This window comes from Lysinibacillus sp. NPDC092081, assembly GCF_044755845.1.
Classification (GTDB): Bacteria; Bacillota; Bacilli; order Bacillales_A; family Planococcaceae; genus Lysinibacillus.
In genome coordinates, this window is sequence record NZ_JBIVRU010000016.1 from 1 (window position 1) to 95,088 (window position 95,088).

83 protein-coding genes and 1 riboswitch are annotated in these 95,088 nt (G+C 37.0%); of the genes, 17 read left to right on the forward strand and 66 right to left on the reverse strand.

What is annotated here, in order from left to right:
- Positions 1 to 144 precede the first annotated feature (144 nt).
- From ACIQLB_RS18885 to ACIQLB_RS18900, 4 genes are all read right to left on the reverse strand, one after another.
- Complete coding sequence (locus ACIQLB_RS18885) at positions 145 to 624, reverse strand: hypothetical protein (RefSeq protein WP_400729214.1); 480 nt, start codon at positions 622 to 624, stop codon at positions 145 to 147.
- A 5-nt stretch (positions 625 to 629) separates the two neighbouring features.
- Positions 630 to 1,292 (reverse strand): potassium channel family protein, encoded by a 663-nt coding sequence (locus ACIQLB_RS18890; protein WP_400729428.1) that lies wholly within the window; start codon positions 1,290 to 1,292, stop codon positions 630 to 632.
- Between the two features lie 433 nt (positions 1,293 to 1,725).
- Complete coding sequence (locus tag ACIQLB_RS18895) at positions 1,726 to 2,178, reverse strand: TlpA family protein disulfide reductase (protein WP_370045930.1); 453 nt, start codon at positions 2,176 to 2,178, stop codon at positions 1,726 to 1,728.
- A gap of 256 nt (positions 2,179 to 2,434) precedes the next feature.
- Positions 2,435 to 2,977, reverse strand: a complete 543-nt coding sequence (locus ACIQLB_RS18900) for a peroxiredoxin (protein WP_248718040.1) — start codon at positions 2,975 to 2,977, stop codon at positions 2,435 to 2,437.
- A gap of 407 nt (positions 2,978 to 3,384) precedes the next feature.
- Between ACIQLB_RS18900 and ACIQLB_RS18905 the strand changes: the two genes are divergently transcribed.
- The 7 genes from ACIQLB_RS18905 to thiW all read left to right on the forward strand — a co-directional run bounded on the left by ACIQLB_RS18905 (position 3,385) and on the right by thiW (position 10,025).
- Positions 3,385 to 3,927 (forward strand): helix-turn-helix domain-containing protein, encoded by a 543-nt coding sequence (locus ACIQLB_RS18905; protein ID WP_400729217.1) that lies wholly within the window; start codon positions 3,385 to 3,387, stop codon positions 3,925 to 3,927.
- A gap of 17 nt (positions 3,928 to 3,944) precedes the next feature.
- On the forward strand, positions 3,945 to 5,051 hold the full coding sequence (locus tag ACIQLB_RS18910) for an ABC transporter ATP-binding protein (protein WP_400729219.1): 1,107 nt from the start codon (positions 3,945 to 3,947) through the stop codon (positions 5,049 to 5,051).
- Positions 5,041 to 5,853, forward strand: a complete 813-nt coding sequence (locus tag ACIQLB_RS18915; protein ID WP_400729222.1) for an ABC transporter permease — start codon at positions 5,041 to 5,043, stop codon at positions 5,851 to 5,853. The genes ACIQLB_RS18910 and ACIQLB_RS18915 overlap by 11 nt, the downstream gene beginning before the upstream one ends.
- On the forward strand, positions 5,850 to 6,647 hold the full coding sequence (locus tag ACIQLB_RS18920) for an ABC transporter permease (protein ID WP_400729225.1): 798 nt from the start codon (positions 5,850 to 5,852) through the stop codon (positions 6,645 to 6,647). Before ACIQLB_RS18915 ends, ACIQLB_RS18920 begins: the two co-directional genes overlap by 4 nt.
- Entirely contained in the window at positions 6,644 to 7,717 is a 1,074-nt protein-coding gene (locus ACIQLB_RS18925; protein WP_400729228.1) for an ABC transporter substrate-binding protein, read from the forward strand. The genes ACIQLB_RS18920 and ACIQLB_RS18925 overlap by 4 nt, the downstream gene beginning before the upstream one ends.
- A gap of 224 nt (positions 7,718 to 7,941) precedes the next feature.
- Positions 7,942 to 9,138 (forward strand): MFS transporter, encoded by a 1,197-nt coding sequence (locus ACIQLB_RS18930; RefSeq protein ID WP_400729230.1) that lies wholly within the window; start codon positions 7,942 to 7,944, stop codon positions 9,136 to 9,138.
- A 67-nt stretch (positions 9,139 to 9,205) separates the two neighbouring features.
- Positions 9,206 to 9,313, forward strand: a riboswitch (TPP riboswitch).
- A 211-nt stretch (positions 9,314 to 9,524) separates the two neighbouring features.
- Complete coding sequence (gene thiW / locus ACIQLB_RS18935; protein WP_400729233.1) at positions 9,525 to 10,025, forward strand: energy coupling factor transporter S component ThiW; 501 nt, start codon at positions 9,525 to 9,527, stop codon at positions 10,023 to 10,025.
- A 69-nt stretch (positions 10,026 to 10,094) separates the two neighbouring features.
- Here thiW and ACIQLB_RS18940 read toward each other — a convergent pair whose 3' ends face one another.
- The 22 genes from ACIQLB_RS18940 to ACIQLB_RS19045 all read right to left on the reverse strand — a co-directional run bounded on the left by ACIQLB_RS18940 (position 10,095) and on the right by ACIQLB_RS19045 (position 34,276).
- Positions 10,095 to 10,541 carry an EVE domain-containing protein gene (locus tag ACIQLB_RS18940; protein WP_400729236.1) on the reverse strand — a complete coding sequence of 149 codons (447 nt, stop codon included), beginning with the start codon at positions 10,539 to 10,541 and terminating at the stop codon, positions 10,095 to 10,097.
- Between the two features lie 16 nt (positions 10,542 to 10,557).
- Complete coding sequence (locus tag ACIQLB_RS18945; protein WP_400729239.1) at positions 10,558 to 10,881, reverse strand: hypothetical protein; 324 nt, start codon at positions 10,879 to 10,881, stop codon at positions 10,558 to 10,560.
- Between the two features lie 217 nt (positions 10,882 to 11,098).
- A complete protein-coding gene (locus tag ACIQLB_RS18950; protein ID WP_400729242.1) occupies positions 11,099 to 11,521 on the reverse strand; it encodes a MarR family winged helix-turn-helix transcriptional regulator in 423 nt (140 codons plus the stop codon).
- 281 nt (positions 11,522 to 11,802) lie between these two features.
- Positions 11,803 to 14,400, reverse strand: a complete 2,598-nt coding sequence (locus ACIQLB_RS18955) for a VWA domain-containing protein (protein WP_400729245.1) — start codon at positions 14,398 to 14,400, stop codon at positions 11,803 to 11,805.
- On the reverse strand, positions 14,384 to 16,129 hold the full coding sequence (locus tag ACIQLB_RS18960) for a vWA domain-containing protein (RefSeq protein ID WP_400729248.1): 1,746 nt from the start codon (positions 16,127 to 16,129) through the stop codon (positions 14,384 to 14,386). The genes ACIQLB_RS18955 and ACIQLB_RS18960 overlap by 17 nt, the downstream gene beginning before the upstream one ends.
- An 11-nt stretch (positions 16,130 to 16,140) precedes the next feature.
- Positions 16,141 to 17,016: a DUF58 domain-containing protein gene (locus ACIQLB_RS18965; protein ID WP_400729251.1), complete on the reverse strand. Its 876-nt coding sequence runs from the start codon at positions 17,014 to 17,016 to the stop codon at positions 16,141 to 16,143.
- The gene (locus tag ACIQLB_RS18970; RefSeq protein WP_400729254.1) at positions 17,013 to 18,008 is read right to left on the reverse strand and encodes an AAA family ATPase; all 996 of its coding nucleotides are present in this window, start codon (positions 18,006 to 18,008) and stop codon (positions 17,013 to 17,015) included. The genes ACIQLB_RS18965 and ACIQLB_RS18970 overlap by 4 nt, the downstream gene beginning before the upstream one ends.
- Positions 18,009 to 18,019: 11 nt before the next feature.
- On the reverse strand, positions 18,020 to 19,435 hold the full coding sequence (locus ACIQLB_RS18975) for a hypothetical protein (RefSeq protein WP_400729257.1): 1,416 nt from the start codon (positions 19,433 to 19,435) through the stop codon (positions 18,020 to 18,022).
- Positions 19,436 to 19,447: 12 nt separating this feature from the next.
- Entirely contained in the window at positions 19,448 to 20,293 is an 846-nt protein-coding gene (locus tag ACIQLB_RS18980; RefSeq protein WP_400729261.1) for an ABC transporter permease, read from the reverse strand.
- Entirely contained in the window at positions 20,290 to 21,225 is a 936-nt protein-coding gene (locus ACIQLB_RS18985) for an ABC transporter ATP-binding protein (protein ID WP_400729264.1), read from the reverse strand. The genes ACIQLB_RS18980 and ACIQLB_RS18985 overlap by 4 nt, the downstream gene beginning before the upstream one ends.
- A complete protein-coding gene (locus ACIQLB_RS18990) occupies positions 21,225 to 23,609 on the reverse strand; it encodes a DUF7408 domain-containing protein (protein WP_400729267.1) in 2,385 nt (794 codons plus the stop codon). Before ACIQLB_RS18990 ends, ACIQLB_RS18985 begins: the two co-directional genes overlap by 1 nt.
- 511 nt (positions 23,610 to 24,120) lie before the next feature.
- Entirely contained in the window at positions 24,121 to 25,008 is an 888-nt protein-coding gene (locus ACIQLB_RS18995; protein WP_053483483.1) for a transcriptional regulator CcpC, read from the reverse strand.
- Between the two features lie 68 nt (positions 25,009 to 25,076).
- Positions 25,077 to 25,517 carry a cyclic-di-AMP-binding protein CbpB gene (cbpB, locus tag ACIQLB_RS19000; RefSeq protein WP_400729269.1) on the reverse strand — a complete coding sequence of 147 codons (441 nt, stop codon included), beginning with the start codon at positions 25,515 to 25,517 and terminating at the stop codon, positions 25,077 to 25,079.
- A gap of 250 nt (positions 25,518 to 25,767) precedes the next feature.
- Positions 25,768 to 26,007: a short-chain dehydrogenase gene (locus ACIQLB_RS19005; protein ID WP_400729271.1), complete on the reverse strand. Its 240-nt coding sequence runs from the start codon at positions 26,005 to 26,007 to the stop codon at positions 25,768 to 25,770.
- A gap of 68 nt (positions 26,008 to 26,075) precedes the next feature.
- On the reverse strand, positions 26,076 to 26,843 hold the full coding sequence (fadH, locus tag ACIQLB_RS19010; RefSeq protein WP_400729274.1) for a 2,4-dienoyl-CoA reductase: 768 nt from the start codon (positions 26,841 to 26,843) through the stop codon (positions 26,076 to 26,078).
- Positions 26,844 to 27,080: 237 nt separating this feature from the next.
- Positions 27,081 to 27,905: a PP2C family serine/threonine-protein phosphatase gene (locus tag ACIQLB_RS19015; protein ID WP_400729277.1), complete on the reverse strand. Its 825-nt coding sequence runs from the start codon at positions 27,903 to 27,905 to the stop codon at positions 27,081 to 27,083.
- The gene (locus ACIQLB_RS19020) at positions 27,898 to 28,350 is read right to left on the reverse strand and encodes an HIT family protein (protein ID WP_400729280.1); all 453 of its coding nucleotides are present in this window, start codon (positions 28,348 to 28,350) and stop codon (positions 27,898 to 27,900) included. Before ACIQLB_RS19020 ends, ACIQLB_RS19015 begins: the two co-directional genes overlap by 8 nt.
- 142 nt (positions 28,351 to 28,492) lie before the next feature.
- The gene (locus tag ACIQLB_RS19025) at positions 28,493 to 29,677 is read right to left on the reverse strand and encodes an iron-containing alcohol dehydrogenase (protein WP_400729282.1); all 1,185 of its coding nucleotides are present in this window, start codon (positions 29,675 to 29,677) and stop codon (positions 28,493 to 28,495) included.
- Positions 29,678 to 29,693: 16 nt separating this feature from the next.
- Positions 29,694 to 30,455 carry a 3-hydroxybutyrate dehydrogenase gene (locus ACIQLB_RS19030; RefSeq protein ID WP_400729285.1) on the reverse strand — a complete coding sequence of 254 codons (762 nt, stop codon included), beginning with the start codon at positions 30,453 to 30,455 and terminating at the stop codon, positions 29,694 to 29,696.
- Positions 30,456 to 30,466: 11 nt separating this feature from the next.
- Positions 30,467 to 31,783, reverse strand: a complete 1,317-nt coding sequence (locus tag ACIQLB_RS19035; protein WP_400729288.1) for a GntP family permease — start codon at positions 31,781 to 31,783, stop codon at positions 30,467 to 30,469.
- A gap of 63 nt (positions 31,784 to 31,846) precedes the next feature.
- Positions 31,847 to 33,367, reverse strand: coding sequence for a CoA-acylating methylmalonate-semialdehyde dehydrogenase (locus tag ACIQLB_RS19040; protein WP_400729290.1), 1,521 nt, complete (start codon positions 33,365 to 33,367; stop codon positions 31,847 to 31,849).
- A 15-nt stretch (positions 33,368 to 33,382) separates the two neighbouring features.
- A complete protein-coding gene (locus tag ACIQLB_RS19045) occupies positions 33,383 to 34,276 on the reverse strand; it encodes an NAD(P)-dependent oxidoreductase (RefSeq protein ID WP_400729293.1) in 894 nt (297 codons plus the stop codon).
- 225 nt (positions 34,277 to 34,501) lie between these two features.
- On the opposite strand from ACIQLB_RS19045, the gene ACIQLB_RS19050 reads away from it, so the two are divergent.
- Positions 34,502 to 35,116, forward strand: a complete 615-nt coding sequence (locus ACIQLB_RS19050) for a TetR/AcrR family transcriptional regulator (protein ID WP_400729295.1) — start codon at positions 34,502 to 34,504, stop codon at positions 35,114 to 35,116.
- A gap of 205 nt (positions 35,117 to 35,321) precedes the next feature.
- Here ACIQLB_RS19050 and ACIQLB_RS19055 read toward each other — a convergent pair whose 3' ends face one another.
- The 6 genes from ACIQLB_RS19055 to ACIQLB_RS19080 all read right to left on the reverse strand — a co-directional run bounded on the left by ACIQLB_RS19055 (position 35,322) and on the right by ACIQLB_RS19080 (position 44,389).
- Complete coding sequence (locus ACIQLB_RS19055) at positions 35,322 to 37,325, reverse strand: putative bifunctional diguanylate cyclase/phosphodiesterase (RefSeq protein WP_400729298.1); 2,004 nt, start codon at positions 37,323 to 37,325, stop codon at positions 35,322 to 35,324.
- A gap of 29 nt (positions 37,326 to 37,354) precedes the next feature.
- Complete coding sequence (locus ACIQLB_RS19060) at positions 37,355 to 39,511, reverse strand: RNA degradosome polyphosphate kinase (RefSeq protein ID WP_400729301.1); 2,157 nt, start codon at positions 39,509 to 39,511, stop codon at positions 37,355 to 37,357.
- Positions 39,501 to 41,054: a Ppx/GppA phosphatase family protein gene (locus ACIQLB_RS19065; RefSeq protein WP_400729303.1), complete on the reverse strand. Its 1,554-nt coding sequence runs from the start codon at positions 41,052 to 41,054 to the stop codon at positions 39,501 to 39,503. The genes ACIQLB_RS19060 and ACIQLB_RS19065 overlap by 11 nt, the downstream gene beginning before the upstream one ends.
- Before the next feature lie 405 nt (positions 41,055 to 41,459).
- Complete coding sequence (locus ACIQLB_RS19070; protein ID WP_400729306.1) at positions 41,460 to 42,362, reverse strand: chemotaxis protein; 903 nt, start codon at positions 42,360 to 42,362, stop codon at positions 41,460 to 41,462.
- Positions 42,363 to 42,540: 178 nt separating this feature from the next.
- The gene (locus ACIQLB_RS19075) at positions 42,541 to 43,866 is read right to left on the reverse strand and encodes an MFS transporter (RefSeq protein ID WP_400729309.1); all 1,326 of its coding nucleotides are present in this window, start codon (positions 43,864 to 43,866) and stop codon (positions 42,541 to 42,543) included.
- Between the two features lie 205 nt (positions 43,867 to 44,071).
- Positions 44,072 to 44,389: a winged helix-turn-helix transcriptional regulator gene (locus ACIQLB_RS19080; RefSeq protein ID WP_370045869.1), complete on the reverse strand. Its 318-nt coding sequence runs from the start codon at positions 44,387 to 44,389 to the stop codon at positions 44,072 to 44,074.
- Positions 44,390 to 44,547: 158 nt separating this feature from the next.
- On the opposite strand from ACIQLB_RS19080, the gene ACIQLB_RS19085 reads away from it, so the two are divergent.
- The gene (locus tag ACIQLB_RS19085; protein WP_400729313.1) at positions 44,548 to 44,940 is read left to right on the forward strand and encodes a DoxX family protein; all 393 of its coding nucleotides are present in this window, start codon (positions 44,548 to 44,550) and stop codon (positions 44,938 to 44,940) included.
- Between the two features lie 136 nt (positions 44,941 to 45,076).
- Here the strand turns inward: ACIQLB_RS19085 and ACIQLB_RS19090 are convergent, their stop codons facing one another.
- The 3 genes from ACIQLB_RS19090 to ACIQLB_RS19100 all read right to left on the reverse strand — a co-directional run bounded on the left by ACIQLB_RS19090 (position 45,077) and on the right by ACIQLB_RS19100 (position 46,724).
- Positions 45,077 to 45,943: an NAD(P)-dependent oxidoreductase gene (locus tag ACIQLB_RS19090; RefSeq protein WP_400729316.1), complete on the reverse strand. Its 867-nt coding sequence runs from the start codon at positions 45,941 to 45,943 to the stop codon at positions 45,077 to 45,079.
- A gap of 324 nt (positions 45,944 to 46,267) precedes the next feature.
- Complete coding sequence (locus tag ACIQLB_RS19095; protein WP_132357797.1) at positions 46,268 to 46,444, reverse strand: aspartyl-phosphate phosphatase Spo0E family protein; 177 nt, start codon at positions 46,442 to 46,444, stop codon at positions 46,268 to 46,270.
- A 91-nt stretch (positions 46,445 to 46,535) separates the two neighbouring features.
- Complete coding sequence (locus ACIQLB_RS19100; protein ID WP_400729319.1) at positions 46,536 to 46,724, reverse strand: hypothetical protein; 189 nt, start codon at positions 46,722 to 46,724, stop codon at positions 46,536 to 46,538.
- 124 nt (positions 46,725 to 46,848) lie between these two features.
- On the opposite strand from ACIQLB_RS19100, the gene ACIQLB_RS19105 reads away from it, so the two are divergent.
- The 3 genes from ACIQLB_RS19105 to ACIQLB_RS19115 all read left to right on the forward strand — a co-directional run bounded on the left by ACIQLB_RS19105 (position 46,849) and on the right by ACIQLB_RS19115 (position 48,490).
- Positions 46,849 to 47,037 (forward strand): YkvS family protein, encoded by a 189-nt coding sequence (locus ACIQLB_RS19105; protein ID WP_053483503.1) that lies wholly within the window; start codon positions 46,849 to 46,851, stop codon positions 47,035 to 47,037.
- A gap of 81 nt (positions 47,038 to 47,118) precedes the next feature.
- Entirely contained in the window at positions 47,119 to 47,733 is a 615-nt protein-coding gene (locus tag ACIQLB_RS19110; RefSeq protein ID WP_400729323.1) for a CPBP family intramembrane glutamic endopeptidase, read from the forward strand.
- A 64-nt stretch (positions 47,734 to 47,797) separates the two neighbouring features.
- On the forward strand, positions 47,798 to 48,490 hold the full coding sequence (locus ACIQLB_RS19115; protein ID WP_400729326.1) for a hypothetical protein: 693 nt from the start codon (positions 47,798 to 47,800) through the stop codon (positions 48,488 to 48,490).
- A gap of 385 nt (positions 48,491 to 48,875) precedes the next feature.
- Here ACIQLB_RS19115 and ACIQLB_RS19120 read toward each other — a convergent pair whose 3' ends face one another.
- Together ACIQLB_RS19120 and ACIQLB_RS19125 are read right to left on the reverse strand one after the other, a co-directional pair.
- The gene (locus ACIQLB_RS19120) at positions 48,876 to 49,322 is read right to left on the reverse strand and encodes a MarR family winged helix-turn-helix transcriptional regulator (protein ID WP_400729328.1); all 447 of its coding nucleotides are present in this window, start codon (positions 49,320 to 49,322) and stop codon (positions 48,876 to 48,878) included.
- 120 nt (positions 49,323 to 49,442) lie between these two features.
- Positions 49,443 to 50,804: an ATP-binding protein gene (locus ACIQLB_RS19125; protein WP_400729430.1), complete on the reverse strand. Its 1,362-nt coding sequence runs from the start codon at positions 50,802 to 50,804 to the stop codon at positions 49,443 to 49,445.
- A 315-nt stretch (positions 50,805 to 51,119) separates the two neighbouring features.
- Between ACIQLB_RS19125 and ACIQLB_RS19130 the strand changes: the two genes are divergently transcribed.
- Positions 51,120 to 52,859 (forward strand): B12-binding domain-containing radical SAM protein, encoded by a 1,740-nt coding sequence (locus ACIQLB_RS19130; RefSeq protein ID WP_400729331.1) that lies wholly within the window; start codon positions 51,120 to 51,122, stop codon positions 52,857 to 52,859.
- Positions 52,860 to 53,336: 477 nt separating this feature from the next.
- Here the strand turns inward: ACIQLB_RS19130 and ACIQLB_RS19135 are convergent, their stop codons facing one another.
- From ACIQLB_RS19135 to ACIQLB_RS19165, 7 genes are all read right to left on the reverse strand, one after another.
- The gene (locus ACIQLB_RS19135; RefSeq protein ID WP_400729334.1) at positions 53,337 to 54,692 is read right to left on the reverse strand and encodes a TrkH family potassium uptake protein; all 1,356 of its coding nucleotides are present in this window, start codon (positions 54,690 to 54,692) and stop codon (positions 53,337 to 53,339) included.
- 104 nt (positions 54,693 to 54,796) lie between these two features.
- Entirely contained in the window at positions 54,797 to 55,561 is a 765-nt protein-coding gene (locus tag ACIQLB_RS19140; RefSeq protein ID WP_400729337.1) for a TerC family protein, read from the reverse strand.
- A 433-nt stretch (positions 55,562 to 55,994) separates the two neighbouring features.
- Entirely contained in the window at positions 55,995 to 57,080 is a 1,086-nt protein-coding gene (locus tag ACIQLB_RS19145) for an SDR family oxidoreductase (protein WP_400729340.1), read from the reverse strand.
- A gap of 18 nt (positions 57,081 to 57,098) precedes the next feature.
- Positions 57,099 to 60,152 carry an efflux RND transporter permease subunit gene (locus ACIQLB_RS19150; protein ID WP_400729343.1) on the reverse strand — a complete coding sequence of 1,018 codons (3,054 nt, stop codon included), beginning with the start codon at positions 60,150 to 60,152 and terminating at the stop codon, positions 57,099 to 57,101.
- Positions 60,153 to 61,112: 960 nt separating this feature from the next.
- Entirely contained in the window at positions 61,113 to 62,690 is a 1,578-nt protein-coding gene (locus ACIQLB_RS19155) for a peptide chain release factor 3 (RefSeq protein ID WP_400729345.1), read from the reverse strand.
- 249 nt (positions 62,691 to 62,939) lie between these two features.
- Entirely contained in the window at positions 62,940 to 64,406 is a 1,467-nt protein-coding gene (locus ACIQLB_RS19160) for a UDP-N-acetylmuramoyl-L-alanyl-D-glutamate--2,6-diaminopimelate ligase (protein WP_400729348.1), read from the reverse strand.
- A 465-nt stretch (positions 64,407 to 64,871) separates the two neighbouring features.
- On the reverse strand, positions 64,872 to 66,260 hold the full coding sequence (locus ACIQLB_RS19165) for an aldehyde dehydrogenase (protein WP_400729351.1): 1,389 nt from the start codon (positions 66,258 to 66,260) through the stop codon (positions 64,872 to 64,874).
- Between the two features lie 207 nt (positions 66,261 to 66,467).
- Here ACIQLB_RS19165 and ACIQLB_RS19170 point away from each other — a divergent pair, with 207 nt between their 5' ends.
- Positions 66,468 to 66,623: a hypothetical protein gene (locus ACIQLB_RS19170; RefSeq protein WP_400729354.1), complete on the forward strand. Its 156-nt coding sequence runs from the start codon at positions 66,468 to 66,470 to the stop codon at positions 66,621 to 66,623.
- A 116-nt stretch (positions 66,624 to 66,739) separates the two neighbouring features.
- Here the strand turns inward: ACIQLB_RS19170 and lpdA are convergent, their stop codons facing one another.
- The 19 genes from lpdA to ACIQLB_RS19265 all read right to left on the reverse strand — a co-directional run bounded on the left by lpdA (position 66,740) and on the right by ACIQLB_RS19265 (position 88,534).
- Positions 66,740 to 68,077, reverse strand: coding sequence for a dihydrolipoyl dehydrogenase (gene lpdA / locus ACIQLB_RS19175; RefSeq protein ID WP_400729356.1), 1,338 nt, complete (start codon positions 68,075 to 68,077; stop codon positions 66,740 to 66,742).
- Positions 68,078 to 68,472: 395 nt separating this feature from the next.
- Positions 68,473 to 70,566: a catalase gene (locus ACIQLB_RS19180; RefSeq protein ID WP_400729359.1), complete on the reverse strand. Its 2,094-nt coding sequence runs from the start codon at positions 70,564 to 70,566 to the stop codon at positions 68,473 to 68,475.
- A gap of 286 nt (positions 70,567 to 70,852) precedes the next feature.
- Positions 70,853 to 72,349: a glycerol kinase GlpK gene (glpK, locus tag ACIQLB_RS19185; protein WP_400729362.1), complete on the reverse strand. Its 1,497-nt coding sequence runs from the start codon at positions 72,347 to 72,349 to the stop codon at positions 70,853 to 70,855.
- Positions 72,350 to 72,376: 27 nt separating this feature from the next.
- A complete protein-coding gene (locus ACIQLB_RS19190) occupies positions 72,377 to 73,180 on the reverse strand; it encodes an MIP/aquaporin family protein (protein ID WP_400729364.1) in 804 nt (267 codons plus the stop codon).
- Between the two features lie 156 nt (positions 73,181 to 73,336).
- On the reverse strand, positions 73,337 to 73,900 hold the full coding sequence (locus ACIQLB_RS19195) for a glycerol-3-phosphate responsive antiterminator (RefSeq protein WP_400729367.1): 564 nt from the start codon (positions 73,898 to 73,900) through the stop codon (positions 73,337 to 73,339).
- Between the two features lie 55 nt (positions 73,901 to 73,955).
- Positions 73,956 to 75,599: a glycerol-3-phosphate dehydrogenase/oxidase gene (locus tag ACIQLB_RS19200; RefSeq protein ID WP_400729370.1), complete on the reverse strand. Its 1,644-nt coding sequence runs from the start codon at positions 75,597 to 75,599 to the stop codon at positions 73,956 to 73,958.
- A gap of 466 nt (positions 75,600 to 76,065) precedes the next feature.
- Positions 76,066 to 76,641 (reverse strand): RloB family protein, encoded by a 576-nt coding sequence (locus tag ACIQLB_RS19205; RefSeq protein WP_400729372.1) that lies wholly within the window; start codon positions 76,639 to 76,641, stop codon positions 76,066 to 76,068.
- Positions 76,638 to 77,915, reverse strand: coding sequence for an AAA family ATPase (locus ACIQLB_RS19210; RefSeq protein WP_400729374.1), 1,278 nt, complete (start codon positions 77,913 to 77,915; stop codon positions 76,638 to 76,640). The genes ACIQLB_RS19205 and ACIQLB_RS19210 overlap by 4 nt, the downstream gene beginning before the upstream one ends.
- A 386-nt stretch (positions 77,916 to 78,301) precedes the next feature.
- Entirely contained in the window at positions 78,302 to 79,228 is a 927-nt protein-coding gene (locus tag ACIQLB_RS19215) for an NAD-dependent epimerase/dehydratase family protein (RefSeq protein ID WP_400729377.1), read from the reverse strand.
- A 147-nt stretch (positions 79,229 to 79,375) separates the two neighbouring features.
- A complete protein-coding gene (locus tag ACIQLB_RS19220) occupies positions 79,376 to 79,903 on the reverse strand; it encodes a YceI family protein (RefSeq protein WP_400729380.1) in 528 nt (175 codons plus the stop codon).
- A gap of 340 nt (positions 79,904 to 80,243) precedes the next feature.
- On the reverse strand, positions 80,244 to 81,002 hold the full coding sequence (gene srtB / locus ACIQLB_RS19225) for a class B sortase (protein ID WP_400729383.1): 759 nt from the start codon (positions 81,000 to 81,002) through the stop codon (positions 80,244 to 80,246).
- 11 nt (positions 81,003 to 81,013) lie between these two features.
- Positions 81,014 to 81,784, reverse strand: coding sequence for an ABC transporter ATP-binding protein (locus ACIQLB_RS19230; RefSeq protein WP_400729386.1), 771 nt, complete (start codon positions 81,782 to 81,784; stop codon positions 81,014 to 81,016).
- A gap of 6 nt (positions 81,785 to 81,790) precedes the next feature.
- On the reverse strand, positions 81,791 to 82,756 hold the full coding sequence (locus tag ACIQLB_RS19235) for a FecCD family ABC transporter permease (protein WP_400729389.1): 966 nt from the start codon (positions 82,754 to 82,756) through the stop codon (positions 81,791 to 81,793).
- A 131-nt stretch (positions 82,757 to 82,887) separates the two neighbouring features.
- Complete coding sequence (gene isdE, locus ACIQLB_RS19240; RefSeq protein ID WP_400729392.1) at positions 82,888 to 83,805, reverse strand: heme ABC transporter substrate-binding protein IsdE; 918 nt, start codon at positions 83,803 to 83,805, stop codon at positions 82,888 to 82,890.
- A gap of 15 nt (positions 83,806 to 83,820) precedes the next feature.
- Positions 83,821 to 85,095 carry an NEAT domain-containing protein gene (locus ACIQLB_RS19245; protein WP_400729395.1) on the reverse strand — a complete coding sequence of 425 codons (1,275 nt, stop codon included), beginning with the start codon at positions 85,093 to 85,095 and terminating at the stop codon, positions 83,821 to 83,823.
- An 81-nt stretch (positions 85,096 to 85,176) separates the two neighbouring features.
- Positions 85,177 to 86,649, reverse strand: coding sequence for an NEAT domain-containing protein (locus tag ACIQLB_RS19250; RefSeq protein WP_400729398.1), 1,473 nt, complete (start codon positions 86,647 to 86,649; stop codon positions 85,177 to 85,179).
- Positions 86,649 to 87,254 (reverse strand): heme uptake protein IsdC, encoded by a 606-nt coding sequence (gene isdC / locus ACIQLB_RS19255; RefSeq protein ID WP_400729401.1) that lies wholly within the window; start codon positions 87,252 to 87,254, stop codon positions 86,649 to 86,651. The genes ACIQLB_RS19250 and isdC overlap by 1 nt, the downstream gene beginning before the upstream one ends.
- A 253-nt stretch (positions 87,255 to 87,507) precedes the next feature.
- Positions 87,508 to 88,077 (reverse strand): manganese efflux pump, encoded by a 570-nt coding sequence (locus ACIQLB_RS19260; protein ID WP_400729404.1) that lies wholly within the window; start codon positions 88,075 to 88,077, stop codon positions 87,508 to 87,510.
- Between the two features lie 193 nt (positions 88,078 to 88,270).
- Entirely contained in the window at positions 88,271 to 88,534 is a 264-nt protein-coding gene (locus ACIQLB_RS19265) for a leucine-rich repeat domain-containing protein (RefSeq protein WP_400729407.1), read from the reverse strand.
- A 450-nt stretch (positions 88,535 to 88,984) separates the two neighbouring features.
- Between ACIQLB_RS19265 and ACIQLB_RS19270 the strand changes: the two genes are divergently transcribed.
- Positions 88,985 to 89,857 carry a glycine betaine ABC transporter substrate-binding protein gene (locus ACIQLB_RS19270; RefSeq protein ID WP_400729410.1) on the forward strand — a complete coding sequence of 291 codons (873 nt, stop codon included), beginning with the start codon at positions 88,985 to 88,987 and terminating at the stop codon, positions 89,855 to 89,857.
- A gap of 180 nt (positions 89,858 to 90,037) precedes the next feature.
- Here the strand turns inward: ACIQLB_RS19270 and ACIQLB_RS19275 are convergent, their stop codons facing one another.
- The 3 genes from ACIQLB_RS19275 to ACIQLB_RS19285 all read right to left on the reverse strand — a co-directional run bounded on the left by ACIQLB_RS19275 (position 90,038) and on the right by ACIQLB_RS19285 (position 92,833).
- Positions 90,038 to 91,294 carry an MFS transporter gene (locus ACIQLB_RS19275; RefSeq protein ID WP_400729413.1) on the reverse strand — a complete coding sequence of 419 codons (1,257 nt, stop codon included), beginning with the start codon at positions 91,292 to 91,294 and terminating at the stop codon, positions 90,038 to 90,040.
- Positions 91,295 to 91,309: 15 nt separating this feature from the next.
- Positions 91,310 to 92,290: an aldo/keto reductase gene (locus tag ACIQLB_RS19280; protein ID WP_400729415.1), complete on the reverse strand. Its 981-nt coding sequence runs from the start codon at positions 92,288 to 92,290 to the stop codon at positions 91,310 to 91,312.
- A 168-nt stretch (positions 92,291 to 92,458) separates the two neighbouring features.
- Positions 92,459 to 92,833 (reverse strand): MerR family transcriptional regulator, encoded by a 375-nt coding sequence (locus tag ACIQLB_RS19285; protein WP_400729419.1) that lies wholly within the window; start codon positions 92,831 to 92,833, stop codon positions 92,459 to 92,461.
- 93 nt (positions 92,834 to 92,926) lie between these two features.
- Here ACIQLB_RS19285 and ACIQLB_RS19290 point away from each other — a divergent pair, with 93 nt between their 5' ends.
- Together ACIQLB_RS19290 and ACIQLB_RS19295 are read left to right on the forward strand one after the other, a co-directional pair.
- Positions 92,927 to 94,096, forward strand: coding sequence for an MFS transporter (locus tag ACIQLB_RS19290; protein WP_400729422.1), 1,170 nt, complete (start codon positions 92,927 to 92,929; stop codon positions 94,094 to 94,096).
- 274 nt (positions 94,097 to 94,370) lie between these two features.
- On the forward strand, positions 94,371 to 95,088 hold a 718-nt coding region (locus ACIQLB_RS19295; RefSeq protein WP_400729425.1), incomplete at its 3' end, for a 4-hydroxyphenylacetate 3-hydroxylase N-terminal domain-containing protein.

The window sequence follows — 95,088 nt, forward strand, 5'->3', positions numbered from 1 at the left end:
TTGTTTCTCGACAATTCAAGTATATATAAATCAGTGAATCTGTGCTTTTTTTATGCGCGAAATTGTATGAATACCCCAAGAAATATTATAGAACCATCAAGAAAGGGTAGTGATGACAGCTTGTTGCTGTTTCACTACCCCTTTTTATTTAACATATTGTTCAAGCAAGCGTTGCGTATTTGTTGATTGCTCAAGTGCTTTTTTCTCTTTTGCCCAATAGATCAAATATTGTTGATCCCCAATATTAAAAACCATCTGCTGTAATTCCTCACTTAGCTCAGAGCTAATAGCGACCTTTAAAATATCCACCTCATATAAAGGCTCACCTTTAATTTCGTAGACAATATGATAAAGTGGTTTTTCTTCAAATATAGTTCGTTCTTTTTTGCTTAGTTTCTTAACATGGCTTAGAGGATAGTTTTCAATATAGGCTGTTATATCTTGACCTGTTGCTCTAAATAAAGAGTGCTCTCCTTTAAATAGCTCGATTGCATCAATTTCTGCTGCGTGATCTAAAACGTGAGAAATAGCCTCTTCCTCATTTTTTTCGCGAAACTGCCATGTAAAAGCGCCAATAAGAATAATTGCAGCAATTATAACTAGTTTCCATCTTCGTTTATTCATTTTCATTACCCATTCAATGCCTTTTTGACAAAGCGATTAATATCTACATCAGCCCCAATGACAAGCATAATATCTCCTAGCAAAATCTTATCACTCGCTTGTGGAGACACGATGATATCTGCACCACGCTTAAGACCTACAATATTAATTCCGTACTTTGCACGAATATCTAAATCCATAACGGAGTAACCTGCAATCGCATCATTGGCCTTAAGCTCCATAATTGAATGTTCATCCGAAAGCTCCAAATAATCAAGTACTGTATTAGACAGCATATTATTGGCAATACGTATCCCCATATCACGCTCAGGATGCACGACAAAATCTGCACCAATTTTACGCAGAACTTTTTCATGGTAATCATTCTGAGCCTTTACAGTAATCTGCTGAACGCCTATTTCTTTTAAAATAATAGTCGTCAAAATACTAGCCTGAATATCTTCACCAATCGCTACGATAACATGCTCAAAATTACGAATACCTAATGAAATTAATACCGATTCATCCGTCGAATCTGCGATAACGGCCTGTGTGGCAATGGAAGCAAACTCGTCCACCCGCTCTGAGGAATGATCTATCGCCATAACTTGTGCGCCTTGACTCATTAGTTCGCGAACAATGCTTCCTCCAAAACGTCCAAGTCCAATGACAGCAAACTCTTTTTTCATCATTAAAAATCCCTCCGAAAACTACTATACCATTATTGTAACGTATTCTCTGCTATATGTATCGTCAAAACAAGAGACAATTCGTCAATAAAAGACAATCCTTGAACAGGACGTTCTGCTTAGTGGCTTTTTTGTTCGGTTGTCGTCAGGATTTGATCGGGCGGGAGACGAAAGTGCTCGGGGAGTATGATAAAGTGATCAGGTTTGCCCCAAAATTGCTCAAGTTGCCCGATGAAGTAATCAGGCAAACCTCTTTTTCGCTCTGGTCACTTCTCTATCCGCTTGCTCTCTGTTTCAATCAGCTCGACTCCTTCTTTGTTCAGGGTAAGTCACATATGCTGAGCTCCAAAATTATCCCGTAGTGGAAACTAACATTGTGTTTTACATAAAAAAAGACGAGGAATAAAATATCCTCGCCTCTTAATCTGCTATTTTATGCGTTGCGCATTTCATCTAAAACACGATTTACACGTTTTTCCAGCATTTTCATACCGCTGCCACCAGCTTGCATGTGACGAAGCTGACCATCTTTATCGAACACAAAATAAGCAGGTACGTATTGATTTTCAAAAGCATCCGTTAGCTTTAATTCGCTATCTACAAAGATTGGTTGCACAATGTCATGCTCTGCTGCTACCGATTTGATTGTTTCTAAATTTGTATCTTCCTCAGAACGTGGCATATGCACTGCAATAACGTTTAACTCATCTTTATATTGGTCACGGAAATTGTTCACATCCGGCATTGCCTCTTTACATAGATGGCAGCTAACTGACCAAAAGTGGATTAATGTTGGTTTTTCGCCTACTAATTCCGCTTTTGTTACTTCACCATTTAACCAAGTCGTTGCGCCTACAAGTTCAGGCATTTGTTCACGTAGTTTCATAAAACATTCTCCTTCTTCCTTTTTTTATATCAAGTTTAAAAAAATCCCCACAAACTTGCTGTGGGGACTCTTTATTTGTTAAATGATCAATTTCATCAGACCTTGAATTCAGTTCAAAGCCCGACATAGAAACCCTACATCAATTATGCCTCGGCATAATTGCGTCCGAAATCGGCTTTGTGCTTGCACAAAGAACTCCTTACCGATTCCGTGACATCCGCCGGAGGCTTTAACTTCTTTCAGTTGCTGAAAGAAGTTATAGAGTTGCTTGACCTGGGCGCCAGTTTGCTGGGCAAAGACCACCAGTTTGTAAAGCTTGAAGTACACGTAAAGTTTCGTCTACATCACGGCCGATGTTGTTATCGAATACTGTTTGGTATTTTAATTCACCTTCTGGGTTGATGATGAATAAGCCGCGTAGTGCGATACCTTCTTCTTCAATTAATACACCATATTCTTGTGAAATTTGGTGATTTGTATCTGCTGCTAATGGGTATTTTAATTCACCAAGACCATTTTTAGTGCGGTCAGTGTTAATCCAAGCTAAGTGAGTGTGGATTGTATCAGTAGAAACACCGATTACTTCTGCATCTAAGTCTTCGAACTCATCGTAACGATCGCTCATTGCAGTGATTTCTGTTGGACATACGAAAGTGAAGTCCATTGGATAGAAGAAAAGAACTGTCCATTTGTCTTGTGCTTTAATGTCTTCTAATGATACTTTACCAAATGATTTGTCTGGAAGTACTGCTTCCATTGTAAAGTCAGGTGCTTGTTTACCTACCATGCGTTCTGCCATTATAAATCCCTCCGATTAAATATGTAGTGTATATATTCCATTCGCACCAGCGAACTCGTCTTCTACGATAACAGAGTAATCGTAGATTTTCAAACAAGTAAACTTCACAAAAGTGCACACATTAAATTGTCTGACAAATTTCCGTCAAATCCCCAAATGGAATAGTTGCTACAGCCTATTTATTAGCTATTTTTAACAATTTTATTCTTATTTAAACGAAATTTTTCTATGCGATATTTATGTATAATTTCTAAAAATTTCATCTACTTTTTTTTGATTAAAAAACGATTGCAAATTCTTTATTATTATGTATAATTGTAATGGTTTTAGTAAACTAAAAGTTTCGTTAAAGTAAACTTCGTATTTCAAAAGTTTATGATTGCTAAACTTCTTCTAGGAGGGAAAAGATGCAAATAGGAGCAAAAATTAAAGCGCTTCGTTTAAAAAAAGGTCTTACCCAAGAGGAGCTTGGAGAACGTACAGATTTAAGTAAAGGGTATATCTCTCAATTAGAACGTGACCTAAATTCACCTTCCATTGAAACTCTATTTTCAATATTAGAAGTATTAGGGTCAACACCTAAGGAATTTTTCGATGATGAATCACCTGAACAAAAGGTTGTATATACAGAGGAAGATCAATCCACTTATACAGATGAAGAAAAGAAATATGAAATTCAGTGGCTCATTCCTACATCAAACGAAAAAGAGATGGAGCCTATTTTCTTAACACTTGCTGCTGAGGGAGAATTCAAACAGTTTGAGCCCTCACTCTCGGAAACATTTATTTATGTTGTTGAAGGGCGTATTCGTCTCGTTTTAGGAGATGAGCAGTACATAGCGAGTGAAGGCAATGCTCTCTATTTTGACTCGACAAATCATCATCAAATTTTTAATGCACATGCTGATGAAACAAAAATTTTACTTGTCGCAACGGATTCATATTTATAGCTTAAGGAGGCACATCTATGACAACGAATTCGATTATCCGCTTTGAAAACGTTTCAAAGTCCTATAATGACGGCACGGTCGTCTTAAAAAACATTAATTTGGAGCTAGAAAAGGGAAAATTCTATACACTGCTAGGTCCTTCTGGTTGTGGTAAAACAACTATTTTACGTATGATTGCTGGATTCACAGAACCGACTACAGGAAATATCTATTTTCATGATAAAAAAATCAACTCAGTACCAGCAAATGAACGCCAAGTAAATACTGTTTTTCAGGATTATGCGTTATTTCCTCATTTAAATGTCTTTGAAAACGTCGCATTTGGACTTCGCATAAAAAAACTCCCTGAAAGTGAAATTAAAAACCGTGTTGTTGAAGCATTAAAATTCGTTAACTTATCAGGCTATAGCAATCGTGAAATTTCTGAAATGTCTGGTGGTCAACGCCAACGCGTAGCTATTGCTCGTGCAATTGTGAACGATCCTGAAGTAATTTTACTGGATGAGCCTCTTTCTGCTTTAGATTTAAAGCTACGTACAGAGATGCAATATGAACTACGAGAGTTACAACAACGTCTTGGAAAAACATTTGTATTTGTCACACACGATCAAGAAGAAGCACTTGCGATGAGTGATGAAATATTTGTTTTAAGTGAAGGTGAAATTCAACAATCTGGTACACCAGTAGATATTTATGATGAGCCAATTAACCGGTTCGTTGCTGATTTTATTGGTGAATCAAATATTGTTCCTGGCGTAATGATTGAAGATTTCAAAGTAGAATTTGCTGGTAAAGTTTTCGAATGTGTTGACCAAGGTATGAAGCCAAACGAAAAAATTGATATTGTCATTCGACCAGAGGATTTAGAAATGACAACAATCGATAAAGGCAAACTTGTCGTGAAAGTTGATACTCAATTGTTCCGCGGGGTGCATTATGAATTATCCACGTACGACAAAGATGGGAATGAATGGCTTGTGCATTCATTGAAAAAAGCTGAGGTAGGGACAGAAATTGGCTTAGACTTCGATCCAGAAGCAATTCATGTAATGCGCTTAGATGAAACAGAAGAAGAATTCGATAAACGTTTAGAGGCGTATGGAGACGACGAAGATGCAAACTAAGACTTCGAAATCAGCCTTATTTCCTTATGTTTTATGGATTGCATTTTTCGTTATCACGCCGATTGCCCTTGTTGTTTACTATTCCCTACTAGACATACATGGCAATTTTACACTCGATAACTATAAAGCATTCTTTACTTCTGTCTATTTAAAAATGACATTAAGTTCATTCTGGTATGCGTTTTTAATTACGTTCTTTACGTTACTTGTTTCGTATCCAACAGCCTATTTTTTAACAAAAACGAAATATAAGCAGCTTTGGCTTTTACTAATTATTATTCCTTCTTGGATTAATCTTTTGTTAAAAACATATGCCTTTATCGGGATTTTCGGCTTGTACGGCCCATTAAATGCATTTATCGAAGTATTAGGTTTTGATCCGAAGCAAATGCTATTCACTGACATTAGCTTTGTGTTCGTATCCGTTTATATTTTTATTCCATTTATGATTTTACCGATTTTCAACTCATTGGATCGTTTAAATCCGGCTCTTATTTATGCAGCACGTGATTTAGGGGCATCTGCCTTTACTACATTCCGTCGCGTTATATTGCCTTTAACAATGGATGGTGTTAAATCAGGTATTCAAGTTGTATTTATTCCTGCTTTATCACTTTTCATGATTACCCGTTTAATTGCAGGAAACCGTGTTATTACACTTGGTACAGCTATTGAACAACAATTCCTTGTAACCCAAAACTGGGGAATGGGTTCAACAATTGCTGTTTTCTTAATTTTATTTATGGTCATCGTGATGTTAATTACAGGACAGAAAAAGGATAAAGGAGGTCGCGTACGATGAAAAAACTATCTGCTACAGCAAGAGTGTATTTAGCGATTGTTTTTATCGTTTTGTATGCACCTATCTTCTATTTAGTCTTCTATTCGTTCAATAGTGGCGGATCGATGAATAATTTTGAGTCCTTTACGTTAGATCATTATAAAGCTGTGTTTGAGGATTCACGTCTACTCGTAATTCTCATTAATACAGTCATCGTAGCATTACTTTCTGCATTGATTTCTACAATCATCGGGACACTAGGAGCTATTGGTATTGTCACTGTTAAAGATTCAAAAATGCGCAATACACTACTTTCTTTAAACAATGTGTTAATTGTGAGCCCGGATGTCATTATTGGTGCAAGCTTTTTAATTTTATTCACAATGATTGGTATTAAATTAGGCTTTACTTCTGTGTTAATAGCACATGTAGCGTTCAGTGTACCAATTGTTGTACTAATGGTTTTACCGAAACTATTAGAAATGAATAAATCATTAATCGATGCTGCATTAGATTTAGGGGCAACGAAAAAAGATGTTATGATGCGTGTTATTTTACCGTATATTCAACCTGGTATTTTTGCAGGATTCTTCCTTGCCTTAACGTATTCTCTAGATGATTTTGCGGTAACGTTTTTCGTGACAGGTAACGGCTTCAGTACATTATCTGTTGAAATTTACTCGATGGCACGGGCTGGGATTTCCTTAACGGTTAACGCTATTTCTGGTTTAGTATTCTTTGTAACGGTTATCGTCGTAGTTGGCTATTACTTCATTACAAGCCGCGCTAGTAAAAGAACGGGGGGAACTCAATGAAGCAATTAATTCAAGCAACAATCGCAATCCTTGTCGTTTCCGCCCTATTATTCTATGCTGCTGACGTACTAAGTGCCGGTGGCGGTAAAAGTGGTAAAGATACGTTAACCATCTTTAACTGGGGAGAATATATTGACCCTGATTTGCTGAAGCAATTTGAAAAAGAAACAGGTATTCACGTCATCTATGAGACGTTTGATTCAAATGAAGCGATGATGACGAAAATACAACAAGGTGGTACGGCTTACGATATTGCAGTACCTTCTGAATATATGATTGAAAAAATGAAGGAAGAAAACTTACTTATTCCTTTAGATAAAACGAAAATCCCTAATTTTAAAAATATCGATCCTTATTTTTTAGATTTGCCATTTGATGACGACAATAAATATTCTGTTCCATATTTCTGGGGAACAGTCGGCATTGTCTATAATCCAAAGCTCGTTGGAAATCTAGACTTCTCATCTTGGAAGGACTTATGGGATCCTTCATTAAAACGTAAAGTCTTTTTAGTAGACGGTGCACGTGAGGTAATTGGTATGGGCTTAAACAGTCTTGGCTACTCACTCAACTCTTTAAATAATCAGGAGCTACGTAAAGCTACTGATAAACTAATCACATTGGCGCCAAATGTTAAAGCCATTATCGGGGATGAAATTACACCACTGATGGTTAATAATGAAGCTGCTGTGGCACTCACTTGGTCTGGTCAAGCAGCTGACATGTTGTCAGAGAATGAAGAATTAGACTTTGCTGTACCAAAGGAAGGCTCAAACTTATGGTTTGACAATATGGTTATCCCAAAAACATCAAAAAATATAGATGGTGCCCATGCCTTCATTAATTTTATGCTGAAAGCTAAATCAGGTGCTAAAAATGCTGAATATGTAGGCTATTCTACCCCTAATATTGCAGCGATGAAGGTAATGGATAAGGAAGTTGTCTCTGATAAGCGCTTCTATCCTTCTGAGGAACAACGTAAAACATTAGAAGTTTATAAAAACCTAGGTCCTGATTACTTAGGCAAATACAATGAGCTGTTTTTAGAATTTAAAATGAGTATTCGATAAATCCATTTTAACCCATTTAAAGCTATTCTCACGTTACAAACGTTGAGAATAGCTTTTTTCGTTAAGCTGGAGGTAAACTTCTGTGGAAAAACTAGCTGCCTGTATTTGCGTTTTATAAAAGAATCCTCATAAGTTTACTAGTAAATCTCAGACTTATAGTCAATAGTAAACGTACAAGCCTTATGGTAGACTGTAGTATATTTGATTAAAGAAAGGGGTATTCGATGACCCAGCAGAAGTCTAACAAGGCGGCTTTGTATATTTTAATGTTTAATATGTTTATCGCAATGGGGAGTATCGGAATTATTATTCCTGTCATGCCTGATTATTTAAAACTATTTGGTGCTGCAGGACAAGTACTTGGTATGTTGATTGCAACGTTCGCCTTTGCACAATTCATATTTTCTCCAATCGCTGGGAATCTATCGGATCAATACGGTCGAAAAAATCTCATTATTTTCGGTCTTATCGTAACAGGACTTGCACAAATTGGTTTCGGGCTTTCTACGGATGTATGGATGCTCTTCTTGGCACGCTTTTTAGGTGGACTTGGTTCTGCATTTGTTGCACCTCCTATAATGGCATTTGTGGCTGACGTCACAACGTACGAGGAACGAGGAAAAGGTATGGGTATGCTAGGGGCAGCAATGTCCTTTGGTTTTATGATAGGACCAGGTATCGGTGGATTCCTCTCAAAAGTTAGTTTGCATTTTCCATTCTATACTGCAGGATGTGCAGCTATCTTAGCAGCTATTTTATCGTTCTTTTTATTACCTGCTACAAAACCGAACACTGCGAAAAAAGCGCAGAAGCAGGATAATCTTGCAAAGCAGATGGCCCGTTCAGTCCAAATGCCTTATTTTGTCATGCTGATTATCATGCTTGTATTCTCTTTCGGAATTGCTAACTTCCAAACAACATTATCATTATTTGTGACAGAGAAGTTTAATTACACACCTACTGATATTGCCATTATCTTAGTTATGGGCGGCGCTTTTGGTGTTGTTGTACAAATGTTTGTTATTACACCGCTGTTTAATCGCTTCGGCGAAATGAAAGTAGTGTTAGTCAATTTATTTATTGCAGCCGTTTCGATTTTCTTAATATTATTCGCATCTGGTTTTGCACTTATTTTAATTGTAGCGACAATCTTCTCTACAGCTACGACGTTGATTCGCCCAGCTGTCAACACACTGATTTCAAAACTTGCTGAAAATGAACAAGGCTTTGCAGCTGGTCTTAACAATGCGTATATGAGTCTTGGTAATATGATTGGGCCAGCTCTAGCAGGTATATTATTCGATTGGAATATGAACAGTCCTTATATTTTCGGGTCTATTATTTTAATGGCTTGCTTCTTCCTTGCCCTTATTTGGACAATGAAAAAAGCACCACACCTTATGCATCCTGATACAAAATAGTCTGAAAAGTTATTGACTATTTTTAGTAGTATGCTACATTAATATGTGAAAAACTAAAAATTCTATTAATTACCACTAGGGGAGTCTTTAAAAGGCTGAGACGTATATGGACATATACGGACCCTTTGAACCTGATCTAGTTCACACTAGCGGAGGGAAGTGGCGACACTTGCTTTTTGTTATGTAAATGCAGGGCCGCTTCCTATTATTTTTAGGAAGCGGCTTTTTCACGCTCTAGCGGTGGAATTCCCTTGTTTAGCGGCGCTTCTCACGCTTTTAGCGGCGGAACTCCCTTGTTTAGCGGCGCTTCTCTCAGTTTTAGCGGCGGAACTTCCTAGTTTACCGGCGATAACTATCAAAATTCATATTTCAAAGGAGTGGAAATTATGTCAATTCGAAAATTAACAATCATGGCCTTATTAGTAGCAATTGCCGTAGCAGGATCTACCTTCGTTTCAATACCAACGGGAATTGCGCGTGCCTACCCTGTCCAGCATGCCATTAATGTTATCGGTGCTATCATTCTTGGACCAGTGCCTACTGTTATGGTCGCCTTTGTCACAGCCATTATTCGTATTTTAACAGGCACAGGCTCGTTACTAGCTATACCTGGCAGTGTTATTGGCGCTCTGTGTGCAGCTCTTACCTATAAATATAGTGGCAAAATGTGGCTAGCTGGTGTCGGTGAAATGTTTGGGACAGGTATCATTGCCTCACTCATTGCAGTACCTTACGCTCATTTATTAATGGGGACATCCGTAGCTGCATTATTTTTCATGCCAGCCTTTTTAATATCAAGTACCATTGGCGCTATCTTAGGCGTTGTCGTTGCTAGCAGTTTGCGAAAGACAGTATTTGTAACTAACCTTAATACAATGTTTAAATAGCTTGGTTTATAGAATTAAAAACGTTACTTTCTTACCATTAAGAGAATAACGTTTTTTGTCCAACCGAATTCACCCATACTTCAACGGTAATCCCATTTCATGAGCAATTAATAAAAAGTCTTTTTTGCTTATTTCAAAATGACCAAATCTGAATTTATAACCATATTTCGATTTATCTTCTACAAATTCTAAATAATCTAAGATCCTTTTTATTGGTACAGCCTTTGCATCTTTATAAAAATCTATATCTCTTCTAAAAGGAATAAAATTTTCTGCCATTTGGAACTCGTATATTCGCTCGTCTTTTACTCTTCCAATTGCGGTAAATGCTCTTACAGGTTCATGACCATCTAGAGTTTTTTTAGGAGAATAATAAATAATCCAGTCTCCTTTTGTCATTCGTTTCAAAGGTCTTTCTTTGCCATGGCATAGTTGGCTGAATCCTCCCTCAACTCCTTTTTGTACATGATCGAGAGATGCCACACCAATCCAATATTTTGTGTCTCTTTCAGTCATAGGAAGAGCTCTCCTTTTATTTTGGAATCATCGTAAACGATTTTATTTTTTCATTTTCAAGAATCAACCTATCTTCCAAAATCACTGGGTTTGGCAAACCCTCCCAAGTAGTTGAAACGATAGCACTACATTCTATATCATTGCCTTCAATGTTTTGAATCGTTAATTTAAACCCTTTCGGCATAGGTGACGTGTAAAAGTTTTGTATTTCTTTTCTTCCTTTAAAAATTTCACCTTTAAAATTTTTTAATTCTCCATGATCCGCATACATGTCAGATAAATCCTGACCCTCTTCTTGCGCTCTTTTCAAATACTCCTTCATAACCTCTACTGCTTTCATATGTCATCACTCTTTCTTTTTTTATTGATAAGGTTATCAATTATGCCTCGGCATAATTGCGTCCGGATTCGGCTTTGTGCTTGCACAAAGCCGAATCCGTGACATCCGCCGGAGGCTTTAGGCCAATACGAAGTTGGTCACTCAGTCGTTGCCACAGGACGTGGCGTTCTTAGACTGAGTTCCTCTATTTCAGCAAGTTGCTGAAAGAAGTTAATCCCTACTCACGATTTTCATAAACTTTTGTTAATATGCTTTTCAATTGCTCTTTTTCTTCCAATGAAAGTACGTTTAACACTTCATTCTCAGAAATCGAAAGGGTCTTCAATAATTCTTCTGCCACACTTTTCCCCTGTTCCGTAAGGCATATTAAATTCTCTCTTCTATTTTCTGGATTTTTCTCCCTATAAACATAATTTCTTTCTTCTAGACCATCGATAAAAAAGCGGACACTATTTTTATCCAACTTTAATATCTGCCCTATTTGAATTTGGCTAAGTTTTTTTTCTTTTACAGCAATCATGATTCCGACTTCTCTGGATTTCATTTGAAATTTTTCGTTAATATATTTCTCGAGATTTTCCTCTAAAGCCTCACCTAACTTAAAACTTAGAAAACCAAAAGAATTCATTATATTGGTCATGTCAGATCCTCCAAATATATAGTACTTAAAAATGATAGTAACATTTTATTGCTATCACCCATTATTACATTTGTGTATATTATTTACAAGGCAAATTTTTCTTATCACAGAAAATTCTCTGATTTCACGAAAGTAGCAATCAAAATTAGCTCATCAATTAATTATTCATGGTATAAGCTTTAACAAATGTCACCTCGAACTTTTGGTGATAGCCCTAAAATAGAATGACAAAAAAAGATGGCTCATTGCTAAAAAAGCGAATGAACCATCGTTTTTAATTACTAAGATCGTTTTTTCATGCCCTTTAATAGCTGGGCAACATTTGTATCCTCTGCCTGTATTGGTTTTTCCTCGACAAGCTGCTCTTTTTTCTTCGGTCTAGTTAAGAAGCTCCAACCAAAGCGTCGAATAGTAATATCTATGAAGAATAGTAGCATACCCGCTAATAAAAGCCATGTTGCAATATTTTGGCGTTCCGCGCCTTTTTTCGTAAATTCACGGAATACTTCGCTTGGCTCCTTCAAAACGGAGCCGCCGGTTTGCTTCGTTAGCTCTTTGACTAGCTTATCATTCACTGGGCGTAATTCATACTCAGCACTATAAGGTACACTTAAGCCTGCCTGGTAAATAGCCTGTTGTTCATCGGCAATGCGGAAGAAGATGAGTCCTGGTTCTGCTTGTACGACGGCTCGAACTTGTGATGCTGAAATTGTTTCAAGCTGGGTTTCAAGTTCTTCACCCGCTTCATTAACAGCGACAATATCTAAGAACGCCGCTTCATTTGTTGGGTCAGTGATGACAAATGAGCCGTCTGATTCTAGACGTACATCATAGGCAACATCGTTATAGCTTGGTAGCATTTTTGAAATAAGCGTTTGCCAAAACGTGCCCCAATTTTGCCATCTTGCCCAGTCTCCCGTCCATTTTCCTGTCGAATCAGAAGTAAAGGCGAATGTTTTCCCAAGGCCATATTGCCACTCTGCTAGTACTGGATCTTCCTTCCCACTTTCTGCAATAACAGTAGCTCCCTGCTTTGCTGTCGTACCTATATAAGCGTTCATTTTAGGTACACCATTTGTAAATAAAGTATTCCAGCCAGATGCATTATATATAGTTGGATAGAATGGGTTATCCTCAATATATGTGCGTGAAATCATGGCAGTTTCACGAGATAAAATAGAGGGGATTGTCTGCTCATCAACAACATCGTAGAAACGCCCACTTCCCATCTCACTGAGCGCTTCAAGTAAATTGGCATCTGCATCCTGACCAATTGCAACTGTTGAAAGAGTAATGCCGTTCTCTTTTCCTTGTGCAATTAAGTCTTCATAGTTACCTGGCTGTGACTGACCATCAGTTAATAGAATAATATGCTTACGCTGTAGCTTTAAATCAGCTAGATTTTCATAGGCTTTAGCAAGTGATCCATATATTTCGGTACCACCACCCGGTGTTACAGATAAAATCGTATCTACCGCTTCTTCCTTATTGCTAATTGGTCCTGTCTCAATAATTTCCCAAGGTCGATCATCAAAGGCAATAAACCCGAGTGTATCCTCATCTCGTAGCATTTCTACTGAACGAGCAGCCGCCTCTTTAGCGAGCTCTAGCTTTGCCCCAGACATACTTCCAGAGCGGTCAAGTACGATTTCCAGCCCTAACGATGGTAATTGCTCCTTACCTTTAATCTCCATTTCAACAGGTAGTAAAGTTTCGATTGGTGTTTTAAAGTAGCCTCCTAAGCCAAAGCTATTTTCGCCACCAACCATCGTAAAACCGACACCAAAATTTTTCACTGCTTGCTCAATGACATTCATTTTTGCCTCACCTACTAAATGACCTGGCACATTATCAAAAATGATGGCATTGTATTGTAAATAACTAGAAAGTTCATTTGGTAGACTGTTAGCATTTACAACATCATCGGAAATTGATTGTTTACCAAGCGCTGCTGCAATTGGTGATGCCGTATCATAACCATTAACAATTAGTAAATGCGGTTCACTTTGCACCATCGTGACGCTTGTTAATTTATTATTTTCAAAAATTGCATCCTGTTCAACCTGCACAAGTGCCTCATATTTTACAAGCCCTTCAGCAGTTGCTGAATGTTTATATGTAAAAATATTTGACCCTTCTGCAAGCTCCACTGCTTCACGATGAATAAGCTTATCATTTTCATATAATAATAGCTCACCTCGTTCTGCTACGGTCGCATTTATTTCAGCGACTAGCTGCTGCTGCTCACCTACATAAGCAACTTGTGGTGTGACAAAGCTTTTCAAGGATACATCCTTAGCTACAGGTTGGTTAAACGGCACTACATCAACACTAATATTTGACCCTTTAAACTTTGATGAAAATTCTAAGGCATCTCCTTTTGTTTCATTGCCATCCGTTAAAAGCACAAGTCGTGTTGCTTTTTTCGGATCTACAATACCTGAAGCGAGCTGTAGGCTCTGTTCAATATTTGTTTGATCTGTTGCTTTTATGGTTGTAAACTTCGGCACTTCCTTTAAAGATTTCGATAAAATGGCTTCCGTTTGTAATGTCGATGAAAAAGAATAAATCCCTGCAAGCTGTTCATCCTTTTTCGACTGTAAACTTTCCGCTATAAAATTGGCCATCTCATCATCTGTACCATTCATTGAGGCAGAACGGTCAACTAAGAATAATACTTGTTCTTCCTTTACGGGCAATAAAATATAGGGCCCAGCAAGTGCAAAAACCAAACAGCCTATTGCCACAATACGAATACCTAGTACGACGATATGACTTTTTTTTAGTCGCTGCCGTTCACGCCAATAGGTCCATCCAAAATACATAAGCAATGGAAGTAAAAGCAACAATGCTAATGGCATATCAATTCGTAAATCCACGACGTCGTTGCACCTCCCACTCTAAAACAAATAATACTAAGATCATCAGGATAAGCCAAGGTACGAACGAGGTTTTCGATATTTCTTCCTTACCATTGTCCGGAAGTTCTCCAAGCGTATAGCTAGTCCCTTTTTCAATCACTCGCTCTTGCGCTTGAAGCTGTACGATGAAGCGCTTTTCTTCATCCTTTGAGCGTGCAATATAAATTCCTGGCTTCATTGGCGCTGTTAATAGACCATTCGTAATAGACGATAAAAACTCATCTTCCTGCGAATATATACTCCAATCACCCTGCGCTAAAGCAACTGCACGTTGCTCATTTGGTGTAAAAATACCAAGTGAACCAATTGATGCTGAAAGCTCCTGTTCAGCACTCCATAAAAATAATGGGAATGAAGGATGTAACGGCCAATCTGTATCTGCAACATCAGCTAATACGACAATATCTCCTTTAGGTGAACGCTGAATAAATGGCTTGTCTCCAACTGAAGCAATCGTTTTATAGTCGTCGAATCCAGGATATACAGCACTGACGTAAATATCTTTTAACTCACTAAATGCAAACAATGCATCACTTGTTGTACCGACTTCCCCAGTAGCTTCAACCTTTTTAATGTCATCCCGTCCAAATAAAACAATTGGCTTGTCCATCTTTTTGAGTAGCGCCGTCTGATTTGTCACAACAGTGGCACCTAGATTGTCAGCCACTTGGGAAGATGGAACAATTTTCACACTACTGTTAATCGTTTGCAAACCTTTTTGGATGAGTTGATGCATACTTTGATCGACAATTACTTTTGAAGTAGTTGTTTGTAGCAATACCGTTTGTGAATTATCAACAGCGTAATCGTCCTTAGCATCTATCTTGGCAGTCATAGTATCTTCTAACGGTAGGTCTTTAAATGTTTTTGTTACGGCTTCATTTGGAGGTAATGCAACACTCTCCGTAACGATCTCCTTACCTTTAACATTTTCAATCGAAAGTGTTACATTTTGCTCTTGGTCCGTATCATTTTTTAACTGTACAAGCGCCATGGCAGATTGCCCATCTGTAGTGGCAGCAAAACGTGTAATTGCGATATTTGTTAAATCCTTTGCAGACCCTTTTACAATCCACTTCACCGTATCTTTTTCCATCGGTAATTGCTTTTTATCGAGCGTATCTGTAAAGACATAAATAGATGTTGGTGTATTGCCGACAAAGGCCTGTGCCACATCTAGCGCTTTATTCATTTGAGCAGTTTCATATGTTACGTGTAACTGTTGAATGGCTTTTTCAATATCTTTAATATTTGTTTCCTGCTGTAATATAGCTTTTGGCGTATTGCCTGTTGTAATGAGTGTCACGGGTCTTCCATCAAGCTCATCGACCAATGACAGCATTTCTTTTTTATGTGTGTCAAATGTTGACTGTTCTTTCCCTGCTAACATTGTTGCAGACGTGTCTACAATGAAAATCGTTTGCGCACCAACGATCGTTGACTTTTTAACATAAGGATTCATTAATGCCAGTACAAGTAAAAGTAGAGCTAGCAATTGCAAATAAAGTAATGCATTTTTTTGTAAATGTTTTAAGTATGGTGATACACGTGTTTCTTGCATAATTTCCGACCAGAAAAGTGTGGAGGATACGTTTTGATCGGTATATTTTTTTCGAAAGAAATAATATAGAAGGACAATGACCGGGATGATGGCCGTCCAGCTAAAAAGTATTTGACTAAAGCCCAATACGGCTCACCTCACCTAATCCAATGTGCTTTTAATAATTGTTGGAAGATGGCATGCTGCAATCCATCCTCTACTTTAAGTTGTAATTGTCGAACACCGAAACGCCGACAAATTGCCTCAAATTCCTCTTCATGTAATACACGTCTTGCCATATATGTGTCCAGAACTTTAGAAGACATCGTAACATTTACATCTCTGCCCGTTTCACGATCAAGTAAGCGTACATCGCCCGTATATTCGGGTGCTATTTCTTCTTGCGTAACTATTTGCAAAATACGGACATCCCCTGCAAAGCGGGGTAGCCTTTTTAAAAGTTGCTCCCATTCCTCGATTGGCTCAAGTCCGTCCGTCACAATAAATAGTACGGTACTATCCTTAGGCAATGCTTTGAAAGCTCCCTGTGCGAAGCTATTTGTATAAGTTGCTTGCTCAATCTCTGTGACTACCTGTAAAAAGGCGCGACGATACATGGCACCTTTACGACGAAACGGTGGCTTCACCTCATCCTGTAGAAAAGAAAATGATAAGCGATCATCGCGACCAAGCACCATTAGGCCAAGTGAGGCAACAATTTGCCGAGCAAAAGTCCATTTTGCTTGATCGCCCATAGATTTCGTTGTATCTAACAAAATGTGTACGCGCATTTCTTGTTCATCTAAAAAACGTTTAATGAAGTATTTATCAGTTCTCGCAAAGACGTTCCAATCCACCTGACGTACATCATCACCTAAATGATATTCACGAAAATCTGAAAAATCGAGCGATGCCCCGAAGCGTTGCGAACGGTGCGAGCCCTTGTGCTGCCCACGTAATTTGGAGGCCGTTGCCACTTGGAAGCGACTGATTTTCGCTAACCAATCCTCGGGCAATAATAATTTTTGTGTCACCTGCTAACACCTTGCTGTACTTTTTCTAAAATGACATCAATCACATCGTCTGCTGTTTTACCTGAAGCCTCCCCTTCATAATTCAACAGCATACGATGGCGTAACACTGGCTTAGCCACAGATTTAATATCTGCTACAGAAACGTGGAAACGTCCATTCATAAGCGCCCTTGCCTTCGCTAATTTGATTAAACTTTGTAAACCTCGAGGGCCGCTACCATACATGGCATATTGCTTGACCTCATCAATTGCATCCACTCTCTCAGGATGGGTAGCCACAACAAGGTCCGTCGCAAATTCGAGCATTTCATCAGCAACCAGTACTTTCTTCACCATTTGCTGCGCTTCAATAAGTGCTTCTGTATCCATGATTTTTTGTAAACCAATTTCCATAGCGCCTGTTGTACGCTTCATAATTTCCATTAGTTCACTTTTCTCAGGATACGGCACAAGAATTTTGCATAGGAAACGGTCCATTTGTGCTTCTGGTAAAGGGTATGTTCCCTCCATCTCAATCGGGTTTTGTGTTGCTAACACGAAGAATGGTCTTGCCATCTTCTTTGTATCTCCCAAAATTGTTACCGTTTTTTCACCCATCGCTTCCAGCAATGCACTTTGTGTTTTTGGTGTTGCTCGGTTTATCTCATCCGCTAATACCATTTGGCTAAAAATCGGACCTGGCTGGAACGTAAACTGCTGCTTACCGTCAGATGTGCGCTCAATCATACTTGTCCCTGTAATATCCGCTGGCATTAAGTCTGGTGTAAATTGAATTCGCGAAAATGATAAATCTAGTACTTCAGAAATTGTACGGATTAACATCGTTTTCCCTAAACCCGGTAGGCCCTCTAATAAAGCATGCCCATCAGCAAGGACTGCGTATAATGTATAATCAATGGCTTCCTCTTGTCCGACGATAAAGCGATGAATTTCTTCCTTTACTTGCTGTAATTTCGTACTCATTTCAACATATTGTTGCTCTGTAAATGCCATTCCTTTTCCTCCTACTGAGAGTCAATTGACGTGAAATAAGATTGCACGACATTTTGTAAATCCTTCGGTAATTGTAAACGCTCTGAGCTTTCTAAATAGCTGTCTTTATAGGAGCCTATAACTTCCTCATATGGGCGGATAGAACCTTTAGTAATCGGGCCATTTCCTTGTTGCTCTGATACATGTGATCCATCTCCTAATGCTCCACCATCAACTGACGTCTGACTAGAGCCACCAACTCTATTTGGTGTCGTTAATAAATCGCGGCCTCCTGGTCCTTTGCCTGCACCTTGACCTGAACCATTGCCTTGTCCTTGTCCTTGTCCTTGTCCTTGTCCTTGTCCTTGACCATTACCTTGTCCCTGACCTTGTTGATTGCTTTGATTCGATCCTTGTGCCTGACCTTTACCACTAGCCTGTTGAGAACCGTTTTGGGAATTAGTTTGGCCTTGTTGCCCTGTTTGACTTTGTTGATTACTTTGCTGTGAATTCGCTGACGGATTGGTATTAGGACTGTTTTGCTGATTGTTATTGGCACTATTGGCACTCGCAATAGCATTTTGTAGCGTATTACTTGCAGGTTTCCCAAGCTTGCTCATAGCTGTCTGAGTAGTATTTGCATTTTGCGTTAGCTCCTGCTGCATTTTGGCGAGCTCCTTTAATTGCTCCACTTCTTCCTGCGATAAGCCTTTGTCGTCAGAAGCGCCATCCTTATTAGCAGTTTGCTTATCCTTTAATTGTTGTTCCCTTAAAGCAAGCTCCTTTTGTTTTTTCACGACTTCGCGTAATGCCTCTTCAGCTGTTTCTGTCTTTTTCAACGTATTTTTCAATTCTTTTAATTGCTCTTTCACTTCTTTTGTTTCTGCTTTTTTCTCTAATTTAGCAACGTCCTTCTTTACGTCCTCAATGACAGCTTTTTCTTTTTCCACCTCTATTGCTTCAATTTGTGTAGCTGCTGGGAACATATAAAGAATGGCCAGTACGACAGCTGTTCCAAATAATCCAATCAATGCTTTTGGACGGAACCAATTTTTCTTTCGAGCCTTAAAATCAGCAAACGCCTTTTCCACGTTTCCTAGAGCTTTCGTTAGTAGAGATTGAACGAGTGGGTCCTTATCGTCCTCGAACGATAAGGCTGTCACAAGCTCATTGTGCGAAAAATAATCATCCAGTGTATGCAATGCTTCCTTTTCTTGTACACGCTTCCACCACATAAACAGCACTGTTGCTAGTATGACAGCAATAAAGGTAGCAAGAGCTGTTTGGCGATAATACGGCCAAACAAAGAGCCTTGAAACGAGGAAGAGGGCAGCACTCGAAAGCAATGCCAAAAACAAACCGTACTGTGCAATTGGAATGCTTCTTTCTACTGTTAAACTCGTCTTTGCACGTTGAATATATTTTCGTAATTGCTTACGACGCTCCATAAGATGTCCTCCTTATCGATTACTTTTCATATTGGCACGTAATTTTTTAATCGCAATTGTTAAACAAACAACAATGATCAATGAATAAGCTATTAAATAACTAATCCATACAGGTAATTTCACGCCCGAAACTTGTACTAAAGCATCGCCCATAGATGACGAAGTAAGCGTAAGCATTAATGCACCTGGGTTAATAGAAGCCCAGAAGTAAGCCATATAAGAAGTACCAGTACCTGCGGCATTCCCCATTTGATGGAAGGCCATTGATAAGAAAAAGAAAAACGCTGTAATGCCACCTAAAAAGATGATCGAACCGTACGTAGAAATCATCGCAACAATTGTTCGCTTTGTAATGGTTGAAAACATAACACCAATACTACCAATGGCTACAACTGTTAATAAATAAAATAAAAATATCGAGATTAATTGAGACGGCGATACGCCACCAAATAAAAATACTAAACTATATAATGGTAGCCCTGCGATAAGCATTAATACTAAAAATGCTACCGAGGATAATAATTTTCCAATAATGATTTGAGTAGAGCTTTGTGTCGTTGTTAGTAAAATATTTAATGTTTGCTTTTCCCTTTCACTACTAATTGCACCGGCAGTTAAGCTTGGTGTAATGAAAAGAACAAGGGCCATTTGCAATATAGTTAATACCGTAAACATCATAAAGCTTGTATCTGGTCTAAAAAAACCTTTGCCTGTGAATCCAGTTGTTAATAAAAGGAATCCCGCTATAAAAATGCAAAGTACTGCTAAATAAAACATCAAACCTGAAAAGCTTTTAAAAGAACGGAAGCGTAACTTCAATTCTTTTACGAATACCGGATTATAAAATCGTTCCATCATTGATTGTCCGCTCCCTTCGTAATAGCCATAAAGACATCCTCTAAATCTTTTTCCTCTTCGCTTAATGCATAAATAGGTAAATTCGCAAGTATCGCCTTTTTCAATAGTGCTACCTGATCGTCATCTGTTCCTCGGTAATTAAAGGCTATCTCTAAGCGATTATCCATTACATCTATAGAAGAGATCAGTGGATCCTCCTCCAAAAATGCACGTACCTCGTTTAAACAATCCGTAACTTTTACTACAATACGCTTCTCTCCCTGTAGCTGTGCTTGAATGGAAGCCACATTGCCATGAGCGATAAGCTTACCATTATCAATCACACCGATTTCATCACACATTTCTGCAAGCTCAGGCAAAATATGTGATGAAATTAAAATCGTTTTTCCCATAGATTTTAAATTCCGTAAAATATCACGCATTTCTACCCGTGCACGTGGATCCAAACCTGATGCAGGTTCATCTAAAATTAATACTTTAGGATCGTGGATAAGAGCACGTGCTAAACATAGACGCTGCTTCATCCCACGTGACAGTAAATCAACATATTCATGACGTTTATTCGTTAAATTTACGAGCTCTAGCAGCTGTGGAATAAGTACTTTTCGTTCATCTGCCCCAATGCCGTAGCTGGCACCGTAAAAGTCTAAGTATTCGTCTACTTTTAGTTGATCATAGACGCCAAAGAAATCTGGCATATAACCAATTTGTTTTCGAACTTCCTTTGGTTCCTTAATAACGCTTTTACCATTAATAATGGCATCACCTGAAGTTGGGGATAGCAAGGTTGCTAAAATCGAGAATGTAGTCGATTTACCTGCCCCATTGGCACCTACGAAGCCAAAGACAACCCCTTCCTCCAAAGATAGATTCAAGTGATCCAGTGCTGTAAAGGAGCCATATCTTTTCGTTAAATCACGAATTTCAATCATTATTTCGCCACTCCTTTCAGCTCTACATCTGGTAATTTTGTTTCCTCACCCGTTTGATCTGGCCCGAATTTAACCTCAATCAGCAATTCATCTTTATCATTGAAGTATTTTTTTATGTTATCTGTAAACACCTGTTTCGTATCTACCATTGGCTCATAATTTTTCGTCTCGTTATTCCAAATCGATAGCTGCATACGATCAATATCCTTATTTGAAACTGTCAATTCGTTTAATGTTTGAACTGAATTCATAAACTTATCTGGCATCGCAATGGTTACTTCATATAACCCTTCAGTCAAGCGCCAATTATTTAACTGTTCATCTACTTTTTCGGCATACGAATTAGGAGAAAGCGGGTTTACTGAATACGTAAAATTGTTACGTTTCATTGTAAATGGACCTGATAGCTCTACTTTGCCATCAAATGGCTGAACAAAATAGGAAATCGGTGACATATTGGCACTTGTTTCTAGCTCAACTCCAGCAATTGCTTGATCTGCCCATGCTGTAATGATTGGTTTTTTATCATTTTCTACAAGCGGTATTGCCATAGATTTCATACGCTCGATACGTGAAGGTTTCAAGTCTTCCTTCTTCGCTGGATAATTATTAAAATTGTAACTAGTAAAATCAGATGGTTTTTGAAGAACCGTTGCTTTTAGCTCTGTGTCGACTTTAAGTATACCGTTCGCTTCAATGTCGCCAAGTTTAACTTCTTTAATGCCAGAGATTAAAGTAACATCTTTTAGAGCAAACGGAAAATTGTTCTTAATTGTCCCAGTTAGCTTTTCATTTTTTAACGTAATATCAATATCCATCTTGCCAATATTTTGTGCCGCTGTCTTTCCTGCAAACGACTGAACAGACCAGTATCTTAAATCACGTAGTGTTAACGTTGAACCATTGGCATTTTCCTTAACATAGGATATTTCATGTAAATCCTCCCTTGTCCCCGCGAAATTATTGGAATTTCGCAACGCTAATGCACTTGTATCCTTATCTGCATTAACAACAAAATCACCGCTACGATTTGTTAAAATAGACTCTACATAATAACCATTTAAACTACTATCTTCATTTACTTTATAAAATGCAGATTGTTGAATTTGCGGTTGCCCAATTCGATCTTTTGCACCAAAAATAAATAGAGCAATAGATAACACAATTGATATCGCAGGAATGATCCACCATGCATGCTCTCGCTTGTCTATTTTCTTTAGAATAAAATATAAAATAGGTCCGATAATTAAAATATATAGAATAATAACTATTAGCATATAACTAACAGATACTTCAAACGAAGGGAATAATTCATTTACATTACGCAGTTCATATGAAATTTGATCCAGCGGTGACTGTCCATTAACCATCACCCCTTGTTGTGACATCTTTTGAATATTAAGCAAATTTGCCACTAATGCTGGATAACCATCCATAGACGCAAGTGGTTGATCCCCTAAAGAAAAGGCTGTTTGAATAATTTCTCCACTGCCAATTTTTTTCTTAGCCGCTAAAACCTTATTGTTTTCTGTTAATACAGGAATACTTCCTTGATTTTCGGTCGCTCCATAAACAGAAATAGGTTGTGTAAAAGTTCCGCCGCCTGATAATTTTGATAGGCTCTCTGCAGAAACGGATGTCATTTGCTCGGATAATACAAGTGGTAAATAATCCTTAAAAATACCTGCTGTTGTATTTACTTGATTTGCAGCTCCTACTAATAAAGTTCCGCCATTCTGTACCCATTTCAGTAAAGATTCTTGTTGCTTTTGCGATAAATCAGCAATAGCAATTTCATCGATGACGATAACATTCGCCATTGCAAATCCTTGTGGATCCTCTGGCAGTGTATAATCCTTCATTTGATTTAAATTGAACACTTCAACATTATTTTGAGGAGCTAATTGGGATAGACGCAAAAATGCTGATAAACGATCACTTTTATCTGTTAACGTGTAAATAAAAACTGATGACGGATCTAAAAAGTTAGCTTGTAGCTGTTTTGTTCCTTCATAAGCAACCTTTTTTCCTTTTTCTATGCTTCCTTCAAAGAACGCAAACGCATCGGCATTCGAATAATTACCATCTATATAAATATCAAATGTTTTTTCTTCTCCTGCCGCTATATCTATTTGAAGCACTTGTGCTGATGTAGCTTCATAAGAACTAGATGCATTAATGACCAAATCCCCAGAAAAATCTGCACCGTTATTTTTTACTGTTACTTTCAGTGGCACAACTGTTTGATATTTAGCTTTACCCGCAATCCCTACCTTAGCCTGTACATCTAATGTAGCAGCCGCTTTTGCCTGCTCCATAGGTAGAATAAGGCTAATAACAAGCATGAATAGTAGTATGAGTGCCGATATATTCTTTTTCTTCAAAAACTCAACCCCTTTTATGTAAATTGTTGGCTACATAATTATACGTTTAAAATTGCATTTTGTTCCATTTCTTATGACATCTTCATGAATATTCATAAACTCTTAAGAATTAGCTAATTACCAAAGTGTGGGGTGACATTTTGTTAAACGTATGCATATAAGTTGATTGGAGTGGAGGCTAAGAAAAAGAATTCACACACAGTTTTGTGTATGAATCCTTTTTTGTTCTTTGGACGGAGGATGTCGATAAAATTCAGAAGTTGGGTGATAAAACGTGAAAGTTAGTCGATAAAATTTAAAAGTTGGGCGATAAAACGTGAAAGTTAAGCGATATAATTCAAAAGTTGGGTGACATTTTATTAAAGCGCAAGCTCTGCTCTGCGCGAAAGCGAAGCGTCAGCGACAAAGCGCCCAGTCGGAACGGAAATCAACCCCACGCTATGATGAGATTAAGAATGGATAAAAAAAGACAGCCTCGAGTGAATCACTTGAGACTGCCTTGATATTATTCTTATTTCGTATAATCAAACAAACATCGTGCATGGTCTTGCACTACCTCTACAAAAGCCTCTACTTGTCGTAACTCAAATGAGGATTCATAGCCAATTAACCAAGTATCACGCGTTAAACCAAATTCTTTTTCATTATTCGTTAATGCTATTTTATTAATACCATCATGGTCACTTAAAGTAATGGAAGGTAAAATAGCGTAACCAATGCCGTTCAATGCCATTTGCTTACAAATTTCAATTTGATCAACTAAAATTTGTTTTCTTGGATTTGAAGCGAAATGCTGCTGCCACCATTGCTGAATTTCCTGATAGTAATTGGAATCACTTTTAAATTGAATAAAAGGTCGGTCTGTCGTCAGGACATCTTCTATAGTTTTTAGCTCTTTATCAACTAAATAAAGGGTGTCACGAAAAAGGTGAATTTTTTCCCCTTTCCAATCAACCTGCCCACGCACAATCCCTATATGAGCCTCACCCTCATAAAGTGCTTTTACAATTTCAGAGCTCCAGCCAGTCATAAGAGAGATTTTTGCCTCAGGGTATTTCGTTACAAAATCCTTTAATATTATCGGAAGCCAGTTTTGGCCGACAATTGATGCACAGGCGATTTTCAATGTCCCGTTTACTTTCGTCGTTAATGATTGGATTGTTTCAAAAATCTCTTCTTTTTTGCTGAGCATTTCAGTTGCATAGGCAATAATAAGCTCTCCAGCAGGAGTCGCCGTAAGTCCTTTTTGTGAACGAATAAATAATTGTGCTCCCCAGTCCTTTTCAATAGTTTGCAACCGTTGAGAAAGTGCTGGTTGAGATAAAAATAAACGTTCTGCTGCTTTACGCATATTACGTTCCTCTGCTAGTACTTTTAAAATTTCAGCCTCCGTTGCCATCAATCAGTAAACCTCCGATACAAGCAAAGAGGGCCTCAAGATTTTCATCTGAGTCCCCTCTTAAACTACTACTCTTTTTGATAAATATATTTTTTCAATTGCTTTAATATTACACGTCTCGTTAAAATTCCTGCAAATGTTCCTTCTTCGTCCACAACACATAAAAAGGCGTGATTAATAACTAAGTCGAGAGCTCGCTGAAAAGTATCCGTTATTTTTAATACAGCGATTTCTTTTTCCATTATTGTATTCACTTTAATATCGGGTAACTTTTCATATTCAATATGTTCTAGTCCAAGAATGGATTCTGTAATCATTTTCATACTTAGTAAACCTTGAAGTCGATATTTCAAATCTAAAACAGGTATCGATGAATACCCTGTACGTGTAAGTACTAGGAGTGCATGTTCTGCACTATTTCCACTTTGTACATGCGCAACTTTTTCAGATGAAATAATAAAATCACTAATTGGCATTGCTAAAAAGTCCTTGCTGTTAGTTGAAATCATGAACTTCTTCTCCTTTTCTGTCCTCGTTTTGCAGAACAGGATGCTTCCCTTTTATCATATCATAACTATTCCTTTTATGACCATGACAAGGCCGAGAAGAGTTTTTTTATAAGCAACGAATTATTTTAGCGTTTTGAACAAAACTAAGTATCGAAAGTATATATAACGAGGGTTTTACCTGAGGGCAATGGAGAAATATCTTCATTCAGCCATATTTATAAAATATGAACTGAATGAAGAAAAATTTCATTTAATAGCCTGTCTTACTCCAATAATAAAAAATCATGATCCCTAAAAAAAGTAAAAAAATGATATATACCCAAACAACTGGGTTGAGCATAGTCGCGTACTCTTCAACGGTTTCTGAAATCGGCGTATCATTTTCTGATTTCCGTTGGGACGTCATTTTGGCAATTTTCAACGTTGACACAAGCGAAATGACAGAAATAATCGTAATGGCAATAAGAGCCGGTATTAACCACATACCCATAGGCAAAACTCCTTTCTTTACCCTTAGTATGCGTCAACCCAGCTCTCTATTATGCAAAGATTTTTATTTTAGAATGGATACTGATTGAGCCATTGACCGCCATCAAGTGTCACACATTCACCGTTCATATAACTTGCTTTATTAGACATTATAAATGTAGCTAAATCAGCAATTTCTTCAGGAGTACCTGTACGACCTAACGGAACAGAGTCTAGCGTACGAGCAGCTGCAGCCTCTGACTCCCAAAGCTTTTCTGCACCACCTGTACGCTCAATTGGACCTGGAGCAATTGCATTTACTCGAATTCCATATTGTTTTCCCCATTCAACAGCTAACGTTCGGGTCATTGACAATACACCTGCTTTAGCCGCTGCAGAATGAATAACACCAGCACCTGCATTCCATGCGTAAGTTGCGACCATATTGAGAATAGATCCTTTAATATTATTTTGAATCCAGTACTTACCGACTGCAGAAGAACAAAAGAATGTCCCATTTAAAACAATATCAACAACAGCCTTCCAACCATTTGGTGATAAATCCTCTGCTCGCACTATAAAATTGCCAGCCGCATTATTCACAAGCCCATCAACCTGTCCAAACTTTTCAACAGCAAATTCCAGCATTGCCTCAGCATGCTCAGGCACACGAACATCCATTCGGAACGTTTCAATCGTTTTTCCAACCTCTAAAATAAAGGCTTTCGCCTCTGCTAATCGCTCCTCGTTACGACCTGTAATGACAACATTTGCCCCTTCAGCAACGAATTGCTTTGCCATATAAAGCCCCATTCCACTTGATCCACCAGTAATAATAATTGTTTTCCCCTGCAACATACGACTTCCCCCTCCGCGAAAATGAATGATGATTCACATAAAATATTACTATATTTTCTCGCATATGTCATATTAATTCTGCAAAATGATGGATTGGGTGCAAGATTGAAGGGTCCTGCTAGCAGAGATTCTTAAGTTGTGAGGTATTCGCTTCTCTTTCGCGGGTATTTTCCTGGCGTGCGTGGGTATTCGCTTCTCTTCCGCGGGTATTCCCCTGTCGCGCGCGGGTAGAACCCTTTATGAACTCGCTTCTTGATTACTTGCTCTAGTGGCTTCCTTTGCAATATTAACTTTCCAAAAAACGATGGTGGTGCTATCTCTGACACCATTTTTTTTGATATTCTTTAACATTGACCAAATACTCTCTTGATCCTCAGAGTTGAAGAAGGAATTATAAATGTTACTAGGGTTAGAGTATGGTTCATAGGGACATTCAAGTAAGCCATCTGTGGTAAGAAAAAGGCGATTTTCTCCTTTTCTTAATTCTTTAATTCCAACACTGTAGCACGGGACTTCCTGTTCAAAAGTATTGACTTGTCCTACCCATTCGTAAAATTGCCTTTGATTTAATTGAAACTGACCTAATGCAGCCAATTCTTGATGAAATAAAAAAAGAACACAGTCTCCAACTGAAAACCACCATACATATTTATCTTTTCTTACGACAATTAAACACGCAGTTTCTCCAGTAATATTCCTGCAAACAGATAAGAACTCTTCCGATTGAAATATCGTTAAAATCTTCTCTTCAAGCCTTTTAAAGGTTTGATGATTTGTTGGTAAACATAATAATTGTTTAATTTCATTTTTATAATAAAAAAATTGTTCGATAATTATTTGAGCACTCTCAGATGTATTATGAGCATCTAGTAAAATAGAAAACTCCCAATCTTGCTTTTCATCTAGCCATACTAAACAACCATCTTCGTTTTTATATTGTCCTGCATCGGAGTTACCACCATATCGCCCTACAATAACATGTTTAATTTGATAAAGATTTGGATGATCTATAAAGTTGTCTTGGCTACCTATCCAACTAAAATCTTCTATAGATTCACTCATATGCATTATTCTCAAGATATGTTTTTATTCGAGTACAAAGTTTAACAACTTCTATATTGTCACCCATAGGGGCATCTTCCCAATCATACACATCATTTGGTCCCCAATACTGTTTAGGGGTATTCGGATATCGAGGAACTAAATGCATATGCAAATGTGGCACTGAATTTCCAGAAACCAGCGAATAGATATGCTCTGCCTTTTCACACTCCATTATTGCCTTACTGACTCTAGCCATAATAACACCAAATGCTTTTGCCTCTTCTATAGTCATGTCTCCGAGAGTAGGAACATGCCTTTTTAAATCAATCATTATATGACCTAAATAATTGGGTGCTCCATTCCTGTCTATATGTCCAACATAAACATATTCGTCTTCATAAATCCTTAACTCTGAAGCTTGAATGTTGCCAGCGTGTTTATTGCAAATAAAACATTCCTCCATTAATCCCCACTCCTTTATTCGAATTTTCAAAATTATAACATGCCTATTAATAATTTGGAGTATTTTTCCGAACCAATAAAAAATAGAGGTACAAATTACATATGATTTGTACCTCTATTTTAGACAGATTCTTTTCGTAATCCTAAAACTCATAATGGTAAGCAATTTTATAAAGCTCCATTAGCTCTTCCTGCGGTGGAACCTTAGGATTATTTCCAGGGCTACCGCTAGCAATTGCATCAGCCGCCATTTTTGGAATAGCTGCGTAAAAGGCTTGTTCATCGATTCCCCATTGTTTTAAATTCCCTATATCCATCTTCTTGCACATTTCCTTAATTGAAACAATTGCTAAATCGGCAAGCTCTTCTTGAGATAACAGTTCATTTTCTTTATTGAAGAACTTACCTAGATCCGCTAGCCGATCGACACAAGCATCCTTTGAAAATTCTAATACTGCAGGCAGGAGCATGGCATTTGAAATACCATGTGGTACATGGAAGAGCGCTCCTATTGGACGAGACATGCCATGTACTAAAGCGACAGAAGCATTTGAGAATGAAAGACCTGCTTGCATTGAGCCTAGCGACATCGCTTCCCGAGCTTCAATATCATTACCTTGCTCATAAACTTTTAAAATATTATTAACGATTAACTCCATAGCGGATAATGCAAGTGCATTCGAGTAAGGATGTGCTAAACGAGATAAATAACTTTCAATGGCATGACTTAATGCATCGATACCCGTCGCCGCAGTGATAGAGGGTGGAGATGTAACCGTTAAAATCGGATCTACAATAGCGATATTTGGCATAAATGCAGGTTGCTTAATCATCATTTTCACGTCATTTTTCGTATTCGTAATGACGGTTGCATCGGTTGCTTCTGAGCCGGTTCCTGCTGTTGTCGGTATTGCGATATGTGGAATTGGTGCTTGCTCTGCAATTTTTGCCATTTTCATATAATCGCCAATATAGCCACCATTCGTTGCAACTACTGCGATTGCTTTTCCTGTATCGATACAGCTTCCACCACCGACGGAAATAATAATATCGCAACCCTCAGATTGTAAAATATGAAGTCCCTCTGCTACATACGTATCCACGGGTTCCGTTGTTACACCCAAATACGAAACCGCTTCCAATCCACTAGCTCTTAATAAAGCGCTACATTGATTAACAAAGCCTAAGCTATCCATTATCGGATCACTAATGATAAGAGCCTTAGTCCCCAATTTTTTCGCATAGTCGCCTACTTCTTCAAAAGAATCTCGTCCATAAACGATCGTTCCTGGCGAATGAACCGTATAGATTGTTTTTGTTTGAATCATATCTAATCCTCCTAAGCTATTGTGCTGTATAACCGCCATCCAAAAGTATTGCTTGACCTGTTATACCCTTTGCCATATCACTAGCTAAATAAAGCGCAAGTCCTGTAACTTCCGATACATCTAGTAAGCGTTTTTGAGGAACGAGGGGATATAGCACCTGCTCGAGCACTTCCTCTACTTGAATTCCCCTTGTCTTTGCCAAATCCGTAAACTGATTACGCACTAATTCTGTATCGACATACCCTGGACAAATGGCATTCACGGTTATCCCCTCAGTTGCAACCTCTAGTGCCGCCACTTTCGTTAAACCGACAAGTCCATGTTTGGCAGCATTGTATCCTGCCTTACCAGCAAACCCAATAACACCATTAATAGATGCCATATTAATAATGCGTCCAAACTTATTTTTTTTCATATGTGGTAAGACATATTTCATTGCTATAAAAGGTGCAACAAGCATCACTTTTTGCATGGATTCGAAGATTTCTGTCGCGAAATCCTCTATAAGAGAAACATGCTGAAACCCTGCGTTGTTGATTAAAATATCTATTGTCTTAAACTTTTTAACAGTAAAGTCGATTGCATCACATATTGCCTGTTCGTTCATAACATCACAGGTGTATGCAGTTAATTGCGGATTGTCTTTAATTGCCTCCGCCAAAAGCTGTTCATTAATATCTGTTATCACGACATTCGCTCCCTGCTCAGCAAACGCTAGTGCCATGGATAACCCGATACCACGGGCTGCTCCAGTAATAAAAACTATTTTTCCTTTCACGCAATACCCTCCTACATTCCTAGTGAGAATAATATGATAGCGATTAACGTACCTATGATAGGTATAATGACGGTTAAAGCACCAAATGGCATATAAGCATCTTTATGCTTTTCATTGCATACCGAATTGATAGTTGTTACTACATAACCACCATGTGGCAATGAATCGAGAGAACCTGATGCAATAGCAATTGTACGGTGCAATGCCTCCGTATCAACTCCAATGTCAATATAGTGTGGAGCAAGTAAAGGCAACGCAATTGTTTGACCACCCGAAGCCGAACCTGTTAAACCTGCTATTACAGCAATGGCTAACGCACCGCCAATTAATGGACTTCCAGGAATATTAGTCATAACGTCAACAGTTGCCAAAAATGATGGTGTAGCTTTCACCACACCTCCGAAACCAACTACAGCTGCCGTATTAGCGATAGCTACAACGGCACCCATAGCACCAGCTGCTAGTGTCGCACCGACAGACTTTGAATATTTATAGCTCACTAGATAAGCCATAATACATCCGCTCGTTAATGCTACAATTAAGGCTGAAGTTCCTAGTGATTCGTGAAACACAAAGGAAATGCCTAAAACTACTACTAGTGGTACAATACTTAAAATTGGACTTGGAAGCTTACGAGATTCATCAACAACTGGATCAGTAGAGCGTTCAATAAATATCTCTCCGTTTTTTACTGCACGTTTGATCATCCAATTTAGCCATAGTGATCCACCAGTAGCCATAAAAATTGCAACAATCATACTTACTGCCCATCCAGCATATGGCGTTGTACCAAGGTATGGAATAGGAATCCAGTTTTGAATTTCCGGTGAGCCTGCTGAGGTCATCGTAAAGGTTACAGAACCTAAACCAAGTGCAGCAGGAATAAAGCGACGAGGAAAATTAGCTTGCTTGAATAAACTGATAGCCATTGGATATACAGAAAAGGCTACGATAAATACTGAGACACCACCATACGTTAGTACTGCTGCTGCAGCTACTACTGCAAAGGCTGCATATTTCACTCCAATTTTTTCTACAATCCATTTAGAAACACTATCAGCTGCTCCCGTATCTTCCATTACCTTTCCGAAAATGGCTCCTGCCATGAACATTAAATACCATGAACCTACGAATCCAGTGAACCCATCCATATAACTTGTTAAGAAGTTAGCTTGATTCTTATCAGCTGTTTGTGGAAAAAATGCTAGACCATTCGTTACGGCCGCTATCAATGCAGTCAATGGTGCTGAAATTAGTAAATTTACGCCCCTCATTGTTAAATACACAAGTAAAGCTAAACTACCAAAAAGCCCAATGTATTCTAACATTCCCATCCCCCTCTTATGCTTTTAGGAAAAAAGAGCTGCAAAAGAATACAGCTCTTCATTTTATTAGTCGTTATTACTTGGGAATGCAAACGTAGATGCTGCCGATGCTTGACCTGTCATCCAACGCTCTGATATTGTTTTTGTTTTTGTAAAGAAGCGTGCCTGATCTGGACCAAACATATGCCCTTCTCCAAAACGAGAACCTTTAAATCCAGCAAAGTTATGGTAGCCTACTGGGATTGGAATTGGGACATTTACGCCAACCATCCCAACATCGATTTCTGTTGTAAATTTACGAGCTGCTAAACCGTCATTCGTAAAGATTGTTACCCCATTTCCAAGCTCATGTTTATTAATAAGTTGGATTGCTTCGTCCAATGAATCCACACGTACAACATTTCGTGCTGGACCAAATATTTCTTGTTCGTAAATTTCCATGCCTGGTTTTACGTTATCTAGCAATGTTGGCCCTACAAAGAATCCTTTTGACTCTTTGACAATATCAAGTTCACGCCCATCACAAATAACGGTTGCGCCTTCAGACTCTCCTCGATTGATCGCAGCAATAATCGCTTCCTTCGATTGCTGTGAAATGACCGGGCCAAAATCTGTCTCTGGATTTGTATATGAACCTACCTTCAAATTAGCGATTTTCTCCGTTAAGATTCCAACAAGACGATCTGCTATATCCTTTCCAACAGGCATAATCGTAGAAATGGCCATACAACGTTGAGAGGCTGCTCCAAAAGCTGCACCTATAAATGCATTTGCTACCTGATCAAGATCTGCATCAGGCATCACAACCATATTGTTTTTCCCTCCACCAAGTGCTGTGACACGTTTACCATATTTCGCGCCCGTTTCATAAATATATTTGGCAACTGGTGTCGATCCTACAAATGAAATTGCTTGCACACTCGGATTTTCTAATAGTTCATTAACTACATCTTTATCCCCATTTACTACCGTCCAAATGCCATCTGGTAACCCAGCCTTTTTCCAAAGCTCACTCACAAATAAGGCAGTCATAGGAACACGTTCGGAAGCTTTTAAAATAACGGCATTGCCGACAGCCACTGCCATACTTGTTTGCGCTAAAGGTACCATGATTGGGAAGTTAAATGGCGAAATAGCCGCTACAACACCTAATGGATATTTTGCAGAGTAGGCATTAATCTGACCACCGACATTGACAGAATACTCCCCCTTCATTAAATGAGGTGCACCGATAGCTAAGTCAACGGACTCCAAGCCACGTGTAATTTCACCTCTTGCATCTTCAATTGTTTTACCGCTCTCTGTACAAATAATTTGTAAGAGCTCCTCCATATTTTCAGTAATAAGATTACGGAACTTTAATACAATCTCAGCACGTTTAGCTACTGACGTATCTCTCCATTGTGGAAAAGCTGCCTGTGCCTTATCGATTGCCTCTCGAGTTTCTTTTGCAGTTGCAAGTGGAACCTTGGCAATAACCTCACCCGTCGTTGGGTTAAATACCGAACCGAAACGACCGCTTTTTCCTTCTATTAGTTCCCCACCAATAAAGTGCGTTAAAGTTTTAACCTCTTGTACTGTTGTCATATTTCTAGTCCTCCTTTAAAATTGTTCAATTTTACATGTTTCTTTTAAACTTAAATAAGCAGCAGACATATCATTTTCTCCATAGCCTTGCTGAGAAATATCACTATAAAGATCCACTAATTTATCCCCGATTCGGAGTGGTACCCCTGCTTCTTCTGCCATATTTTTCGCTAGCTTTAAATCTTTTAATAATAGATTTGTAGAAAAACCTGGCTGATAGTTGTCGTTTTTCATGTATTCTAAAAAATTCCGTTCATAAATACGGCTTTGACCATAACTATTACTTAATACTTCATACAACGTATCTGCATGTATACCCATCTTTTCACCAAGCACGATTGTTTCAGCGACTGCCTCTGTATAAAATCCAATCATTAAATTATTGAGTAATTTTATACGTGTACCTACACTTGAAGACGTACCAAGATGATAAATATTTTTTCCTACTATTCGGAATATTTTAGACCCACTTTGATAATCATCCTCTTCACCACCAACCATTATCGTAAGTGTTGCATTAATAGCACCTACAACACCTCCACTAACAGGTGCCCCAAGATAACGTAATCCCAATGATTGTGCTTCCTTATGTAAGGAATCATTCAATTCGGGATTTACCGTACTAAAGTCTATTAATAAACTTCCTCTCTTAGCATGATGCATTATACCCTGTTCAGATCTATATACTTGTTCCACTACTTGTGGTGTCGGCAAGCTCGTCATGATAATATCACTTTGCTCAGCAACTTCCTTTGCTGTTGCAAATCCAACTCCACCTTCTTTTTTAAATTGCTCCATTGCTTGTGAATTAGTATCAAAGCCATAAACCTTATAGCCTGCCTTTAATAAATTTACTGACATCGGTAACCCCATATTGCCTAAACCGATAAAACCTAATTTCTCCGTCATTATTGACCTCCCCCGTTCCTTGAAAATCCAATGAACACTAGCCAAACTCTACTCTTTTATCGTAACATTAATAACGAGATTCATTAATTGACCACAGTCATTGACCTCGGTCAATTAAATGATAATCAAATTAAATCCATTACGTCAATCAAAATATTTTATATTTTCAGAATATTTTCCATAAAAAATATGTTGAAATACTTTAACTCGAAGGGATTGTCCATTATGAATTCATTGACTAGCCGTCAAAAAAAGGCATTAGAAACACGGGGAAAATTACTCAAAGCATCATTAGATTTATTTAATAAACATGGATTCGAGCATGTATCTGTTGAGCAAATTACTAAAGCATGTAATGTATCGAAGGGAACGTTTTACACCCATTTCACTTCTAAGTACGATGTTATTTTAGAAAAATTTAAAGAGCTAGATAGTTTTTATAGCACGGTGGAAAAAAATATTGACTCTTCTTTACCTGCAAGCGAAAAAATTCTAACGCTTTATAAAGAGCAAATGACGTATTTAACAAACGTTGTCGGAAAGGATTTAATGCGTACAGTCTATACTGCGGCGATGACAAGTCAAGTGGAACAAGATCATTATTTAATAAATCCACAAAGAAAAATATTTCAAATCATTAATTCTTATTTAGAGGAAGGCATTCGACTTGGAGAATTTCGTCAGGATTTGCAGGTTGCTCAAATGCAGGCTATTATTCAACGTTGTATGCGTGCAAATGTTTATGATTGGTTAATCCATAATGAAGATTTCAATTTAGCTGCAGAAATGGCGCAATTTACAGCTATTGTGTTAGATGGATTGAAAACAAAAAATAAATAGCTCATTGTAAAAGGGTTTACATAGGTGGAAATTGCATGCGCTTAGGTAAAGCCACTAGTTGATCAGGTTGCCCGGAGTAGTGATCCGGTTATGCCTTTTTGATCAGGTTGTACCTTCATTTCGCTTAGATATCCCCCCTTCCCCGAGCTCTAAAAAAGTAGCACTTCATCCAATTCATGATGAAGTGCTACTTGATTTGTTTTCATTAGCTAACAAAATATTTATTAACAATGGTTTCTACCGGTAATGGCTTGTTATACAAATAGCCTTGGCCTTTTTGGCATCGATGGTGTTTTAGAAACTCAACTTGTGATGTTTCCTCGATTCCTTCAGCAATGACCTCTAATCCTAAATTGTGGGACATTGAAATAATGGCCTTAATAATTGCCTCATTTTTATCATCTTTTGTAATATCAGCTATAAATGATTGATCAATTTTTATGATATCTATTGGATAGCGCTTTAAATAGCTTAAAGATGAATAGCCTGTTCCAAAATCATCAACTGAAACAAAAACTCCTAGCTGCTTCAATTCGGTTAAAATTGAAAATGTTTCATGGACATTAGTCATGGAGCTTTCGGTAATTTCCACCTCTAATAATTCTGGTGGTACATTATACTTTTTCAAAGCGGTTTTTATTTTCCGAGCAAAGTTTTCTTTTCTAAATTGTTTTGGTGATATATTGATGGCAATTCGTACTGGTCGATAGCCCTTCATCTGCCACTCTTTTTGATAGCGACACACCTCGTCAATAATCCAATCACCGATTTCAATTATTAAGCCTGATGCCTCTGCAATAGGTATAAACTGTGCAGGAGACACAAAGCCAAATTTTCGATTATTCCACCGTAATAACGCCTCAAAGCTATTGATGCTATTATTCGCTAAATCCATTTGTGGCTGTAAATGAATACTTAGCTCATTAAATTCGATAGCACGACGTAAATGGGCCTCCATTAGCGCTTCATTTGGAAAAATAGTTGTCATATCTTCACGATAGTAACGGTAGTGTGAACGTCCATGCTCTTTTACAGAAAACAATGCTTTATCTGCTTTACGTACAAGGGTTTCTAAATCCTTGCCATCTGCTGGACTGAGTGAGATACCAATCGACACGCTAATAAAATATTCCTGCCCATCAATCATAAACGGCTGTTTTAATGCGTCTAAAATAGCGTTAGCCGTATGTTCAATTTTGTTGACGTTTGCATCTTTTAGAACAAAAATAAATTCATCGCTATTATAACGGTAAAGCGAGCATTTAGAGTAACAGAGCTCACGAAGTCTATGGCTAAACATTCGTATAAGTTCATCACCCTTACTTTCACCAAGGGATTCATTGAACTTTTTAAAGCGATCAATATCCACTAAAATAATAGCTACTTGCTTATTATGATTTTTATCATTTAAATGCTGAAGCCCATGCTCCTTAAAAGCCTTGCGATTCCAAATACCCGTTAATTCATCCATTAATGCTAAGTAATAAAAAGCCTCATGATCATTCATAAATGAAGTGGCCTCTTTCACAAATAAATGGACACCTACAATTTCACCATTAAAGTACGTTGGATGCGTTCTTAAATAAAATGGTTCTTTACTTAGCAATTGGCGTTTAAACAAGCATTTGGGCATTCCAAATGCTGAGCCCTCAATAGTTTTAGCAAATAGTAATTTAAATTCATTGATATACTTACTCTCTAATAATGAAAAAATATTTTGCCCTATCAAGCTTTGATGTTCTTTTGACAATAGAGAAGTGGCAACAATGTTTTGATGAATAATGCGACCTTGTAAATCAGTTGTTAATACCGGACTTACGTGCTGTTCCACAAATTGCAAATACGGTTCTACTTCATTCTGTTTCTCACGTAGAATAACTGCTACAACTGATTTTTCTAAGAGCTGTACACGAACTGCAAATGTATTTACTTTATGCTCCGTACGTACCTCTAGACTTTGGTCTATATTCAATTTTTGTTGTAATATATTCGATAATTGCAGCCAACATTGCTCTGTAAAAAATTGTTCTGCGTTGGTGGCTTTCACATCTTGTAGCTTCATAAATGACGGCAGTTTATCGTTAAAATTAACGACTTCAAACGCTTTTGTATCAACTTTTCTCAAACATACAACTGCATCAAATGGATTAAGTTGTACGAGTTGATGATAGTCTGCAAATTGCGCTACACTCTCTTTATATTTTTTCATTATATCCCTCACTAAGTAGCGTGTTTGCTTTATTCTTCGTCTAGCGTAGGTTTTAGTGCATCCTTTAGAAAAATTTCCTGACTATTAATTGGATCTTCACTACGATCAAATTCTTTGTAATGATATTTTCCATTGAAGTCTTGAATACGAGCTTTTGCTGTATCCTCAAGTTGTGTATTCATGATGTTAATAATACGAGCTTTTGCTTCACTTGCATATACAGGGAATAAAATTTCTACACGTTTAATCATATTACGAGTCATCATATCTGCAGAAGATAAATATACTTTATTTTCCCCATTATGATGGAACCAATAAATACGAGAATGCTCAAGGAAGCGACCAACAATACTCGTTACTGTTATGTTTTCACTAATTCCAGGGATGCCTGGTCTAATGCAACAAATACCACGAATGATAAGCTCTACTTTGACACCTGCAATAGACGCCTCATATAGCTTCATCATTAAGTCTTTGTCCGTTAGTGAATTCATTTTAGCTCGAATAAAACCATTACCATACTTCTTATGACAAGCAATTTCCTCATCCATTAACCTAATAAATTCATCTCGAATATCAAATGGCGCCACGACCAAATGATTAAAAGTTGGCTTTTCTGTATAACCGCTTAAATAGTTAAAGAAGTTAGTAGCATCAATGCCAAATTCCTTATCTGTCGTTATTATACCCATATCTGTATAAATTTTTGCAGTTGCATCATTATAATTCCCTGTTCCAAGATGTACAAAACGCTCAATTTTTCCATTTCGACGACTTACTACAAGCGTTATTTTTGAGTGTGTTTTTAAGTTATTCATACCGTAAATGACAAGGCAACCAGCTTGCTCAAGTTGCTTTGCCCAAAGCACATTATTCTCTTCATCAAAACGTGCTTTCAATTCAACTAAAACGGTTACCTGCTTACCATTTTCTGCTGCAAACTTTAATGCTTGTATAATAGGTGAATTACCACTTACACGATATAACGTTTGTTTAATTGCTAAAACATTCGGATTGACCGCCGCTTCTGAGATAAAATCTACGATTGGCGCAAACGACTCATATGGGTGATGGAAAAAAATATCTTGTTGCAAAGCTTTTTCAAAAATATTTTCATCCGATTGCAAATCTAATGGTGGTTGTGGAATAAAGCTTTCATATTCTAAATGTTCTCGACCAACAGATATGCCTTTTACAAACGAGAACATAAATGTTAAATCTAGTGGTCCATCTATATGAAAAACATCTGTTTCTTCAATTTCAAATTCATCAAGTAAGTATGTAAGAACTTCCTCGCTCATCTCGCCCTCACGAACTTCTAGACGACTCCCTACACCCCATTTACGTTTTTTCAGCTCTTTTTCGATTTCTACAAGTAAATCTCGTGCACCTTCCTCATGAATCGTTAAATCAGCATTACGTGTCAAACGGAAAGCCTGTGCTGATTTGACACTGTAACCATAAAAGAGCTTTTCGATATGTGCTACAATCACGTCTTCTAATAAGACAATAACCGTCTCTCCGTCTGCTGATGGTACTTTAATATAACGACCTAAGACAGATGGAACTTGTACGATCGCTACCTTTTCACGATTCTCTAAGTCTGCTTCATCTTGCTCTAATAAAACAAGTAAATTTAATGTTTTACCAAGCAAAGTTGGAAAAGGACGATACGCATCTACAGCTACGGGTGTTAAAACAGGAAAGATAGTTTCTGCAAACATTTCATTGACGAATGCTTTCTGTGTACTATTTAAGTCTTTCATGTCTGCAATATGTACATTATGTTGTGGTAATAAATCATATATTAAATGTCTATAAACTTCAGTTTGTCGGCGCACTAATGCTTGAGTTCGCTCTGCAATTTTTGCTAATTGCTCTTTTGGTGTTAAGCCTGACTTATTTTCAGGCTTATGGAAACCTGCACGTACTTGATCCTGTAGACCCGCAACACGCACCATAAAAAATTCATCTAAATTCGAACTAAATATCGCTAAAAATTTCAATCGTTCTAGCAGAGGATTATTGACATCCTCTGCTTCCTCTAATACTCGTTCATTGAAGGCTAGCCAGCTTAATTCACGATTGTTATAGTATTGCGGCTTAGCGATTTCCTCTAGTAAACGGCCTTGTGCTTCTGTTAAATCCTCTTCACTTAACTGATTGTTCGTAACTTCAGTTGTCATAATTGTTCAACCCTTCTTCAACAAAGTTTATTTTTATAGGTATTTTTAGTGCGCGTTCTAGATGTTTTTTATGTCGGTTTGCCTGATATTTTTCAGCGGCCGCATTGTGTTTCACATAGATGTTAAGCTGAACATAATCCTCTTTTGTTTGCATCTTAATGGTACGTACAATCTTTCTTTTAGATACATTTAACGCATAGACAAATTTTAAAAGTGAGCCAAAGTCTCGTATTTTACGATACTCCTCACGACTCATCCATTCTGTAAAAGGAGCTGCGAATCGCTGATAATAATCTTTATTTTTATACGAGGCTAAGAGTGCTAATTTCACACGCTCCTTATGATTTAATCCATCGATAGATTGGTTCGCAATTAAATAAAAGGTATGCTGGCTCGCCGAACTTAACTCAATATACTCCCCTATATTAAAAACCTTTGCCGCTTTCGCCAATAATTGCAAATCTTTTGGATTATGTTGTAAATAACCGAGGTTGCAACATTCTCGGTACAATTGATTCGTTAAATGCGTCAAATAGTCCACTTCCTTTTCCGTTCGACCATACTGACGAGCCAATCTTTTAGCGTTTCCTTCAAACACATTGTACTTATCAAACGCACTTTTATCTGTTTGCAAAATACGCTGTATAATGATTCCTTCTCGCAAACCCTTATTTGTTATCTGGAACAATTTACTGCCGACAACCTCCATTAACACATTGAAAACTTCTAATGCAGGGGCGATGATGTCCGCACGATCTGCCGAAAGCCCATCTAACTGTTTCAATTCATTAAAACTTAAATTACCTAAAAACATACTGAGCTCATCTAAATTTTCCTTAGTCATTTCGTAGCCATGTACACTTGCAATTGGATATGCATGTTTTTGCTGATGAATTTGGGCAATATTTCGAGCACTACCACCAATGGCGATAATCGGTAAACTGATATCCTGCATCCAAGGAAGTGATTTGAACTGTTCTTTAACAAATGCAATGAGTTCCTTTTTTTCACTACTGTTCATAATCTCACCCTTTACAAAACGTTGCTTTAAAGAAACTGTACCAAAAGGAAAACTATAAGATTTCTGTAGTTCTTTATTTTCAAAAAGCGTTATTTCTGTACTACCACCACCAATATCGATAGTAACCGCGGACTTCGTGCCTATTGAATGCGCTACAGCAACAAAGCCATAATATGCCTCTTCCTCTTCAGATAAAAGCTCTATATGAATGCCTGTCTGTTCTTTCATTAAGGTAATAATTTTTGCTCTATTTGTTGCCTGACGGATTGCAGCTGTTGCAGCAGCTTTAACATCAGTCACTTCAAAATCATCGAGCATTGCTTTAAAACTCAATAATGTTTCTGTTAATACTTGTATACCTTCTTCAGACATTTCACCAGAGGGCTGTAAATATGTACGTAAACGTGCAACCGTTTTAATATTTCCAATCTCACGAAGTCCCTCTTCTTTATCGTATTGATACAATACTAATCGAATGGTGTTTGAACCAATATCGATGATAGCCGTTTTTAATTCATTCAAATTATCACTTCCTTAACGCGTACATGCATATTATTTTTGGTTCTACATCAAATGTGAGGTGAGGTGAGGTGAGCCACAATGTATAGATACTCAAACATTCCGGTGATTCCCCTCACTTTTCGTCACTGACTGCTTAACCTCATCGATTTAGATACAAACCTACGAGCTCTTAGCTTGCCAGGTTTTCGAGTAGAAGTGTTAGGATACTCACCTTCATGTCGTATAGATAACCCAACAAATAGAACCTTATTATTTTGTTCCTAGCATCATTTATCTATACAAAAAAGCCGGAGCCTAAAAGAGGCATCCGACTTTCTTTAACTTATTAATATACTTTCAGGATACCCATTATTAATATTGTGAAGTACCTTTTTCAACTTTATCTCTATTGTTCAAAACTTTATTTTATAAGATAAGTTGGTCTATTCGTAAAATAAGCTCCGCAATTTCTGGCTTACTAATTTGATCTTCTGCACCTACTTGGTCACCTTTATGACGTAGATCATCTGTAATTAAGCTTGAGAAAATAATAACAGGAAGCTTTTGGAGATCTGGATGCTCCTTTATTTTACGCGTTAAATGATGCCCATCCATTTGTGGCATTTCAATGTCCGTCACAACTAATTGAATATGCTCGGATACCTTGCTACCACCTTTGACGACGGATTCGAGGTATTCATAAGCATCACGGCCATTTTCAAAGAATTCTACATTCTCATAACCTGCTTCATTCATAGTATCGAATAAGAGCTTACGTAGTAATGGTGAATCTTCTGCAATTAAAATTCGTTTTTCAGAGCGGTCACGTTTACCAAGCTTTTTAACAGATTCTACACTAATACCAGATTCTGGATTGATATCTACCATAATTCTTTCGAAATCAAGCAATAAAATCATCTGCTCATTTTGCTTAATAACACCAATTACTTGTGATGTTCCTCCCTGATACATATCAGAAGGTTTCTCGATTTGATTCCATGAAATACGGTGAATCTGTGTTACATTATCTACATGGAATACTACGCGCTGTTTATTAAACTCAGCTACAATATATTTTTGCTGAGGACTACGCTCTGCATTTTGAATACCTAATACTCGGAGCATATCAACTACAGGTAAAACCTCACCTCGTAATTGAATAATCCCTTCTACATGCGGGTGCGCGTGTGGAATAAATGTTACTGGAAACGGTTGAATAATTTCCTTTACTTTAATAACGTTAATACCAAATTTATTGTTAGCTACTTCAAATTCAACAATTTCTAGCTCATTTGTGCCACTTTCTAATAATATACCTTTATGTTCCAAAGCAACCCCGCTCCTTTCTCTCCAACTTCTATTTAATTCTATTTATAATTCAATTGTATCATAGGCAATACATTTCTCCTACTTGCTTTTTCCATTTTATAATGAACATGGCTCGCCATCATAACATTGGGTTGATTTCCATTCAGGCAGGGCACTTTCCTGGGCGTAATACGTTTTATCAAATGTCATCTCCAACTTTTGAGCCATTGATTTTTAGATGCATCAATAAGCCAATTATCGTCATCACAATTAATGTCGATAATGCAACACGACTTGCTAGCGTTCCATAATCTTTCATCCATAATGTGACCGTTCCATAGACTGCTGGCCCAATAATGGAGGATACTTTACCCGAAAATGCAAATAAGCCAAAAAACTGACCCCGTTTTTCTTCTGGAGACAATTCAATAATATATGTTCTAGATGTTACCCACATCGATCCTAGCGATACGCCAAACATACTACCTGCAAGCCAGAACATCCATTGCTCTGTCGCAAAGACAGCAAATGCTAAAGCAACAATCATTAATATCGCCACCACGGTTATCGCACGTTTGGCTCCAATTGCTTTTGTAATATAACCAAATGCAAAAGAGCCAATAATAGTTGAAACAGTAGACACTAAATAAAGCACGATAAATTGACCCGAAGTGAAGCCTACAATCGTTGTTGCATATACAGCCATCATCGCAATGGTTGTTGCAATGGCATCATTTAAAAAGAAATAAGCAATCATAAAGGTGAAAATAGCTTTATAATGCTTCATGTCTTTAAAGGTTTGAACAATTTCCTTATAGCCATCTAGAAATTTAATTGACTTGCGCTGAGACATTGGAATCGGTGTATCTTTATTTATAAAAAATAAGGGCAAAGAAAATAATAAATATAAAATGGCAGTTGGTATAAATGCTCGATGGAAATCGCTGTTTCCTACATACAAATAAACAAGCAGCCCCAAAATTGTACCAAGATAACCAATCGCTACCCCATAGCCAGAAATAAGGGGCATTTCCTCTTTTGTCCCTAAATCACCCATCATTGAATCATAGAATACTAGACTCGAATTAAAGAAAAATTTTGCGATGATAAAACTAGCCACAACTAAAAATAAACTAAGTGGCACACCTGCATAATTTGTTGACGTTTGTAGATTCGCAAGAACACCCATCATAAAGGTGAAGAAGATGGAGATAGATGCAAACCACACTATAAATCTCTTTTTATAGCCAGTATTATCAATCCATACACCAAAAAGTGGTGAAAAAACAACGAGGAAAAAGCTAGCAATGGCATTCGCATAAGAAATAAACGTGCTTGCCACCTGCTGCATTACCTCATTCGTTCCTAAAACCTCATCCATATAAAACGGGAAAAATATAGTATTAATATTTGAAGAAAATATTGTGTTTGCAAAATCATAAAATGCCCACGATAAAATTGGCAGTGATAAATAAAGAGCTAACTGACTCCGATGCTGTGCGTCTACTACTGAATTCCGCTTCATAAAACCCTCCTCCCCATTCTTTATATTATTAAATAAATTCACTCAAGCAATAAAAAATACCCTTTATTTAGAGAAAATTAACGCTATTTACAATATACATTCTTTTTCGTTTAACTAACATTATAAAATGAACAAATCTTCTCCTTATTTGCGAGCTACTCATAAAAAAAAGATATCCAAGCCCCCTCGCTTGGATACCTTTGTACTATTCTTCTATATTCACCCACGTAGAAGACCATTGTTCCATTGCTTTAAGGACCGGTGCAAGTGCATGTCCTTTTTCTGTCAGCTCATATTCAATCACTACTGGTGTTGATGGAATAACTGTGCGTTTCACAATGTTCTCAATCTCTAACTCTTTTAATCTCTCCGTTAACACACGACTACTAATACCCACCTGATTTTTAATTGTTGAGTATCGTTGCGGACCTTCTAATAACTGATAAATAAGCAGGGTGTTCCAGCTATGATTTAATATTTTTAACGCCTTTTCAAATCGTGGACAAATTTTTTTTTGATCCAATTTACCTTCCTCCTAAGGATTTTGTTCTTATATAAGAGTATATCATTTTTGTCAAAAATCAGTTTCAAAAATAAAATTTAGTTACTTGACAAAAGTTATTTTTAAAAATAAACTAAGTTACGAAATGTAAGTTAAAAACAAAAGGAGTTTATTCAACTATGCAAAATATCGGTTCAACTATTTTACGCGTGGTGCTTGGCATTATTTTTGCAGCTCACGGATTTCAAAAGTTTCAGGGTGGTATCGGTTTCACAGCTGATTATTTTGATGCCATTGGTATTCCAGGCTTTATGGCTTATATTGTTGCCATTATAGAACTAGTCGGTGGTGTAGCAATGATTTTAGGCTTAGGCACAAGACTTTTCGGCGCTTTATTGACAGTGACAATGATTGTTGCCATTTTCACAGCGAAGCTTAGCGTTGGCTTTATCGGTGAAAACGGCTTAGCTGGGTATGAATTTGATTTAGCTTTAGCTGCAATCGCTTTATACTTTGCACTTGCAGGAGCATCTAGTTTTTCATTAGACGCAAAACTTTTTGATAAAGAGTGATGCTTCCGTAGATTACTATTTTCTCAGGTGTGTTAATTAAACTGAATGAAGATAAAAATAAACCCGAAGTATCATTTTATAAGATGATACTTCGGGCTTCCTAAAATTTTTTCTATAGTCAGTGTTATTTTAACCTTTATTGATAAGCCTTTAAAAGTGCCTGCGTACCGTTTTCACCATAACCCTCTTCGATTAGCTTGTCATACATATCATAAGCAAGTGCTAGACCTGGTAAAGTAATCCCCATTTTTTTAGATTCGTCTAATGCAATTTTCATATCCTTTACAAAATGCTTGATATAAAATCCTGGTGCGTAATCTTCTTTTATCATACGGGGTGCTAAATTACTTAACGACCAAGAGCCCGCTGCACCAGACGAGATAGATTGCAATACTGTTGGTAAATCCAGTCCAGCCTTTAAACCGTAAGCCAGTGACTCACACACACCAATCATCCCAGAAGCAATAACGATCTGATTACACATTTTAGCATGCTGTCCTGCACCAGCTTCACCTTGATAAACAATATTTTCACCAAAATGTTTCATGACTGATAAAATTTTATTGAATGTAGCTTGGCTACCTCCAACCATTATTGATAATGTCCCGTTTTGAGCACCGATATCTCCTCCAGAAACTGGTGCATCTAGCGCTTCTACTCCAAGTTTTTGTGCTTGCTCAAAAATTTTCTTAGCCAATGTTGGCTCGGAAGTGGTCATATCAATAACGATATTGCCGGATTCAGCTGTATGAAATAATCCATTATCTCCAAAATAAACTTCCTCTACATCTGCAGGGTACCCAACCATTGTAAAGGCAATTTCCTTATTTTTAAATGCTTCTGCTGGTGTACTTGCCCAAGTTGCACCTAACGCCAAAAGCGGCTCCGCTTTCTCCTTTGTGCGTGTATAAACTGTTACCTCATGACCATTTTTTAATAAATGAATGATAATACTAGCACCCATAACGCCTGTGCCGATAAATGCAATACGCTCTTTTCCCATATGTACATACTCCTTTGTATCAAGGCTATTGATCAATTATTCACAATATTAACCAACCACTAGCACTTGTTGTCCTCTTTCAGTGTAGTTGAATAAGTGTGATAATTCAAACTTTTCTTGTTAACGTACTAAAAGCATTATGTGCTGCATATATACGAGTAAATCAATTTCGCCTGGACAAAAAAAAGAGAGCAGTTGATGGGGTATCACTGCTCTAAAGGGGGAAATGAGAATGTTGCTGTGTTCATAATAAAGTATTCCCCACCAAATGCTTTTTAAACATATTATTTAAAAAGTTTATATTTTGAATACTGGAACATTCTTTCAATCTTCTTGATCTTCTTCTTCTTCAAATGCTGTCTGTCTATAATAAGTATTCATTAACTGATCTAATCTGCGACTCAGTTGAATGGTTTTCGCATTTTGCAACCCGTTCTCTACACCTGAACGAATCATCATCTCACGAGTTTGTTCCATTTGTTTCAAGAGTAGATTGACCATTCATACAACCTCCACACACAAATAATCATACCATTATTATACATTTATATTTCATTTCTTACAGCATTAACTTACGACAATGTTCGACAAATTAGCTTCTAGGAACTTCTTGATAAGTATAGATTATGCGTCCATTTTGTTTGGCCTCACCTCTAAAATGTTTAAATAAAGGATGTTTTACAAGTACTTCTCGAAACTCATAAAATTGTTCCTTTTCTATTTCTATACACTTTAATTCCCCATTTTGTAATTGTTTAAGCATAGTTTCGTATTTTTCCATTTATTTTATTCCTCTCTTTTTAACATTTTGTTTAATAAATTATGAATTATTGAAAAAAGGCTTTACGTTTCCCATTTTTTCATGCAAACTGTATATTATTAGTCGATGAAGGAGCTGACTGTCTGTGAAAATAGCCGAAGTTGGAAATATTATCGAGTTTAAAGATGGCCTACAAGGTATAGTTGAAAAAGTAAATGAAAATTCGGTGATCGTTGATTTAACATACATGGAAAATTTCGATTCCCTTGAAATTGAAGAAAAAACGGTCGTCAACCATAAACGTTACAAAATTTTATATACAAATGAAGCTTAATATTCTGAATAGTCCCTATTTGTCTTTATAGATGATAAGGGACTTTTTTTTTGATAATATTAAAAGCATGGAGGTCGAATGATGCTTACAAATTCGAAACAAACAATAATATTGATCCTTTCTTTATTATTCGTTTATGGCATGCTTGCTTTTACCTTTGCTAACCAAGCTGTATTTTGGTACCTATATGCATTTACTTTACTTGTATGTATTGCCATTGCTATTTTGGCTGGTAAAATTGAAGATCAGTTACCTACTTGGAAATTTTTACTTTTCGGTATTGGATACGGTACAATAACATACGGTATTATACGCTTTGGCTATTGGCTTGCACCATACATTAATGATTCATTAGTACAATCAGTACAAAAATTTTTAGCAAATTATGGACCACAAAATATTTGGCACTATATTTTACTCGTATTCATTGTTGCAATCGGTGAAGAGATCTTTTGGCGTGGCTATGTTCAACAACAGCTGAAACGCTTTATGCGCCCTACTTTTGCAGTTATTGTAACTGCGATTTTATGCGCAATCTCCATTGCACTAAGCGGCTTTATGCTTGGTATGATCGCCGCACTTGTAACCGGCCTTATTTGGGGCTTGTTATATGAATGGCGTAAAAGTATGCCACTTATTATTGTAGCTCATGTAGTTTTTGTACTACTATTATTTTTAGTGTTACCTTTAACATGATAACATTAAAATTTGGAAACATTTTATCTTTACCAACGTTTAATTAAGAAAAGGAGGGCTTTTCATGCAAAAAAAATTACTTTCAGTACCTGCTTTATTATTAACAGCGGTTTTAGTCGTAGGATGTAATACTTCTGATAAAACAGAGGATTCTGACGCTCAAAAAAATGAGCCATCAAATACATCGGCTGAACAACAACAACCATCATCTAAGGATAAAACTGTAGATGAATCGCAAGAAACGCCTACATCAAATGCAACAAATAAAGACAATACAGACAATTCAACTAAAAAAGAACAAGAAGTTAACTATGTACAAAAAGGTGTAGACAAGACTGAGAAAGCAAAGGAATCAAAAAGTGCTACTCAAGACTACAAAATTCAACAACTACCTGGATTTACACTTTCTCAAGAAGAACCAGGTAAAGACATGTTAGTTTCTAATGACAATGCTGAAGTATTTATGCGTATCGAAGCAATTGATGCATCACAATCAAGCTACGCAGATGCTAAAACATCTATGCAAGATTATATGAATGCTGTTGGTGAAATATCATCTTTAACTTCTGAAGATCTAGCTGCATTTAAGGATATTAAAAACATAGAGGGTTATGTAGTAAATTTTGATACAGAAAAAGTAATCGGCGTTGTTTTTGAAAAAGACGGTTTAATTACAAAACTAACAATTCACGATAACAACGAATTAGATTTAACAGATGCTATGCTTAAAATGGCAGCAACTATTTCTAAAAAATAATTATACAAATGAGACTGTAGACAAACTTGTTTGCTCTATAGTCTTTTTTTATTATCAATTATACCTCGGCATAATTGCGTCCGGAATCGGAAAGGAGTTAAAGGGGTTTATAACATAATGTGAGGTTGATTTCCGTTCCGACTGGTCCGATTGTCCAATGAGCGGCTAGGAGCGGTCACGAGGGCGCTAACACAGGACAGGATACCTAACTTTCGATTTCGCTCGCTCCTGCCCTTATCTATGATACTAAGGGCGTTCTAGAATTCTTTGTTGGAGTACAATTTAAGATTTGCCTTGTCCTCACCCCAACCTTTGTAAAGCACTTTTTAGAGACATCTTGTCTAAAATAAAAAAAGTTGCCTCAAATTCATTGAGACAACTTTTTTTAATAAGACAAATCTTTAATAGACAGTCCTAGTTTTTTTAATAACGTGATAGCTTGGTCTTTTTCTTCAACAGATAGCACACTCATCAATTCATGTAAATGCTGTTCATGTTTTGGAAATAGTTCTCCCATAAAGGCTTCACCTTTATCCGTAATTTCTGCATAGGTAACACGGCGATCTGATGGACAAGAGACACGTAATAAATACCCTCTTTTTTCAAGTTTATCAATGACGTACGTAATAGACCCACTAGCTAGCAAAATTTTATTGCCAATTTGCTGTAATGGCTGTCTTCCTTTATGATAAAGAAGCTCTAATACAGCAAATTCAGTAGGGTTTAATCCATTCTCTTGAAAAAATTGATGGGTCGTCTCATTAATCGCTTTATGTGCACGTGATAATACAATATATAATTTTAAAGATTGCTTTATACCTTCTGACGTCATATCCTTTTCCTCTCAATTCGCTATTTATACATGCCATTATAGCGAGATTAGAAAAGCATTGTCAAAAGCATTATAGATTTTAAGCCTTTTACGGTGGTAATGTTACCATTTTGACTCTTTTTATGTTACTAAATAAGCAGAATCTTTCGTGGATACATCCATTGTATCCATCTGATTAAATGTGTAAATCGGGAATTGTAAGTGGAAGCATGTCCCCTTCTGTAATTCACTATTCACACCTATTACACCTTCATGCTCTTCAATCACCTTTTTCACGAAAGCAAGGCCTAGTCCTGTCCCTGTTGATTTCGTCGTGTAAAAAGGTTGGAATAAGTTTTGAAGGGTAGCACTGTCCATGCCGGTACCTTCGTCTTTAATCAGTAATTCTACAATCGCACAGTCAATAACATTTATTTCGACCGTGATCGTTCCACCGTTATTCATGGATTCCATCGCATTTTTAATAAGATTCATGAATACTTGCTTTAAGCGATTTTCATTGCCACCAATGTATACTTGTGTAGAAGTAGAAATGTATTGAATCATAATATTTTTCATAAGCGCATCTGGAAGCATAAACTCAATCACTTGCTTCACAATGTGATCTAACTCTAATAATTCCACTTTCATACTTGTTGGCTTGGACAATACTAAAAGCTCGGATAAAATCTGTTCCATCCGTTGGAGTTCACTATCGATGACAGATAAATACATGCGTGACTCTTCATCAGCATTTAGCTTTAGCAATTCGGTAAAGCCCTTTAAAGAAGTTAATGGATTACGAATTTCATGGGCGATACTTGCGGCCATTTGACCGACAACATTTAAAGCTTGCTGATGTTCAACTTTATGTTGAAGTTGTTTCTTTTCTGTTTCATCATTAATGACTGTGACAATAATATTGTTATATTCATCAAAGATACTTGAAATTTCATAATAGCAAGTGCTAGAAACTTGAGCTTCATCAACAACATGAATACTTGCATGCTTTTCACCCATCAGTTTAGAAAGGTATGCAGTAATTTGACCTTTCTTCAACGTAAATGCATCAAATATATGCTGATGTGCCTTATGAAGAAGCTGCGATTTTTCTATTTTTAAATACATTTCAGCATACTTATTTAGCCCAAGAATTATCCCGCTAGCGTCACTTACAATAACGGCGTACGGTAAGTGATCATAAGCATTGAAAGATTGTGATCTCTCCTGCTCTTGACTAACATATAATTCATGAGCTATATCATTATTTAACGTTGAAATTTGCGCAACAATTTCTTCTGTGTTTGGATCATAAAAACATTTGAAAGACATCATTTCAAACTCATTTCCAGCTGTTTGAATATTGAAGATTTCTTCTGATCTCAAATCACTTTCTAATTGTTTGACGAACTTCGCCCAATTTAAATTAGATGGCTCGTCCATAGTTAAATAACCAATATACGTTGAATGGAGGTTAAAAAGTTTAATAGCAGCCTCATTCACGTTCAAAATTTTCCCTGCTTTATTAAGAATAAGTGTTGGTGACGAAGTACTTGTCATAAGATTTTCAAAACATTGATTAATATCATTTTGCTTCAACTTTCTCACCGAACCTTTCAAAAGAGTAAAAAACCTCTTAATCGAATTTTGAGCCTTTACTATACTTTATGACTGCACGATTCTATTATTACAAAATTTAGTAAATTAAAGTATAAAAATTATTTCACGAACTGTTCACAAAATAAATAGGTAAAAAGGATTATATTGTATGACAGCTACTTGACTGTTACAATTAGAAATTGAAAGGAAGATTATTGAATGAATACTATTTTAACTACCTTAAACGCAAAGTATATTCACACAAATTTAGCATTGCGTTATTTAAAAGGTGCAGCTTTACCAGAATTTAATCCAATTATTGCAGAATATACAATTAAAGATCCTGCTTTTAATATTGTATCAGATTTGTTTCAAAAAAAACCTGATATTGTAGGATTTAGTTGCTATATTTGGAATATTGAAGAAACTATTCACGTCATCAAGATGTTAAAAACTGTCTGTCCAAATGTTAAAATTTTGCTCGGGGGACCTGAAGTTTCTTACGATGCCCACCATTGGTTACGTAGAATTGAAGAGGTTGATTTCATAGTTATGGGTGAAGGAGAAACTTCCTTTAAACAGTTACTACGCTATTTGCATGGAGAAATTGCATTAGACGATGTTCCAGGGATTTGCTACTTAGAGGATGGTAAAGTACGAATTCACGCACAAGCACCAAAAATAGATTTACGTGAATTGCCAAGCCCATTTCGTTTTGAAGAGGACCTCTCTCATCTAAGCAAACGAATTCAATATATTGAAACAAGTCGAGGCTGTCCATTTAGCTGTCAATTTTGTTTATCTTCTATTGAAGTAGGGGTTCGTTATTTTAACCGAGAAAAAATAAAAGAAGATATTCGATTCTTGATGGACAACGGTGCACGTACTATCAAATTTGTTGATCGTACATTTAATATAAGCCGCAGCTATGCAATGGAAATGTTCCAGTTTTTAATCGATGAACATAAGCCAGGGGTTGTATTCCAATTTGAAATTACCGCAGATATTATGCGTCCTGAGGTTATCCAGTTTTTAAATGATAACGCACCAAGAGGTCTTTTCCGTTTTGAAATTGGTGTTCAATCAACGAACGATTTAACAAATACTCTTGTAAAGCGCCGTCAAAACTTTGAAAAACTCACGCGTACAGTGACGATGGTCAAAGAAGGTGGAAAGATTGATCAGCATTTAGATTTAATCGCTGGTTTACCAGAGGAGGATTATGCAAGCTTCCGTCAAACCTTTAATGATGTTTTCGCAATGCGACCAGAAGAATTACAGCTTGGATTCCTTAAACTTCTACGTGGTACAGGCCTGCGTCTAGAAGCTGAAAAATTTGGCTATACGTATGTGGACCAATCCCCTTACGAGATTTTCTCAAACAATGTCTTAACATTTGATGATATAGTCCGCATTAAACATGCAGAGGATGTACTTGAGAAATATTGGAACGATCACCGTATGGATCATACGATTGAATACTTAGTAACTGAAGTGTTTGAGACACCATTCGATTTCTTCCAAAATTTCGGTACTTATTGGGAAACTAAAGGTTGGTCGCGTATCGGACATCAGCTCGAGGATTTATTCCGTCGTTTATTAATGTTTTTAGAAACTGTAGAAGGTGCTAATTTAAATATCATTCAAAGCCTAATGCAATTAGATTATTTAATGATACAGCAGTTCCAGCCACGTAAATTATGGTGGAAGGAGCGTCCTACAGAGGAACAACAAAAAGCACTTTATAATGCTTTACGTGAAAACCCTGCAATTGCAGGTGAGGCATTCGCCAACTTCAATCTATCTGAAAAAGAGTTGTTTAAACATACGCTCATTATTCCGCATCACATAGATTTCCAGAATTTCTTAAATGGCAAAATTGTACAAAAAAATGGCTATCTTTTAACTTACTTCCGTCACGGTCAAGCACCATACTTTGCAACAATCCACTCTATATAATAAGAAACGCTAGTCCATTAATAAATATAGGACTAGCGTTTTTTCCATTCATAAAGAATTCTTAAATTTCCTATAACCTAAAATAAAACCAAACGATTACGTTTTTAATTGAATCCATTGTAAGTAAAAACTATAGCTTTATTATGATTAACAGATGTTCTTAGAGGCATTACAATTATCCTAAAAAAATTTAGTACGAAATTCTCAACCCACCAATACCCTATACTTGTAAATATTACCTATTAAACAGTCGTAACAACCAGGAAAAACAATTTAAAATTTTTCGACAATTATGTGGCAACACCAATTTTTTAGTCAGTTAAACAATCTTAGACACTTTTATGAATAGATTTTCTACTGAGGATTTCTAAATTCCTTAGTTTTCATTTACGGATTTCAATAAGCTTTATAGGTAACTGGAAAATATAAGGAAATTAAAAAAGAGCTACATTAGCTCTTTTTTAATTTTTTAGTACTTTACCCAATTATTACACGTTCTTTAGGATAGTGATAACTTGATTTTTTGCCTCTACCTCCACCACCTAAAGAGTAAAGGAAGGAAATTAAACCGACACGACCAACAAACATTAAAATTATAATAATAATTTTGCCAATTACCGATAGGTCGGAGGTGATTCCTAAAGACATCCCACACGTTCCGAACGCTGATGTAATTTCAAAAATTATTTGAATCAGTGATGCGTGTGGCTCAGTAATGAGTAAAATAATTGTCGCAACTAATACCATAAAGAATGCCAATAAAATAACAACAAACGAGCGGAATACATCAATTAAATATATTTCACGTCCGAATACTTGAATATCCTCTCTTCCTCGTGAAAAGGTAATTAGGAACAAAATGGCCATGGCAAACGTTGTTGTACGTATCCCACCACCAACTGAACTTGGTGAGGCACCAATAAACATTAAAAAGCTCATAAAAATATCTGTCGCTTCACTAAAGGTTGTTACATCATACGTCGTAAGTCCAGCTGATCGTGTTGAAACAGAATGGAACATTGCAGAAAACAGAGCCTCATGCCAAGACATTCCCTTAAAGGAATGGAATGATTCAAGCAATAAAATAACGACAGCCCCTACCACAAATAAAATTGCATATGTGGAGGTTGTTATTTTTGTAAATAAACTAAAGCGGAAGTTTGCATGGCGATTAAGTAAAAAGGTTTTCACTTCAATTAAGACTGGGAAGCCTATTGCGCCAAGCACAATTAGCACCATCGTTATCGCTTGGACAAAGTAATCTTTATGAAACGGAAGCAAACTCATACCTGTAATATCAAAGCCACCATTTGTAGTAGCTGAAACGGAGGCAAAGACACCATGAAACAAGGCTTCTTGAAAAGTGCCGAAATATTTCGCAAAATGCAATGTTAAAATAAACGCACCCATCAATTCAATACCAATTAAGATTTTCAATATTTCCCGAATTAATTGAACAACCCCTGACAAATTGTATTGATTATGATCGATCATAATCAATTGACGCTCACGCATACCAATTTTTTTCCCAACTAGTAACCACACAAAGGTACCAAGTGACATAATGCCAATTGCGCCAAGCTGTAAAATGACAAGAACCATCGCGAGCCCAAATTTTGTATAGCTTTCAGATATATTGATTGTTGTTAAACCTGTTACGCTGACTGCGCTTACTGCAGTAAACAAGCTATCTAATAATGAAACTTTTACACCTTCTTGATGAACGCCTGGTAGCCGTAGTAACAGGAAGGAAATCGCTATAGCTATAAAATAATAAGAGACAAGTACCTGAAAAGGTGTTACAAGTCTATTTTTTGATCTTTTCCAGGGCACTTTGACAACCCCTTCCTTATATGATGCCAAACTCGATAGATATTAGTATAGAAAAAATACTTAAAAAAAGAAAGAGGAATAGATACGACTATTCCTCTAAAAGATCATTGAACTTGTTTTTTATGACGAACTCCTACTAAATAGCCTACTAATGCGATGCCCACTAATACAATCCAGAAAGTTAACTCCCACGCAGTAGAATGTGGGAACTCTGCAGGTAAAATACCCACCTTCTCATGTGACAAAGTTAACACAACAAGCTTCACGCCTACCCAACCTACAATTAAGAACGCAGCGGTCTCAAGGGAGGGATAGTCATTTAATATTTTCACAAACCATTGTGCCGCAAATCGCATCATGATGACTCCGATAAACCCTCCGAGTAACATGACACTAAATTGTCCACCATTGATGCCACCTATCTCAAAGTTCCCTAATTGCGGTAAAGTTACTGCAATGGCAACTGCAGCAAGCATAGAATCAATAGCAAATGCAATATCCGCGGCCTCTACCTTAAGCACTGTCATCCAAAAACCAGCGCCCTTTTTTCTCTCTTTATCATTAGATTCTTCGTTTGAATCCTTTTTATTACGCAAATCATATATATTTTTGGCAGACATGAATAATAAGTAAGCTGCTCCCAACGCTTGAATTTGCCAATAATTCACTAATACTGTAATGACAAAGAGTGCGGAGAATCGGAAAATTAACGCGCCGAATAATCCATAAAATAATGCTTTTTTTTGTTGCTCTTGTGGTAGATGCTTCACCATCACAGCCATTACAACTGCATTATCTGCTGCTAATAATCCTTCTAATACTACAAGTACAATTAGTACCCAGCCGTATTGTAATAAAATTGATTCCATTCATGTGCCTCCTCTAAAACTCTGTATACCCAAAATAGTCATTACTATACGAGTACAAAAGAAAAAGACCTCTGCCTCTATAAAAAGGCAAAGGTCTCGCTTAGCAAATAAATAACTGACACTTCATCAGTACCTCTCTATTACTAGTAATTGAACTACCACTAGTATAGAGTTACTCGCTTATCACACCCGATGGTAAAAACCATGTAATGACGAATGTAATCCAGATACATCGCTCGTATCTGTTAGCTACTCCCCTTTGACAAAACGTCGAAGGTTTTTCTTCTGTTAACTTATTATAGCACTATCATATATGAGTGGCAAAATGATCTCCCCTACTATTAAGCCACAATCACTTCAATCTGATGTCTACCGCAAATTGGATAGTGACTAGCTAGATGAGCCATTAACTGCCCATAAACGCCCGATTGTTTCACCTTATTTGAATTTGATAACGTTTATCTTCTTTATGCGTTATATAAAAATCAATCATTCTAGGCATAGTCTGTATAAAATCGGGGCATGTAATACCACTATTTTTCAAAATAGTAACTGCTTCTGATGTATCGAACTTAGCATTCCAAGTTAAGTAGTCTAAAGTTTCTTGCTCAACACCTAGATTTTTTCGAATAAGCGGCACTTGTAAAGATATTCTTGCTAGAGTTAACGGTAATCGCCCCTTAGGATAATGGTTAGTTAATAATTTTACCATCATACGATACACTTCCTGCACAGGATGCGGATTTGGGTCCGTTAGATGCAAAGTTTTCCCTTCAGCACATTTTTCATCAACTAGATAAGTCGAAGCGTTTATAATATAATCCACTGGCACCACATTTAATGTTGATGTCGATTGACCAATATACGGGATAAACGGAAGACATTTTAATTTATCCACCATATTTAAAAAGAAATATGGCCCATCGAATTTAATAGTTTCTCCAGTTTCAGAATGTCCACGTACTATGCCAGGTCGAATAATTGTCAGTGGTATTTCTGATTTCAAATCCTCTACTCGATGCTCAGCTTCAAATTTTGTTTCCTCATAATAGTTTTTAAATGCAGGCGGGCGAATTAGTTCGTTTTCACACAAAACACCTTCACGTGTTCCTGCTACATACGCTGTACTAAAATACATATAGCGTCTTAAGTTCGGAAGTGTTCGAACAAAATCATTGACCATCGTCGTACCATGCACATTTACCTTCCATGCAATATCACGTGGTACTGCTAAATCATAAATTGCAGCTAGATGCCAGAGCACCTCAATTTGAGGTACAATTTCCTGTACGTCTTGGTTTTCTAGACCGAGATTCGGTAATGTAATATCTCCCTCTACAATATGAATAGAACAATTAGGAAACTCCGCTACAATATTTTCTCTTTCTAAATTTGCTTTTACAGATTCACCAGCTAAAACAATAGCGATTACTTCCTGTGATTGCTTTTTTCGAAACAACTCTCGTATTAATTGACTTGAAATAAAACCCGGAAAACCTGTAAAAAAATGAACCCCCATCTTTCATCCCCCCTGAACTTATCGCATCTTCCTAGTTTTTTTATCCATTAAGCTATAAACAATCGGTACAATATATAAGGTCAATAAAGTTGATGTCACAAGTCCTCCGATTACGACAATCCCCATCGGTTGATTCATCTCTGTTCCTTCTCCAATGCCAAGAGCAAGTGGCAGCAATCCTAAGATTGTTGTTAGTGCAGTCATTAAAATTGGTCGCAGTCGATCTTGTGTAGCAAGTAAAATCGCATCATACGTCGCCATTCCCCTAGCTTTTTGTTGATTAATGTAATCGACAAGGACAATCCCGTTATTCACGACAATTCCAACTAGTACTAAGATCCCTATAACAGATGTCACACCAACTAGCGTGTTCGTAGCAAACATTGCAATGGCAACGCCAATAATCATTAATGGTACTGTGAACATGATAACGAATGGATATTTGAATGATTCAAATTGTGCAGCCATCACGATATATACAAGTACTATTGCTAATGCAACTGCTAAAAGCATATCATTAATCGCACTATCATAAAGCTCACGATCTCCACTAAAGACAACTTGAGTTTCAGTTGGTAAATCAGCTTTTTCCAATGCTTTGTCCACTTTAGCTGAAATGCCCCCTAGCGATTCCTTCGTTTCATACTCTACAAAAAATGCAACCGCAGCCGCCTGATCAGAACGTCTTATCGATACTGGCCCTTCCTGTATAGAAACATTCGCAATGTCCTCTAGCTTTACAAATAAACCAGCAGGTGAACGAAGCTGCATCGATTTTAATGACTCGATACTATCATTAAACACTTGTCCAAAGCCTGTATAAACAGGCAATATAGCACCATCATCTGCCATTATCTGTGTAGTTAGCTGCCCCTTTGTCATTTGATTGACCGTTTGAGCAATTTGTGCAGGTACAAATCCGTAGTCCTTCGACTTTTCTCGGTCTACTTCAACTTGAATTTCTTTTACAGTGATATCTAAATCCGTAGATACCTTTGTGATGGCTTTTTCCTTTAATAGCTCCTGCTGTACTTTATCGACGGAGCTATGAAGTCTTTGCTCATCAGAGTCTGTTAACCTAAACGTTAATGTATTTGGTGACGAACCTGTTGTCGTTGAGACATTGAAGTTGAGTTCAACTTGCTCACCTAGCTCTGCATGCAAATCTCGTTCAACCTCTTCCACAAATTCAAAAATCGAACGGTCCCTATCTGCTAAAGGGACAAGCTTTACATATAGCTCTGCTTGGTTTGCACTTGTTTGTCCTCGTGCTTGTGCCTGCTGTGTACCACCAATCAAGCTAACATATACGTCAACATCTTTCTCCCGTTTCAAGCGTTCCTCAATTTTCGCAACAACTTTTTCTGTTTCTGATACCGCTACCCCCTTTTCAAGATTTACACTAATGGATGCAAATCCTTCGTCGGTTGGCGGTAAAAACTCTGTGCCAATTTTCATAAGCCCAAACAATGCAAGTACTAAACAGACAACTGTTGAGATTAGTACTAGCATACGGTGACGCAATACCCAAATAATTGATGTTTTGTAGCTCTTGTAAAAGGATGACTCATTACGTTTTTCATAAATATTCGTTGATTTCATTTTTAAAAGACGACTTGCAAGCATTGGGACAACTGTTAACGCAACGACTAACGAAGCAATTAAGCTAAAGGAAATAGTTAAAGCAAATTCTGTGAAAATTTGCCCTATCAATCCTTCAATAAACATTACAGGAATGAATACTGCAATAGTTGTGAGAGTAGAAGCTGTAATCGCAAGTGCCACTTCCTTTGTCCCTTCCTTTGCTGCTACTATCGAGTCCTTGCCAAGTCCTAAATGTCGTTCAATGTTTTCAATAACGACGATAGCATTATCAACCAGCATACCGATGCCAAGTGCTAACGCCCCTAATGTCATAATATTGAGCGAGAAATTTGCAAAAAACATTAAAACAAATGTAACAATAACTGAATATGGAATTGCAATACCAATGATAATAGGGCTTTTCACACTACGTAGAAAGACAAATAATACGAACATTGCGAATAATCCACCTAATAGTAAAGAGGATCCGATATTATTAATCGCTAAATCCACGTAGTTTCCTTGGTCCACTAGCACGTCTGCAACGATTCCTTGATATTGCTTCTTCGTTAACAATTCATTTAAAGCTTCTTTAAAAGCTTTTGATACCTCTGCCGTATTAGCACCCGATTCCTGTAACACAGACATTAATACCGCAGGATGCTCATTTGCTCGGGTTGTAGTTACAGATTTTTGCTCTGTGCGCTCAACAGTCGCTACTTCTCCAACTGTTAATGCTTTACCATCTAGTGGATTTACTGAAATGATTAAATCAGCAATGCTTTCTGGCGAATTTAAAGTGCTTAAAATTCGAGTTGTTAACATCTTCCCATCTGCTGTTAACACCGGTTCACCAGGAAGAGAAACATTGCTCGATTGAATAATTTGAATAATATCTGCTTGGGTTAATTCTTTTTCAACTAGCTTCGATTCATCTAAAGTTATTTGAACTTCTTCTACTAGCTTACCGGAAATATTGACACTTGCGACGCCCGCAGTTCGACGAAGTTCTTTTTCCAAGGCTTCCGCCAGTAAACGAACATCTACATTGTCATTTTCTGCCCGTAGTGAAAGTTGTATTATAGGAAATTGTGATGGATCAAATTTTAAAAAGCTAGGTTTCTCAGCACCATTCGGTAAAGGGGTCATATCGATTCGTTGTAAAATATCGAGCTGAGCATCTTCAATATTAGTTGACCAATCAAACTCGAGAATAATTAAATTGGATCCTTCTTGAGAGGTAGACTGTAGTTTTTTTATCCCTGGTAAGGTGGCGAGCGTTGTTTCTAATGGCTTCGTTATTTTCTCATTAACCTCTGTTGGACTTGCACCAGGATAAGAAGTAACAACGATGCCTATTGGTGGACGTAATTCTGGAATAAGTGTAATAGGTATTTTTAATAATGAAACGCCACCTAATATAATGACTAATATCATCGTAACTATTGTAAAAACAGGCCTTTTAATAGAAAAATTACTAATGTTCATTTTTTTGCAAGCTCCTTTTCTATCTCTTCCCTTCTATAATACCCGAAAAGGAGATTATTTTATAAATTTGGTAACTGCCCCTTGTTTTATATAGCTCATCACCAAAATTAGGAGATGCAATTTATTAAAACGTATACCATATATAAGTTGATTGGAGTGGAGACTGGGCGACTCCTTGGGGATTAGCAATAGAGGAACGAAGGCTAAAACCATCACGTCCTGTGATAACGCCTTCGTGACCAACATCGTGTTGGCCCGAGACCCTGCAGCGTAGCGGATGTTTTCTGTGCGAAAGCGTAGTGCTAACGTAGCGGCAGCAAATGTTTTATCTGTGCGAAAGCGTAGCGACAGCAACAACAAAAGCGGCTCATCGGACGCCACCAGGAAGCTTTGCTCTGTGCGAATGCGAAGCGTCAGCGACAAATGTTTTATCTATGCGAAAGCGAAGCGTCAGCAACAAATGTTTTATCTATGCGAAAGCGAAGCGTCAGCAACAAAGCGCCCAGTCGGAACGGAAATCAACCTCACGTTATGGTGCCGAATCTTATATTCCCTAGTACTGTATATATTCTACATATAGCTCCAATTTTCCTTGTAAAAAAACACGAATCGCAACATGTCGATTCGTGTTTTTTCATGAAAATAAGGTGTCATATAAAAAAGTATGGCTCTTTGGCAAAACGAAGCAGTGGCAATAACAGATATACAATTGGCTTAACTGTTATAAGTCCATTCTGATGAGTAACCACTGCGTTCACTTTTGCAATGCACATATTTTATTTTATAAAAGTTCTACGCTATTGCTGATTGGAGTGGAAGGCTACTCGACTCCCGTGGGAAAGCGAGACAGACGAGACCCTGAGGCCAACACGATGTTGGTCACGAAGGCGTTGTCACAACGCTCGCCCACAGGAAAGCGAGTAGCCTGGAACGGAAATCCTCCTGACAACTTTGTTTTTATTATAAAAGGCTATACAGTTTAATGTTTTCGTTTTTATCAGCGAACCAACGCATAGCAAACTCATTTTCAAATAGGAAAACAAGATTATCAAAACGGTCTTTTACAAGCATGGAACGACCTGAAGACATCGATTCTTTAACATCTTCTTCGTTTTCAATCCATCTTGCAATTTTCGAACCAATTGGCTCCATTCTCACTTCAACATTATATTCGTTTTTCATACGATGCTCAAAAACTTCAAATTGTAATTGACCAACTGCTCCAAGAATAACTTCTTCTGTATGCAACGTTTTATAATATTGAATGGCGCCTTCTTGCACTAATTGTAAAATCCCTTTATGGAATTGCTTAGATTTCATAACATTTTTCGCAGTTACACGAACAAATAGCTCTGGAGTGAACTGTGGCAGTTTTTCAAATTGGAATGTCTTTTTACCACCTACAACTGTATCACCAATCTGATAAGTACCTGTGTCATATAAACCGATAATATCACCAGCAACTGCTTCATCTACTGTTTCACGGTCGTCAGCTAGGAATTGTGTAGATTGTGTCACTTTGAATGATTTACCTGTACGAGATAAAGTCATGTTCATGCCACGTTCAAATTTACCCGATACGATACGTACAAAGGCAATACGGTCACGGTGTGCAGGATTCATGTTGGCTTGAATTTTGAAAATGAAGCCCGAAAATTCCCCATGCTCAACTGGATCAATAAATAGTTCATCCTCAGTAATTCGAGGCTGTGGTGTCGGTGCAAATTGTAAATATGTTTCCAGGAACGTTTGCACACCAAAATTTGTTAAGGCAGAACCAAAGAAAACAGGTGTTAATTCACCACGACGAATTTTTTCTTCAGAATATTCATTACCCGCTTCGTCGAGCAACATTATGTCATCCATTGCTTGTGAATAATATGAAGTCACCTTCATAGGATGCTCGACTGCAAGTTCCCCATTATCATCAATTGGTAAGAAACGTTCTTCTTCATCAGTACGGAATTGCTCGATACGTTTATTATAACGATCGTAAATACCTAGAAACTCTTTACCCATACCGATTGGCCAGTTCATTGGGTAAGCGTTAATGCCAAGTACCTCCTCAAGCTCTTCAATCAGCTCAAGTGGCTCCTTCCCTTGGCGGTCTAGTTTATTGATAAAGGTAAAAATTGGAATGCCACGCATTTTACAAACTTTGAATAGCTTTAAAGTTTGTGCTTCAATACCTTTGGCAGCATCTACGACCATGACAGCACTATCCACCGCCATTAATGTACGATACGTATCCTCCGAGAAATCTTGGTGACCTGGAGTATCCAAAATATTGACACGTGAGCCGCTATAATCGAATTGCATAACTGAAGAAGTTACAGAAATCCCACGTTGCTTTTCAATTTCCATCCAGTCAGATGTTGCAAATTTACCTGATTTCTTTCCTTTTACCGTACCGGCATCACGAATGGCACCACCAAATAGTAAAAGCTTTTCTGTAATCGTCGTTTTCCCAGCATCAGGGTGACTGATAATGGCAAAAGTTCGACGCGATAATATATCTTTTTCTAAATTTGAATTCATCTCGTCATTCTCCTTTTTTCATACTTAATAATAATAAAAGAAGACTTGCCCTTCTTACAACCTTTTTACATGATTTCCCCAAAAAAGAAGTGGTGAGGCACAATTCACCTTCCCGTTAAAAGTACCCAAAAAGAAAACCCTTTAGTACTAACTAAAAGGGTTCTCTAAGTATGGTGAACTTGCGCATTATTTCATGCATTACGCTCACACTATCAAGTACGCTCTAACTTCCTAATTGGAGATCATATATTATACAAATTTTAGACGGCCAGCCTCTATTGCAATATCTGCATCACTATGCGGATGTTTAGTATTCTCAATAATTTGATAATCTTCATGTCCTTTACCAGCAAAAATAATCATATCCCCTGGTTCAGCAATCTCAATCGCATGACGTACTGCCTCAGCACGATCTCCTATACATGCATAATTTTCATGTAGCATCCCTTTGGCAAGATCACCTGTAATACTATCGTAATCTTCATAGCGTGGGTCATCTGTCGTTAAAATTACGTAATCAGCGGCTGATGCCTTTTCTGCCATTGCCGGACGTTTCGATTTATCACGATTGCCACCTGTACCGACTAGGAAAATAAGCTTGCCTTTTTTATATGGTTGAGCTGAAGAAATCGCCTTTTCAATTGCGTCAGGTGTATGTGCATAATCAATAAAAATCTGCACAGGTAAATCTGAGCAAACCTTCTCCATGCGTCCTTTCACTGGTGGTAATTGCTCAATTTGCTCAATGATTGTTTCCATTGAATAGCCACGGCCATAAAAAGCAACCATAGCAGAAAGCACATTATATATATTAAATTCCCCGAGTAAATGCATTTTCACATGGTATATTCCCTCTGGCATATCAACGTCAAAAGAAGTCATGAAATCATGATACTCACAGTTAATAGCTCGGAAATCAGCTGCTTCATTTTTTAAACCATATGTCCATACTGGAAATGGTGTCATCGCTGCATAGCGCTCTGACCAAGCATCATCAGCATTTAACACTACACATTTATTCTTTTCTAAGTCTTGTCCAAGTTGAGAGAATAATAAGCCCTTCGCATGGCCATATTCCTCCATCGTTCCATGGAAATCAAGATGATCATGTGTAAGATTTGTAAAAATAGCTACATCATACTCTACGCCAGCTAGACGTCCAAGTGCTAAACCGTGTGAAGATACTTCCATAGTCATTAATCGGCAGCCTTCCATTTTTGCACGGAATATCATTTGTTGAGTCGATAATGCATCGCTCGTAGTATTTGCTGATTCATATAATATACCATTTAAATTAAAGCCGATTGTTCCTGTTAGTGCAGATTTCTCACCCATACCATGCATTATATTTTGAATAATACCTGTTACAGATGTTTTTCCATTTGTCCCTGTTACGCCAATCATTGTCATATCTTTCGATGGATAGTCAAAAAACTTTGCAGCTAACAAGCCAACTGCTCGATCCGTATCTTTCACAATGACCTGTGCAATGTTTTCTCCTAATGGTAATCTTCGTTCCGTCACAACAATTGTTGCGCCACCTTCAACAGCTTTTTGTGCATAGTCATGACCATCTACTGTATAACCGTTTATACAAACAAACATACTATTTGGTTGTACACTTCGTGAATCAATTACAATATCACTTACTTGGTCAGGTAGCACTCCAATTATTTTTTTCAAAGGTAATGCATTCAACAATTCCTCTGCATACATTTCATAGTCCTCCAATCAATCTCTACATTCATTTCATCATTTGTTGTTTATTCGACAAAAAATGACAAGATGAATACCCCCACATTGTATTGAATATATTTTACTACTTATTCGCCCATAAATAAAATCCCTGTAAGAACGTTTTTTTAATGAAAACGCTATCATTTTAATATATCTTTAATATTTCACCAAAATTTGGCTCATCACTATAACGTGTGGTTGATTTCCGCTCCGGCTGGGCGCTTTCCAGGGGCGTCCAGCCGGAACGGAAATCAGCTTATATAAATGGCATCTCCAATTTTTAATCCGAGAGCTCAAAATAACCTGACTTATCAAAAATCAACATTTATCGACAATCGTTATTGATTCATATATGTTGGAAGTTATATTTGGAGAGCTTGGTTAATGTGACTACTAAAAAAGTGAAGCGTCAAGGACCTTTAGTGATCCGACGCCTCATTTTTACTATTTCATAATAGTTCGTACAAGCTTAACTTTTTGTTTATATGGGGGAAAGAGAACATTCGTCTCTAACTTCGATGATTTTTTTAAGATAGATTTTGGATGGGTAAAGTTTTCAAAGCTTGCCTTCCCGTGGTATGCTTTTACCCCTGATGGTCCGACACCGCCAAATGGCAAATGTAAATTTCCTACATGTGTAATCGTATCATTTATACATCCTCCACCAAATGGTAATTCCTCTAAAAAGTACTGGGTAGCTTTTTCATGCTCTGAGAAAAAATAAGCCGCTAAAGGCTTTGGTAACTGACGAATTTGGTGAATGGCCAGCGGTAAATCATCATACATCATCACAGGTAAAATCGGACCAAATAGTTCATCCTGCATCGAAGGACTTGACCATTTCACATATCCAATAATTGTAGGCTCAATATACAAATCATCGCGATCTGTTCTACCACCAAATGTAATGGCATCACGTTCTTCCACGATAATTTGCTGCAAGCGATCAAATTGTCTTAAATTCACAATACGGCCGTAGTCAGGGCTTTTTAATGCGTTTTTACCATAGAAGGAACGAATCGTTGCTTTCAATATTTTCATAAATCGGTCATAGACATCTTTATGGACAAGGACATAATCTGGTGCCACACAGGTTTGACCAGTATTTGTGAATTTACCCCAAGCGATTCTTTTCGCTGCTACTTCTAAATTGGCTGTTTGATCAACAATTGCGGGACTTTTCCCACCAAGTTCTAGGGCAATTGGTGTTAGGCGTTCCGCCGCTGCCTTTGCAACAACTTTTCCGACTGCCACACTCCCTGTAAAAAATATATAGTCAAAGGACGCATGAATAAGTGCCGTCACTTCTTCTTTTTCCCCCTCCACAACACGCACATAGGAGGGATTAAATGTTTCTTCAATTATTTTCTTAACGATTGCTGCTGTATGCACAGATGTTTCTGACGGTTTTACAATAGCCGTATTACCACCAACAATTGCACCGATTAATGGCTCCATTACAAGCTGGAATGGATAATTGAATGGACCAATGATTAATGTTACGCCATACGGCTCTCTTACAATAAAGCTTTTTCCCATCTGGTATTGAATCGGTGTTTTTACAGCTTCAGGTTTCATCCATTCTTCAATATGCTTTACCATATAAGAAATACTATCTAAAACAATGCCGACTTCTGTTGCATATGCCTCAAACTCACTCTTTCGTAAATCTAAATATAGAGCATTCAAAATTTCTTTTTCATATTTTAAAATCATTTTCTTCAGTTTTATTAATTGCTCTTTTCGAAACTTTGTACTCTTCGTTGCTCGTGAAAAATAAAATTGACGTTGTTCTGTAATCATATTTTCTACATCTTGTGTCGTAAAGTTCATAATAAAAGCACCCCTTTTTTTAAAATGGCATACATAGTTTTTTCATTTCGAAACAAACTATCTTTGTCTATACGATACAACATTGACAACCAAAATTCCTCTTATATGAGTGGGATGCGTAAAGAATAAAGTTAGAATTGTTGATGGTTTTGTGATTTCGGGAAATTTACAACTACATATTGAAAATTGAAATGGGGGCGTAGATGAATGGCAACAACAACAGGAACTTGGTGGGAGTCTATTTTTTCTGGACCATTAGCACACGGTATTTGTGAAGAAAAATTATTGCTATTGAAAGATGAGGCTTTCTTATATCTCTCTACAATACCGGTCGAGCAAACAGAAGAACCTGAAGCTAATTAAAAATAGCGCGTTATAGGAGGTTATTTCCTATAATGCGCTATTTGTTGTACTTCATACTGAAATGGAATTTTCAGTTTACTAATAACCTTCCACTGAAAAATGTAGTTTTGAGACCATTATTGGTGAATTGCTTTGTCAAAAATAGCTTTTGCAGCATCCCCAATATGCTCTGATACTGTAGGATGTGGGAAAATCATATTTGCGAGAGTGTGGGCAGTACCACCAGCATTTTTAGTAGCTAAAATAGCATTTAACATCTCTGTTGCCCCATCAGCAACAACACAAGCCCCTAAAATACGTCCTTCCTTTTTCGTCGCAATAAGCTTTATGAAGCCCACTGTATTTTCTTCCATTAATGCTTTAGGGTTTGTATGTAAAGGCATTTGAGTAACCGTATAAGGTTCTGTAACCTGCCCTTCCAGTAAACCAAATGTCGCAATTTCAGGATGTGTATAAACACAGCGAGGTATCAAAGTTTGATCAATTAGTGCCGGCTTATTCCCTAAAATATGGTCCACAGCATGAATTCCTTCTGCACTCGCTGAATGAGCTAGCTGGTAACCACCAACTAAGTCACCGATAGCATAAATGTGTGGCTGACTTGTTTCAAGATGCTCATTGACAGCAATCAATCGACCATCGAAGGTTAGACCAAGCTGCTGAGCTATTTCTGTATTCGGGCGTCGACCTGTTGCAAATAGAAGATTTTCATATGTATAAATGCCTTTAGATGTATAAATTTCATTGCCATTAAAATGCTCAAATTGGAAATCTGTCACAAGCTCAATATCAAGCTTTTTCATCTTTTCACGAATAAGTGGTCGTGCATCTGGCTCTTCTGTCTGTAAAATATCTTCACTATGATTCAGCACTGTCACCTTCGTTCCAAGTGGTGCTAAACTAAATGCCATCTCTACTGCAATAACGCCACCACCGATAATTGTTAACTGCTTTGGTAGCTCTTTCATATCGAAAAATGTATCCGTTGTATAATAGGAAGACGTCTCTAAACCTTTAAAAGGTGGTACAAATGGTTTACTCCCGGTTGCTAAAATGATATCCGTTGCTGTAAAGGTCTCACTACCAACTGTTACAGTTAAATCATTAGATACTGCCGCTTCTCCTCGATAAAAGGTAATTTGATTGCTCAAAATATAGCCCTCAATATTCGTTAAAAGCTCGTCAATAATAGCATCCTTACGTTTCATCAATCGTGCGAAATTCACATTGACTGTAGGAGTTTCAATGCCCCAGTCATTACTACGTTGTATTTCTTGAATGAGCTTACTATGCTCCAACAAAATTTTCGAAGGAATACAGCCGACATTATAGCAGGCCCCTCCTACTTTATCACGCTCTACTAAAGCGACCTTCTTGCCACTTTTTGCTGCATGAATGGCTGCTACATAGCCCCCAGGACCTGCGCCAATAATTGCAATATCAAAATTTTCCACAAAATTCACCTCATTTACCACCATAGCATTTACAAAATTTGAATGCAATGTAATGGGGATACAGTGAATTCAGAAATCCTTTGTCTACTCCAAGAATACAAACCATCAGCAACAATAGAATTTAAGGTACAATAAGCGAAAATGTCCCTCACTATTCATTTTGAACAATGAGGAACATTATTTTTTATGTTAGATACTTGAAATAAGCATTTTTACAGTACGGATTCGGTATTTCAAATAAAATGTAAAGTGTCTGGAAAGGGTACCGCTTCTCTTTCGCGGGTATTCGCTTTGCTTCCGCGGGTATTTTGCTCTGCTCCGCGGGTAATCTCCCGTTTCCCGCGAGTATTCACTCTGCTCGCATGTATTATCCTTTACGCGAAATCAACGTAAAGTTAATAAATATTCCGTTCCCAAAAACGTTGTTGAGCAATTGCTTTTACAAATTTTTTAGCGAAATCTTTGTCGCCAGTTGCCAACACAATTCCTGGCCCTACATTGGCATTGGACATATTAAAAAATATCGTTCCAGATGTAGCTATGCCAATCGGTTTGTAATGTCTATACGCTTCATTGATATAATTTACAATATGCGAATTAAACCTTGCCTGATTGCTTGCTTTTACGCCTACAACATATAATGAATCAAATAGTACCGCATCTGTAGTAATAAATGTGTCACTTGCTGTTAACTGAACGCCATCACTACTTGTAACAACCCCTAATCTGTCAGAAATAATACTGTATCGAACACCCTGTCTCGTTAAATACTTCAGTATTTCTCCAACTTCATTTGCATCAAATCCATCACCTATTAGCACGCCTACCTTAAGTGTTTGTGGCATATTTATTGTATTAGCCTGGCTAAGTGCAGGTGATGATAACGTGACATTTATTTGCTCACCTTTTGGACGATTAACACCAACATTATCGGCCACAGTCGTTGCCATTGCTTTATCAACACGGACAAACATATCGACAACTTGTTGGCGAACTGACTTACTTTTCACCTTTCCTACCTCAAAACTAAAGGCATCAATGATATGCTGTTTTTCGGGGGGTGACATACTATTCCAAAACAGCCTTGCCTGTGAAAAATGATTATCAAACGATTTACTACGTGCTCGTGTGATGCGTCCTTCAACCTTTTCTTCATAATGGACAAAGCCACCTTCCCTTGCCGTTGATGTTGATGGTGTATTATTGGCCAAGGAATTTTTATGATAACTCACTTTTCCTACATTAATAGTTTGACGACTAAAGCCATTACGCTGATTGTTATGAAATGGACAAACTGGTCGGTTAATCGGGATTTCAGAAAAGTTTGGTCCCCCTAGACGTATTAGCTGTGTATCTAAATAAGAAAATAGCCTCCCCTGCAAAAGTGGATCATTTGTAAAATCTATGCCTGGTACAACATTTCCAGGGTGGAAGGCGACTTGCTCTGTTTCAGCGAAAACATTATCCACATTACGATTCAAGGTCATTTTCCCAATCTTTTTAACTGGCACTATCTCTTCAGGCCACAGCTTTGTTGCATCCAGAATATCAAAATCAAATTTAAATTCGTCCTCTGGCTCAAGCATTTGTACACCAAGCTCATATTCAGGGTAATCACCTATCTCAATGGATTCCCATAAATCACGTCGCTGAAAATCTGGATCCTTTCCAGCAATAATTTGTGCTTCATCCCAAATGAGTGAATGAACCCCTAACACAGGCTTCCAATGAAATTTTACAAACCTCGATTTTCCTTTATCATTGACGAAACGAAAAGCATGAACACCGAAGCCTTCCATCATTCGAAAACTTCTAGGTATTGCACGATCAGACATATGCCACATTATCATATGCGCAATTTCCTGATTGTTCGCTACAAAATCCCAAAACGTATCGTGAGCTGAGGCTGCTTGTGGCATTTCATTGTGGGGTTCAGGCTTTACCGCGTGAATTAAATCAGGAAACTTAATGGCATCCTGAATAAAAAAAACAGGTATATTATTACCAACTAAATCATAATTGCCTTCATCCGTGTAAAATTTCGTCGCAAAGCCACGAACATCACGTGCAGTATCCATCGAACCTAAGCTTCCAACTACAGTTGAAAATCTGACAAATACAGGTGTTTTCTTATTAGGATCCTGTAAAAAGCTTGCTTTAGTATAGTCCCCCATCGATTCATACAGCTCAAATTCTCCATGTGCTGCAAAGCCCCTCGCATGCACAACACGCTCTGGAATACGTTCATGATCAAAATGCGTTAGTTTTTCTCGAAAGTGAAAATCCTCCATAATAGTTGGCCCACGAAGTCCAGCCTTCAACGAATCCTCATCATTCGAAACTTTTAGCCCCTGATTCGTCGTCATCTTTTTTCCTTCATTATCGACACGAAACTGCTCTAACTGCTGATCCTTCGTATTCTCGTCTAAACTTTTGCGCTGATTCGACTTAGAGTTATCCACGCAATCCCCTTTCGTTCCAATACTCATAATTCTCAATATACACTATATGTTTGTCTGGAATAAACATGATTCGAGGCATTGATATAGGACGTAATCCAATATCAATTTTTTCTCAATAGGCGACAAAAAGTGGCGTAAAGTCAGTATTGTAATAGCAGGCAAATAAAGAATTCATTTACTCAAAACAAAACCTTGATTGGCAACTGAAGTGCCCCCAAAGTTAGATTTTTGTTCTAACAACCGGGATCCGCTTCAAATTTGCCTATCAAGGTATTTTCATCATTATTCAGCTATCTTTAACTATTTACTACTATTATTTAAATGCTTGAGCAGCTGCCACAGCTTTTTTCCAGCCTGTATAAAGTTCTTCACGATGTGAGTCATCCATATTAGGTGTGAATTGACGATCTAAATTCCAATACTCACTAATTTCATCAGTTGTTTTCCAGAAGCCAACTGCTAAACCTGCTAAATACGCAGCACCTAAAGCTGTTGTTTCGTTTATGACTGGACGATCAACAGGAACGTTTAATAAATCTGATTGGAATTGCATTAAGAAACTGTTTGCAACAGCACCACCATCTACACGTAATTTCGCTAGTGGAATATTGGCATCCGCTTCCATTGCACCAAGTACGTCTTTTGTTTGATACGCTAACGATTCTAGTGTTGCACGTACAAAATGTTCTTTAGAAGTACCGCGAGTTAAACCGAATACTGCTCCACGTACATCAGAATCCCAATAAGGTGTCCCTAGACCAACGAATGCAGGAACTACATAAACACCATCAGTCGACTCTACACGTGCAGCATATTGCTCAGATTCAGAAGCAGAACGGAACATTCGTAAGCCGTCGCGTAACCATTGAATAGCAGAGCCAGCTACGAAAATGCTTCCTTCTAAAGCGTAAGTCACCTTGCCATTTAAGCCCCAAGCAAGCGTTGTTAATAAACCGTTCTCTGATTTTACTGCCTTTTCACCAGTATTCATTAACATAAAGCAGCCCGTACCGTAAGTGTTTTTAACCATACCTTCTTCGAAACAAGCCTGACCGAATAGAGCAGCTTGTTGATCACCTGCAGCCCCTGCAATAGGAACAGCAGAACCAAAGAACAGAGCTTCCTCCGTATATCCATACACTTCTGAAGATGGGCGAACTTCAGGAAGCATAGAAGCAGGAACGCCTAAAATGTCTAATATTTCTTCATCCCATTTTAAATCATAAATATTGTACATTAACGTACGAGAAGCATTTGAATAATCTGTAACATGGACTTTACCACCTGTTAACTTCCATATTAACCACGTATCAATTGTACCGAATAATAAATCGCCTGCTTCTGCTTTTTCACGAGCACCTTCAACATTGTCTAAAATCCATTTTACTTTTGTACCTGAGAAGTATGCATCGATTAATAAACCTGTTTTATCACGGAATAAATCATTGTAACCGTTTTCTTTCAATTCCTCACAAATAGCGTTCGTTTGGCGTGATTGCCATACAATCGCATTATAAATTGGTTTCCCTGAATGTTTATCCCAAACAACAGTTGTTTCGCGTTGGTTTGTAATACCGATCCCAGCAATTTGATTTGATTCAATATTTTTTGCAGAAAGCACTGTAGCGATACAAGAAAGAATGGAAGACCAAATTTCTTCTGCGTGATGTTCAACCCATCCGGATTGTGGGAAATATTGCGGGAATTCTTGTTGTGCAACGTGGAGAATGCTCCCTTTTTCATCAAACAAAATAGCACGTGAGCTTGTTGTACCTTGGTCCAAAGCTAAAATATATTTTTTTTCTGACATCGGTCATACCTCCAAATAATTTTTTAATTACTCTTCACTTTTAACATTTTTCACTGTCATTTGAGCACTGATGAAAATAATAACTACGATAATAGCAAACACCCAAAATGCGATACTATTTTTCCCCTCAAAAATTTGTTGGAAAAATAGGGCACCGAATGTACCACCGATAATTGGACCTACAACTGGAATCCATGCATATGACCACCCTGAGTCACGTTTACCTGGGATTGGTAAGAAAAAGTGAGCTATACGTGGGCCTAGGTCACGAGCAGGGTTAATTGCATAACCAGTAGGACCCCCTAATGCCATCCCAATGACTACAATTAGCATACCAACTAGAAAAGGATTTAAACCATCCGTAATTGTATTTGTTCCTAATGCTAGAATACCTAAAACAAGTATAAATGTACCAATCATTTCTGAGATTAAATTTGATAATGGATGTTTAATAGCAGGCATCGTAGAAAATACAGCCAGTTTCGCTTCCGGATCTTTCGTACCTTTCCAATGTGGTAAATACATAAAATAAACGAGTACCCCACCTAAAAATGCACCAATCAATTGTGCAGCAATGTAAGTAGGTACGTCTTCCCACGGGAAATTACCGATTGTAGCAAGCGCGATCGTTAAAGCAGGATTTAAATGAGCCCCACTAATACCACCAACAGCATATGCAGCCATCGCCACAGCTAGACCCCAAGCGAATGTAATCACTACCCATCCACCGCCAAAACCTTTCGATTTGTGCAGTGATACACCTGCAACAACGCCACCACCGAATAAAATAAGAATCATCGTGCCGACAAGTTCAGCTGTAAATGTTGACATACAAAAAGCCCCCCTTTGTAATAGTGCACTTAGTAAAAAAATAAACCCACACTTAAACAAACTGCATGTTGTAATGCAGATGAATAAATGTGGGTTCCTTTTCCTAACCACGCGCTTTTTAACTTATGTACATTGTAGAGAAAATAATATACATAGTCAACGATATTTTTGGAAATTTTCCCACAACTTCTTATTTGATGTTGTAATCGCTATTGCTCCAGCCGATAACGCTTCCTCTATGCTTTCAACAGTGCGAACTAGTCCACCTGTAATAACTGGAATTTTTGTTCGCTGGTGTACTTCTGAAATCATTGAAGGAATGATGCCTGGTAATAATTCAATATAATCAGGCTTTGCTGACTCAATCATTGAAAAGCTTTTTTCAAGTGCAATCGTATCAATTAAAAAGACGCGCTGAATGGCAATAATCCCACGAGATTTTGCTTTTATTAACATATTAGATCGAGTGGAAATTATACCTGCTGGACGGATATCATTACATAAAAAATCTGCTGCAAAGTTATCCGTTTTTAAGCCATGAATTAAATCTGCATGAATAATTAATTTTTTACCGTTACGATCTGCTTCTCGTTTTATGGACATGAGCAAACTAATATGCACTTCTAATAGAACAATGTATTCGAATCGACTATTTAATATTTCATCAAATTGCTTTACTGTTCGTGCAGCGGGAATAATTTGTTGATCATTGAAATTCATTTGATTTCCCCTTTATTCAAAAGTGAGGTCGCCATTAAGACGACCTTCATTTTTATTATAATGCAGTAGTAGCTCTTGTTATTTCTAAATTTAAATCTTTTTCATATTGTGTACGTTGTTCAGTAGACCAATGTAATTGTTTTGCCATTTCATCTAATACAGCATCTTTATATTTTTTTACAAGAGCAATATTAAAGAACATATACGCTGTACGACGAATCATAAAGTCGTTTGGATGAACAACCATTTCCTGATGAATACCATACAGTAGCTGAGCATATAGCCCTTGTGGTAATACAGGATGCTTTTCTTTAGCATATTCAAAAACAGTATCCACATTAGAACCGTAATGATGTGCTAAATGTTTTGCTTCCTCTTCTGATAATCCGATATCGACACCCATTTTTGTTCGTTTTGACACGAAGGCATGTAAGTTTTGGGAGCCTCCAACATCTCCACCAGATATATGAATATTCTTTGTATGACATGGCTTTGATGCAATGCCAAATCGTTGTTCTAAATCTTGCGCAATCATATTTAAAACCGTTTCAGCCATTTTACGATAACCTGTTAATTTACCGCCAGCAATTGTCACAAGACCTGACGGAGATTCCCATACTTCGTCCTTACGAGAAATTTCAGATGGATTTTTACCTTCCTCATGAATTAATGGACGAACACCTGCCCAACTTGATTCGATATCTTCATCAGTGACGTTAACTTTTGGAAACATGTAATGAATTGCCTTCATAATATAATCACGATCTTCTTGATGGATATTCATTTCTCGGGCATCGCCTTCGTAAAATGTATCTGTCGTTCCAACATATGTTTTTCCATTTCGAGGAATTGCAAACACCATTCGACCATCAGGTGTGTCAAAATAGACAGCTTGACGTAGTGGGAATTTCGATTCATCAAAAACGATGTGCACACCTTTTGATAAAATTAAATGCTTACCATTTTGTTTCCCTTCAATATTACGAACCTCATCTACCCATGGACCTGCAGCATTCACAACTTTTTTTGCACGAATATTAAATGCGTTATGGGCAATCAAATCTTGTGCTACGATACCATTAATTTTCTTTTCGTCATTGTATAAAAAGTTTTCTGCCTTTGTATAGTTAATGAGTGTAGCACCTTTTTCAATGGCAGCTTTAGCAACTTCGACTGTCAGACGTGCATCATCTGTACGATATTCTACATACACACCACCGCCACGTAATTCCTCAGCTTTGACCAAAGGTTCTTTTTCCATCGTTTTTGCAGAATTTAACATATATCGACGCTCAGAACGTTTAACTCCTGCTAAAAAATCATAGACACGTAAGCCAACATTCGTTGAGAATTTACCGAATGTGCCTCCTTTATGAAATGGAAGTAACATCCAAACCGGCGTTGTTACATGTGGTCCATTTTCATAAACGATCGCACGCTCTTTCCCTAATTCTGCAACCTCTTTTATTTCAAATTGTTTTAAATAACGAAGTCCACCGTGCACTAATTTTGTCGAACGACTAGAAGTACCAGCGGCGAAGTCTTGCATTTCAACTAACGCTACAGAGAGTCCACGAGCAACTGCATCAAGTGCGATACCACAACCTGTAATCCCACCACCGATAACCAATAAATCATATTCTTTACTTTCTAATTCTACAATCGTTTGTTGACGTTGTATTGCTGAAGCTGTGCTCATAATGAATTTCCTCCTTATTTAAAGCGAAAAAAAGAGACCATTAAAAGCACATGTACAAATGTACATATGTTTTTAATGGTCTCTCAATCGCTCAAACCTAGTATATTAACTTAATTTCATTGTAATCTGTTTAGAAAGAAAAGGCAAGGTAGATAGGCTAAATAATGCAAATACAACATGCACTTTTCAATCATTTATCGGTTTAGAACGTTCATATGTACTGTTCAATTGTCATGGCTTCTGGTGTTATTTATTCCCCAATACAACAAATTTATTTATCTACATTTGGGAGTGGTGGATAAATAAATCTTAGTTGTCATCGTCGCATTGAAAGGAGTCGCCCAGTCGTAAACGAAGATCAACTTAATATATGTCATACTTTTAATAATTGTTATTCCCACCTTTTGTGATGAGATGTAAAAACGGCAGATTCTCCATTAAGTTACGGAAAATCTGCTAATTGGCATTAAAATATGTATTGTATCATTTCATGTATGTTGCAATAAGGATTGTCACGGCTTTCTGTCTTGCGTAGTGCCATCATATCTGTGCAATTTTTAATAGCGACCTCATGTCGAAGTGCGATAGGTGCAATGACTGACTCATCTGCTTTATGGCGAAAATAACGTGTTATTCCAAGATGCTGCTCCATCTTGTCATTTAATACTGCTCGAGGATACTTTTCAGACATATCGACCTCTTCAAAATGCAACAGTAGCCATAATTCGAACGCTTCATTTGAATAGGCAATATGAATATTATTCTCCTCACAAAAGTCATTCACTTCCTCTAATTGCTTTTCGGTTAAATCATCCTTATCAAAAACAATCCAAACCTCATCAAAATATTGATAGCTTGAATCTCGATAGGCATGCTGGGCAAGCTTAATAGCCGAACGTTTAACGTTTTTTATTTTGACACTTACCATTTTGGAGCGCTTTAAAATACGCAGTTGCTCAAAATAAATGCGTTCGGTTTCACCTTCACAATAAATTAAAACGGTTTTACGCAGTGTTCGATTCCCTTGTTGACGCACTCTCACTGCTCAGATACCTCCACTTCCTCTAAATATTGATTTGATAAATATTCATTAATAACCGGTGTCGCCCCAAATTCGCCTTTTAAGTAACGCTTGGCAAAGGAAATATCTCCACGTTTCTTCTGCAAATCTGCAAAATCAAATAAGGAGTATAACTCGGATTCATTTTTAAAGCTTTTATTCATAAACCATATTTGATCGGAACGTAGTGGCTGATCTAATAAATCAATTTCATGACTTGTGACAACAAATTGATTCGTCACATTACGCTTGCTGTTCATAATGGCCATTAGAAATTCGCAGATGGACACATGAAATGCTGTATCAAATTCATCTATAAAGATCGTCTTCCCTTTATTGTATGCATCTACCATAACGCATGCTAAATGCAGCATACGGACTGTCCCCTTTGAATCCATCGTCCAATTGATCGACTCTGTCCCGATTGGCACACCTGCTTCATCAAACGATGAATAGTGCAAATCAATATCCACTTCTTGAATAACCTCTGGCGTATCAAAATCATAGCCAATCGTATTTTTCTCTCTACGCTCAACGCGTTTTGCCGTCACATCTTGAATAGAAAAGTCTGCAACCTTTAGTAACTTCATCACTTCTTTTTTAAAGGACTCCTCTTCAAGTTTACGAATAAGTGGATGACTTGATAACCGATTCGCTTCATCTAAAAACAGTATTTTATGTAAGAACCAATCAAATATTTTCGTAGCATCTGGGTCATTAAAGACATTTAATACTGATAAGAACGCTGTATTATTACGCGTATATTTTGTCAGCTCTAACGCTGTGCTTTCGGCAGTTTCATACAAATATTCTGTCCCATCCCACTGTCTATTAAAGAGCTGCTCTCTCAAGGATTTTGTCGTTTTAGTTAGGCCTTCATAAAGGACCTGTGAAGCATTATATTGTACCTCATAATCGTACAGTACCCCATCTAGGAATAACGAAATCATAAATTCTGTCGGTTGCCCTTGCTGACCTCCTAACTTAAACGGCTGGTAGGGCAAGCGCAATTGTTTAACATTATTAAGATTTTCAAAGTTAAACAATAAAGAACGTAAAATTTTAATAGCAGTGAATAAGTTTGATTTTCCACTTCCATTTGGTCCGAAAATAAAGGCACTTTTTACAAGGCGAAACGAGTCAAATTTCATCGTATGTGTGTCCTTTAATTTACGAATGCGGCTTCCCGCCACCATTGAAAATAGTGTTTCGTCTTTATAACTTAAGCAATTTTTCACTCTAAAATCTACTAGCATTTGTAAGCCCCCGTTCAATTCCGCAACATTCCTTTAATTGTACTATAGGCGAAAAAAAACACCTATTACTCCACGTAATACCAATGATAAGTTGCTCAATTATTTGCTGATGAATGATAAGTTCTCTCTTTATAAGTAATTGTAAATATAAAAAGACGATTTTCCCTTTAGAGCAGGGTAAATCGCCAAAGAATACAATTATCATCATCTACATATTTTGAGCTCATCCTCAAGGAGTCGCCCATAGTTGATAAAAACTGAAATTGTTCCGATAAACCTTCAAAGTATTCATATAAAAATGAATTCATCACAATAATCGTGGGGTTGATTTCCGCTTCGCTGCGCTCCAGGGTCTCATCTTTGACAACATGTACATATTTTTATAATTAAATTCCCACTATCTTTTCATTTTTTAATGCTTGCAATGTACGCTCTATGCCTTCCGCAAAAGAAGTTTTTGGTCTCCATCCGATTGCCTTCGCCAATTTGGCATTATTTAAAAACGAATGCTCAATATCTCCCTCTCTCGTAGGAGCGTATTGAATTTCTAAAGGGTGATTTAAATGCTGTAATAATAAAATGACTTGATGAATCGACCATGCCTCATTAGTTGATACATTATAAATGCCTTGCAATCTAGCCTGCACACCAGCATAAATAGCATCTGCAATGTCATCTACATATATGAAATCTCGTGTTTGTTCTCCATCTCCATAAATCGTAAAAGGCTTTCCTTCAATACTGCTTTTTAACATGCTAGGAATAACCGCCGCTTCCCCCTGCATACATTGCCCTGGACCGAATACATTAGCAAATCTATAAATTAACGTTGGTAAACGATAATCTTTTTGCCATTTTTCACAGTATGTCTCACCAATACTTTTGTTTAATCCATACATCGAAATCGGTTCACTAACATCTGTTTCTTCCAATGGAGGATAGTGACTATCTCCATAAACAGCTGCTGAAGAGGCAAAAACGAAATGCTTTACCTTATACTTTGACGATAAGAAGAGCATCTGACTAAGCCCTACAATATTTGTTAAAACATCCTTCACTGGCTCTTGCATCGATTTTTGAACACTCGTTTGCGCTGCACAATGGATAACCACATCAAATGATGTTTCTTTAAAAAGATGCTCACAAACTTCATCTTCCACATTCAAAAGATAAGATTTATGCTCAAAGTCGACATTGCGTAAATGGCCTGTACTTAAATTATCAATAATATAAACATTTGCACCCTCTTTAAAAAAACGCCTCGCCACTGCACTACCAATAAAACCATAACCGCCTGTCACTAATACATTCATCCCATCGCCCCCAAAAACAATATGATGTTTTATATGCAGTATTTACTAAAATTATGCAAGTAAATTATTTATTGTGCTATTTTTTTGCAATGTTTTTTGTTTAGATAAAAAAATGTGCTCGATATGTATCGAGCACATTTTACAAAATTAAGCTGGGTTTACTTCCAGTTCAACTGAAATTTTGATGTCTTTACCAACTAGAACACCGCCTGTTTCCAATGCAGCATTCCAAGTTAAGCCAAATTCTTCACGATTAATTGTTGTTACAGATTCAAAGCCATAAACTTCTTGGCCCCATGGATTTGTACCTTTACCATTAAATTCAGTATCAAATGTTACTGATCTCGTTACGTCTTTAATTGTTAAATCACCTGTAATCGCATATTCATCATCTGATTTTTTTGCAATGTTTGTAGACTTGAATGTAATTGTCGGATATTTTTCAGAATCGAAGAAATCTGCTGCTTTTAAGTGATTATCACGATCTTCACTACGTGTATTAATGCTAGCAGGATCAATTGTAAAGCTAATGTTTGCTGTTGTTAAATCTGCAAGATCTGTTGCTTCAATATCTGCTGAATAAGTATCGAATACACCTTTTACTTTTGATACCATCATGTGTTTTACTTGAAAGTTAATTGCTGAGTGTCCTAAATCAATGTTCCATTTTGTCATTATAAATTCCTCCAATTGGGTTGTTTTTATCTCGAATTCGAGATATATTATAAAATATGAAGCAACTACATAAATTATGTTCCCTAAAATTTTAAGGGTTAAACATTAGTAGTTACTTCTTTTGTACATCCTAGTTAGCAAAAGTTACGAAAAGTAATTGATTACTTTATGTAACTTACTATATATTAATAATTAACTTGCGTCAAGTTATTATTTGAAGAATTTTGGATCCAAGCATTTTCAAGCTCTACCCGATTTCTCCGGCTCAGAAAATTTACTCCAACTACTTTCTTTATATAAAAAAAGAAGCTCCCCAATGAAATGGGAAACTGCTTATCTATTAGCGTTTCACTAATTTACCCTGTACGACAAAACGATGGTCGTCACTCATGACAGAATCATTACAAGTGGATAGTGTAAGAATTTTGTCTTCTGGCCCAATATCTACATTCATTTCGATTGCAGAGCGTGCTTGAATCTCGTCCAAAAATTTTAGGAAAGCATCATTGCTCTTAAATTCTGTTTCAATATAATAAAAATCAATTGTAGTTTCATAAGCAGCAAAGACTTGAACATCATAGCCTTCATACAGTGTGTCTAAATAAATGATAGGATGTTCATCTGCGTATTGCTGATTTAGGTAATTTTTAAGACTCCCAAACATCGTACTATTCTTCATGGCATGGCCGTACAAAATAGTATTTCGGTTTATATCCTGAACATCATTACGATAATCCATAAATACACTGCCTGCACGACTTTCTCGATCTTTAAAATTGTGATCTAAATAAAAATCATTATTTTCAGCTTGTAGGATTGGATTATTGAGCTTTGTCCCGTCTGCAGAAATCCAACCAACAATATTGTTATTTACCGTTAGTAAATCATTGAATTGTGGACGGATTGCGAATGGCGTTGATGAGATTTCCTCCGCTTCATCTTCTAGGGAAGCCAATGTTGATTGATAAATCGTTTGTGCTTCTTCCAGTGACTTTGAAGTCTCATAGTACGTGTATAAGTACTTGGCTAATGCAAAGCCTGCGTATAAGAATATAGCTAAATATATTAATGTTAAAAACTTAGATGTCCATTTTTTCATCGTATCACCAGTTATATTCCAAGGGGGACCATGTAAAATCCAAGCTGCTCATCCTCATTGAAAATGGCTTCAACCCCATAGACTTCTTTAATAACTTCCCTTGTAATGACGTTACGTGGTGCTCCCTCAGCTATTATTTGTCCAGCTTTCATCAAAATGATTTGATCGCTATAGCGAATCGCCTGATTTATATCGTGAAGCACCATAACGATTGTTAAGCCATGCTCCTCATTTAATGCCTTTACAAGCTCCAATAACTCAATTTGATAATAAATATCCAAATATGTTGTCGGCTCATCCAAACATAAAATTTCAGATTGCTGTGCTAAAGCCATCGCAATCCACACTCGCTGACGTTCCCCACCTGATAAAGCCTCTAAATCAGTATCTCGTTTTTCTAGTAAATTCGTACAAGCAAGTGCCCATTCAATAGCTTGGGCATCTTCCTCTTCATTTCTTTTTAGCATTGTATGATGCGGTAAACGTCCAAAGCTTACTAACTTTTCTATTGTTAAATCCTTTGGCACATCATTTTGCTGGTAGACAATTGCTAGTTTTTTTGCAAACTCTTTTGGCTTGTAGTGCACCAAATCCTTGTTTTCTAATGATATATTCCCCGATATCGGCCTATTGTTGCGGGACATAACACTTAATAAAGTTGATTTTCCACAGCCGTTTGGACCGATAATCGTTGTGATTTTACCCTTTTGAATTATTGTCGATACACCATCTAGATGATTTCGAGTATTATCATGCGATACGATAATATCTTGTATTTCCATGTCTCCTCACTCTTTTCGTAATAGGAATATTAAGAATGGTCCACCGATAATCGCCATAATAGTTGAAGCTGGTATTTCAAGCGGTGCAGCAATTGTGCGACCAATCGTATCTGCCACTAATATTAATAACGCTCCAGCTAAAGCTGTAAAAGGTATGAGCACCTTATGATCGTGTCCAACTAAACGACGAGCAATATGTGGCACTAACAGACCAACGAACGAAATAACTCCTGCTACGACAACAGAAATAGCCGATAATAATACCGCAACAGCAGCTATTAATAGACGAGCACGAGCTACATGAAAACCTAGACTTTTCGCTGTTTTGTCTTGTAATACTAGGAGATTACACCAGCTATATAACGCAAAGGCAGCTATTAATCCGACAGTACCATAAGTAACAATTGTTGATACATCCTTCCACGTACGCATCCTTAAGTTTGAACCTACAACGCTGGAAGCTGAAGTATTCAATGAGCCACCTAAACTAATGAAAGTTTCTGTTAACCCAGTGAACATTGCATTAATAGCAATCCCAACTAATATAAGCTTCAATGGACTTAAGCCTGACTTCCATGACAACGCAAAGACGAGTGCGCAGGCAACTGCCCCACCCATAAATGCTAATATAGGTGTCATAAAAAATAATGCTGGAAAGAAGGAAATAATAAAGAGCTGGACAAATGCCGCTCCCGAAGATATACCTATAACACCAGCATCTGCTAACGGGTTACGCATTACAGATTGTAATAGTACCCCTGAAACGGAAAGTGCTGCACCAGCAAACAACGCAACAATGATTCGTGGAAATCGCAAATCGCGGATAGCCTCCATTTGACTATTTCCCTCATCAAATAATGCACCTATCAATTCAAAAAAGCCCATTTTAATGCTACCAGTTGTTGCTGCATAAACTGCTGAAACTAGTAATAATACAATTACAATTGAAAAGCTTACAATTTTTTTTGTCATATTAGACTTCCTTTTTCTTTTCAAATTCCATCATGTTATTTGTACATTTCACACCCCACGTGATTCCCTACTAAATAGAAGATCGCTCTATGGCAAGACTATGCTTGCGATATGAGCGACATTTCTAATGACTATTCACGATAAAAGATTTCCATTAGCTGTCCTAAAGCCTGCGGCACTTTTAAGGACGCTGTAGTACCGAACAATTCTTCCTCTACATCATAAACTTTACCGTTTTTTACTGCGTCAAAATGCTTCCAAATATCATTCATTTTAAATTCCTCGTCAAACATTTTTACAACTTCATCTGGCATGCCGTGTGATAAACGTAAAATTATATCAGGGTTACTGTTGTGCAGATACTCAGTATTTGAAGACAAATATTCAGCATCCTGCCCTTCCATTACATTAATACCGCCTGCCCGTTTTACAAGATCACCTGCATAGGAGTTTTCAGTCGCAACTAAATAACTACCTGGAATGCCAAGTAAAATGAGTATACGAGGTCCCTTTTTGTTACCAGCAACTGTTTGTACAGCATCAATATTTTTTTGCAAGCCTTTCACTAACTCCTCGGCTTGTGCTACGCGATCATAACGTTCACCGAGGGTTCTAATTTCGGAAAGCATGGCATCTACGCTTTGAAAGTTTAAAAAATCAACTGGAATTTTTAACTGCTCAAATTTGTCCTGTAAGTCATATTCTAAAGTTGACACTGATAACACATCTGTTGGATTTAATGATTTAACAATCTCCATATCCGGCTCCATTGCATTACCGATAGTAGGGAGACCATCAAAGCGTTTTGCTAATGTTTTTTCTGTTTCAGGTACTGCTATAGCATCTAAATCAAGCTTATCTAGAATTTCTGCAATAACAACCGTACCTGCAATAATACGATGTTCATTCTCTTCACCTGTTTTACCTGATTGCTTTTCAGTAGATGTCTCTGTTTCTTCTTGCTTATCTCCATTGTTACAGCCAGCAACTACTAAAAGTAATGACATAAGCGCCATCGCAAGCAACCAACATTTCCACTTCTTTTGCATAAAGTCATCTCCTACTTATTCAGTCACATCTTTTTTAGAATTTCTGATACGACGAACGAGCAACCAGCCCGACAAAAGACAGATTACTACAAGTAAAACTATCTTTATGATATTCAGCTGAGCAAGCTGCTGATCGACTTTAGAATTCTTCACCACTTTTTCAGTAGATTCCTCTTTAACATCAGATTTCTCGGCTTCATCTTTAACAGCATCCTCAATAGACGCGTCAAGTGTACGATCAAATGCTAACTGCTCCTCCTTTGGCACAGTTAAAGTAGGCTGAAATGATGGAATTGGCCGTGACAGCTGAGTTGGTTTTACCACCATCTCATGTTTTGCTACCACTGGTGCCTTTTTCACTTCTTCTTTAACAATAACGGGAGGCTTTTCAATCGTTTCTTGGTTAGCGGGTGCCGTCACAGCAGGCTTATTTAAAAACTTTGCTACACGCTGTTGATCAAATCTTAGATTTACGAAATATTCAAGATGATAAGAAATCTCAGGAATATCTACCTTCACCCACATTCGTATTGGCTGTTCAAAATTTTGAATTTCAAATTCGATAATTCGGACATTGTCTACAAGTGAAATAAGCTTTGGCTCTACCTGTTTTCCTTGTTGATCTACAGTTAAGCCTGTTATCCAAGTAGATTTTAAAATTGTCATATGGGCATAATATTTGCCGTTTTTTTCTTTTATTTTTGCAACAGGATTTACATATGTATTCATAATAGATTGTTCGTTTTTTCCATCTACTAACATTATGTAATTCATTGACCATTCCTTATCATAGGTTTCTTCTGAAGTAGATTCTTTGATTTCGTTTTCTGGAATAGCTTCCTTATCCTTTGGCACAATTGTTGAAAGGGTTGTTGACTGTAATTGAAGCTCCTGTGAAAAAAAGAAATATTCCTCGGAGGATGAAAGTGCCATCTTGCCTTTAATGATAATAGGCTGATGTAAATCCTTGACATCAAATTGAACTAAATTTTCAGTCTGAACGTTTAACGAAAGCTCATTTTCCAACTGTTCGATATGTATCTCTCTTATACTCAATGGCTTATTTATAGCTAAATTTAATCTATACTGACCGTTCTTTACATCAATTGTCGCCAATTCGCTAAAAATATTGTCTTTTACTCCATCTAGAGATGAAAAACTTAGTTCAACTTGATAGCTCCCATTTTCTAATACAGATTCTTCAGCTTTTGCCTTAAACGGAACAAATGGAGAAAAAAACATCAGTATGATAGTACTGAAAATGAATACTCGAAATTTTTTTCTATTCACTGCGTAAATCCCTCCAATTTCTTTAAAAGCACAGTAACTTCCTTCCTCAAATAAGCGAGAAAGGAAGTTGCTGTAACCGTACTATTTATTCATGTATTGTAATGAGCCATTTAGAATTTTTGCCATTTGTGTGCGTTTTAATGGACTGCTTGCATTAATAACAGTTTTACCATTAGCATTTACAGATCCAGTCATGATTTTACCTGCATATAGGAACGCAAAGGCTTTTTTCGCTTCTTCACTTGTGACAGTTGCACCATCAGCATAATAAGATAAGCTTGGATCACCATAGTTCATTTCTTTTCCTGCAACATGTGCTACTGCACGGTAAATCATCACTGCAGCTTGTTGTCGAGTAAGTGTTCCATTTGGATTAAAGTTCTCTGCTTTCACGACAATTCCAGCATTAGCTAAAGCATTGATTGCTTGTACACGTTCTGTGTCAAGTTTCGCTGTATCTTTATATCCAGCATCTGTTGTAGAAGATAAATTTAATGCACGTGCAATCATTAACGCAAATTGAGAGCGTGTTATATTGTCATATGGTTTAAAATTATCTTGCCCCTTAACAATTCCTTTACTGTATAATGCTAAGATTGCTTCTTTATTAGCATCATTGCTAATATCTTTAAATGGATTCACCACTGGTTTCACTGCGCCTTCCACAGCAAAGCTAAATTGCACTTGGTGGTTCGAGTCATAGTTCACGCCTTTGTCTGGCTCATTCACAACAATATGCAGCTGAGCATTCACAAGTTTTTTTAAGTCAGCTACTTCAAATGAGTACTTACTTGTATTAGTTGCATCGTCTTTACTTACTAAAGTTGCTTCTTTTCCCTCCACTGTGAATCCTTTAACATATTGGCCTTGAGGGAATGTCATAGTAACTATGTTTTTACCATCTACTACTGATACGCCTACTTTTGGGTTAATATATTGCTTCATCATAGATTCTTCAGAAGTACCGTTTTTGTAAACAGTGACAGCTACTTCATTTACTTTAACTTCTTCTTTAACCCCTTCAGATTTACCATTTTCCTCTGTAGTAGTTACTTCCTTATTTTCTACTGCTTTTAAATCAAAATCATACCACTTGTCCATATTAGCTGCGGCTACGGCAACGTGAATTTTTGCTTGTAGTACTTCACCAGCTACAACTGGGAAACTGTATGTAATTGTTCCATCTGCATTTTTCACTTCAGCAGCATCTACAAATTTATCACCTTGCTTTGTTTGTAAGTCTGCAATCATTGGGGCAGATTTTGCTGCTACCGTTAATTCCGCCTCAAATTTTCCATCCTTCTCAACGATTGTGCCTTGTGTTACAAGATGAGAGCTAATTGCAGGTTGTGGTTCTGTTGTACCAGGCTTAAAGATTTGGAAATCAACAATTGTGCTAGTATTCTCTGATTTAATGACCTCTGCTTTTACTTCTGTATTTGTAGTCGTTACTTCAGCTACCTTTGCAGATGCAAATGATGGTGCTGAAAGTGATGCCACTAGCAATGAAGCTAGTACTATTTTTGTTGCGCGTGATTGACGTTTTTTAGCCATTATTGACCCTCCGTTTTTGTTTGTAGTTTTTTTCTATAAAGTAAAAATGCTGATCCAACTAATGCAACGATTAATAAATATGGTGTTGCATCACTTGTTTGCGGATTCGGCACATGACTTTCAGAAGAATTTATTGAGGCATTAGTAGTTTTCGAATCAGATACTTTTGTTATTGTTGTACTTCCTACTGATGCTGCATCAAATACTAGTGAGACGCTGTATTCGTGATGATAATTAATATCGTCAATATCAATTTTCATAGAAGTCACAACTGGTTTCGTTAAATCTTTAGCAGTAAATTGTACAGTACGAGTATCAGCTGCTTTATCTTCACTTACTACAGTTGCTCCACCTGGTGGTTGGAACTTTGTGATCCATGCACTATTTTTTAATGTAATTTGTACAGTAGCTACCCCATTTTTCAATGTGACCTTTGCTGGTTTTAAAAAATAATCATTTGCAATGGATACAGAGTTACTTTCAGGTTTATTGACCTGATATTTTATCGAATGTGTGCCGTCAGCTAGTTGAGCAGACGCTTGAGGTAACGTAAAGTTAAATACAAGCAAAGTTACAAGCATAACGAACATCATTAATCTCTTCATGTGTTGTACGCCTCCTCTAAAAACATAAGTTGAAAGCATTTTATTGAAAACGAAAATCATTCTCAATTATACTTCTATTACCAAGAATAATCGTTAATGCCAGTGTATGTCAACCACTAAACTAAATTGGTCCTTAATATGTCAAAATTACCTCAAAAAAAGAAAATATCACAAAAAAACATGTGATATTCCCTATTTTTTACTAGAAAAGTACTCTTTCTATTCATTAATCTCAACTAGAAATCTAGTGTATTTAAGAAACTATTTCAATGACCCCTATAAGAATAAGTAACCACCCTGAAATAGCGGTTGAATGTCTTCCAATAAAAGTCTTGGTAAGTAAGACTCCAAAATGAACACCAGCACCTACTGTTATGAACGAAAAAACACCGATAGAAATAACTGTCCAGATCGCAGAAATACCATTGGCTCCAAGCGCTATTCCTCCAGCTAAACAGTTGGCTGATAAGACAAAGCCGAGCGTCATTGCTTCTCGAATTGAAATGATATAATTTTTATCCTCATCAAATACTTCAGGATTTCCCAATATTCCTTGTTTAGAAAAGCGACTAGATAATAAAGTCCATATCCCAATGGCACAAAGTAAAAGACTTCCTATTAAATTTGCGAAATCTGGAGAGATATAATTAATAACTACGCTTCCAGCTGTTACTGCGGCGTATGTGACGATCATTGAAATAAGGGCAATAACCGCATTGGATAATATGGGTATTTTCACTCGCTTAATACCATAGGCGAGACCAATTCCTAAATTATCTAAGTTGGCAGCTATCCCAATAAGAATGATGGCTATCCAATGCATTCCTTTCCTCCTCAATAACGTAAAATCCATTCTCACATAGGATATGAAGGGAAAAAATTTTTGTTCATCTTTGTTTTGAACGGAATTACTCGCTGAGAGATTGGGATTACCGGTATTTCTACAGTTGTTAATTGATTATTAGCAAAAACCATTGCTTCTATCACGGTAATACCTTCGGGAATCGTTACACTTGTTATAAATTATTAGAGAATGCATTATTTTTATTCGAGGTAACCGTTGATGGAATCTTTACGCTTGTTAATCCCTTCTCATTAAATGCTTTTTCCTCAATTGCAACACCGCCATCCACGCTCTTTTTTATATAATCACCTTCACTATCACTGTTTGCGTAAGCAGATAGATTACTTAATGATAGTTGAGAAGATATCAAAAGTATGACAATCATCAATAGAAGCTTGCTTTTTTCATTTACTATAACATCTCCTTTCCTTAGCATATAAACCCATATTTTTTGACATTGAAACTATAGCATTATCTAAAAAGTTGATAAAATCAAAATTTGTTAATTTTCGAGCAAATGTTGATAATCTTTTTTCTTGCAAATTAAAATTTCATCAAAATCAGCTCCATTTTGTACGTTCGCTAACTAAAATTCAAAGATATTTTATTTACTTTAATAACCTCGAAATGTATCAAATACAAATGAATTAACATAAAATACTCGCTTTACCCATCTAAATTTACCTGAAGAACAACCTTATATATTTCCGCATGTCCATAGATTCTAGGTTAGCTTTGGATACTTTTTCTATCACTCGCTATCAGAGTTTAAACAATTATTCTATTGAAACCGATTTGACAAAAGTAACAACCTTTTGATAACTTTAAGTTGTTACTTGTTAATATTTAGATATATCTCATCCTACAATGAAGAAAGGGAGATTTTATGAGATTCAGTAAATTATTGAAGATAGGATTAGCCTTTGCAATAATGTTAGTATTAACTGCTTGTGGCTCAGATGGGGAAGGCACGAAAAATAAAGAAAAAAATGAAGTGAACTTAGCCTATGTTGAATGGGATACTGAAATTGCCTCTACACACGTGGTAGGACAAGTTCTAGAGGATTTAGGATATGATGTAACACTAACACCACTTGATAATGGAATTATGTGGGAAGCTCTTGCAAAAGGAGAGGTTGATGGTATGGTGTCAGCTTGGTTACCACAAACACATGCCCCACAAGTTGAAAAGTATAAAGATAAAATAGTTGATTTGGGTGAAAACCTTGCAGGTGCAAAAATTGGCCTAGTTGTTCCTAGTTATATGGACGTAAACTCTATCGAAGATTTAACAGATGAAGCTGGTAAAACGATAACTGGTATTGACCCAGGAGCAAATATGACTGCAACTACGGAAAATGCTTATAAAGAATATAGTAACCTTGAAGGCTGGAATGTAGTTACCTCATCTGCAGGCGCAATGACAGCAGCCCTTACTCAAGCCATTGCAAAAAATGAAGAAATTATCGTTACTGGTTGGTCTCCACACTGGAAATTTAGCGCTTTTGATTTAAAATATTTAGACGACCCTAAAGGTATATACGGAGCCGAAGAATATATTGGTACATTTGCACGTAAAGGATTGAAAGAAGATAATCCAGGAGTATATAGTGTTCTTAATAACTTCCACTGGACTCCGGAAGATATTGAAAGTGTTATGTTTGATATTATGAAAGGCACTAATCCTAAAGACGCCGCAAAAAAATGGATCAAAGACAATGAAGATAAAGTTTCAGAGTGGACAAAAGATGTAAAATAATACAAATGATGAGCTTTTATATACTGTCCAATAATTCAACTTTGATATATGATTTTCTGGCCCTACATATAGTGGCGTACAAATGCTTACGCAAAAGATTGGGGTACACTTGCGATACACGCAATTAACGAAAAAGATCCATTCACTGAGCAATCAGTAAATGGATCTTTTTATGTTATGTTAATACCTACGAATGGAAATGACCCTCTTAAGTAAAGATACATAGGATTCCTGTCTAAACAAATGAAATTTTAAAATTAAACTATTTACTAAAAAGAGGAGACCAGCCAAAAAAATAACCCCTTTTATGTGGATTATTCCACTTAAATATCCACCAAGTAAAGGACCAATTAGATTTCCTAAAAATAATGCACTATGATAATAACCAAATGTTAAACTTTCCATTTTTTCAGGTGCATTTTTTCGTATTAAACTTATTACCGATGGGAGAAGACCACCTATAAATATCCCCATTAAGAACCTAGCGAGCAGAAATAGCCATATAGAAGAAACCAACGCTTGGGAAACATAACAAATAAAATTCCCTAACAAAGAAATTAACAAAATAATTTCAGGACCTACTTGATCTGCTTTCCTTCCTAAAATGGGAGAAAAGATTGTAATAGAGAAACCCGAGATTGCAATCGCTAAACCTACCATCGTTGTTAAAAAGACATCATTGTTCCACATACTTTCTACATACGTAGCCAAGAATGGTGAAGTACTCATCGTTGAAAATTGAATAAGAAATCCTACCATAAACAAAATTCCAATTAGAGGTTCTTTCGTAATTTCAAGTAGTTCAGAGAAAAAATTAATACGTCCTCTCTTAGGCGTCGGAATTCTCAATGTACTTGGTTCAGGTTTATTAATTTCTGTTAAAAAGAATAAAATAAGTGCCCCAGAAATCAGTAACATAGCGCTAGATACATAAAGGATTTTATAAAATCCTATCCACTGTCCCAAAACTCCACCTATTAACGGTCCAAAAATATTCCCGGTATAAGCACCCGATTGGGCTATACCGAGTGCATAACCTATTTTTTCTTTAGGAGTATTCATTGTGATGAATGGAGAAGATGCAGGGATAAAACCACCAAAAATCCCTAAGATGAAACGTAGAACTAATAAGTGCCAAGCTGTTGTGCTATAGGTCATTAAGAATGTGGCAAATGCCATTCCAAGTGCTGAACGGATTAGTATAGTTTTCCTACTCGTTCGATCTGCAATCTTTCCCCATATTGGCTGAAAAAGAAAAGCAGATAAAAAAGTAGCTCCAAAAATCATCCCTGTCCAAAGCTGAATATCAGTTTGAGAGTGAACATCTAAATCACTTTTAAGATAAACTGGAATAAAAGGTATAATTAAGATAAATGCAGACATGACTAAAAATTGTGCAATGCTCAAAATATACATATTCTTTTTCCAAACTTCCAATTATATATCCTTCTTTCACTGATTTAATAGTTTCATAGAATGTACAGGATATCTATCACCAGCTGCTGATCCTACAGGTATCGCTTTATTTATGAAATCCTTCACATCATTTGGCAATTCAAAATCTATCGCAGCGATATTTTCTTTTAAGTAGGATCTCCTTTTTGTCCCTGGTATAGGGATGATATCTAATCCATTAGACATCAACCATGTTAATGCTAGTTGTGCAGGACTAATATTCAGTTGGTTTGCTATAACTTCTAGCTGTCGAATCAAAGTAAGGTTTTGATTGAAGTTGCCTCCCTGAAATCGAGGTGCGTTCCTTCTAAAATCGTTTTCTACGAATTTATCGACCTCCTTAATTTTTCCAGATAAAAACCCTCGTCCCAGAGGACTATATGGTACAACAGCGATATTTAGTTTACGACATAGGGGCAATATTTCCTCTTCAATATCTCTAGTCCATATTGAATACTCTGTCTGTAATGCAGCTATAGGATGTACTTTTTGTGCTCGTTTTATCGTTTGAGAAGATACTTCTGAAAGCCCAATATGTCGTACTTTACCTTCTTCAACTAATTCCTTCATAGCACCAACTGTCTCTTCTATAGGAACTCCGGGATCTACACGATGTAGATAATATATATCGATGTAGTCAGTATTTAACCGTCTTAGGCTTGCTTCACATGCCTTTTTTACATATGCCGGGCTGCCGTTAATTTTAATTACCTTCCCACTCTCATCTCTTTCAAAAGCAAATTTGGTAGCTATGTTTATCTGTTGTCTGACATTTTTTAATGCTTGACCGACTAATTCTTCGTTTTTCCCCACTCCATATTGATCAGCTGTATCAAAAAAGTTAACACCAAGTTCTAAGGCGTAATGCAGTGTAGCAATCGATTCCTCATCATTTTGTGTTCCATAGTATTCTGACATGCCCATACATCCTAATCCTAAGGATGAAACACTTAAATCTCCAATAGATCGATATTTCATTTTTTCTCCTCCAATCTTTCTTCAGCATGAAATTATATCGATTAGAGCGCACTCTAAGGCAAATGTATTTTTTTCCATTTATCATAAAAAAAAGACCTTTTAGAAAAGGTCTCTATCAATTATGCCTCGGCATAAATGCGTCCGGAGGCTTTAACTTATTTAATTGGATTACTTAACTTTTTCCTCCAAATTTTTATAATAGTCAATTTTTTCATTAATCTTAATTAAATTGTTTTCTAGTTGCTTAATTTGGTTAAGAACATTATTTTGATGAGTTTCTAATAGTTCTCGTCTTTCAGTAACGGTAGAATCACCTTGGCGTCTTAGGTCTGCAAATTTTTTCATATCTCTTACAGGCATTTCTGTGTTACGTAACAAAATGAGAAAATCTATACATAAAATATCGTTCTTTGAGTATTTACGATATCCATTTTCATCCCTTTCAATCTCACATAAAAGACCAATATTTTCATAATAGCGTAGAGTGTAAGAACTAAGACCAGTGATTGAGGATATATCCTGAATAGTTAATAATTTTTCCATATTTTTATTATAACACACTTGCTTTATAGTGCACTCTAAGGAGTATGTTTGTTCCTAGATTCATTTTTTAATAGTTTTTAGGAGGAATTTTTGATGAATAAAGGGATTTTTGTTTTAGCACTTGCCACATTTGTTGCTGGCACAGTGGAGTTGGTGATCGCTGGGATCATAAACATGATTGCAGAGGATTTACATGTTTCCGTAGGAGCAGTTGGTCAGTTAGTTTCAATTTTTTCATTGGTGTTTGCCTTTGGGGCTCCAGTACTTATTGCTTTAACTTCTAAAGTAGAAAGACGTAAATTACTGCTCATAGCAATGTTAACTTTTCTAGGAGGTAATATTTTATCTATATTTAGTCCGAATTTTACAGCCTTATTAATAGCCAGAATTATTCTTGCAGCTAGTTGCTCTATCGTGGTTGTCACTTCCGTAACAATGGCTGCTAATACTGTTGCTATTGAATTTAGAGGAAGAGCTATTGGATTAATTTTTATGGGTTTAAGCGCATCACTAGTGTTAGGTGTACCACTAGGAACTATTATCGGTGAAAATTTTGGTTGGCGGATGACATTTGTATTAGTTTCAGTTTTAAGCATTGTTTCTATGGTAGGAATCATTAAGTTTTTACCTAAGGTTCCACCACAACCAGCCATTCCTTTACTTAAGCAAATAGCCACATTAAAAAGTAAAAAAATCGCATCAATCCAGCTCATATCCGTTTTGGAGCTAACTGGTCATTTCATAGTTTATACTTATTTCACGCTTTTTCTTAAAACATCAATGGGCTTATCAACAAATATGATTAGTATGGTCTTACTGATTTTTGGTATAGCTGGAATATTAGGTGGTTGGATTGGTGGCTGGGCATCCGATAAATTTGGAGGAGCAAGAACTATACTCACATTTCTTATACTTTTTGCAGTTTCCTTGTTCCTACTACCTTATTCAACAGGATCAATGATTCGTTTATTGATTGTTGTCGTACTATACGGTGCGATGGTTTGGGCTCTTAGTCCAGCAGTACAAAATTATCTAGCCGAGTCTGCTCCAGATTCCTCAGATATCCAATTAAGTTTAAACACTTCATTTTTACATCTTGGAGTAGCATTAGGTTCTGGTTTTGGTGGTTTACTTGTAGACCACTATTCCGTAACTATCAACACATGGGTAGCTGGTATTATGGTAGTTTTAGCCTTTATCTCCGCTATTTATTCGCTAATGATAACCCGTAGAGAAACTACTTCAGTTCAAGGGCTAGACTAAAAGGATGGAGGACGCCCAGTTTTTTTTGGCATTTCTTTCAAAAATCCTGATACCACATTCAGAGGTAATATCAAATTAGTTACTCCAATTCTTTCTTTATTTCTTTATTTCTTTATTGTTCAACTATCATGCTGCGCTAGTTAAAGAAAGAATATTAGCATGCTCAAGTTACATAGAATAATTTTAGTAATAAAATATTCGACGACTTAACTTGTTAAAACAGCTATAAACGAATAATTTTATTTAAATATCAATTAAAATTGGGGAGTGGAACATGGGGGTTATTAATGGAAAAGATTACATTAACCGATTAAATAAGCTAAAAAATGAAATTTGGTACGACGGTGAAAAAATTGAGGGGTTGTTATCTGAGCACCCTGCCTTCAAGGGTCTTATTCAGTCCAAAGCGGATCTTTATGATTTGCAACATGATCCAAAAATAAAAGATGAGATGACTTTTATTTCTCCAGCATCAGGAGAGCTTATTGGTCTTTCCTATTTGCAACCAAAAACGAAAGAGGACTTAATAAGAAGAAGAAAGATGATTGAACATTGGGCTAGGTATTCAGGGGGTATCATGGGAAGAAGCCCAGATTATTTGAACACAGTTTTAATGAGCTTTGCCTCTTCAGTATCCTTTTTAAATAATAAGGACAAATGTTATCCAAAAAATCTGCAAGCATTTTATGAATTGGCTAAGGAAAAGGACCTGTCGTTTACACATACCTTTATTTCCCCACAAGTGAATCGTTCTTATATCTACATTGAAAATACGGATGAGCCAATCGCCGCAAAAGTTATTGATAATAATGAAGAAGGAATCATCATTAAAGGTGCACGTCTTCTTGCTACGCAAGGTGGTTTAACAGATGAAGTATTAGTATTTAGCGTAGGTAAATTTCAATTTAATGAAGATGAAGCTTTTGCTTTTTCGATCCCTTCTAACACAAAAGGATTAAAGTTTATTTGTAGGGAAACATTCAGCGGCGGAC

Bases quoted from the DNA above. Each gene is read 5' to 3' on its own strand.
- ACIQLB_RS18885 (WP_400729214.1), bottom strand. From the start codon at position 624: ATGAATAAACGAAGATGGAAACTAGTTATAATTGCTGCAATTATTCTT.
- ACIQLB_RS18890 (WP_400729428.1), bottom strand. From the start codon at position 1,292: ATGAAAAAAGAGTTTGCTGTCATTGGACTTGGACGTTTTGGAGGAAGC.
- ACIQLB_RS18895 (WP_370045930.1), bottom strand. From the start codon at position 2,178: ATGAAACTACGTGAACAAATGCCTGAACTTGTAGGCGCAACGACTTGG.
- ACIQLB_RS18900 (WP_248718040.1), bottom strand. From the start codon at position 2,977: ATGGCAGAACGCATGGTAGGTAAACAAGCACCTGACTTTACAATGGAA.
- ACIQLB_RS18905 (WP_400729217.1), top strand. From the start codon at position 3,385: ATGCAAATAGGAGCAAAAATTAAAGCGCTTCGTTTAAAAAAAGGTCTT.
- ACIQLB_RS18910 (WP_400729219.1), top strand. From the start codon at position 3,945: ATGACAACGAATTCGATTATCCGCTTTGAAAACGTTTCAAAGTCCTAT.
- ACIQLB_RS18915 (WP_400729222.1), top strand. From the start codon at position 5,041: ATGCAAACTAAGACTTCGAAATCAGCCTTATTTCCTTATGTTTTATGG.
- ACIQLB_RS18920 (WP_400729225.1), top strand. From the start codon at position 5,850: ATGAAAAAACTATCTGCTACAGCAAGAGTGTATTTAGCGATTGTTTTT.
- ACIQLB_RS18925 (WP_400729228.1), top strand. From the start codon at position 6,644: ATGAAGCAATTAATTCAAGCAACAATCGCAATCCTTGTCGTTTCCGCC.
- ACIQLB_RS18930 (WP_400729230.1), top strand. From the start codon at position 7,942: ATGACCCAGCAGAAGTCTAACAAGGCGGCTTTGTATATTTTAATGTTT.
- thiW (WP_400729233.1), top strand. From the start codon at position 9,525: ATGTCAATTCGAAAATTAACAATCATGGCCTTATTAGTAGCAATTGCC.
- ACIQLB_RS18940 (WP_400729236.1), bottom strand. From the start codon at position 10,541: ATGACTGAAAGAGACACAAAATATTGGATTGGTGTGGCATCTCTCGAT.
- ACIQLB_RS18945 (WP_400729239.1), bottom strand. From the start codon at position 10,881: ATGAAAGCAGTAGAGGTTATGAAGGAGTATTTGAAAAGAGCGCAAGAA.
- ACIQLB_RS18950 (WP_400729242.1), bottom strand. From the start codon at position 11,521: ATGACCAATATAATGAATTCTTTTGGTTTTCTAAGTTTTAAGTTAGGT.
- ACIQLB_RS18970 (WP_400729254.1), bottom strand. From the start codon at position 18,008: ATGGCATTTACAGAGCAACAATATGTTGAAATGAGTACGAAATTACAG.
- ACIQLB_RS18975 (WP_400729257.1), bottom strand. From the start codon at position 19,435: ATGGAGCGTCGTAAGCAATTACGAAAATATATTCAACGTGCAAAGACG.
- ACIQLB_RS18980 (WP_400729261.1), bottom strand. From the start codon at position 20,293: ATGATGGAACGATTTTATAATCCGGTATTCGTAAAAGAATTGAAGTTA.
- ACIQLB_RS18985 (WP_400729264.1), bottom strand. From the start codon at position 21,225: ATGATTGAAATTCGTGATTTAACGAAAAGATATGGCTCCTTTACAGCA.
- ACIQLB_RS18995 (WP_053483483.1), bottom strand. From the start codon at position 25,008: ATGGCAACGGAGGCTGAAATTTTAAAAGTACTAGCAGAGGAACGTAAT.
- cbpB (WP_400729269.1), bottom strand. From the start codon at position 25,517: ATGATTTCAACTAACAGCAAGGACTTTTTAGCAATGCCAATTAGTGAT.
- ACIQLB_RS19005 (WP_400729271.1), bottom strand. From the start codon at position 26,007: ATGGGTATGTGGTTAATACCGGCTCTTATTGCCATTACGATTATTTCT.
- fadH (WP_400729274.1), bottom strand. From the start codon at position 26,843: ATGTTGCAGGGGAAAACAATTATTATTACTGGTGGATCAAGTGGAATG.
- ACIQLB_RS19015 (WP_400729277.1), bottom strand. From the start codon at position 27,905: ATGAGTGAATCTATAGAAGATTTTAGTTGGATAGGTAGCCAAGACAAC.
- ACIQLB_RS19020 (WP_400729280.1), bottom strand. From the start codon at position 28,350: ATGGAGGAATGTTTTATTTGCAATAAACACGCTGGCAACATTCAAGCT.
- ACIQLB_RS19025 (WP_400729282.1), bottom strand. From the start codon at position 29,677: ATGATTCAAACAAAAACAATCTATACGGTTCATTCGCCAGGAACGATC.
- ACIQLB_RS19035 (WP_400729288.1), bottom strand. From the start codon at position 31,783: ATGTTAGAATACATTGGGCTTTTTGGTAGTTTAGCTTTACTTGTGTAT.
- ACIQLB_RS19040 (WP_400729290.1), bottom strand. From the start codon at position 33,367: ATGACAACAGTACAAGAGGTTAAAACTTTAACGCACTTTATTGGTGGG.
- ACIQLB_RS19045 (WP_400729293.1), bottom strand. From the start codon at position 34,276: ATGACGGAGAAATTAGGTTTTATCGGTTTAGGCAATATGGGGTTACCG.
- ACIQLB_RS19050 (WP_400729295.1), top strand. From the start codon at position 34,502: ATGAATTCATTGACTAGCCGTCAAAAAAAGGCATTAGAAACACGGGGA.
- ACIQLB_RS19055 (WP_400729298.1), bottom strand. From the start codon at position 37,325: ATGAAAAAATATAAAGAGAGTGTAGCGCAATTTGCAGACTATCATCAA.
- ACIQLB_RS19060 (WP_400729301.1), bottom strand. From the start codon at position 39,511: ATGACAACTGAAGTTACGAACAATCAGTTAAGTGAAGAGGATTTAACA.
- ACIQLB_RS19075 (WP_400729309.1), bottom strand. From the start codon at position 43,866: ATGAAGCGGAATTCAGTAGTAGACGCACAGCATCGGAGTCAGTTAGCT.
- ACIQLB_RS19085 (WP_400729313.1), top strand. From the start codon at position 44,548: ATGCAAAATATCGGTTCAACTATTTTACGCGTGGTGCTTGGCATTATT.
- ACIQLB_RS19090 (WP_400729316.1), bottom strand. From the start codon at position 45,943: ATGGGAAAAGAGCGTATTGCATTTATCGGCACAGGCGTTATGGGTGCT.
- ACIQLB_RS19095 (WP_132357797.1), bottom strand. From the start codon at position 46,444: ATGGTCAATCTACTCTTGAAACAAATGGAACAAACTCGTGAGATGATG.
- ACIQLB_RS19100 (WP_400729319.1), bottom strand. From the start codon at position 46,724: ATGGAAAAATACGAAACTATGCTTAAACAATTACAAAATGGGGAATTA.
- ACIQLB_RS19110 (WP_400729323.1), top strand. From the start codon at position 47,119: ATGCTTACAAATTCGAAACAAACAATAATATTGATCCTTTCTTTATTA.
- ACIQLB_RS19115 (WP_400729326.1), top strand. From the start codon at position 47,798: ATGCAAAAAAAATTACTTTCAGTACCTGCTTTATTATTAACAGCGGTT.
- ACIQLB_RS19120 (WP_400729328.1), bottom strand. From the start codon at position 49,322: ATGACGTCAGAAGGTATAAAGCAATCTTTAAAATTATATATTGTATTA.
- ACIQLB_RS19130 (WP_400729331.1), top strand. From the start codon at position 51,120: ATGAATACTATTTTAACTACCTTAAACGCAAAGTATATTCACACAAAT.
- ACIQLB_RS19140 (WP_400729337.1), bottom strand. From the start codon at position 55,561: ATGGAATCAATTTTATTACAATACGGCTGGGTACTAATTGTACTTGTA.
- ACIQLB_RS19145 (WP_400729340.1), bottom strand. From the start codon at position 57,080: ATGGGGGTTCATTTTTTTACAGGTTTTCCGGGTTTTATTTCAAGTCAA.
- ACIQLB_RS19150 (WP_400729343.1), bottom strand. From the start codon at position 60,152: ATGAACATTAGTAATTTTTCTATTAAAAGGCCTGTTTTTACAATAGTT.
- ACIQLB_RS19155 (WP_400729345.1), bottom strand. From the start codon at position 62,690: ATGAATTCAAATTTAGAAAAAGATATATTATCGCGTCGAACTTTTGCC.
- ACIQLB_RS19160 (WP_400729348.1), bottom strand. From the start codon at position 64,406: ATGTATGCAGAGGAATTGTTGAATGCATTACCTTTGAAAAAAATAATT.
- ACIQLB_RS19165 (WP_400729351.1), bottom strand. From the start codon at position 66,260: ATGAACTTTACGACACAAGATGTAGAAAATATGATTACAGAACAACGT.
- ACIQLB_RS19170 (WP_400729354.1), top strand. From the start codon at position 66,468: ATGGCAACAACAACAGGAACTTGGTGGGAGTCTATTTTTTCTGGACCA.
- ACIQLB_RS19180 (WP_400729359.1), bottom strand. From the start codon at position 70,566: ATGAGTATTGGAACGAAAGGGGATTGCGTGGATAACTCTAAGTCGAAT.
- glpK (WP_400729362.1), bottom strand. From the start codon at position 72,349: ATGTCAGAAAAAAAATATATTTTAGCTTTGGACCAAGGTACAACAAGC.
- ACIQLB_RS19190 (WP_400729364.1), bottom strand. From the start codon at position 73,180: ATGTCAACATTTACAGCTGAACTTGTCGGCACGATGATTCTTATTTTA.
- ACIQLB_RS19195 (WP_400729367.1), bottom strand. From the start codon at position 73,900: ATGAATTTCAATGATCAACAAATTATTCCCGCTGCACGAACAGTAAAG.
- ACIQLB_RS19200 (WP_400729370.1), bottom strand. From the start codon at position 75,599: ATGAGCACAGCTTCAGCAATACAACGTCAACAAACGATTGTAGAATTA.
- ACIQLB_RS19210 (WP_400729374.1), bottom strand. From the start codon at position 77,915: ATGCTAGTAGATTTTAGAGTGAAAAATTGCTTAAGTTATAAAGACGAA.
- ACIQLB_RS19215 (WP_400729377.1), bottom strand. From the start codon at position 79,228: ATGAATGTATTAGTGACAGGCGGTTATGGTTTTATTGGTAGTGCAGTG.
- ACIQLB_RS19220 (WP_400729380.1), bottom strand. From the start codon at position 79,903: ATGACAAAATGGAACATTGATTTAGGACACTCAGCAATTAACTTTCAA.
- srtB (WP_400729383.1), bottom strand. From the start codon at position 81,002: ATGAAAAAATGGACATCTAAGTTTTTAACATTAATATATTTAGCTATA.
- ACIQLB_RS19230 (WP_400729386.1), bottom strand. From the start codon at position 81,784: ATGGAAATACAAGATATTATCGTATCGCATGATAATACTCGAAATCAT.
- ACIQLB_RS19235 (WP_400729389.1), bottom strand. From the start codon at position 82,756: ATGACAAAAAAAATTGTAAGCTTTTCAATTGTAATTGTATTATTACTA.
- isdE (WP_400729392.1), bottom strand. From the start codon at position 83,805: ATGCAAAAGAAGTGGAAATGTTGGTTGCTTGCGATGGCGCTTATGTCA.
- ACIQLB_RS19250 (WP_400729398.1), bottom strand. From the start codon at position 86,649: ATGGCTAAAAAACGTCAATCACGCGCAACAAAAATAGTACTAGCTTCA.
- isdC (WP_400729401.1), bottom strand. From the start codon at position 87,254: ATGAAGAGATTAATGATGTTCGTTATGCTTGTAACTTTGCTTGTATTT.
- ACIQLB_RS19260 (WP_400729404.1), bottom strand. From the start codon at position 88,077: ATGCATTGGATAGCCATCATTCTTATTGGGATAGCTGCCAACTTAGAT.
- ACIQLB_RS19265 (WP_400729407.1), bottom strand. From the start codon at position 88,534: ATGCTAAGGAAAGGAGATGTTATAGTAAATGAAAAAAGCAAGCTTCTA.
- ACIQLB_RS19270 (WP_400729410.1), top strand. From the start codon at position 88,985: ATGAGATTCAGTAAATTATTGAAGATAGGATTAGCCTTTGCAATAATG.
- ACIQLB_RS19280 (WP_400729415.1), bottom strand. From the start codon at position 92,290: ATGAAATATCGATCTATTGGAGATTTAAGTGTTTCATCCTTAGGATTA.
- ACIQLB_RS19285 (WP_400729419.1), bottom strand. From the start codon at position 92,833: ATGGAAAAATTATTAACTATTCAGGATATATCCTCAATCACTGGTCTT.
- ACIQLB_RS19290 (WP_400729422.1), top strand. From the start codon at position 92,927: ATGAATAAAGGGATTTTTGTTTTAGCACTTGCCACATTTGTTGCTGGC.